The organism is Noviherbaspirillum phoenicis, assembly GCF_047237965.1.
GTDB lineage: Bacteria > Pseudomonadota > Gammaproteobacteria > Burkholderiales > Burkholderiaceae_D > Noviherbaspirillum_A.
In genome coordinates, this window is record NZ_JBDFLX010000002.1 from 1 (window position 1) to 115,343 (window position 115,343).

Genomic DNA, 115,343 nt, shown 5'->3' on the forward strand with positions numbered 1-115,343 from the left:
CGATGCCCGGCACGGCGAAGAACAGCAGGATGTTCCAGACGCTGGCGCCCAGCAGCAGATAGGCCGACACCCGCAGCGCCATCACCGCCAGTTCGCGCCAGCCGAAATAGGTAGTCAGGAATTGCAGGTACCAGCGCAGCGGCCGGCTGGCATGGGCAACGGCGAAGTCCGGGTCCTGCGCGCTGCCGGAATGACGGTGATGCAGGTCATGCTTGGGCTTGATGCGGCCGAAGGAAAAGCCGGCATACAGCAGCAGCGCCAGCCTGCCCACCAGGTCGCCGCCGGCGCGCCGCGCCGGCCACAGCGAGCCATGCATCGCGTCATGCGCCACGATGTACATGCCCACCGACAGCCAGGTCAGCAGCACAGCCAGCAGGGCCGCCTGCGGCAGCGCCCACGGCGCGTTCCAGTCGAACAGGAACACCGCATACAGGTGCAGCGTGGTCCATGCGGCGATGATGGCCGTGGCCAGCGCCATGCCGATGCGGCCCTGCCTGGCGGGGTTCATGGCTGGCGATCGCCGCCGCGCAACTCGCGGCGTATCGCCTCGACCGGCGGCGCATACAGGAAACCGAAGGAAACGCCGTTCTCGCGGGTGCGCACGGCATGGTGCAGATGATGCGCAGTGGCCAGCCGGTGCAGGTAGCCGCTTTTTGGCCGCCATGCCAGCGGCAGGCGCCGATGGATGATCACATCGTGCAGGATGCCGTACAGCATGCCGTAGATCGTGATCCCCAGCGCGATCCACCACAGCCACGGCCGGCTCGCGCCGACCATGAACAGCAGGATGGTGGCGGCGGCGAACACGATGGCATACAGGTCGTTTCGCTCCCAGCCCGCGCCCTTGGGCGCTTCATGGTGCGAGCGGTGCCAGCCCCAGCCGAAGCCATGCATCACATGCTTGTGGACCAGCGCAACCGCGAACTCCATCGCAAACAGCGTGGCAACCAGAAGAAAAAGGTGAAAAGGGTTCATGCCTGCGGGGAAACAGCCTGGTGGGGAGGGAAGGAAATGTCCTGAACCCAACAGTCGCATGAAACCGGCCGCGGCCGCAGCGCGGCGCACAGGCTTGTTGATCTCGTTCAAACAGGCGGGAGGCGCCTGGTCCGGCCGGCGGCGCAGGCGCCGGCTCGGCGTGCGATGTCAGGCGGGGCCGGCGAGCGCGGCGAGCGCCCCCGAGGCATGCGCCAGCAGCAGGTAGAGCGACGCCACCAGCAGCGACGCCAGCGTCAGCGCCATGCCGGCCACGCGGAAGCGGAAGTCTTCCGGGCTGCGGCTGACGCCCCAGGCGTGCAGCACCCGGCCCAGCAGCAGCGCCAGGCCCAGCGCATGGACCAGCACGGCGGAAGCAGGTGCGATCTCGACCAGGTAGATCAGCAGCAATGCCAGCAGAACATATTCGGCGAAGTTGGCATGGGCCCGCATGGCCCGCAGCATGCGCTCGTCGCCGCTGTCGCCGATGGCGATGCGCAGCCGGCGGCGCAGGCGCAGGGTGCGCACGCTCAGGACGGCATAGAGGATGGCCAGCAGCGCGGCATACAGGCTTACCGCGGTCATGCACCGGCCCGGGAGGAAATGACGAGGGAGGAAGAGGACATTGCCGGGCTGCCCTGCGGGCTCAGCGCGGCGTCTTCTCGTCCGGCGCCGGCGGGTCAGGCGGGACGCGCTGCGGCTTTACGGCCTTGCCGTAGCGTGCCGGCGTTTGCTGCATGCTGTCGGCCGCGCGCCGCAGGTCGCTGACGCGCTCGCCCTGCCGGCGCACCCGTTCACGCAAGCTCTCCAGGCTGGGAGGAGCGCTGGATGAGGATTGATCATTCTGGTGGTTCACATGAGTCCCCTGCGAATGGCGTCTGGGGATTCTAAGGTTGTATTTTTAATGCATCCAAGCCCGGCGTTCGCGAGTGTTGTTATTTCACACGACGCCGGGCCAGCCGGCGCCGGCTCCTACAACCAGGAATAGCGCATGCCTATCCAGATGCCGCGCGGCGCGCCGTAGCCGCGAAACTGCTCGCCCACCGCGTTGGCGCCGTCGAAGCTGCGGCCGGGGCCGGTGAAGGCGTTCAGGCCCAGCACGCCGAGGTTGGCGTATTCCCGGTCGAACAGGTTGTTGACGCGGGCGAACAGTTCCCAGCCCTTGGCCACCGTGTAGCGGGTGTCGAGATTGACCACGGTATAGCCGGGCACCTTGCCGCGCGCATCGCTGTTGTTCTCGTCGCCGCGGGCATGGCTGCTGCCGGCATACAGCAGGTTGGCGCCGACGTCCCACTGCGGCGTCAGCGCATAGCCCAGACGCAGCTTCAGGCTGTGGCGCGGTATGCCGGGAATGCGGTCGCCGCTGCGCACGGCGATCGCGCCGTTCGCGTCCGCGCTGGTATTGGCCGGGCTGGTCTCGGCGAAGCCGGTGCGGTAGGTCGCGTCGGTGTAGCCGTAGCGCGCGCTCGCCGACAGCGCGCCCCATGTGCCGTTGACGCCCAGTTCCAGCCCCTGGCGCCGGGTCTGGCCGACGTTCTGGAAATAGCCGGCATTGGTGGCCACGCCGCCGCTGGCGATGAACTGGATGTCGTCGTCCAGCACGGTATGGTAGACCGCCGCGCTCCACGACAGGCCTTCCCCCGCCTTGCCGCGCGCGCCCAGTTCCATCGTCCTGGCCACCACTTTTTTCAGCGGCGGATCGGCCAGGAAGCTGTTGGGCAGCTTGCAGGGCGCCTGCGGGTCGGCGCAGGTCAGTTCGATCGGCGTCGGCGCCCGCATCCCCTCGTTGTAGCTGACATAGGCGGTGGCCTGTGGCGTCGGATTGAAATTCAGGCCAACCGCCGGGTTGAAGCGGGAAAAGCGATGGCTGCCGTTGAGCTCGGGCGCCTCGCCGCTCTGGTCGCGGATGCTGACACGCGCGAGGTTGTAGCGGCCCGACAACGTCATCGTCCAGCGCTCGTTGAACGCCAGCACGTCCGACAGGAACAGGCCGTAATAGCGGTTGCGGGTCCTGGCGTCGGTCTCGGGCTCGAAGTCGCCGGCGCCGATGGTGCCGCGGCTGGCGGTGAATACCGCGGGCTGGGTTTCCTGGCTGTAGCGGGCGTTGCCGATATCCACCGTGCCGCCGGCGACGAACTGGTTCTTCATCCCGGCCAGCTGGCCGGACACGGTCAGCTGCAGGCCGGCGCCATAGCTGTGCTGGCGGATGCCGGCGCGGTCGTTGTGGGCCTGGTTGGCGTCGATAGCGCCATTCTCCAGCTGGCCGAAGTCATCGTTGACGTTGCTGGAGACGTTGCGGTTGCGGTAGTTGCGGTAGTACAGGTTCCCGCCCAGCAGCACGTCGTCATTGAGGAAGCGGCTGCCCTTGGCGGTCAGGAACATCAGCTTGTTCTCGTTGCGGTCCGGGTAGGTGTAGGCCTGCCGGATGTTCTCGGAGAAGGACCTGGGCAGGGTCTGGGTGCCTTCCAGCCGGTTGTCGGCGGCGGTCAGGCTGACGTCGAGGTCGGTGTCGCTGGTCTGGTAACCGACCTTGCCGAAGAACTGCTGGACGCGGCTGCCGTTGTGCTCGGCCCAGCCATGGTCGCGCGCGACATTGCCGGTAACGAAATAGTCGAGGTTGCCGCTCTTGCCGCCCTGCTCGAATTCCACCGCGCGGCGGCCGAAGGAGCCGGTGGACAACTGCACCGCGCCGCCCGGATAGGCGCTGCCGCTCTTGGTATAGACCGCCAGCGCGCCGCCCAGGGTGTTCAGGCCGAAAGCGGGATTGGAGCCGGGAATGAGCTGCATGTTGGCGATGGCCGACTGCGGCAGCAGGTCCCAGTTGACGGTGTCGCCGAAGGGCTCGTTGATCCGCACGCCGTCCTGGAATACCGACAGGCCCTGCGGCACGCCCAGGAGCGGCGATGCGGTGAAGCCGCGGAAACTCACGTCGGGCTGGTGGGGATTGCCCTGCGCCGCATTGACCGTCACGCTGCCGGCGTTCTGTTCCAGGTGGTCCGTCAGGGTCAGCTGGCGCTGCTGCTCCATCGTGCGACTGTTCAGAATTTGAACATTGGCTGGCACATTTTGTATCGCTGTGCCCAGTCCGGGCAGCATCGAGGTGCCCACGACTTCGACGGTGGGCAGTTCCAGCGCTTCGGCCGGGTTTTCCTGGGCAAGGACAAGGGCGGGATCGGCCAGCGCGCCGGCCAGGGCGGCCAGCAGCGCGGTGCGCCGGAATGGAACAGCGGCATGCGTCATTCGATGTCTCTCCATGTTTGTCTTTTTTGTGTTTTTTATAATACGGCCGAAGCATAGCAAACGTGGCCGGGAAAACTGACGGCGGCTGCCGCTTGCAGGCCGGCATGAAGAGAGCAAGAAACATGCGCGCCGCCCGGGCGCGGCGCATCAGACCGCTGCCGGGAAGGCGCAGGGCGGCAGCACCGGCTGCATGTCGCCGGGCGGCAGCGGGCGGGAGATGTAGTAGCCCTGCACCTCGTCGCAGTGCAGCGAGCGCAGCAGCGCGATCTGGGCGGCATTTTCCACGCCCTCGGCCACCACCCGCATGCCCAGCGCATGCGCCATCGTGACGATCGCCGTGAAGAACACCTTGCCTTCGGCCGACTGTTCCATGCTGGCGGTGAAGGTCTGGTCTACCTTGAGCACGTCGAAGTCCAGCCGGTGCAGTTGCGACAGCGAGGAATAGCCGGTGCCGAAGTCATCCACCAGGATCTTCACGCCCTGCTTCTGCAGCATCATCAGGGTGCGCGACACCGCCGAGTCCTGGCCCATGACCGATGACTCCGTGATCTCCAGTTCCAGCAGGTGCGACGGCACCCGGTGCCGCGACAGCGCCGCCGTGACCAGGCTGCCGACATCGGCATTGCTGAACTGCTGCGCCGAGACATTGACCGATACCGGCACCAGCGCGCCGCCATGCGCCGCCCAGCGGGAAATCTGCTCGCACACCATGTCGAGCACCATCTCGCCCAGCGCCACGATCATGCCGGTCTCTTCCGCCAGGCCGATGAATTCGGCCGGCTCCAGCAGGCCGCGGGCCGGATGCCGCCAGCGCACCAGCGCCTCCAGGCTCAGCGTCAGGCCGCTGGCGATGTCGACCCGCGGCTGGTACACCATCTCGAATTCATGGCCGGCAATGGCGCGCCGCAGCTCGGCCTCGCGGTCCAGCCGCTCGCGCAGCGCGTGGTAGAACTTGGCTTCGTAGAACTGGTAGCCGGCCTTGCCGTGGGTCTTGACCGAATACATCGCGATGTCGGCCTTTTCCAGCAGGGTCGACGCATCCTCGCCATCGGTGGGGAACAGCGCAATGCCGATCGAGGTGCCGACCGAATGCACGCCCTGGCTCAGGCGGAACGACTGGCGGAATGCCTGCTGCACCCGGTCGGCCACATGGGCGGCGTCGATGCGGTGCTCGATGCTTTCGATGATGACCACGAATTCGTCGCCGCCGAAGCGCACCACCTTGTCGTGCGGCCGCACCGCTTCCTGCAGGCGGTGCGCGGCGTGTTTCAGCAGTTCATCGCCGGCGGCATGGCCGGCGGTGTCGTTGACCTTCTTGAAGCCGTCCAGGTCGATGAACAGCAGCGCCAGGCGGGCGCCGTTTTCATTGGCATGCCGCAGGGCCTGCGGCAGATAGGACTGTATCCAGTGACGGTTGGGAAGGCCGGTCAGCACGTCCTCGTTGCCGCGCCGCTTCAGTTCCGCCACATGGGCCTTGGCTTCGCTGATGTCGCGCAGCCGCACCGCCAGGTTGTCGCCGGAACGGATGATCTTGAGGTGCGCCCAGCGCAGCCGCAGCGCGGTGTTGCCCGGCACGTCGATCTCGTTTTCATACGTGCCGTTCTGCGTGGCCTGCATCAGGTAGTCCATGAACATGCCGGTATCGAGACTGCCGCGGAAGGCGGAGACGGTCTTGCCGATCAGCTCCGAGGGCCGGACATTGAAGAATTCCGCGCCCTGCTGGTTGCAGTCCAGCACCACGAAGTCCTGGATGGCGCCATGGCGGTCCGGCACCGGCTGGACGATATAGAAGCCCTCGCTGCCCTCCTCGGTGGCCAGGCGGTAGGTGGCCTGCGCCATGCCCAGGCGGTGCTTGCGCCAGGCCAGCTCGGTGTTGAGTGCGATGGCCAGTGCGGTGAGCAGGGCCAGCGCGGCGCTGGCCCAGCCCGCATACCGGATCGCGGCATGGCGGCTGGCATGGAATTCGGCCAGGGTAGCGGCCTCGTCCAGCCCAACCAGCGCCGTGATGTCATAGCCACGCACCGGATGCCAGCCAAGATAACGGGCTCGCCTGTCCTCGAAGACCTCGGCCCCATGGTGGCGGCTACCGCTGGCCGGGCTCAGCGACGGGTGGGAGGTAAAGGCCTGCATTTCGGGCGGGAGCACGTTGTCGCCGATGCGCACCAGCTCCATGGGCGGGTTGGCGCTGACCATCGCCAGCAGGCCCTGCGCGCCGAGGACGATAGGGTCGTAGTTCGCGGTGAAAAACGTGGTGCTGACGGACACCATCACGATGCCGGCGAACTGGCCGCGGTCATCCACCAGCCGGCGCGAAACATGGACCACATTGCGCTTGGCCATCCTGCCGAAAATCGGCGGATCGATGACCAGCTGATCTGCCTTCGCTTCACGCTGCCGCAGGAAATACCCTCGGTCGCCCAGATAACCCAGCTCGCCGTCACGCAGCGTGGTGCTGAAGGCGTTGCCGTCGGCATCCACCAGGGTGACGTAGTACAGCGCCGGCGGCGGAAACAGGCCGTCGCTGGCCAGCTGCTCCAGGCGCAGGCGGCCGCCCGAGAGCTGCCATTCCAGCCTGACATGCCGGGTTACCTGGTCGATCGAATCGAGGCTGCGCGCCAGCCGGTCGGCATGGGTGCGGGCCAGCGCATTGGCTTCGCGCAGCGCGCGCTGTTCCACCGCCTGATGGGCTTCCTTCAGGTTGGCCAGCAGCACGCCCCAGCCGATCAGCGCAATGGCCATCGAGAACAGTAGCCACGCCATGAAGATGGCCGGATTGCGGCGCAGGAAACCGAGCTTGTCGAGCAGGCTGGCCTGGGTCACCTTCTGATGCAATCGATCGCTTTGCACTGGTATCCCGCACGAGATCGTGGTTGAGATGAAACCCGTTACAAGTCGCCGCCCTGTGCTGCAACGGCTTCAGGCCGCCGTCCGGCCTGCCCTTACTTTCCCTGCCTGCGGCCGGCATGCGCCAGCAGCGCCGCCAGCGCCGCCGGGTCGGCCGGCTTCACCAGGTAATGGTCGAATCCCGCTTGCATCGAACGCAGCCGGTCGAAGCGCTGGCCATAGCCGGTGATGGCAACCAGCAGCGCGCCTCGCGTCTGCGGCAGCGCGCGCAGGCGGCTGGCCAGTTCGTTGCCGTCGATGCCCGGCAAGCCGATATCGAGCAGGAAGGCATCCATGGGCATGCGCTCGGCGAGCGCCAGCGCTTCATGCGGATCATGGAGGATGCAGACTTCGTGGCCTTCGTTTTCCAGGTACATGCCGAGCATCTGGGCGGCGTCGACATTGTCATCCACCACCATGACCCTGAGCGCAGCCGGCTCGGCCTGGGCATGGTGGTCGCCATCCCGGCCCGACGGCGTGGCGTCGAACACGCCCAGCCGGGGCAGCGTGACGACGAATTCGCTGCCGCAGTCCTGTCCCCGGCTCACGGCCCGCACGCTGCCCGCATGCAGTTCCACCAGGCTCTTGACCAGCGGCAGGCCCAGGCCCAGGCCGCCCTGGGACCGGTCGGACGGCCGCTCGGCCTGTGAAAACAGGTCGAACACATGGGGCAGCAATTCGGCGCTGATGCCGATGCCGTTGTCGCTCACATGCAGCCGCGCCTCCTGGCCATCGGCTTCCAGCCAGAGCGCCAGGTGCCCGCCTTCCGGGGTGTACTTGGCGGCATTCGACAGCAGGTTGGCCAGCACCTGCACCAGCCGCTTGGCGTCGCCCAGCACCAGCACCTCGTCGGTCGGCGCCTGCATGGCCAGGTTGTGCCGGCGCGACTCGATCAGCGGCCGCACCTGCTCCACCGCGTCGGCCATCACCTGCTGCAGCGGCACCCGCTGCCGCTCCAGCACGATCAGGCCGCGCGTCACCCGCGACACATCCAGCAGGTCGTTGATCAGGCTGGTCATGTGGCTCACCTGGCGCGTGATCACGTCGCTGGTGCGGCTGATCCGCTCCTCGCTCTGCCGGCCCAGCTTGAGCAGCTGCGCAGCGGTGCTGATCGGCGCCAGCGGATTGCGCAGCTCATGCGCCAGCATCGCCAGGAACTCGTCCTTCCTGCGGTCGGCCTGGCGCAGCGCCTCCTGCGTGCGCACCCGCTCGATCACGTTCCAGACCCGCTCGGCCATGTCCTCCAGCAGCTGCAATTCGTCGTCGCCCCAGGCGCGCGGCTGATGGTGGCACACCAGCAGGAAGCAGACGGAGCTGCCATGCCGGCCCAGCGGCAGCGCCACGGCGGCGGCCAGTTCGGGCCAGCCGGCCGGCGCCTGGCGCGCCAGGTCGGCGCAGGCCCAGCTGCGCCCTTCCTGCAGCGCCGTGAGCATCTCCGCCGGGAAGATCGAGGCGGCATGCCGGCCGCCCAGTTCCGGCATGGCGCCGGCGTTGTAGCCATGGCGGCACAGCACGGCCTGCTGCGCCGGGTCGAGTTCGGCGTACAGCACCTGGGACACGCCCAGGTAACGGCCCGCGATCTCGCTGCTGTGGGCGTAGATGCGGTCCGGACCGGGCTGCTGGCGCAGCAGTTCGGCAATGTCGAGCTGGAACGACTGCCGCTGCTCGGCGCTGCGCAACTGCTGCAGCATGCTGCGCAGATGGGCGGTATTGCTGATCTCGGTACGCAGGGTGCGCAGGCTCTGCTCGAGCGTCTGCTCGGTCTGCAACTGGTGGGAAATCATCTGCGCCAGCAATTCCAGCGCGCGCAGGGTTTTGGGCTCGGACAGGCGCGCCGGCACCCTGTCCAGTCCGCACAGGGTGCCGAAGTAGGCCCCGGTGCTGGTATGCAGCGGCATCGAGAAATAGCTTTCGAAGCCATAGATCTGCGGCGTGGGATGGCGGCAGTACTGGATATCCTCGCTGACGTGGTCGATGACGATGGGCCGGCCTTCGTCATGCACCTCGCGGCACAGCGTGGTGGCGATGTCGAGCTGGTCGCCGGGCCGCATGCCGAAGCCGAGCTTGTCCAGCACCGCGCAGGCGGTCCAGGAGGTATCGGTGACGCGGGCCACGCAGATGAAACGCAGCGTGGTCAGGTCGCTGACCAGCTCAAGGATGGTGGGAAGGGCGCTGATTGCCTCGATAGCGGCAATGTCGGCGGAATGGTTCATCGAGCTTGAATCTTTCTGTCGCCGCAACGCCCCGGCAAGCCCGGTGTGGCGTCGCAGCATCGCGCTTGCTTGCGTGTTGATGCCAGAAGTGTAAGGCAGGCTGTGCGACTAACGCCCTGCCACACATGCCGATCCCTGTTTTGGCGCAAGCACAATTCTGTCCGGAAATGCAAATCCGGCGGCAGGCAGTAACACCTTGGCGCGCAAGCAAAGCATGGCGCGCCCCATCTGCGAAGATGGCGGCAAGGATGACGAAACGTTGCCATTTCCACCATGGATACGCATATGGACACGAACAAGCCAACACCTATCCAGGTCTTTCTCGATCTTGACGGCGTCTTCGCCGACTTCGATGCGCGGGTGATGCGCCTGACCGGCAAGCATCCGGGCGAACTTGGCCGCAACGACCTGTGGAAGGCGGTCAACCGCGACAAGCGCTTCTTTGCCGAGCTGGAGCTGATCGAGGGCTGCATGCTGCTGTGGGAAGCCACGCGCGACATGGAGCCGATCTTCCTGACCGGCGCGCCGTCATCGCGGGTGTTCCAGGAACAGAAGCGGGAATGGGTAGCGCGCGTCTTCGGCCCGGAATTCGCCGTCCACGTAGTGCCGAAGAAGCTCAAGCAGGAATTCAGCGGCCCCGGCCGTGTGCTGATCGACGACACCCCGGCCAACATCGAGCAATGGGAAGCCCGCGGCGGGCATGGCATCCTGCACACCGGCGACCACGCCTCCACCGTGAAGGCGCTGCAGGAACTGGTGGCACTGCACATGCAGCACAAGGATGCGCCAACGTAAAAAGCGCAAGGTTCCGGACGGCATGCCGTTGCCGTTGAATTTGCCGTTGAATTTGCCGTTGAATTTGCCGTTGAATTTGCAGTTGCAGTTGCAGTTGCCGTTGCAGTTGCAGTTGCCGTTGCAGTTGCAGTTGCAGTTGCCGTTGCAGTTGCAGTTGCCGTTGCAGTTGCCGTGAAATCCCGTTGAGCGCGCCGTGTCAGCGGTGCCCGGAGCGGGAAAAGGTGCGGCGTCTGTCTGAGCCAAGCGTAGCTTGGCGAGTTTAGCCGCGCCCCGCTCCGGGGACCGCTGACACGGGCACCCCGCGCAGCGGGGCGCGATCACCGGGTCGCCTTTTCTTGCCTACTTCTTTTGGCGAAGCAAAAGAAGTAGGTCGCCCGCCGGGGCGAACACCCGGCCTGGTCATGATGCGAGGACATGCGCGTTGGGTCATCAGGCGTAAAGACGTCACTGCGAGGCAGCAGTCGTCACCAGGCGTAAAGACGTCACTGCAAAGCAGCAGTCGTCATCAGGCGTAAAGACGTCACTGCGAAGCAGCAGTCGTCACCAGGCGTAAAGACGTCACTGCGAAGCAGCAGTCGTCACCAGGCGTAAAGACGTCACTGCGAAGCAGCAGTCGTCACCAGGCGTAAAGACGTCACTGCAAAGCAACAGTTGCTCTCAAGCCGCAAGGACACGCGCACCGGCTCACCACACCAGCCACAAGACCTCGCCCCATCGCCTTCAGGCATCAAAGAACTCCACATTGCCATCATCCAGGTCATACCGCGCCCCCACCACCATCAACCGCTTGCTGCGCAACGGCTCCAGCAGCATGGCCTCCGACTTGCGCAAGCGCTCGACGATCCGCATCACGTTCTGCCTGACCGACGCATCCAGCAAGTCCTCATGGCTATAGGGCTCCTTGCCGGCCAGCGCGGCACGGGCCTTCAGCACGGCCGGCAAGATGGGCTCGACCATCTGCCCGATGCTGCCGGGGAAGGAGGCATTCTTTTCCACTACCGAGACCGCCGCATCCACCGCGCCGCAGCGTTCATGTCCCAGCACCACGATCAGCGGCACGCCCAGCTCCGCCACCGCATATTCGATGCTGCCCTGCGCCACCGTGTCGACGGTATTGCCGGCATTGCGCACGATGAAAAGCTCGCCCAGTCCGCGCCCGAACAGCAGTTCCGGAGGCACCCGCGAGTCCGAGCAGCTGACCAGCACCGCCATCGGCGTCTGCCCGCGCGCGATCTCCAGCCGGCGTTCGCGTCCCTGCGCCGAGCGCAGCGGGCTGTCGGTCACGAATTTCTCGTTGCCTTCCTTGAGCAGGGCCAGCGCCTGCGTCGGCGTCAGGTCGGTTTTCTTCCCGGTGGCTGCCTGGACGTTGCCTGCGAGGGCCGCACCCAGCGCGGCGCCGCCGCAGCACAGATGCCTGAAGAAACGGCGCTTGCCGCCATCGATGTCTCCCATGGAGTTCCTTTCCGGTCAGGGTTGCGGGCCTGCCTGTTGCAGGGGCAGCCATGCTCGCAGAACTGGCCGGACCGGCCGGCGGGAAACCGGGCCGGGCCTTGGGATGGATCAAACCGGATTTCCCCATCGAAACGCGGCCAGGTCCGGCCGCGCCGCAGTACGCGGCTCAGGGCACCGCCTTCTCATGGTTGTTCGAACCCTTGGCGCTCTTGCCGGCCGGCGGCGCGACCGGCGCCTTGCCGGCCTCGGCCACCAGGCTGGCGCACGGACTGTCCTGCTCCGGCCCGGTATGGGTCAAGGCCAGCAGGCCGGCCAGCGGCGCGGCCACCGTGCCCAGCGCGACCGCGGCGCCGGCGCGCAGCGCAATGGCGGTCTTGTTCACGCCCACGTCCGGGTCCTTGAAGGTGCCTTCCACGTACAGCGGCGAACGCAGCGACAGCAGGCGCAAACCTTTACTGCGCGGCAGGATGTCCAGGTCCAGGGTTTCCTTGGCCAGGTTCACATTGCCGTCCACCCGCACCGTGGCGTCCTCGGTATCGAGGAGAAAGATCTGCGGCGTCATCACGCCGTCCTTGATGTCGAGGTCGGTCGCCAGGCAGTTGAGCTTGACCTGCTGGTCGCCGAACAGCTTGGTGACCACCACCCGGCCGGCATTGAGGCCGATCGCCTCCATGATGAACTCGCTGACGGTGCCCTCGTTGATCACCGCCTTCAATTCGCCGTTGGCATGGCCGGCCAGCGCGGCGAAGGAATTGCCGGCCGAACTGAGCTTGGCGTCGCCATTGATCTGGCCCAGGCTGGCCCGCATCGACTCCACCTTCGGGAACAACTGCTTGAGCCTGATGCCGCGGGCGGCGACGTTCATGTTGGCCTTGGCCGGATCGGCGCTGCCGTCGATCTTCAGCTCGGTGGTCAGGCGTCCGCCGGCCACGCCGAAGTTCAGCGGCGACAGCTGCAGCACGCCCTTGTCGAGCTTGATATGGGTGTTCAGGTTATCGATGGGCAGCTTGTCGGAATGGATGATTTCCTTGCCGCTGAACTTCACGTCCGCATTCATCTTGCCCCAGCGGTCGGTCTTGAACGGCGACACCGGCAGCACCTTGTCCGGCGGCTGCCGCACTTCGCCCGACTTCTGCTTCTTGGGCTCGTCGCCGGCGCCGACCACGGCGCCCAGGTCCTTCCACACCAGGCGCTGCGAGGTGACTTCGCCGCGCAGCGTCGGCTGGCCGGCGCTCTGGTCGTATTCCAGCGTGCCGCCGATGTCGCTCGAGCCGACCCGGCCCTTGAAGTTCTCATACTTCAGGCGCAGGTTGTCGCGGCCCAGCGTGCCGACCACCCGGCCCTCGGTGGAAAACTTCGGCGTTCTCGGCAGCAGCACGCCGCCCAGCGGGAACAGGTCGGCCATGCTGGCGCCCATGATGTTGAGCTTCACGTCCAGCGCGCTGGGCTGAGCCGGATCGGTCAGGGTGCCGTTGGCGGTGATGGTGGTCTCGCCTACCTTCAGCTCGGCCTCGATCGGATAGGCCACGCCCTTCTGCTGCAGCGACAGCAGCGCGCCGCTATGCGCCTTTCCCGACAGCGGCTCGTCATTGAAGGTGCCCTTGACCTGCCAGCGCATGCTGTTGTCGGGGTCGGTATCGACCCGCGCGGTCAGGTCGGCCCGCTTGGCTTCGTCCAGGTAGCGCAGCGTGCCCTGCGTCATGGCCACGCTCTGGATCTCGAACGACCAGTTGGACTTGCTTTCGCTCTTTGGGAAATCCCAGTTCTTGCGCCCCTTCGCATCCTGTTCCAGCGCCAGCCGCGGCTCGGTCATGATCAGCGAATTCACGCTCACCGTCTTGGTCAGCAGCTTGAACGGGTTGATGCTGAAATCGATCTGGGCGATGCGGGCCATTTCAGGGCCGGTCTTGGCCCAGTCCGGGTTGCCCAGCACGATGTCCTTGGCGCGCAGGTGCGGCCACGGAACCAGGCGCCGCCAGCCGGTTTCCTTGCCCGGCCGGTCCCAGCTCAGCGACAGGTCGCCATTCATGGCGAAGCTGCGGCCAGTGGCGGTGCTGACCTTCTCCTCCAGCCAGGGCTTGGCCCGATTGAGATTGACGGTCGACAGCACGACCAGGGCAATGACGACGATGGCGACCAGCGCGGCCAGCAGGCCGCCGGTGATTTTGAGCATGCGTTTCATGCCAATAAGACATGATTCATCCGGCTGAAGTTCGTTGACAGCCATGCAAGCAGGCAATAAAAGGCGGCGATCTGGCCATCCCATGCGCGAACGCAAAGAGGGTGGCGACTGCAACTCAGCTATATCAATAGCGGCAGCCCGGCTATGCCAGCGGCCGCGCCTCGATGCCGCCGCGCTGTTCCGCCAGGGCTGCAAACTCGTCGGCCAGCCTGGCGCTTTCCGCCACGGCGCGGGTCCAGGCGGCGGCACGGCCGGCATGGTCGCGCCCGTAATGCCTGAAGTCGCGGCGGTCCGGCAGCTTGCCATTGGGCAGGGTGCGTATCCATTCCGGGTTCGGCGCCAGCAGCACCACGTTCGACAGCGCCGGCGTGGCCCGGTGCCGCCGGCGCAGGCCCTTGTCCAGCCAGCCTGGCACCACCGTCGGCTGGAAATGCGGATAGAGCACCAGCGCGGGCTGGCCGTCGCCGGCGACGCGGCCGGCGGCCAGGGTCGCGTATTCCAGGTGCAGGTGGTAGTCGGTGATGCCGCCATCCCAGTAGGCGCCGGCCGGCGCGCCGGGAATGTCGGCCACTGCGCGCAGCCAGAACGGGATCGAGCAGCTGGCCAGGATCGCGGGGCGCAGGTTGCGCTGGTCCAGGCAGACCCGGTGCGTGCGGTAATCCTGCGCCGGCAGCGGCAGCGGATCGCGGCAGTCCGAGAACACCACCCGCTCCAGCCAGCGCGCCATTGCGCGGCGGGAGATCAGGTTGGCGGCGAAGGCGCCGGCATAGCCCAGCGCGGTGCGCATGCGCTGCTCGCGCGACAGCAGCGGATGCACGCCGCGGCTGGTGAAGACATGCAGCCGGTAACGCGGATGCGACAGCACCTGCTGCTCGCGGCCGCCGAAATGCGCCGCCAGGCGGGCGTCGAACACCCGGCTGACATGGTCCGGCGTCGGGTTGCGGCCGGAACCGTCGTCATAGCTTTCGTGGATGTAGTGATGGGCCATCTCCGCCAACGCCGCATCGGCATCCGGCAGGCAGGCGCTGGCCAGCCGCCAGGCGCCGATCGATGCGCCGGCCAGGTGCACCACATGGCCGGCGCGGTTGAGCCAGTCGCCGAACAGGAAGCGGTCCAGCGGATTGAGCACCAGCCCTTTCGGACCGCCGGCCGCGCCAGGCACCATGGCCACGTCGGCCGGGCGCAGGCCGTGTTCCCGCAGGTGGCGCAGCGCCATCGGGCCGGCATGGATCTGTAGGGCTTGCATCGGAATCGGGTATGGAATTGGTGAGAGCGGCATTATAGAGGCCCGCGCCGCCGGCGCAGCGGGCCGGGTCGCCAGGCAATGCCAGTACGGCCGCTGGCGGCGCGGCCGCATGCTCCGCTATGATGGCCGCTTTTTACACGGAGGAAGCCATGAGGCGAGACCTGATGCTGATGGAAGCGATCCTGGGCCAGCTGCTGCAATCCCCCGATCCGCAGATGACCGCCAGCGGCATCGCGCAGCGGCTGAACGTGGAAGGGCCGGTTGCGCGCCACCACCTGCACCTGCTGCTGGACAAGGGACTGGTGCAGGAAATCGAGGCCGGCGTCTGGCGTCTGAGCAATCAGGGACATGACTACCTGGAAGGCAGCCCCGACCAGGCGATGTCGCTGGCCCGGCCGCGGTAACGAAACGACAGTTCACTACGGCGCATGCGTGAGCTGCCATAGCGAGGCGCCGACGCCGGTCATGCTTTCCCCGGCGATCAGGCCGGCCGCCACCGTGATCGCATAGTCCCTGGTCAGGCCGGGCCAGCGCAGGCCGGCCAGCCAGGTCAGCAGCGCGCCCAGCGCCATCATCAGCGACACCGAGGCCGGCAGCACGAAGGCCAGTCCCAGCGCAGCCGCGCTGGGCAGGAAGCGGGCGCGGCGCAGCGGCAGCGCCACTTCCAGCAGGCCCAGCAACATCCCGGCCACGCAGCCGGCCAGGATCGCCCAGCGCATGCTTTCCGACAGCGCCGACAGGCCCGCGCCCAGCGTCTGCGCCACCGCCTTCCAGGTCGCCACCGCCGGCGCCGGCCACTGCTCGGTCAGCAGCATCGCCTTCGGATCGGGAATCAGCGCCTTGTACACCAGCACGCCGACGATGCTGCCTACTGCAATGCCGATGACTTGCGCGGCAACCTGCTTCCATGGCGTGGCGCCGATCGCGCGTCCGACCTTGAAGTCGTTCATCAGGTCGGTGCACTGGCCGGCGGCGCCGCCGGCGGTATTGGCGCTCATCAGGTTGACCGCCATCTGGCCGGGCGCCAGCACGCCGAAGCTCAGCTGCGACAACTGTCCGATGGCGCCGATCGGCGCAATGCCGGTGGCGCCCACGACCCTGGCCGCCACCGCCGCCAGGAACAGCGCCAGCGGCACCGTCATCAGCGCCACCGGCAGCGCGATGTCGAACAGGCTGGCCTGCAATGCCACCACCAGCGCCGCGGCCAGCGCCAGTGCCAGCGCGGGGAGCACAGCCGGCCGGCGCGCGCCCGGCTTCCTGCCCGCCAGCAGCACCGAGCGCTGCCGCCACAGCCGCAGCGCCAGTGACGCCAGCGTAGCCGACACCATCAGGCTCGCGCCCGGCCACAGCAGCCATTCCACCAGCACCGCGAATTGCGGGCCGGTGGCGCCGTCGGGCAGCGCGACCAGCCCCCGGGACAGCAGCCAGGGCGCGATGCCGCCCCAGGCCAGCAGCGCGCCCAAGAGCAGCGACAGCCCGACCCGGATGCCGATGATGGCGCCAAAGCCCAGCAGCAGCAGCGACGGGTCGAGGCTGAAGGTCAGCCGCTCCCACTGCAGGTTGGGCGACCAGCGCGGCAGCGGCTGGTAAAACGTGTCCACCCACTTCACCAGCGCCGAGGACAGCGCCGCGGCGGCCAGCGCCAGCAGCCGGCGCATCGCCTCGGCGCCGTGGCTGTAGGCATGGCGCAGGGTCTCCAGGGTGGCCATGCCTTCCGGGAAGGTCATGCCCGGATCGTCCATCAATGACGGCCGCAGGTACCAGGCGATCCAGATCCCCAGGAAGCTGACCGAGAACACCCAGGCCATCATCGGCAGCGCATCCAGCGCATTGCCGGTCAGCAGGGTGTAGGCCGGGATCGGCGCCACCAGGCCGCCGGAAATGATGGAAGCGGCCGCCGATGCGACCGTCTGGTTGATATTGCTCTCGTGCAGCGTCCAGCCGGCAGCCAGCCGGCTTCGCGCCATCATGCCCTGCCAGAAACCGAAGCCGATCAAGAGCGCAATGATGGACATGTTGAATGCCCATCCTATCTTCAGTCCGGCATAGACATTCGAGGGCGTCAGCACGACGCCGAGAAGCACGCCGGTCAGCACCGCGCGCAGGCTCAGCTCGCGCTGCGCGGGCGTGGCGACGCCGCCGGCATCGGCAGCGGCATCGGCGGCAGAGGTGGAAACGGCAATCGTCGTGGAAGGCGGCATGGACCCGGGCTGCTTGTTGTCGAATGGAAGCTAGACCGGCCCTGCCCGCCTTTGGTTGCAATCCCCATATTGCCGATGCGGCGCGCCATGCGCGCGCGCAAGCTACTTCAGCACATAGCTCGCCAGCACGCTCTGCACCTCGTAGATGCTCAGGCGCTTGTTGAACTGCTTCTGCAGCGGCGCCGGGCTGCCCGAGATCCAGATCTTGAGCTCGGCGTCGAGGTCGAAATGGCCGCCGGTCTCGATGCTGAAATGGGTGATGCTCTTGTACGGCACCGAGTGGTATTCCACCTTGCTGCCGGTCACGCCCTGCTTGTCCACCAGCACCAGGCGCTTGTTGGTGAAGACGAAGTAGTCGCGGATGAGCTGGTAGGCATGCTCCACCCGCTCGCCTTCGGCCAGCACCTGGCTGAACTCTTCCTGAATTTTTGCGGCGTCGATCTTGGACGCATTGCCCAGCATGCCGTCGAGCAGACCCATGGCGTTTCTCCCTGTATTGATGCCGAATGAAAACGAAGCCAATGCCCGCTCCATGCGGGCATCAGGGCGCAATCATGCCATGCCGCATCGCAATCAGCGCCAGCTCGGTCTGGTTGGCCACCGCCAGCTTCTGCTTGATGTTGTAGAGATGGGTGCCTGCCGTGCGCGGCGAGATATTGAGCAGCTCGGCCACCTGGTTGACGCTCATGCCGCGCGCCAGCTCGATGAAGACCGCGAACTCCCGTTCCGACAGCACCTCCACCGGGTTCTGGCCGCCGTCGAAGGCCTGCATCGCCATCTTCTGCGACACATGGGCGTCGAGGAAGCGGCCGCCGGCGGCCACCGTGCGCACCGCCTGCATCAGCTCTTCCGGCGCGCTGCGCTTGGACACATAGCCCAGCGCGCCGGCCTTGAGCATGAAGCGCACATAGCTCGGGTCTTCATGGGACGACAGGCCCAGCACCCGCGCCGCCGGGTCGCGGGCGATGATGCGGCGGGTGGCCTCGACGCCGGTGGCGCCGCCCAGGCCGATGTCCATCAGGATCACATCGGGACTGCCGGCCTCCAGCTGCTGGTAGGCCGACTCGGCGGAGTCGGCCTCGGCCACCACCCGGATATCCGGCGTGGCGTCGAGCAGCATCCGGAAGCCGATGCGCACCACCATGTGGTCGTCCACCAGCATCACCGTGATCGGTTCCTTCATACGGTCTCCTCCTGTAGCGGGATCCAGGCCGACACCTGCAGCCCGCCCTGTTGCGCCGGCCCGATGGCCAGCCTGCCGCCCAGCGCCTCGGCGCGTTCGCGCATGCCGCGCAGGCCGTAATGGCCATTCCTGGACAGGGGCTCGTCCGCGCCGCGGCCATTGTCCGCGATGCACACCCGCAGCGCGCCGTCCCTGATGCTCAGCTCGACCCAGGCGGCGCTGGCCTGCGCATGCCGCACCACGTTGGTCAGCGCTTCCTGCAGGATGCGAAAGGCGCAGGTCTCGGCGTCGACATGCACGGCGTCGTGCTGCGCCAGGTCCATGGCCAGCGTGATGTGCAGCCCCGGATGGGCCTGCTGCAGCGACGCCACCAGGTCGCGCACCGCGTCGCCCAGGCCGATCTCTTCCAGCTGGATCGGGCGCAGCCGCGGTATCAGCCGGTGCATCGCGTCGAAGCTGGCGCCGGCGGTCTCGAACAGCAGCCGGGCCGCTTCGCCGGCGGGCTTGCCGCGCAGTTCGGGATTCTGCGCCAGCGCCGCCGAGATGCTGCGCATGGCGGTCAGCGACTGTCCCATCTCGTCATGCAGCTCGCGCGCGATGGCGCGCCGCTCGTCCTCGATGCGCCGGTGCAGCGCCTGGGTGAACTCGCGCTGCGCCGCCAGCCGCGCCTCGGCCTGCGCGATCTGCTGGCGCGAGGCAATGTCGTCCTGCACCGCCTGCGCCATGCGGTTGAAGGCCATGCCCATCTCGCCCGGCTCGCGTCCCGGCAGCGCCGGCAGCCTGACGTCATGCCGGCCGCTGCCGATCTGCAGCAGCGCGCGCCGGATCTGCTCGAACGGCGCCAGCCAGCGCATCAGCATCCACGACAGCAGCAGATAGGCCATCAGCAACGCGGCGCTCTGGATCACCATGAAGCTGACCAGGTCGTCCCAGCCGTCCAGCACGGCGCGGGTCGGATTCGGCGCCACCACCAGGGTGCCGGCGTTGACCCGGATCACGGTCGCCTTCATCGCCGGCGTGACCAGCGCCGCATACCACTCCGGCGCATAGCGGCCGGCCTTGTAGGACGTGGGCGGCGATTCGTAAAGCAGCTCGCCGGCATGGTCGTAGAGCCGGATCTCGTTGGCCCTGACCCTGCCGGTCTGGCGCAGCACCTCGGCCAGCGCCACCGGCCCCTGGCGCGAATAGATGGCGGTGATGCGCGCCAGCAGCTGGGTGGCGATGCGGTTGGACGCTTCGATCTCCTCGCGGATGCTGCTGCGGGTGGTCTGGATTTCCTGGGCGCTGAAGATGGCCAGCGCGGCGAAAGCCAGGCTGCCCAGCAGCAGGTTGACCTTCAGCAGCAGGCCCATCGCGCGGCGCGGCTTAGCCATGAGAGGCTCCCCAGCCGTCGAAACCGCCGCGCGCTGCAAAGCCGTCCAGCGCCTGGCGCAGCGCCGCCGCCATGGCGGGATGGAACGGATCATGGCCGGCCCCGGGCACGATCAAAAGCCGGCTGCCCGGCAGGCGCTGCTGCAGGCGCCGCGCATTGGCCGGCGGGCAGACCCGGTCGGCGTCGCCATGCAGGATGGCCACCGGCATCGCGGGCAGGCTGCCGAGCGCCTCCAGCAACGCGTCCGGCTCCAGGAAGCAGCCGTGCCGCAGATAGTGCGCCTGTATCCGGTAACGCTGCACCAGGGCTTCGTCCGGCGGCCCCGTCGCCTCGTTGCGCAGGCCTTCCAGCGCCTGTTCATGGCCGCGCCAGGCTGCGGCAATCCGCCTGCAGTGCGCTGCATCGGACGCGACAAGCTGCCCGGCCAGCCAGGGCAGCAGCCGCCCCGGCGCCAGCACCGGCGCCGGGGCGATGGCGTCGAATGCCTGCCAGCACTGCGGCGTATCGAAGAAGCCGCTGACCTCGGCTGGCGTGGCCAGGAAGGGCGCCCGCAGCACCAGGCCGCGCAGCCGCTCGCCGTGCCGCGCCGCGTACGCCAGCGCCAGGGTGGCGCCCCAGGAGCCGCCGCCCAGCAGCATGCGCTCCACGTCCAGATGCCGGCGCAGCCGCTCGATGTCGTCCACCAGGAGGCCGGTATGGTTGTTCTCCAGCGCGCCGGCCGGCTGGCTGCGGGCGCAGCCGCGCTGGTCGGCCAGCACCAGGCGAAAGCGCGCCAGGTCGACCAGGTCGGCATGGCGCAGGCTGGCGCCGCTGCCCGGTCCGCCATGCAGCCAGAACAGCGGCAGGCCATGGGGATTGCCGTATTGCGCATACCAGAGGCGATGTCCGTCGCCGGTCACGATTTGGCCTTCGTCGAAAGCCGGGGTCATGGTGCAGCCTTGTCTCCTGTTTTTATCCCCGGATTCTAACCAGCCTGGCGCCCCCAGCAGAATCCGCAGTACAAAATCATGAAAATCATGAGCGCGCATTCATGGATTTGCCGCTGTCGGCTGGCCCGAAGGCCATCGCACAATGCGTCATCCGGGCTCTACACCGGCCTGGATGACCATCCATCCAACCTTGAAGGAGATCAGCATGAAGTGGGAAAAACCGCAAGCAAGCGACATGCGCTGGGGCTTTGAAATCACGATGTATATCGCCAATCGTTAAGTGCAGTACGGCTGCCGGGGACAATGATGAAACTACGTGTGCTCGGCTCCGCTGCCGGCGGCGGCTTTCCGCAATGGAACTGCAATTGCGCCAACTGCGACGGCGTTCGCCGCGGCACCATCCAGGCGCTGCCGCGCACCCAGTCGTCGATCGCGGTCACGGAAGACGAACAGGACTGGGTGCTGATCAATGCCTCCCCCGACCTGCTGGCCCAGATCAAGGCCGCGCCCGCACTGCAGCCGGCGCGCGCGGTGCGCGACAGCGGCATCGCCGCGGTGCTGCTGATGGATGCCCAGATCGACCACGTAACCGGCCTGTTGATGCTGCGCGAGCGCGGCACGCCCTTGCCGCTGTATGCCACCGCCCAGGTGATGGCCGACCTGAACCATGGCCTGAACATCGCCAGCGCGCTGGCCCATTACTGCAAGCTGGACTGGCGCGAGATCGCGCCCGGCGACCATGACTTCGCCATCGCCCCGCTGGCCCATACCCGCTTTGCCGCGCTGACGCTGGACAGCAAGGCGCCGCCCTATTCGCCGCACCGCAACGATCCGCATCCGGGCGACAACATCGGCCTGACCATCACCAATGCCCGCAACGGCCGCTCGGCCTTCTACGCGCCGGGGCTGGGCGCGCTGTCGGATGCGGTCACCCAGGCGATGCAGGCCGCCGACGTGCTGCTGGTGGACGGCACCTTCTGGCGCGCCGATGAAATGATCCGCCTCGGCCTGTCGGCCAAGACTGCCGCCGACATGGGCCACCTGCCGCAGGACGGCCCCGACGGCATGATCGCCGTGCTGGACAGCATGCCGGCGGCGCGCAAGATACTCATCCATATCAACAACAGCAACCCCATCCTGCGCGAGGACAGCGCCGAGCGCGCGCTGCTGGCGCAGCATGGCATCGAGGTCGCGCATGACGGCATGGAGATCGAACTGTGAACATAGCCACCGATGGCGGCCTGCCCTGGGATCGCGCCGAGTTTGAAGCCCGGCTGCGCAACAAGGACCGCAACTACCATATCCATCATCCGTTCAACATCCGCATGAACAGCGGCGGCTGCTCGCCGGCCCAGATCCGCGGCTGGGTGGCCAACCGCTTCTACTACCAGTGGATCATCCCGCAGAAGGACGCGGCCATCCTGTCCAACTGCGACGACCGCGAGACCCGCAGGCTGTGGGTCACCCGCATCCTCGACCACGACGGCCATGGCGACTACGAAGGCAGCGCGGCCGGCGGCCTGGAAGCCTGGACCCAGCTCGGCATCGCGGTGGGCATACCGCGCGAGGAGCTGTGGTCGCTGCAGCATGTGCTGCCGGGCGTGCGCTTCGCCTGCGACGCCTACCTGAACTTCGCCCGCCGCGCGCCGTGGCAGGAAGCGGTCTGCTCGTCGCTGACGGAAATGTTCGCGCCGCAGATCCACAAGGACCGCCTGGCGACCTGGCCCGACCATTACCCATGGATCGCCGCCTGCGGCCTGCACTACTTCCGCAGCCGGATTCCGCTGGCCCAGCGCGACGTCGACCATGGCCTGGCCGTCACGCTGTCGCATTTCACCAGCCGCGCCCAGCAGCAGCGGGCGCTGGAGATCCTCCAGTTCAAGCTCGACATCCTGTGGAGCATGCTGGACGCCATCGAAAAGGCTTATCCCGAATGAACGCCCTGCCTGAAAAGCCGCTGCTGAACCGCCGCTTCCGGATGCAGTACGAGCCTGCGCAGCAGGCCCACGTGCTGCTCTACCCGGAAGGCATGGTGCGCCTGAACCAGAGCGCGGCCGAGATCCTGAAACGCTGCGACGGCAGCGCCACCATCGATGAAATCATCGCGCAACTGGAAGCGGCCTTCGACACCACCGGCCTGCGCGACGACGTGCTGGGCATGCTGTCGCATGCGCAGGAAAAGGACTGGATACGATGACTGCCGCCGCGCCTTCCCCTCCCTACTGGCTGCTGGCCGAGCTGACCTACCGCTGCCCGCTGCACTGCGCCTTCTGCTACAACCCGTTGGACTATGCGGCGGTGCGCGACGAGCTCGACACCGAAGGCTGGTTCAGGGTGATGCGCGAAGCGCGCGAGATGGGCGCGGTGCAGATGGGCTTTTCGGGCGGCGAGCCGCTGGTGCGCGACGACCTGGAGCTGCTGGTGGCCGAGGCGCACCGGCTGGGCTTCTACACCAACCTGATCACCTCCGGCGTCGGCCTGACCGAAACCCGGATCGCGGCACTGAAGGAAGCGGGCCTGGACCATATCCAGCTGTCGTTCCAGGACTCCACCCGCGAACTCAACGACTTCCTGTCCAGCACCAGGACCTTCGACCTGAAGAAGCGGGTGGCTGCGCTGATCAAGAAATACGATTACCCGATGGTGGTGAACTGCGTGCTGCACCGGCATAACCTGCCGCACGTGGACAAGATCATCGACATGGCGCTTGAGCTGGATGCCGAATACCTGGAGCTGGCCAACACCCAGTACTACGGTTGGGCGATGAAGAACCAGCAGCAGCTGATGCCCACGCTGGAGCAGGTGCGCCAGGCCGAGCAGGTGGTCAATGACTACCGCGCCCGCATCGGCAACCGCTGCAGGCTGCTGTTCGTGGTGCCCGACTACTACGAGGACCGGCCCAAGGCCTGCATGAATGGCTGGGGCGCGGTGTTTCTGGCCGTGGCGCCCGACGGCGCCGCCCTGCCATGCCACAATGCGCGCAGCCTGCCGGGCCTCGCCCTGCCCAGCGTGAAGGACGCCAGCCTGCGCTGGATCTGGGAAGACAGCCCGGCCTTCAACCTGTTTCGCGGCGACAGCTGGATGCAGGAGCCCTGCCGCAGTTGCCCGGAAAAGGAAAAGGATTTCGGCGGCTGCCGCTGCCAGGCCTACATGCTGGCCGACGATGCCAGCGCCACCGACCCGGTCTGCGCGAAGTCGCCGCAGCGGGACCGGGTGGACGCAATCATCTTCCAGGCTGCCCATCCGGAAAAGCGGGAAGTCAGGGCCGAACCGATCCTGTTTCGCACCGACGCCAATTCACGGCAACTGTGCCAGCCGCAGGACCAGGCTGCGCAGGCCGCACAGCCCGGCAAGGCGGCCATCCTTTGACATTCATGCATCGAAACTGAATGAACTGCGGCATCCAGGCCACAGTCACCACAAAACCTGCGCTCTGCGATACAAACTGTCACACCCGGGAATGCGCACCGCACCTATACTGCGTCCGAACCTTCTCCCAGGAAGCAAGATGAACAAGTGCAAAGTCCTCCCACTTGATCCCGGCAAGCGACGCGCGGTCCGGCATGATGAACCGCCGGCATGGTCGGCCATGATGGCCGACGGCGTGATGGCCTTCCCGGTCGAGCGCCGCCAGGCCGCCATCCACGACTGCGACGAACTGCAGGCGCGCCGCCAGCGCCGGCAGGCGCGCCAGGCCTGACCCGTCCCTGACCTTTACCCCAGCGGGTCCACCATGAAGGTGGGCATGGCCTCGCCGCGCGGCGCCGTGGCGAGGAAGCGCTCGGCCACGTCCAGCGCCTCGGCGATGGTGACGTGCATGTCGAGGTAGCGGTAGGTGCCCAGCCGCCCGACGAAGGTGATGTTGCGTTCCTGCCTTGCCTTCTCGATGTACTGGCGCAGCTGCGACTTCTCCTTGGCCAGCCGGATCGGATAGTAGGGCGTGTCGTTCTCCTCGCAGTAGCGGCTGTATTCCTTGAAGATCAGCGTCTTGTCGTGGCTTTCCCACGGCGAGAAGTGCTTGTGCTCGGAGATCCGGGTATAAGGCACTTCCTCGTCGCCGTAATTGATCACCGGGTTGCCCTGGTAGTCGCCCTCGTGGCGCTCGGCCGCGAAGTCCAGCGTACGATAGCCCAGCCGGCCCTCGCTGTAGTTGAACCAGGCATCGATCGGCCCGCTGTAGAACACGTGGTCATAGCCGGCAGCATCGCTGCGGCCGAGCTTGGTGTTCAGGTGCACCGTGATGTTCGGATGGTCCAGCATCTTCTCGACGATGGCGGTATAGCCGCTCCTGGGCATGCCCTGGTAGGTGCTGGCGTAATAGTTGTCGTCGTAGTTGAAGCGCACCGGCAGGCGGCGCAATATGCTGGCCGGCAGTTCCGACGGATGCATGCCCCACTGCTTGGTGGTGTAGCCTTTGAAGAAGGCCTCGTACAGCTCGCGGCCGACGAAGCGCAGCGCCTGCTCCTCGAAGGTCTGCGGGTCCTTGATGCTCTGGTCGCCGATCGAGGTCAGGAACGCTTCCGCCTCGCGCGGATTGAAGGTCTTGCCAAAGAACTGGTTGATCGTCAGCAGGTTGATGGGCAGGCTGAACACGCGCCCGCCAGTAATGGTCTTGACGCGGTTGACGAAAGGCATGAACTCGTCGAACTGGCGGATGTAATTCCATACCTTCTCATTGCTGGTATGGAAAATATGCGGCCCGTAGGCATGCACCATCACATTGGTCTCCGCATCGCGCTCGGTGTGGCAGTTGCCCGCCACATGCGGCCGGGCGTCGAATACTTCCAGCTGATAGCCTGCCTTGGCCGCCTCATGCGCGATCACGGCGCCCGAGAAGCCCGCTCCAATCACAGCAATTTTCTTCACATGTCGCCCTTATTTCGATCGTGGAAAAGCCTGGCGGCACGCCGGCCGCCGGATGGTCTTGCTGTCGATTCTATGGGCCGGGTCGGGCCGTTGGGTTGATTCGGAACATGGCCCCGACGCCTGGCAATTTGGCCGCTCTATGCCGCTTGCGCGGCGTCAATCCCGCCGCCGGATATTGCCGCTGCTGACACATCTGGTAACGCCGCTTACGCATCCGCCCTAGATGCAACGCCGTTCCCGCGGTGTAATGAAGCCGTTTCCACATGGAGGTGCATATGAAAAACCCAGTCAAGATCATTGCAGGCATCCTCGCCGGCACAGCTGTCCTTCTCTCGGCGCCAGCCGCAATGGCCCACACGGTACGCGATGCGCACGGCCACTACCGCGCCCACCGCCACGTGCAGCCGCATTACGTCGCGCCGGTGCGGCATGGATACCGCCATGACCATCGCTATCCGCAACGCGTGGTCCCGGCCCGCGTCCAGCGCGACCGCGACGGCGACGGCGTGCCCAACCGCTTCGACGCGCGTCCCAACAATCCGCGGCGCTATTGATCAAGCCTTCATCAATCCACGGAGAATCCGATGCGCAAGCTGATCCTGCCGCTCGCCGCCGCCAGCATCCTGCTATCCGGCTGCGTGGTGGCGCCTTACGACCCGGTCGGGCCGGGTTATTACCGCCAACCGCATCATGGCTACTACGGCCCGCCGGGCCGTGGCTACTATCGCGACCGTGATGGCGACGGCATACCCAACCGGTATGACCGCGCGCCGGGCAATCCTTACCGTTATTGACGCGCTGCCGGGTTGGCCGCGCCGCTGCGCGGTAAGCTGGCGTCCTCTTCATCGAAATTAGGGAGGACGCCATGCGCATGACCAAGCTGCCATCGGGCGAAGCCGTACCGGCGCTGGGCCAGGGCACCTGGTATATGGGCGATCTGCCGGCCCGCCGTGCCGCCGAGGTGGCGGCGCTGCGCGCCGGCATGGACCTCGGCATGACGCTGATCGATACCGCCGAGATGTATGGCGACGGCGCCGCCGAGCGCCTGGTGGGCGAAGCCATTGCAGGCCGGCGCGATTCGGCCTTCATCGTCAGCAAGGTACTGCCGCACCATGCCACCCGGCGCGGCACCGTGGCCGCATGCGAGGCCAGTCTGAAGCGCCTGGCCACCGACCGCATCGACCTCTACCTGCTGCACTGGCGCGGCGGCGTGCCGCTTGAAGACACCCTTTCCGGATTCGCCGAGCTGCAGCGGGCCGGGAAGATACGCCATTGGGGCGTCAGCAATTTCGACGTGGATGACATGCGGGAATTGAATGCGGTAGCCGGCGGCGCCGCGGTGGCGGCCAACCAGGTGTTATACAACCTGACGCGGCGCGGCATTGAATTCGACCTGCTGCCGCAGTGCGCCGCCGAAGGCGTGCCGCTGATGGCCTACTCACCGATCGAGCAGGGACGTCTGCTGCGCGACCCGACGCTGGCGACGATTGCCGGCCGTCATCAGGTCACGCCCGCTGCCATTGCGCTGGCCTGGGTGCTGCGCCAGCCAGGCATGATCGCCATTCCCAAGGCATCGAGCGAGGCGCATGTGCGGGACAACCGTGCCGCGCTGGATATCCAGTTGAATGAGGACGATCTTGCCGCGCTCGACCGCGCCTTTGCGCCGCCGCGTTCGAAGCAGCCGCTGGAAATGATTTAGGCCGGAATAATATTCCCGCAGGAAATTAAATCGGGCTTGCAGCTGCGCAAGCATGGTGCGTTTCTGCTCGATTTCAGTGATTCTGGTGCCTGAGTGAAAGAAAAGCGCTGCAATTTGCGCTATACCTATAAAAACATGCGAATTGGTGATTTGCCATTTACTTTGAATGTGCCATTATGCTGCGTATCGAATTGACCAAGCTTTTGGGATTTCGGTAAAGCAGAATGTGCAGGGCGATCTAGACCGGCATTTTCGTATTTTTTATCTTAGGAATGTGGACGCAATTATGGCAACAGGTACTGTGAAGTGGTTTAACGACGCTAAGGGCTTTGGTTTCATCACCCCGGACGCAGGCGGCGAAGATTTGTTCGCGCATTTCTCCGCAATCAACGCATCCGGATTCAAATCCCTGCAAGAAGGCCAGAAAGTAAGCTTCGAAGTCACCCAAGGCCCAAAAGGCAAGCAAGCTTCGAACATTCAGCCAGTGTAATTCCCATCACCAGCGTCATTGCGACGCAGTGATGCTCAAAGCCTGCACCGACCCGGTTAGCGGGCTTTTTTTATGGGCGTCGCATTCCCTGCCCGCGGTTCAGCCGCCCATGTTGGGCACGACGCCCGGCGAAGCGGGAACATGCTCGATGTCGCCATCGCGCACCGCCAGATGCAGCCTGTCGATGATACCGGCAGCCGCGTCGCCGCTGACCTCGGGCCGGCTTGCCTGCAGGCGCGCGATCAGTTCCTCGCGCGAGGAGCACAATGAGCGGTCCTTGTCGCCAAAGTCGACGGCGGCCGCCCCCTCATAACCCGAGATCTGCGCCAGCAGCTGCCGGGCCTCGCTCGCCTGCAGCCGCAATGCATCGGCCAGCACGCCGGCTTTCTGCTCGAATTCCTCACGATTGGGATACGGGGTATGCATCGTCATGGTTCCTGTGGTCGACGCCGGACGGCAGACCGGACCAACATAGCCGATAGCGGCGCGATGTCCCGGCATTTCCACGCCCGGGCTTGAAATTGCTCAACAACGCCTGCCTGCGCCAGAAGTTTGCACAGGCAACGGAACGAAGCCCGCCGCCCGATGCCAAACCGGCACCAGGACTCGCCAACGGAATCGCCATGCCAGGCATGCTGCCCAAAGCGCCGCTGTTTCCTTCCACGCTCACCCAGGGCCTGCCGGCCTGCGAACTGGTGCTGCCACCCGCGGCGCCGCGCCATGCGGACGTCAACCGGCTGGCGCGGTCGCTGCCGCCCGGCATGCCGGACCGGCTGGAGGTCAGCATCACCCGGGCCGCGAACGGCAGCGAGCGCTGCACCGCCGCCTGGTACGGCAAGCGCGCCTACCTGATCCATCTGGCCTTGCTGCCGGCCGGGAGCTGACTGCGCCGCGCCTTGTCAGCGCAGCGCACCCGATCCGCCGCGTGGCGTACGGGCGCGTGCTCCCTGCCCTGCGCCGGCGCCCGAAAGACCGCCGGGAACGCCCGCGCTGGCCGGCATCACGGTCGAGATCGCATGCTTGAACACGATCTGCGTCACGTCGCCGTGGACGGCCAGCACATAGTTGTCGAACGACTCGATGGTGCCATGCAGCTTGATGCCATTGACCAGGAAGATGAACACCGGGGTGCGCTGGTCGCGCAGGTTCTCAAGGAATGCGGCTTGCAATAATTGCGGGTTACGTTCCACGGCACTTCCTTCAAAGGACAGGTTGGAGCGGCAGGCTGCGTTCGGCGCAACATTCCGGGCGCAAAAGGCGAACAGGCAGCATCGTTTCAGCTTAGTCCACAGCTTTGCGCCAAGGTTCGGTCTTCGAACTTCAAAAGCGGCAACCGTCAAGTCAGGCGGCGTTGTGCCGTCAACACAGTCGGTAGGCTTGCCCGGATGCAATGCGGCGCCCGGCACGATCAGTTAACCGCAATCCATAGCGCCTTGATACAATGTTTCTCTAAAGAATCTTTGTGGTGATCCGGAGTGTCGCCGTGAAACGTGCTGCGTCAATGTGCTGCCCCCGGCGGGACTTCAACCCTTAACCTGTTCAGATGGCCTGGCCGTGATTGCAGCATGAAAACTATTCCCAGCAATGTGCCCGCCGGCGCCGCCAGCCAGCCTGCGAACCAGGTCAAAACGCTGGTGTGGATGACTGACACCAGCGATGTGATCATTTACCTCAGCCGCAGCATTGCCCACCTGTTCGAGCTGGGCAATGTGCTGTCGGTCGACATGTATGTGCGCTTCATTCATCCGGACGACCAGGCGCGCGTGCGGCAGGTGTTCAGCCAGGCCAAGGCGGCGCGCCAGGAGTGCCAGGCGGATTACCGGGTTGCCTCGCCAGACGGCTCGGTGCGCTGGGTGACCGGCTCAGGCGCGCCGCGCTTTGCCGACAACGGCGACTTCCTCGGCTATGCCGGCGCCCTGATCGACGTCACCGAGCAGTATGCCGCGCTGGAGCAGCTGGCCAAGAGCGAGGCCAGCCACCGCCTGCTGACCGAGAACAGCCAGGACCTGATCAGCCATCATGAAGCCTATACCGGGGTGTATCGCTATGCCTCGCCGTCCTTCGAGCGGGTTCTGGGCTATGCGCCGGCGGAGCTGGTCGGCAAGGTCAGCATCTACCACCAGGTGCATCCCGATGACATCGACGTGATCCGGCAGGAGATCGCGCGCCAGGCCGGCAGCGACGGCGACAGCCGGCTCATCGAGTTCCGCGTGCGCCACAAGGATGGCCACATGGTCTGGATGGGCACCAATGTCAAGCTGATGGTGCAGCCGGCGACCAGGGAAAACATCGGCTCGATCGCCGTGTCCCGCGACATCACCAGGGAAGTGGAGATTGCCGAAAAGCTGGCCCAGCTGGCCGAAGAAAACAAGGCGCTGGTCGAGAACTCGCTGGACATCATTGCGCTGCTGGACCGCGACGGCCGCTTCCTGCGCCTGAATGCGGCGGCCCATGACATCCTGGGCTATGCGCCGCAGGAGCTGATCGGCCGCTCCTACCTGGAACTGCTCGACGGCGATGAAGTCGCCCGCATGCGCGGCGTCGATGCGGGCCTGCGCAGCGGCCAGAATACCGCCACCGACCTGGAAACCCGGTTCCGGCGCAAGGACGGCCGCATCATCCATCTGTCACTGGCCATGCGCTGGTCCGAACACAAGCAGCTGATGTATGCCACCGCGCGCGACGTCACCGAGCGCTACCGGGCGCAGGATGAGTTGCGCAAGTCCAAGGAGCGGGTCGACGCGATGCTGGAGAGCATAGGCGACGCCTTCTTTGCGCTCGACCGCGACTGGCGCGTCACCTACGCCAACCGCAAGGCATGCGCCTTCGCCTCGGTCGAGCCGGCCACCGCGATCGGCCGGCCGCTCGCGGACCTGGTGCCGTCGATGCAGGAGTGGGCCTCGCTGCCGTATTACCGCAATGCGATGGAGCGGCGCCAGAGCGCCTTCTTCGAAGCCTGCTGGGCGCCCACCGGCGCCTGGGTGGAGGTCAGGATCTATCCGAGCGAGGACGGCATCTCGGTCTATTTTCATGACATCACCGACAAGCGCGTGGCGGAGAATGCGCTGCGCAAGAGCGAGAGACGGTTTCGCAACCTGTTCGACCAGGCCGGCGACAGCATCATCATCGCCGACGACATGCTGCGCATCCACGATGCCAACAAGCGCGCCTGCGAGGCGCTGGGCCTGGAGCGCGATGCGCTGCTGCGCCTGAAGATCGGCGACGTGGCGCCGCGCTTCGATGCCGAGCCGGCGTTCTGGGACCGGCTGCGCGCGGGCCAGACCCGGCTGGTGCAGAGCACGGTAAGCCATGCCAGCGGCAGTACCTTCCCGGCCGAGATCCATGTGTCGCGCTTCGAGGAAGACGGCAATGAATACCTGCAGGCGATCGCGCGCGATGTGACCGAGCGCATCGAGGCCCAGAAGAAGATCAGCGCCAGCGAGCAGCGCTTCCGCGAGGTGCTGGAAATGACGCCGGCCGGCTACCTGGTGGCCGACAGCCAGGCCAGGATCACCGACGTCAATCCGGCGCTGTGCCTGATCGCCGGCCATGCCCGCGAGGAACTGATCGGCCGCACGCTCGACATGCTGTTTGCCTACTGCCCATGGGAGGGCGCGGCATTCGCGCCCGGCGGACCGACCTCCACCCACGGCGCCGAAGCCGTGATCCGGCACCGCAACGGCGGCCATGTGTACGTGCTGTTCAATGGCAGCATCCGGCGCAACGCCGACGGCCAGGCCGAGTCCATGACAGGTCTTTTGACCGACATCACCGCACGCAAGGAAGCCGAAAGCCGGCTGGAACGGCTGGCTACCCATGACACCCTGACCGGCCTGCCCAACCGCAGCCTGCTCAACGACCGGGTGCAGCAGATGCTGGACACCGGGCCGCGCAACATGCCGGTGGCGGTGATGTTCATCGACCTCGACCGCTTCAAGGAAGTCAACGACTCCTTCGGCCACGAGCCGGGCGATGTGCTGCTGCGGGAAGTGGCCGGGCGCCTGGCGCGGGCGCTACGGCCCAGCGACGTCATCGCCAGGCTGGGCGGCGATGAATTCGTGGTTGCCGCCTACTGCTCCACCGGCGCGGCCGGCGCGGCCAGCATCGCCGAGAAGCTGCTGGCCACACTGGCCGCGCCGGTCGACATCGGCCACCATGAAGTGATCGTCAGCGCCTCGATCGGCATCAGCATGTTCCCCGACCATGCGCGCACCAAGGAACTGCTGTTCCAGAGCGCCGACACCGCGATGTACCGCGCCAAGGCGGCGGGCCGCAACGGCTACCGTTTCTTCGAAGCGGAAATGACGGTGGAAGCCCGCACCCGGATGACGCTGGAGCTGTCGCTGCGCCACGCGCTGGCGCGCCGCGAATTCGAACTGCACTACCAGCCGCGCATCGACCTGCGGGCCATGTCCATCGTCGGCATGGAGGCGCTGATCCGCTGGAACCATCCGGAGCTCGGCCTGGTGTCGCCGATGCAGTTCATACCGATCGCCGAGGAAACCGGGCTGATCGAAGGCATAGGCGAGTGGGTGCTGCAGGAGGCCTGTTTGCAGAGCCAGCGGCTGATGGACAAGTTCGGGCGCGCGCTGTGCGTGTCGGTGAACATGTCGGCGCGCCAGCTCAAGTGCCGGGTCATCGTCGACCAGGTCGGGGCGGCGCTGAAGCAGGCCGGGCTCAAGCCGTCATTGCTGGAACTGGAACTGACGGAAAGCGCGCTGATCGAGAACATCGAGCATACGGCGCGACTACTGAAGGAATTGAAGGGCCTGGGCGTGCGCATCGCGGTGGATGACTTCGGCACCGGCTATTCCGGCCTGGCCTACCTGCGCCGCTTCCAGCTCGACGTGCTGAAGCTGGACCGCTCCTTCGTCCATCAGCAGGATGCGGACGACCAGAACTTCGAATTCATCAAGGCCTTCGTCGACATGGCCCATGCGCTGAAGCTGTCGGTCGTGGCCGAGGGCGTGGAGACCAGCGAAACCCTGCAGTTCCTGCGCAAGGCGGCCTGCGACGAGGCGCAGGGCTATTTCCTGGCCAAGCCGCTGTCGCTGGCCGAGTTCGAGGCTTACCTGTCGCGGCTGCCGTCGCCCGGCAAGCCGGACTGACAGCACGGGCCCGCACCGCAAGCCCGGCCGGCCGCGCCGGGCCTGTCATCGCTTACTGCGCGTAGGAGCAGGCTTTCACCACGCCGTAGAGCGGATCGCCGAAGGTGGCGTTGTCGCAGGCGATGCCATCGGTGGCGGAGCGGTAGGCATAGACGCCATTGGCGCCATAGCGCACCTGGCGGGTGCCGCTGAAGGAGCAGCTGCCATTCTCGCTGGCGCAGTCGGCCCAGCCGCCTTCGGCGGCGGCGCCGCTGGCGGTGGCCGTGGGGGCGGTGGCGACCGTGGTGACTGCCGCGGTCACGGCCGACACCGTGCCGGCCACGATGGTCGACAGCGCGCCGCCCGCTTCATAGGCGCCGATATCGATGATGCCGTTGGCCGGCCTGGCCTCGGTGCCGACCGGGAAACGGTATTGCAGCGTCGGCGACAGCGACAGGCCGCCCGACGAGGCGCCGACGGCTGCGCCGGCGTCGATCATGGCCGCGCCCAGTGCGGGAAGCAGGTTGAATTCGCCGCGGTTGATGAATGACGGCGACAGCGAACGGTAGTTGTTGAGGTCGATTGCGCTAGGCCGGTTGGTCGCATTGCCGGTGCCGGAGAAGATATTATTCTGCAGCAGGGTCGGCTTGCTGACCTGGTCGCCGATCATCACGAAGGTGCCGCGCACGCTGTCGTCATTGAGGAAGGTATTGTTGACCACGTACAACTCATGGCCGGGATTGCTGGCGCCCTCTTCGCCATAGGCCAGCATGGTGGCGGCCTGGTTGGCGCTGGGCTGATGGATCACGTTGCCGATCACGTAGGAATTGCCGGCGTTGGGCAGGTCGATCTCGTAGCTGGGCTGGTTGGTCGAGGCGGAGAAGCGGCTGTAGACGATGGTGTTGGTGCGCGCCCGCGACTTCAGGTTGTGGCCGACGTTGGCGTCATGCGAATAGCTGCCGCGGAACACCAGGCTGTTGATGTTGCCGATGTAGAGGTTGTGGGTATAGCCGTTGCCGAGGCCGTTGAAGGCGAATTCGGTGTCCTCGATCACCACGTCGGAAGCGGCATCGTTGTTGGTCAGGATGCCGTTCTCGTTGTGATGCAGATAGCTGTTCTTCAGCGTCAGGCCGCGCGCGTCGAGGCGGATCGCCGCGCCGTTCTGGTCAGGCACGGCGGCGCCGAAGAGCTCGACGTTGTCGATCGTGGTGTCATTGCCGTAGAGCACCCAGGTGCCCTTGCCGACGGCGTTCTGGCCGGCGGCATTGATTTTCGGGCGGCCATTGACGCCGCGTATGGTCAGGTTGCTGGCATAGATCACGCATACGTCGCCGTCATAGCTGGCCGAGCCTTCGATTTCGATGGTGTCGCCGTTGGCTGCGGCAGCGATTGCCTTGCAGGGCGAGGAAAAGGTCTTGCCCGGTCCCACCGACAGCGTCGCGGCGGAGGCGCCGGCTGACACGGACAGCGCGCACAGGGCGGCGAGGGAGAACAGCGGACGTGGCGAGATCAGTGGAAACCTGGTCATGGATGAGTGCATCTTTCTTCACAAGGGTTGGCGTCAGTACCAGCGGTTAAAACAGTCCACACTGACCACCGGAAAGTTTGGATAGTTCATGGCCTGGCGGAAACGCTGACTTGACGGGAAGAAACGTACTCAACAATAAGTCGCGGTTGAAGAAGATGCTACAAGGAATGTATCGATGAGACAGGGCGGCCGGAAGAAAAAACTGTTATCGGCAGGAATATTGCAGAGCAATTTTTTGAGCGAAATCGGGGGTTTTATTTTCTTCGAGAAATTAAAGTTGACGAGGGCCAAGCAGATGTTTTCCCTGAAGACATGAATTTCGTTTCCTCATTGAAATAGTCCAAAAAAGTCATCCACCATTTTCTGCAGCCGCTGCCACTGGTTTTCCACGGCGCGGATCGTGTCACGCACGTTGGTGATGGTTTCCTGCAGCCGGTCCAGCCAGGACAGGTCGGCCTGCCCTTCCCTTGACGGCGCAGGCGGCCTGCGCGGCTGCGCGGGCGCAGCCTCGCCCAGCAGGCCGCGCAGCCAGTCCAGCGCCGGTCCCCAGACCGCCGCGCCCGGCCAGGCGTCGCGCGCTTTCGGGAACTGGGCAGCGGCGTCGATCATGCGGCGGCTGGCGGCCTGCCGCAGGAAGTCGCTGGAGAGAAACAGCGCGTTATGCGCGCCCTGCCCCCAGTAACTGCTGCGCATGGTGACGCGGGCATCGTTGAAGCCGACCCAGGAACCGGTCACCAGGCGCGGATGCATCAGGATGAACCAGCCGTCGGTATTGTCCTGGGTGGTGCCGGTCTTGCCGGCCACGTCGAGCTGGATGCCGAACTGTTTGCGTACGCCCTGGCCGGTGCCGCGGTCCACCACGCCGCGCAGCATGTCGACCAGTTCTTCCGAGACGTCGCGCGACCATACCCTCTTGGCGCGCCCGGAAAATTCCACCAGCACCCGGCCCGAGCTGTCCTCGACCCGGGTCACCATCATCGGCGCCTGGTATTCGCCGCCGCTGGCAATGGTGCCGTAGGCCGACGTCATTTCCAGCAGCGTCACCGGGCTGGTGCCCAGCGCCAGCGACGGCACTTCCTTCAGCTGGCTCTGGCGCACGCCGGCGCGGCGCGCGAAGTCGGCCGCCCTGGCCGGGCCGACCGCTTCCATCACCTGCGCCGTCACCGTGTTCTTGGAATAGACCAGGCCGTCTCGCATGCTGACCGGGCGTCCGCTCGGCGCGGATTCGTCCTCCGGGCGCCAGACCGTGCCATCGTTCATCCGGATCTCGCGCACCTGGTCGATGAACTGGCGGTTTGGGTCCATGCCCCGCTCCAGCGCCGCGCCATACACGAAGGGCTTGAAGGTGGAGCCGGGCTGGCGCTGGGCGCGGGCCACATGGTCGTACTGGTCGGCTTCGAAACCGGTGCTGCCCACCCAGGCCTTGACATCGCCGGTGGTGGGGTCGATGGCCACCAGCCCGGCCTGCAGCCGGGTCTTGTCGGTGCGCAGGCGGGCCATGAACTCGCCATCCTGCCTGAGCTTCGCCAGCGCGGCCGCCGGCTCGGCGCCGGCCGCCACCGCATTGCGATAGGGGCCGGATTCACGGATGAAGGCATCCACCAGGGCAGTCTTGCTGCGCCAGAAATACTCGAAAGGCGTGGCCTGCCGCTGCGCGCTGACATAGGCGCCGGTGCTGGTGGCGAGCAGCCGCTCGCTGCTGCCGGCCCATTCCACGTCGGCCACGGCCTGCAGCGCATCCATCTGGCGCTTCACCGACTGGTTGGCGGCCGCCTGCAGGCGGGAATCGATGGTGGTGTAGACCTTCAGGCCGTCGGAATAAATGTTGTAGTCATTGCGGTCGGCCCAGTCGACCAGCCACTTGCGGATATGCTCGGCGAAATGCGGCGCCGCGCCGCGCGCTTCCAGCTGGCGCTCGAAGTCGAGCTGGATGGGCCGGCCCTTCAACGCGTCGAAGCTGGCCTGGCTCAGCGCGCCGCGCCTGACCATCTGCGACAGCACCACATTGCGCCGTGCCGTGGCGCGCGCCTTGTTCTGCACCGGGTTGTAGTAGCTGTTTCCCTTCAGCATGCCGATCAGGGTGGCGCTTTCCAGCACGCTCAGTTTCGCGGCCGGCTTGTCGAAATAGGTGCGCGCCGCCATTTCGATGCCGAAGGCGTTATACAGAAACGGCACCGTGTTGAGATAGTTTTCCAGGATCTCCTGCTTGGTGAAAGCGTGCTCCAGCTTCAGCGCGGTGATGGTTTCCTTGAGCTTCCTGGTGATCGAGCGCTTGCGGCCGATTTCTTCCGGATAAAGATTTCGCGCCAGCTGCTGGGTGATGGTCGATCCGCCCTGCACTTCGCCGCCCAGGGTGCGCACCAGCGCGCCGGCGGTGCGGTAGAAGTCGATGCCGTGATGCTCGTAGAAGCGATGGTCCTCGGTGGCGATCAGCGCCTTGGGCACGCTGGGCGCGATGCGGGAAAGCGGCACCCATTCCCGGTTGAAGCGCTTGTAGGTCGCCAGCAACTGGCCGTCGACCGAGATCAGCGTGCTGGGCTGCTCGTTGCGGGTCTTGCGCAGGTCCGCCATGCTGGGCGTGAACGGAATCAGCAGCAGGGTGTAGAGAAATAGCAGCAGCGCGCCAGCCGTGCCCAGCAGCAACAGGGCATGGCCGGCGGCAAGGCTGCGTGCGCGCCAGCCCAGTCCGGGCCGGATCAGCGCCTGGAACGGGCCGGCAATGCGCCGCCACCGCCCGTGCTGCCGGGCCGCTGTGTTTTCCGTATCGTCCAAATTATTTCCTGAATCACTCCATCCCGCGAACTCGGGTGCTTCTTGAGGATAGTGGCTGGGCATCGGCCGGGCTTGCGTGGATTCAATCGCAACGCAGGCAGAACCGACGCCGGCGGAGCCGGTTGATATGACGCATGCGTCAGACGGTGCCGGAAGTGCAACTGAACAATAAATCAGGGTCGTCCGTTCGGCCTTTGCGTCGAGGCAAGACGTCTCGGGAAAAACTGTCGTACAAGCTAGTCAAACATTTACGAAGCATTCGATGGCTACTGGAAGCGGAAATAAGGGCGGCAAAGCGGTCGACGAGCAGGGGGCCGGCCAGAGCGCCGGCGTGCCGGCCGACGGCGAGATGGAAGGCAACAGCTACAGTCCGCTGGGCAGGCCCGGCGTGCGCCACTGGCAGGCCAGCTACATTACCGAGCCCGGCCTCGATGACCGCAGCAGCGTGTTCTTCGCCGCCGTGGAAATGACCCGCATGCCCATGGTGGTGACCGACCCCAACCAGGACGACAATCCCATCGTCTTCGTCAACCGGGCATTCCTGGACATGACCGGCTACGAGGAAGACGCCGTGCTCGGCCGCAACTGCCGCTTCCTGCAAGGCGCCGAGACCGACCGCGACACGGTGCGGGAAGTGCGTGAAGCCGTTGCCGAACAGCGCGCGGTCGCGGTCGACCTGCTCAATTACAAGGCGGATGGCAAGCCGTTCTGGAATGCGCTGTTCCTGGGCCCGATCTTCGACAAGGACGGCAAGATCCTGTATTTCTTCGCGTTGCAGATGGACATCACCCGGCGCCGGGTCTCCGAACAGTCGTTCCGCCAGGCACAGAAAATGGAAGCCATCGGCCAGCTCACGGCCGGCCTGGCGCATGACTTCAACAACCTGCTGCAGGTAATCACCGGCAATCTGGAAGTGGCGGCCCTGCATTGCGGCGACAATGCGCCGCTGCGCACCGCGATCGACCAGGCCGAACTGGCTGCCGCCAAGGGCGGCAAGCTGACCCAGCAACTGCTGACCTTCGCCCGCAAGCAGCGGCTGGACCCGAAGCGCATCAGCCTCAATGCGCTGGTGGTGGAATTCAGCGAAATGCTGGTGCGCACGCTGGGCGAAAGCATCGACTTGCGGCTGGACTTGAAGCCCGGCCTGCCTTCCTGCACGCTGGACCCGACCCACATGGAAATGGCGCTGCTGAACGTGCTGATCAATGCGCGCGATGCGCTGCCCGGCGGCGGCCGGGTTACGATCGCCACCGCCATCATGACCGAGGGCAACCGGGCCGCGGCGCATCATCTGCCGCCCGGGCCTTACGTGGTGCTGTGCGTGATCGACGAGGGCGAAGGCATGCCGGCCGAGGTGCTACAGCGCGCGACCGAGCCGTTTTTCACTACCAAGGGCATGGGAACCGGCCTCGGCCTGGCCATGGTGCATGGCTTTGTCCAGCAGTCCCATGGACGGCTGGAAATCGACAGCAAGCCGGGCAAGGGCACCACGGTGCGCATGATCTTTCCGCTGGCCCCCGAGCGCGATGCCGCCAGGGGCGAGCCGGACCAGCCCGCCAGGACGCCGGACCCGTCCGGCGACGCGCCAGCGACCGCGCAGACCATCCTGCTGGCCGAAGACAGCGAGGACGTTCGCCAGGTCGCCGCCAACTACCTGCGCAGCCTGGGTTACCGGGTGCTGGCGGCCCACAGCGGCGAGGAAGCGCTAGTGTTGCTGGAGCGCCATGGCAGGGTGGACCTGCTGTTTACCGACCTGATCATGCCGGGCGGCATGAACGGCCTGATCCTGGCGGAGCGGGTGCGCCAGAGCCAGCCGGACCTGCCGGTGCTGCTGACCACCGGCTTCATGGATGAACTGGTGCGCCAGGGCTCGGGCGCGTTCGGCAAGGACATCCTGACCAAGCCCTACCGCCGCAGCGAACTCGCCGAACGGGTGCGCGCGGCGCTGGCCAAGCAACATCCCGGGAAGCAACCCGCCACCCCCGGCTTCCGCCATGAGGGTTGATGGCATGCCGCATGTGCTGGTGGTGGATGATGAAACGGCGCTGGCCGACATCATTGGCGCCTATCTGGAAGCCAACGGCTACCGCATCACGGTGGCCAACGATGGCCAGGAGGCGCTGGCGCTGGATGCCCGCGACCCGGCCGACGCGGTGATCACCGACTTTGCGATGCCCGGCATGAACGGGCGCGACCTGGTGGCCGACCTGCGGCGGCGCCGGCCCGACCTGCCGGCGATCATGGTGTCGGGCTATGTCGGCATGCAGCAACTCGATCTCCACCCGCTGCTGCTGCTCAACAAGCCGGTCAGCCTGGCCATCCTCACCCGCCATCTGCGCGACCTGCTGGACAGCGGCACTTCCGCACGCTAAGCGCCAGGGCCGCGATTGTCGCGACCTGGCAGGCAATCCGCACCGGATACAGGCTGAATATGCCTGGAAAAGACGGCGGAAAGGCTATACTACGCGCCACCTTTCCTTGCCCAGAACCATGCCATGCGACTTTTCGCCATCCTGCTTTCCAGCGCCCTGATCGTACCAACGGCCTTTGCCGCCAACGATACCGAAACCCTGCCATCCGGCGTCACCATCCAGAAGCAGAACAAGACCAGCGGCGCCCAGCCCAAGGCCAGCGACCAGGTCAAGGTGCATTACCGCGGCACGTTGGAAAACGGCACCGAATTCGACAGTTCCTACAAGCGCGGCGAGCCGGCCCGGTTTCCGCTCTCGCGCGTGATTCCCTGCTGGACCCAGGCGGTGCAGAAACTGCATGTGGGTGAAAAGGCCAAGCTGGTCTGCCCGGCGGCCACCGCCTATGGCGCGGCCGGCATTCCCGGCATCATTCCGCCCAACAGCACGCTGAACTTCGATGTCGAACTGATTTCGATCGAGTAAAAACACCCAGCCAGCGGGCGCAAGCCGGCAGGTGCCGGCATGCGCCCCGGCACGCCGCCCAGCGCGAGATTGACGGCGCGCATTCTTTCTCCGACCATTGCGTCATGCCCCCTCTCTCTGCTTTCATTCCGGTTCTGTTCATCGTCTCGCTGGCGCTGCTGCTCAGGCATTTCCTGGGAGCGCTGGCATGGGCTTTCCTGCTGGCCGTGATCACCTGGCCCCTGCATGAAAAGCTGCTGCGCCGCGGCTGGTCGCCGCTGGGCAGCGCGACCGCGCTGCTGTCGGTGCTGGTGCTCAGTTTCAGCGGGCCGTCGATCTTTCTGTTCAACGCGCTCGGCAACGAGGTGTCGACCGTCGAACGGTTGCTCGGGCAACTGAACCAGACCGGCGTGCCGGCGCCGCCCTGGCTGGCCAAGCTGCCGGTCGTGGCCAAGCCGGTGCTGGCCTGGTGGCAGGAACACCTGGCGGTGCCGGGCGGCCTGGCCACCCTGATCCGCACCACCGCCGGTGACCTGATTCCGCACCTGACCAGCACCATCAGCACGCTCGGGCCGACCATCCTGGCCAATGCGCTGTACCTGTTCCTGGCCATGCTGACGCTGTTCGTGATCTATGTGCAGGGGCATGCCGTGGTCAGCTATGTCGACCGCGCCGGCCTGCGCATCGCGCCCGGCTACTACCCGGTGCTGCGCCGGCTGTTCCCGCTGTCGGTGCGCGGCACCGCGCTCGGCCTGTGCTCGGTGGCCCTGCTGGAGGGCGTGGTGCTGGGTTTCGCCTACGCCATCGCCGGTGCGCCGGCGCCGATTCTGCTGGCGGTCATCACCGGATATATGGCACTGATCCCGGGCGGTGCGCCCCTGTCGTTCTCGCTGGTCTCATTGCTGCTGCTGGGCCAGGGCCATGCCGGCGCGGCGCTGGGCCTGTTCTGCTGGGGCGCATTCGAGCTGTTCCTGGTCGACAAGTTCGTGCGGCCCAAGCTGATCGGCCGACGCGTCGAGCTGCCTTTCCTGGCGGTGCTGTTCGGCCTGCTGGGCGGCGTGTCAACGATGGGCGTGCTGGGCCTGTTCGTCGGCCCCTTCATGATGGCCGTGCTGTTCTGGTGGCTGCGCGGCGGCCGGGTGGACGCGATGGTGGCCACCGAAAAACCGGCCAAAACCGACGAAGTGGCCTTGTAGGCCACGCGGGATTGCAAACTTTTTCATTTGAAGTGCGAAATTTGCAAGGCTGTACGAAATTCGGCGAACTTTCTGAATTTGCAGGCGATCAGATTACAATTTGACAATCCTGGGCCAACCGTATGAAACAAGTTTCCGTCGATAACGTCGTCAATACCTACCGTTTTTACGCTCCGCTCTACGACCGCATGTTCGGCGCCATCTTCGACCCGGGCCGCCGGGCGCTGGCGGAAGCGGCTTCTGCGCTCCGTCCGGCCTCGCTGCTCGAAGTCGGCGTCGGCACTGGCCTCACGCTCGCGCAGTACCCCGCCAGCACTGAGATTGTCGGCATCGACGTCTCCAGCGACATGCTCGACATTGCCCGCTACCGGGCCGAGCAGCTCGCCGAGCACAACATCCAGCTGAGCCTGATGAATGCGGAAAGCATGGACTTCCCCGACGGCTACTTCGACTGCGTGGCCCTGCCCTACGTACTGTCCGTCACACCCGACCCCGATAAGCTGGTGGCCGAGATCCGCCGCGTCTGCCGCAAGGGCGGCACCATCCTGATCCTCAACCACTTCAGCGGCAGCCGCTTCTGGTGGCTGCTGGAACGCGCGGTGCGCTCGCTGGCCGACCGCATCGGCTTTCGTTCCGACTTCTGCTACAAGGAGCAGATCCTGCGCCACAACTGGGAAGTGCAGTCGGTCAGGAATGTGAATTTCCTGGGTTTGTCCAAGCTGGTGACGATCAGGAACGTCTGAATCCGCCAGGTTTCCCCCCTCTCTTCGCGCCCTGAACCTTGAAACGCCCCGTTTGTTCCGGGGCGTTGCGCAATGCGCTGAGCGAGCGCCATCTCGGTGATGACCCGGCAAGCCTGTGCGCGACCAGTGCGCCGGCGCCACGCCTCGCGCCCGCGACGGTCACGTTCAAAACGGGCTTTTTCTACGTCATCAGACTTCCGTCACTCGCCCGCTGCCACGTTGGCATCCGTGACGCCTCAACGCATGCAGGCAACCTGTGCGGTCTGCGCAACGATGCCCCGCCACGTTCTCCTAGTTGAACCTCTCCGTGCAACATCTCACTCAAGCGCGCCCGAGCCCAGGAGCAAGCATGCCGGCCCCGGGGCTGTCCATCGCCTTGTTCACCGGAGACCCTCATGAAACGCGCCCTGCAGGCAACAGACAATTCCTCATCCCAAAGACCACGGATTGACACGCCGGCAGCAGCAGCGCCACCGCCAGGCGCCGCCGCTACCCATCCGCCTACCCTCTCGGCGAGAGATCAGAAGCCGAAAAGCTCTCTCCTGCACAGGCAATATTTTTTTTCCATCGTCGCCAATAGTGACCTGCCTGCCCTGAAAAAGTTGAATCCGGAAATCGTCAAGGATTTGATCAACGAAACCGACCGTGCCAGCGGCCTGACGTCCCTGATGCTTGCCATTAAGTCGCACAATGCGGAAACGGCATTGTGGCTGATCAACCAGGGCGCCAAACCAGACGGTCCCTGCGCCCGCGGAACGAGCGCCCTGATGTATGCGGCCAAGCGCGGCGACTGCGCCATGCTGCAACTGCTGCTTACCGCGGGCGCCGCGATCGGGCAGGCCGATCCCGAGCAACGCACGCCCCTCCACCACGCCGCCATGCAGGGAAAGGAAGAAGCGGTCGCCTTGCTTCTCGACCGGGGCGCAGCGCTGGAACATCAGGATGTAGAGGGCAATACCGCACTGCTGCTTGCAGTCGTCAGCAGACATGCAAGCGTCACAGACTTGCTTGTAAAGCGCGGCGCCAATGCCGCGCATGTGAACGGGACCGGCTCTTTTCCTCTGTGCTATCTCAGAAGCAAAGCCATCGCCGTTGCCTTGCTGCAAAAGCCTATCGACCTCCAGCAGCAATCGGCGCAGCGAACAACCGCATTAATTACCGCAAGCGGCAATGGTGAATACGAGATTGTGGCGCTGCTGCTGGACCACGGCGCTGACATTAATTTTCGCAACAACAAAGGCGCCACAGCGCTTTGGGCAGCAATAGAAGGGAAACAGCACAACGTCGTGAAACTGCTGCTGGACAGGGGCGCCGATCCCGGTGGCACCATTGCCAACGTTCTCAGACTTCGACGCATCACCATGCTTGGTTGTGCAGCAGGCAGCAACGATATCGAAACCATGCAATTGCTGTTGCAAGCCGGCGCTGAAATCGACTACTGCAACAAGGAAACGAATCCAGCCCTGTCTTCTGCGGCACGATGTAAAGCAAAGGAAGCGGTGCAATGGCTATTGGACAAGAAAGCCACCGTCGATACGGCTGCGGGCAATGGCGTGACAGCGCTGATGGCAGCATCGCAAAACGACCATGTCGAAATTGCCGAACTCCTGCTGCAGCATCGTGCGAGTGCTACCCGTCTAGACGTAGACGGATGGAACGCGTTTCATCACGCTGTAGCTTATGGAAGTGAGAAATGTGCCGCCCTGCTGCTCAGGAACAATGCCAGTGTTCAGGAAAAGACGAGCGACGGGAGATTTTCGCTCCATTTGGCAGCGGAGCATGGGCAACAGAAAATCATCGCGCTGCTGCTGGACCAGGGTGTGGATGTCGATCAGGCTGACTGGCAAAGCAATACGGCGCTGATGTTTACAGCCAAGCGCGGCTGTCTGCCCGAGCTGGAATTTTTGTTAAGTAAAGGGGCGAATTGCGACAAAAGAAATTCGCACGGCTTCAACGCACTGCACTTCGCGGCAATGGCGGGCAACGCTAAAGCGCTTGCCAAGTTGTTAAAACAGCCGACTGTCGATATCAACTGTGTGGACAATGTAGGCAACACCCCATTAATTCTTGCCGCAGTTAATGGTTGCTATGACGCCGTGCAGCATCTGCTGGAAAACGGCGCCGATCCATGTACTGTCAACCACCGAGGATGGAACGCGCTTCATGCCGCCGCCTGTAGCGGGCACGTCACAGTTGTGGAAACGCTGATCAACGGCGAAAACGACATGGATTTTATCAACTCTACGAACGCCGAAGGCTGTACGCCGCTGCTTTTGGCTGCGGAGAGAGGCAAGACGGACGTGGTGGGGCTGCTGGCGGAACGCGGCGCCAATTTCCGCCTATGCGAAAAGTACGGCCACACAGCGCTTCACTATGGCGCTTGCCTCGGCTACGCGAAAGTGGTGGAGGTGCTGCTGCTGAAGATGCGGCTGCCGCAGGCGCCCGGCTATCAGGCGGCAGACATGGTGATCATCCAGGAAGCGCTGGCGGCGGCAGTCATTGCCCGCCGTGCAGGCGTCGTCGAGGTTTTCCTGCGCAGCAAGCCGGATCTGTCGTCGTTGAATCTTCAGTGGCATGCATCCCCGGTGATTCTCGACCTTCGCAAGAACGTCCATGTCGTGATCGCGCCCCAGCAGGCAATGAGGGAACAGGTAGAGCAATTCACTGGATTGGCCGACTGCGTGGAGCGGCTGGTGTCGCTGCTCGACATGTCCGACGACTTCAGTGGCGACGAGGCTACCCTGGCGCAGCACTGGCTGTCGTCCACATACTCGTACGCAGTCATTGCCGAGAAGCTGCAAGAGGCCACAAAAGGGAGCGCCGTCTTGCGACGCACGCTGGCAGGACCGGACCGCCAGGTTTCGCCAGCGCAAGACAGACTGGTTTGCGCCGGCATCCTGGCCAGCCTTGGCGAACCTTCGATATTCGACGCGCCCTATTCGGGCCAGGGATTGTCGCCCGATGTCGAGGCATGCTTCAACAGCCTGGCGCTCCATCATGCCCACCTGCTGTCGCAAGTCGGCCAGCAGGCCGAGCAAAACCTCGTCATCGCCCTTGACAATCTGCATGGCACCTGCATGGGCTCCTTCACCGGAAAGCCATTCCACCCGATCGATCTCTATATTTATCTGACGAAGCAATGCGGCCTGTATGACATTCCGGCCAAGCGCATCAGTGACGCCTTCGCCGAGATATGGGTCCAGCACAGGCAATCCGACACCGCAACGCGGGAAAAGGCGTTGGCGCAGGCACTGGACAAGCGTTCCCGCAGCGGGGAGGTGTTTGAGCAGATGCGTCATGACAGCGCACTGTCCGGCAATGAAGTCATGTTCCACTGGCTGCTGAACCGCCAGCTTGACCTGGTCAATGCCTGGCATAAAAAAGTGCTGGAGCCGGCGCCGCAGTAAACCATGACGGCGCTGGCTCCTGGCGACGCCGTGCATGGCATTGCGATGGTTCTGGCCCCGGCGCCGTGACGGATGCCGACAACAAGCAGCGCCGCATCCCGTCCGCAATTTGATCTGCGACAGCAAGCCTGACAGGCATCCGGGGCTAACTTGGGTGACAACAGCAAGCGACATGCCGGTCCATGCCAACCCACGCCAATCAGGCGAGGCACGGTAATTGCAGGCGTAAGCCTGTTTCGGATCGCATGGCTGCACTGGCGGAAAAACGCACCATCGTGAAGCATGCGCAGTCCGGCATGCATCACCGCCATGCAGCGCACGCAGCATGTTGAGGAGAAAGACCATGAACAGCATCAGCAGCAGGAATATCGCCGAACAACTTTGCACGCTGGCCACCCTGCTGGAAGCCGAAGCGCTGCGCTGCAAGGCCTATGGCGCGCCGAACGCCAAAGAGGTCGGCAGGCAGGCACGCGACGTGCGCGCCATGGCCGACCAGTTATGGGACGCCAACGTCGCGGTGCCCGTCGGACGCCAGCCCGCGCAGCGCAACCAGCCGGCAAACGGCAAGCCGGCGCGTCCCAGCCGGCCGGCGCTGGACCTGCAGCACGCGATCGGCAGCCTGGTGCTTTAAGCGATTCGACCTGATGGGCCGGCCAGCCCGGCCCATCAGGTCGTCACGCCCTAGAATGCCTGCCAAGCGCCCGCCATCGCGGCGGCGCAGCGCTCGAAAGGCAAGGCATGGATCTGGCATTCTGGCTGTCGCTGGTCGCATTCATCGTGGTCACCGCGGTGTCCGTCGATGTCGCGCTGGGCTGGCGCCGCATCACTCACCTGAAGGACGTCGCCGTGCCGGCTGGCGCGCGGCAGCCGCGGGTGTCGCTGATCGTGTCGGCGCTAAACGAGGCCGGCACCATAGCACCGGCGCTGCACTCGCTGCTGGCCATCGATTATCCCGACCTGGAACTGATCGTCATCGACGACCGCTCCACCGATGCCACCGGCGAGATCATCGACAGGCTGGCGGCCAGCCAGCCGCGCCTGCTTCCGATTCACCTGCGCGAACTGCCGCCCGGCTGGCTGGGCAAGAACCATGCGCTTGCCCGAGGCGCGGCCGCGGCCAGCGGCGACTACCTGCTCTTTACCGACGCCGACGCGGTGTTTGCGCCGAGCGCGGTGGCGCGCGCGGTCGCCTGGTGCGAAGCCAGGCGGGTCGACCACCTGACGCTGTTCTTCGACCTGGTGGCGCGGCCGCTGCTGCTGCGGCTGATGGTGATCAGCTTCGCCGCCGCCTTCATGGCCCGCTTCCGTCCCTGGAAAACCGCCAGCTCGGCGCGCCACCATGTCGGCATCGGCGGCTTCAACCTGGTGCGGCGCACAGCCTATGAAGCCGTCGGCGGCCATGGCGCAATACCGCTGGCGGTGCTGGACGATATGGAACTGGGCCGGCTGCTTAAAGGCGCCGGCCATGCGCAGCATGTGCTGTCGGGCGAGGAGATGGTGTTCATCGAGTGGTACCGCAGCACGCCGGAACTGATGCGCGGCCTCGAAAAGAATGTGTTCGCCGGTTTTGACTACCGGCTCGGCATGCTGGCCGGAGTCACTGTGCTGGTGCTCATTACCCGGGTCTGGCCATGGCTGGCGCTGCTGACCACCAGCGGCCCTGCCTGGTGGCTCAGCCTGGCCACCGTGGCGGTTGGGCTGGCGCTGTACCTGGACTTGCTGCGTGCCCGCAAATGGCCGCTGCGCTGCCTGCTGTTTGCGCCGCTGGTGCCGGCCATCGAGCTGGCCATCTGGTGGCGCGCCTGCCTGCTGACCGTGCTGCGCGACGGCGTGATCTGGCGCGGCACCCGCTACCCGCTGGCACAGCTGCGGGCGGCGCACCGCGCCATGGCCGCACGCGGCAAGTGACACCAATCACGGCCACATCGCCGATAATGGCGTCTTTTTTGCGCAGCCGCCCATGAGCTTTTCTTCCCTCGGTCTGATCGACCCCCTGCTGCGCGCCCTGGATACACTGGAATATCGCCAACCCACGCCGGTGCAGTCGCAGGCGATCCCGGCGATTCTGGCGGGGCGCGACCTGATGGCCGCCGCCCAGACCGGCACCGGCAAGACAGCCGGCTTTGCGCTGCCGCTGCTGCAGCGGCTGACCATGCAGGGGCCGCAGGTAGCGGCCAACTCGGTGCGCGCGCTGGTGCTGGTGCCCACCCGCGAGCTTGCGGTACAGGTCCATGACAGCTTCATCGCCTACGGCCAGAACCTGCCGCTGCGCATGGCGATCGCCTTTGGCGGCGTCAGCATCAATCCGCAGATGATGAAGCTGCGCCGCGGCGCCGACGTGCTGGTGGCCACGCCCGGCCGCCTGCTGGACCTCTATCGCCAGAACGCGGTGAAGTTCAGCCAGCTCGAAACCCTGGTGCTGGACGAAGCCGACCGCATGCTCGACCTGGGCTTCTCCCGCGAACTCGACGCCGTGTTCGCCGCCCTGCCCAGGCAGCGCCAGACCCTGCTGTTTTCCGCCACCTTTTCCGATGCGATCCGCGAGATGGCCGGCCGGCTGCTGCACAAGCCGGTATCGGTCGAGGCAACGCCGCGCAATACCGCGGCCAAGGGCGTGAAGCAGTGGATGGTGCCGGTCGACAAGAAGCGCAAGACCGAACTGTTCCTGCACCTGCTGAAGAAAAAGCGCTGGAAGCAGGTGCTGGTCTTCGTCAAGACCAAGAAGGGCGCGGACGAGCTGGCCAATGCGCTGTCGGCACAGGGCATACCGGCCGACGCGATCCACGGCGACCGGCCGCAGCCGGCGCGGCTGCGCGCGCTGGAGCGCTTCAAGAGCGCCGAGGTGCGGGTGCTGGCCGCCACCGATGTCGCCGCGCGCGGCCTGGATATCGACGATCTGCCGCAGGTGGTCAATTTCGACCTGCCCATCGTCGCCGAGGATTACATCCACCGCATCGGCCGCACCGGCCGCGCCGGCGCGCGCGGCGATGCCTGCTCGCTGGTGGCGGCGGACGAAGTGCAGCAACTGGCCGCGATCGAAGCGCTGATTAAGGCGCCGCTGCAGCGCTTTGAGGAGCCGGGCTTTGTGCCCGACCACCGGGTGCCGGCCACCGATGCCAGCGGGCGCGTGGTCAAAAAACCGAAGAAACCGAAGAAGCCCAAGGTGCGCGCCGCACGCGCCTGAGGAAGCAGGCATGCCCAACCAAAAGCCTTGTTGATTTCCGTCACAGCCTGGACTGTTGCAGCCGAGTTGATGCATAGCATAATGTCACTGCTCAAATGATGACATTCCGACAAAACCGGCACCATTGCCGGATCACCAGGCTGGACAGTATTTATGACGAAGAGCGGCACGTTCGGCGATGACGCCGACGCAATGGCATCCCAACATGGGGAATTTCTGGCGGGCGTCCTGGCAATGGCGCGCATCTCGCGGGTCACCGTGGCGCTGGAGTCCGGCGCCGACGCCGGTTCGTCGCTGCTGGAAGCGGCCAGGCTCACCGGGCATGCCGAAACCTGCCTGCTGTTCGAGGACTGGGAAGACCAGCCGCTGGCGGCGCTGCTGACGCGCGCCGCGCAGGCAACAGGCGATGACGCGCCGGCAAGCCTGCCCGTTGGCGGCAACCAGGCGCAGGCGCTGCAGCAGCTGCTGCATCAGGCCCAGGCGCGCCAGCGCCGATCCTTCCTGCTGATCCTGAACCGCATGGAACGCCTGCTTGCCCGGCCGACGCACGATCCGCTCTACCAGGCCTTCGAGCAGGCGCTGGTGTCGCTGGCCGACGACCGCGAACTCGACCTGCACTTGCTGCTGGTGATGGATGAATCCGCGGAATTTCTGCTGACCCGTCTCGAACACCGCATGCCGGGCATCGGCGACGGCTGCCTGCGCATACCTCCTCCCGGCCATCCGGCGCCTGGTGCCGGAGCCGGGCGGATGCACCGCCACGAACCGCCGGCGCCAGGCGCGGCCGCAGCTACCGGCGGCGCAAGCCGCGACCGCTCGTTCGGCATGCTGCTGGAACGGCTGACTGCAAAGGTGCCGCTGGAGCAAGCCGAAAACGGCGAGCAGGCCTTGCATCGTCATCGGCCCATTCAGCCGCCCACAGACCTGCACGGCAACGACGACACCGGCGTCGGCGCCGCACAGGCGGTGACGCCGCAGCCAGCCGCCGACGATGCGATCGCCGATCCGCCCGCCCCTGCCCCTGCCCCTGCCCCTACTTCCTACGCTGCCCCCGCTGCCGTCGCGGACTCGCCGGAAGCACCGCATCCGGACCCGCAGCAGGAACCGGAACGCCATGCAGGCCGGCAGGAAACCCGGGAGCAGCACAGCCACGCAGCGCCGATCGCGTCCGCACCGGCGCCGTCCCCCGCCGCGGCAATGGCCGCGCCCGTCACGCAGCCGGCCGCGCCGGCGCGCCGCCGCCGCACATGGCCGCTGGTGCTGGGCCTGCTGCTGGCAGCAGGCGCAGGCGTGCTGGCATGGCAAGGGCTGCCGGTGTCCGACAGCGACAGCGGCAGCGCCGGGCCGGCGCAGGCAGCGGCGCCGGCCGTCACAGCGCAGCCGAAGTCCGCGCCTGCAGCGGATGACAAGGTGGCTGCTGCAAGCCCGCCTGCCGCTGCCACGCCCACGGCGCCGGCTTCAACAGGCGTACCGCCCCAGGCCGCAAAACCGTCCGATCTCGACAAGCCCGCCGGCACAGCGGCTCCCGACAAGGCGAGCAGCGCCGCCGCGCCAGCCGCGCCAGCCGCGGCCACGGCGGCCACAGCGGCTACGCCAGCCACGCCGGCAGTGGTATACGTCCATGTGCGCGACGTGCGCGAGCGCGACCAGGTGCAGGCGCAGCGGCGCGCCCTCGGCGCGCAGGGCATACGGCTGATGGAAGTCAAGGTCACCAGCAAGGGACCCAGCGTGGCCGACCTGCGGTACTTCCACGATGAAGACCGCGACGAGGCGCTGGTCGTGCAGAAGGCGCTGCTGGCTGCCGGCGTGCCGGTGGCCAGGCTCAGCCGCATGAACGGTTTCGAGTCCAGCACCCGCCGGCGACAGTATGAAGCCTGGCTGGCCATGCCGGCCCAGCCAGGTCAGGCCCAGCGCTGAGCGCCGGGCGACAAGCGCCTGTGCCGCCGATTTGACAGGCAACGGGGCCGCACAGCGCTTGTTCCTTTCCCTGTCGCACCGGCACATGTCTGGTGCGAAACCGATTGATCTCTATAATGGCGCGGGCGTACCATCCGGCATGCCTTGAGCGGGTTCGCTCCCACCGGGGCGCCGGCCGGCAAGCCGGCGCCACCCCATGGTTCGCCACCTTTACAGAATTCACCAGCCAGCGCCAGCAAGCGGCAAACACCGCATGGCGCCTGTCCGGCACGCTGCCTTAGCGCAGCATCCTCATCGGAGATAACGATTTATGGCTGCACCCAATGACAACATCAGCATGGCCCTGTACTGCGACTTCGAAAACGTCGCACTCGGCGTACGCGATGCCAAATACGACAAATTCAACATCCGGCCGGTGCTGGAACGGCTGCTGCTCAAGGGCAGCATCGTGGTCAAGAAGGCCTATTGCGACTGGGACCGCTACAAGGAATTCAAGCCGCAGATGCACGAGGCGTCCTTCGAACTGATCGAGATACCGCATGTGCGCATGTCCGGCAAGAACTCGGCCGACATTCGCCTGGTCGTCGATGCGCTCGACCTCTGCTACACCAAGTCGCATGTGAACACCTTCGTCATCATCAGCGGCGACTCCGACTTTTCGCCGCTGGTGTCGAAGCTGCGCGAAAACGCCAAGTACGTGATCGGCGTCGGCGTCAAGGATTCCACTTCCGACCTGCTGGTGGCCAACTGCGACGAGTTCATCTTCATCGACGACCTGGTCCGTGAAAGCCGGCGCGCCGCCGCCAGCCGCGAAACCCGCCAGTCGCCGTCCGCCGGCCGTCGCCCGGCCGCGGTGGAAGACGAGCACAAGCCCAAGGAAAGCCTGGAAGTGCGCAAGAACCGCGCGGTCGACCTGGCCTCGGAGACCTTCGAGGCGCTGATGGCCGAGCGCGGCGACAATGGCAAGATCTGGGCGTCCGCGCTGAAGCAGGCGATCAAGCGCAGGAAGCCCGACTTCAACGAGGTGTACTTCGGCTTCCGCACCTTCGGCAATCTGCTGGAAGAACTGCAGTCGCGCGGCATGCTGGAGATCGGCCGCGATGACAAGTCGGGTTCCTATGTCTACCGCAGCAGCCGCGCGCTGGCGGAAGCGGCGAACCTGATCCCGGTCGCTGCCGTTGAGGCGCCAGTCGCGGAGAAGCCGGAAGCCGCAGGCCGCGGTCGCCGCAATGAACGCGACCAGCGCCATCGCCCCCAGCGCGAGGAACCGGCGGAGGCCGCGGCGCCGGCGCCGGTAGTGGCCTGGTACGAGCCTGGCGCGCAGCTGGAACCGCAGGCGGAGGCGGCGCAAGAGCCGTTGCCAGCCGCGTCCCTGACCGCGGTCGAGGAGACGGCCGGCGCGCCGTCCGCATCCGCCGCGCCCGACCAGGACGCCGACGAGGCAGGCCGGGAACCAGGCCGTCGGCGCGGCGCCCGCAAGTCCGCGCGCGGCCGGCAAGGCGCAAACCAGGCCGAGGCCGCCAACGCTATTCCAGCCGCGGCAGCGGAACCCGAAACCCTGTCGCAGCCCGCACCGGCTGCCGATGCCGCCGAGGCGTCCGCCTCCCTGGCCGTGCCGGAGCCGGCATCGGCCCCGGGCATCGATCTGCCGGTCAGCAACGCGCAGCGCCGCGCGATGCGCAACAGCAGGATGCCGGCCCGCGCCAGGAAAGCGTCCGAAGTCAAGCCTGCCGCCACGGACGCTGCGCCGGCAACCGCAGGCAGCGACCTTCCGCCCGCGGATGTCACTGGAAACGATGGCAGTGACGGCCAGCGCCGCGGTGGCCGTCGCACCAGATCAGGCGCGCAGGCCAAGCCGGAAACGGCCGGCGATGCGATGCCGCGGCTGGAAACCCCGCAGGTCAATGAAGCGCCGGGCGCGGTGGACGACGCCCAGCAGCCGGCGCCGGCAAAGAAACGCAGCAGCCGTTCCACCCGCGCCCGCAAACCGAAAGCGGAGACCGCAGCGGAATAAGTCCGGGCAGCGACGCATCGGCCGGGAACAATGCAGCAATGCACCGGTCGAAGCGTTCTTTCAGCGGGGTTGCCATGCCACAGACCGTGTTGTTCAAGGGCTATACCGTGTCAGGCAGCGCCCGCCCCGCCCAGGGCCGCTGGCAAGTCTCGTTCATCATCGAGAAGGACAGCCGGCTGATCCAGAAAACCGCTTTCATGCTGTCGGCCTGCGCCGTATCGGCGGCCGAACAGGCCGCCGTCCTGCGCGGACTGCAGCGCGTCAATGAATGGGAAGACGAGTAGCGGATACGGCGTGACGCATGCACTGCCTGCGTGCCCTGCAGGCCGCCGCTCAGCGCGCCGTGCCTGAACCGGAACCCGAGGTGCCGCCCGAACCGCCGCTGGTCGTACCGCCCAGTTTGCCGCTGCCATTGTCCGCGCCGACCGTGGCCGATGTCGAACCGCCGGACGTCGAACCCGTCGCCGTGCCGGTGCTGTTGCCCGGCCCGCCGGAAGCGCTGGAATTGGCGTCGCCCCTGTTGCAGGCGACGACAGACAACGCCATGACGGCAATGGCGAGCAGTCGCCCACCCGTGCTGGAAAAAGCTTGCATGGAAATCTCCTTGAAACGGTCATGAATCGGCAGGCGCCCGGCTTGCCGCATGCCGGGCATGACGCCGCATGCAGCACGCAGCGGGCAGGATCAGTCCTGTGCCGCAGCCCCGCCGGCGCCTTTAGCCGGTGTCGGCTTTGGCGCGGCGCCGGCATGATAGACCGTCTTGACGTTGACGAATTCCTGGATGCCGAACCAGGACAGCTCGCGTCCGTAACCCGACTGCTTGACGCCGCCAAACGGCAGGCGCGGGTCCGATTTGACCAGCGCATTCACGAACACGCTGCCTGCCTGCAATTCACGCGCAATGCGGTCGGCACGTGCCTTGTCTGCCGTAAAGACCGCTGCGCCGAGGCCGAAGATGGACTGGTTGGCCATCGTCACCGCATGCTGCTCGTCGTCTGCTTCGATCAAGGCCGCCACCGGGCCGAAGATCTCGTCATCGAAGGCGGTCATGCCTGGTCTCACGCCAGACAGCACGGTGGGCGGATAGTAGGCGCCGGGACCGTCCGGCACCACGCCGCCCGTCAGCAGCCTGGCGCCCTGCTGCACGCTTTGCATCACCTGCTCATGTACCTGGTCGCGCAGATCGGCACGCGCCATCGGCCCGATGTCGGTGGCCGCCTCCATCGGGTCGCCGAAGCGGATCGCCTGGAATTTCTCCAGGTAGCGCTGCTCGAACTGCCTGAACAGCGGCTTGACGACAATGAAGCGTTTCGCGGCGATGCAGCTTTGCCCTGCATTGATCAGGCGGCTCTTCACGCAGGTTTCCACCGCCAGGTCCAGGTCGGCATCGTCCAGCACCAGGTAGGCATCGCTGCCGCCCAGTTCCAGCACGGTTTTCTTCAGTTCCGACCCGGCGATACCGGCCACCGACCTGCCGGCCGGCGTGCTTCCCGTCAGGGTCACGGCGCTGATGACCGGATGCCGTATCAGCCGCTCCACCCGCGCGCTTTCGACGAGCAGCACGGTAAAGGCATGGTCGGGAAAACCGGCGTCCCGGAAAATATCCTGGATGGCCAGTGCGCACCCCGACACGTTGGATGCATGCTTGAGCACACCCACATTGCCGGCCATTAAAGCCGGCGCGGCAAAGCGGAACACTTGCCAGAAAGGAAAATTCCAGGGCATCACCGCCAGCACCACGCCCAGCGGATCATAGGCAACGTAGCTTTCCTCCGCATCGCTTTCGATGACCTGCTTCTGCAAAAAGCGATACGCATTTTCGGCATAAAAATCACAGCAATCGGCACATTTCTGCACTTCGGCAACGCCGTCGCGTAACACCTTGCCCATCTCTTGTGCCATCAGCAGCGCCAACGCATTTTTCCGCTCGCGTAAAAGTGCAGCGGCGCCGCGCAGCAATTTGGCCCGGTCGGCAAAAGAACTCTTGCGCCATTTCATAAATGTGTCGGCAGCACCCTGCAAGTACTGATCAATCACCTCGTCGCTTTGCGTTTCGAATGATCTGATTTTCATCCCGGTATGCGGGTTAATGCTTTCCATTTTGCATCCCTTTGCTCGGTCAATAATTGTGGCGAATGGTTGGTTGCACGGCGATTGCGAAATGGCGTTCCAGGAATCGGGCGTCCATATCCTCCCCGCTTCCTCTCGGCCATGTCCCTGGAATACGACCATTCCGGCAAAAGGACGTTCACCCGGAAAATTGATCGATTTTCTATAACAATTTTTCAGGTTTTAAACATTCGGTTTCAACGCTGTAATCGAAGAATGAAAATAGCGCCATTTGGGGAATTCGTGCGCGACACGAACAGGGGTGCAATCGGAAGCGTCCGTTTACAAAGGCGTTTTACCGGTAACACAGGTGCATCGGCATGCGACATTGGGCGCTGGAAGCAGGGCTGCTTTCAGGACCGATGCTTTTAAAAGCGTTACTGAAAATAAGCCGGCGACAAATGATTTATTAGCAACTTTTTAAAGCGTTAGTATTTGAAGTCTAAAAACCTTTTCGCTTCGGATTCAATTGGTGTTTGAAGGTGATTAATATCAAACCCAGCGTTTTCACAGTTGAAATAATCGTTTAATTAATATACGCTTCGGTCGCCATCAATATACGGCAGTGCTTAACCAATTACAGGGATCAATATGGCCACTTATAAAGAAATACAAGCGAAGATCGAAGACCTGCAAAAACAGGCCGCTGCGCAGCGCGAAAGCGAATTGGGTGCAGCGGTTCAGCGCATCAAGGAAATGATGTCGGAATATGGCATTACCGTGGCTGATCTCCAGTCTTCGAAAAAAGGCAGTTCGAAGAAATCCAGCGTCGTGCAATTCCGCAATAGCGAAACCGGCGATACTTGGAGCGGACGCGGAAGAATGCCAAACTGGCTGTCCGGAAAAGACAAGGAACAGTTCCGCGTCTGATGCAACACAGGACCCGGCTGACGTCGAGGTCCGCCGGCGCAAATTCACCAGCCTGCGATTCGGCCAGGCGGTATTTGTGCCGGCAAAACGCGTGCCGCCTGGAGCAGCGGGAGCACGTTAAACGAAAATCGGACGCGCCTATCCTCCTCCGTGCCTTTCCCCAAAATAATTTCAGCAATGCAATTAATGACGCAGTCAGGTAAGCGGCCGCAGAGGTCGTTATACTTCAGGGATTCATTTTGGGGAAACGCATGAAGAAGCAACTGCTTATTACACTGCTGGCCGGTCTCACCGTGGCGGCACAAGCCGCGCCATTGGCGCCGGCACAGCAACAGGCGCAGGCAGCCAATCTCTCCGCGCAGATTCTCACCCGCCATCACTATCGAGCAGTGCCGCTGGACGATGCGATGTCCCAGAAGATCTTCGATCGTTATCTGAAGATGCTGGATCCGGAGCATCTGTTCTTCCTGCAGACTGACCTGGCGCAATTTTCCTCGTTGCGTTCCCGGCTGGACGATGCGATTTTCCAGGAAGACCTGCGGGTACCGTTCGACATCTTCAATCTCTATCAGCAACGCGTGACCGAGCGGCTCGGTTATGCCCGCGAGCTGCTGAAGCAGGATTTCGATTTCTCCCAGAATGAAACCTACCAGTATCAGCGCGACAAGGAACCCTGGCCTGCGAACCAGGACGACATGCGCGATCTCTGGCGCAAGCGGGTCAAGAGCGACTGGCTGCGCCTGAAACTGGCCGGCAAGGATGACAAGTTCATCCGCGCCACGCTCGACAAGCGGTACGCAAGCAATATCGCCCGCGTGGAGAAATACAAGGCCGATGACGTGTTCCAGGTCTTCATGGATTCCTATGCCACCTCGATCGAGCCGCATACCGATTACATGAGCCCGACCGCGTCGGCCGATTTCGACATCGCCATGAGCCTGTCGCTGGTGGGCATCGGCGCGGTGCTGCAGGAGCGGGAGGAATACACCACCATCCGCGACCTTGTTCCCGGCGGTCCGGCGGCGCTGTCGAGCAAGCTCAAGGTCGGCGACCGCATCGTTGCCGTCGGCCAGGGCGCCGACGGCGCGATGACGGACATCGTAGGCTGGCGGGTCAACGACGTGGTCGGCCTGATCCGCGGCGCCAAGGACACCACGGTGCGGCTTGATGTGCTGCCGGCGGACGCCGGTCCGGACGCCAAGACCCGTCGCATTGCGCTGGTTCGCAACAAGATCAGCCTGGAGCGCCAGGCGGCGAAGAAGTCGGTAATCCAGGTCAAGGAGGGAGCGGCCACCCGTCAGGTGGGCGTGATCACCCTGCCGATGTTTTACCAGGACATCGAATCCCGGCGCCGCGGCGACAAGGAATTCAAGAGCGCCGCACGCGACGTTGCACGCCTGCTCGACGAACTGAAGAAGGACAAGATAGACAGTGTGCTGATCGACCTGCGCAACAACGGCGGCGGCTCGCTCGATGAAGCCATCGAACTGACCAGCCTCTTCACCGGCGTCGGCCCGGTACTGCAGGAGCGCAACTCGCGCGGCGACATCAAGGTCGACAGCGCCAAGGCGCCGCGCGCAGTCTGGAACGGGACCATGGGCGTATTGATCAACCGCGGCTCGGCCTCGGCCTCGGAGATCTTCGCCGCCGCGATCCAGGACTACGGACGTGGCGTGGTCATCGGCGAACCCAGTTTCGGCAAGGGCACGGTGCAGACCGTGATCAATCTCGACCAGATGGCGCGCAATGAAAAGCCGCAGTTCGGCGAGCTGAAAATGACGATCGCCCAGTTCTTCCGCATCAATGGCGGCACCACCCAGCTACGCGGCGTCGTGCCCGACATCAAGTTCCCCACCGTCTCCGACACCGAGCAGTTCGGCGAGTCCAGCTACGACAATGCGCTGCCATGGACCCAGATCAAGCCAGCCGGCTTTACGCCCTTGGGCGACCTGTCCCGGCTGCTGCCGGTGCTGGAAAGCCGTCACGCCAGCCGGATCGCCAAGGACAAGGACTTCCAGTACCTGCTGGAAGACCTGCGCGAAGTGCAGGAACAGCGCGGCAAGCGCCAACTCTCCCTGAACGAAGCGGAGCGCCGCCGCGAGCGTGAGTTGCGCGAGGCGCGCCTGAAGCAGCGCGAGGAAGGCAAGGACACCGACGCCGCGTCCAGGGGCGGCAAGGCCGGTCGCCAGGCCGCTGCCAGAAAGATCGTCCCGCAGGACGCCGGGCTGCAGGCTGGCGAACGCAGCCTCAGCGAAGAGCTGGCGGACGAAAAGGCGCAGAAGGAAGCCAGGGATGTGTGGCTCGATGAAGCCGCGCGCATCGTCGGCGACACCGCCACGCTTCTGAAAGCGGAACCGAAACTGGCCGCGCGTGGCACGCCTTCCGGTAATTCTTCAGGGATTGCCGAGACAGGCAAGCGCTGACATTCACAACCGCTTACCCTTGCTCATCCAAACCGGGAAGGCGGCGCCGGGTGCCTGCGCACACGCCAGAACCGGATGGGCGACCGCCTGTGCCCGCACCATGCGACGGGCGCAAGGCCGTTCGCCCAGCCGCATCCATATCCGACGAGCGCGAAAGTAGATCCGCCAACGCAATGCATCGCGCGCCAGCCATTCCCCTGTATATCCAGTAAAGCCAGCCGGCGATGCCGCCCCGCCGCAGGCATTGATGGGCCGCTGCAAATATGCATCGGCGGACCAAAAAATTTTGCTGTCATTATGGCCAGTGCTGCTAAAGAAGCGCATGATAGGACGTTCGTGGAAAAGTAAAATCCTGAAGTCGAAATAGTAAAATGAAGAACGGTTCCGGAAGTGAAAAGCAGGACATGAGCGCGTCTCCGAATTCTCTTGAAAATCTGCTGCTGCAGAGTTGCGTACAACCGGCGGCAACGCAGTCTGCAATCGATGACCCGGGTGGCTTGCAGGCACAAATCAATCTCGTTCTTCAATTCATGCAGGCCTGCATTGCCCAGGCCCGGCTCGAAAACGGCCTGCATGCGCCTGAAGTCCAGCAGGTCCTGACGCACTTCCACGCGGTGCAGCCGCTGCTTCAGCAAGTGCCTGCCATGCTCGACCTGCTGTTGAAAGCCGGCATCGAGATCAACGGCAATCCTTTCCTCGACGAAGACACCACCCTGCACGCGCTGCGTCACTTTCTCCGCTCCGGCAGCATCAAGCCGATGTTGTCGCGCGTTGTGTACGACCTGGAGCCGGACCAGGTGGAAATTGTCGAGGACCTGCTGGACATCGATCCGGAACACGACCTGGCGGAAGACGCCATTAACGGCGGCTTCTTTCCCGCAGCCGAAATCCACAAGACGGGCTCCTTCCCGCTTTCGGAACTGGTCGGCCCGCGCGGCCAGGCCGACGGCTGCAGGGAATGGGACTGGGTATGCACCAACAGCGGCCTGACGCGGCACACCGCCGGCGACAGGCGCATTGCGGGATTCGTGCTCGACCTGAACTGCGCCCTGCCCGAAATCCCGGCCAGGCTGCGCCCGATGCTGGCGGAAGCCAGGCGCAAGGGCCTGGGCTACCTGATCTTCTATTAATGGCGCCCGGTTCCCGGCGCTGCCGGGAACCGGAAAAGCATGCGTTTGTTCAATGCGGCTTGTTCAAAACAATATCGGGGCCATTGAAACGCAACTAGTCACAGCACGCAGCCTCTCATAGCGACAGCCAGCCCGGGCTCGGGCAATTCGCCCGGCTGCCAACCTGGATAAGGAGATTTGAGATGGCAAGAATTCAGCAATCTGTTGATATCGGCGTACCAGCGCATGTCGCGTACAACCAGATGACCCAGTTCGAGGACTATCCGCGCTTCATGCAGGAAGTGGAATCGGCACAGCAGGTGGACGACACCCATGTGCGCTGGACCACCCGGATCGGTCAGCAGACGCGCGACTGGAATTCGGAAATCATCGAGCAGCAGCCTGACCAATCCATCGCATGGCGCAACCTGGACGGCCCGGTCAACACTGGCCGCGTCGACGTGCAGGCACTGGGCGAGAATGGCGCCCGCGTCACCCTCACGCTGGAAGCCGACGCCGCGCATGCCGGCACCGAAGGCGACCATGCGATGGCGAAGCAGGTGCAGGAAGACCTGCAGCGCCTGAAACAGATGATGGAAGCCAAAGGCCGGGAAACCGGCGCCTGGCGCGGCGAGGTGCATGGCGGCCAGGTCAGCGGTGGCGGGCGCAGCGCGGCTTCTGTCGCAACGGGCTCAGACAATCTGTCGGAAAACGCGCTGTCAAAGGACACGGGCGGGCCTGATGCCGATGGCCGCTTCAATGTCGCCGAAGAAGTGAATCTCGACCAGCAATCCGATGCAGTCCGCCATGCGGGCAACCTGCCTCACCAAAGCACGGAAGGCTATGGCGACATGGGCAGCAATGAGGCAGTGAAGAATGCGCTGCAGGGCAACGAAGGGCCAGGCGCGGAGGACAAGGAAAAACTGGACGCTTCAATCAAACGCGCGGTACCGCCGTCCAACTGACCGCGAATCAGGCGCAGACTGAAACAGCGCCGCGCCGACGGGATGGCGCGCGCTGTACGGTCCAGGCATTTGATGCGTTACGGAAGATTCATGCCGGCACGAGTCCTGGCGCGGCGGCCTGGCGGCTGGCGTCATTTGCGGCAATACGTACGGGAGATTTGATGCTGTTGCTCAGGGACTTCTCACGGCCCAGCCTGGTCATCAGTTCCTGCATCGCGACCGCCATGCGCTGATTTGCGGCCAGTTGTGGCTGTCTAAGGCTTGCATGGCGAAGCGCGCTGTTCCACAGCAGTTCAACATGTTCTCTGTCAGGCCGGCCTTGCGGGCCAGCCACGGTAATACTTTCGGCGTTTTCATTTTCTACCTGCGAGTGCTGTTTGCGGCGGGACCTGCACGCGGCATGACGACGATACGTTCTTGTATATCGTGCCACGTTCGCGGCTGCCCTTTCTGTTTAACGATGTGGACCCGCTGTGATCCACGTTTCGTCTTCTACCGGGAATATAAGGGCGCCGGCCGCAATAACCCCATTTTCATTGCGGATACCGGCTATCCATCGCGTGAATGGATGAGGTCGTTCCGCACCGGTAACGGGAAACGCAAGAATTGCGGTGCTGACAGAAAGGCGCAGTAAGGCGCATCAACGGGAGCCTTACCGACTGCCTTCAGCCTCCGCTGAAGATCGTTTCGCCGCACCGGCGCCGGAGGCTCTTTTGCCGGCGGCAGCGGCGGACGATCCGGCTCCCTGACGGGTGGATGATCTGAACGATTCGGGCGTGGCCCGGGTACCGGAATGCCTTCTGGAATAAACGGTTCGTCGGGTGCCTTGTGAAAAATCCTGGTCACTGTCGCTGCCTGCAATCTCATGCTCGCTCCTGCTGGCTAAGGTCCTTACTTTGCGAAGTAAAGCGGAAAGAATAAGAGCGCAGCCAGACCCAATGCACCGAGACAGGTCATGATCGCCACGACAAAGCGGGCGATCCTGTCAGCCTTTTCAGGCTGCCGGGTTTTGACGGAAGCCGGCGATTTGATCGGTGTAGGGTCCATTTGCAATCAAGGGCATACATGGAGCCGCCCGGGCATGTTCAACGAAGAGGCTGCATTAGAACCGGGGCGGATCGTGCCACGCGCTGCTTGGACTGTGACGAGTCCGTTATTGTTCGCCGGCGCCCCCCGTGCCGGAAAAAGAAAAGAAATTCTCTTTTGCACCGGTCACACCGTCGCGCCATATCCGGCATCCAACAGATAGGGGTTTTTGCCCATGACCAGCGCGTTGGCGCATGCAATCTGGGTCATACGCCGCACGGCAGGACCGCCTCTGGCATCCACCAGGATCAGCCGTGGCGGCTCGCCGGATGGCGCGCCTGCGCCGGTGTGCAGGAATGTCGCAACGCGGCCGGGCTGGCGGGGATGATGAACGTTATTCCGGCTTGAAATCCAGCACTCTGACAGCTGATTTCCAATTGTCATATTCGGCCTTCAGCAGCCGGGCTGCTTCCTCCGGAGACGATCCGGCCGGATAGAATCCCTGCAATTTGAATTGCGCCTGCAGCTTGGGGTCCGCCAGGGCGGCCAGGACCGCCTTGTTGAGCCTGTCCACGATGTCTTTCGCCATGCCCGCAGGCGCGCTCAGCGCGGCCCATTCCTCGATCAGCAGGTTCTTGACGCCGGCTTCGGCAAACGTGGGAACATCCGGCAAATCCGGATTGCGCTTTGAACCTGTCGTGGCCAGCACCCGCAGGCGACCGCTCTTGTGTCCAGTCACCAAGGCCGGCGCAGTCGCGCAGACCGCCGGTATCTGGTTGCCCATCAGATCCTGGATTGCCGGAGCGGTGCCCTTGTAGGGCACATGCAGCAAAGGGCTTGCGGTCTCGCGCGCCAGAATCATGCCGATGAAATGCGGCGTCAGGCCGGCTCCGGGCGTGCCGTAGGCGCCGAGATCCTTGTTTGCCTTCACCGCGTCGACGTACTGCCTGAGCGTGGTGATGTTGCTGCTGGTGTTGACGGCAAATCCATAGTCGAAGGAGGCCAGCCGCGCCACCTGAACCAGGTCGCGCAATGGGTCATAGGGCAGCTTGGACACGGTATGCGGAAAGAGCGTCAGTACCGGAGAAGGCGTGACCAGCAGGGTCGAACCGTCCGCCGGTGCCCTTGCCACCGATTCGACTGCGAGACGTCCGGCCGCGCCGGGCTTGTTTTCCACAATGACGGTGCTGTTCAAATGGCTTCTGAGCCCCTCTCCAAGCGCCCGGGCGATGGCATCGAATCCGCCGCCGGCCTGGAAGCCGACAAACAGTTTCGTCATGCTGGACTGCGCCAGCGCCGGCTTGAACATGCCGGCGGCAAGCGCCGCCGCGGAACATGAGGCCAATGAAATGAATTTTCTGCGGGTAACCATGCTGTCTCCAGATCTTCTGATTGGCTTATGCCTGCCTGTGCATCGGCAACGTACTATAAGCAAGAAATATATAACTTGAAAATTACGATTTGTTTTCCATAAATTACATTATGGTTATGAGCGGCAGCCCTCGATTGCTTCCTGTTGCTTGTCGGTCAAGGGACCGACCGGTCCCTTGACAGAATGTCGCGGTGCAGTCCGACTAACGGGTTTCCAGGAGCGCAACTGTGACGGATGAGAATACCGAGATGGAAAATGCGAGGAGGCGCATGTTCGAGCGCTTCTTCGATTCCACGTTGAAGCTGAACCAACTGCGCATCCTGCTGGCACTGTCCGAGTTGAAGCAAGTGAAGCTGGTGGCGCAGGCCTTTCATGTGACGCAGCCCGCGATATCGAAGCAGATCGCCGAGATGGAAGCCATGCTCGGCGTCGACCTGATCAGGCGCGTTGGCCAGCAGGTCGAGTTCACGGTCTTTGGTCATGCGCTGACCAACCGCGCCCGTGAAATCCTCTACCAGATCAGTCATGCCAGAAAGGATTTCGATTCCCTGCTCTTCGGTTCTTCCGGCAAGGTCGCCATCGGGGCGGTGTCGACGGTCACGCCGGTTCTGGTTCCGCAGGCAATCGCCGCATTTCACCATCGCGCGCCAAACGCCGCAGTGTCCCTGACGGAAGCGACGGCCGACCGGCTGTTCCCGATGGTGGCGGAGCGCATCGTCGACCTGATCATCACCAGGACACCGGCGCCCCTGAACAGCCCGCAATTCGCGGATCAGGAAATCGCCAGCGACCCGCTGGTGCTGGTCGTCTCGAAACACCATCCGCTGGCATTCCGCATTGCGCCGACATGGCAGGACCTGGAAGGCCATCCATGGATCGTCCCGGTCCGTACGTCGCCGGTATATCTGGCGCTCGATACCCTGCTCAAGGGTTATGGCGTCACCCTGCCGGACAATTGCGTGGAATCGATGTCGCTCTATGCCAATGCCGCGCTGGCTGGGCAGACCTCGATGATCTGCCTATTGCCCCGCACATTGGCCAATCGCTATGTGGCCGAAGGAAGCCACGCCATCGTTCCGCTCGACACGTCCGCAATCCTTCAGAAGGTGCACATCATTTCCCTGGCGGAAAACAGCAACCCCAGCGTCCGATTGATGCGCGAATGCTTCGAATATGCTGGGCAGATCTATGCGGGTTTCGGCATGAACTGACCGTAGCCGCGATTGGCGCCCGGGGGCCAGCACGTTGCGACATCGCCCGCAAGGTAGTGCCCTGCCGTGGCCGTCACATTGGCGAGCCAGGCGCACTGCCACTACACAAGCCGGAAATAGATAACTTCCTGGTTATGATCTTTCAAAAATTTATCAATTGTTATTCATGCAGGCGGCGCCAATAATCGAGGCAATCCTTAAAAACGTTCAAGACGTTCACACCCCTAATCCTGGACCCGCCCGATGAAGCCTACCAACGTCCTGCTGATCCTTTCCGATGAGCACGTACACAATCTAATGGGGTGCGCAGGCCATCCCTTCATTCGCACGCCCAACCTCGATGCACTGGCAACGGTATCCACCCGGTTCAGCAATGCCTATACGCCGTCCCCGATCTGCGTGCCGGCGCGTGCCTCGCTTGCCACCGGCCGCCATGTGCATGAAATAGGCTGCTGGGACAATGCCATAGCCTACGACGGCAAGCCGGCCGGATGGGCACAGCATCTGTCGGACGCCGGTCTGCTTGTTGAATCCATCGGCAAGCTGCATTACAGGAGTGCCTCGTCCCCGGTCGGATTCCGGCGCCAGCAGCACGCGGTCCATATTCACGAAGGCATAGGCCAAGTATGGGGCTCGGTGCGCGATCCTATGCCGGAAACCATCGGCCCATCGCCGCTGTATGACAGGATCGGCGCGGGCGAATCCGATTACAACCGCTTCGACGCCCGCGTGGCGGACACCGCGGTCGAGTGGCTGGGCCAGCATGCCAACGATGAAAAGCCATGGACTTTGTTCGTGGGCCTGGTGGCGCCGCATTTTCCGCTGGTCGTACCCCAAGCGTTCCTGGACATGTACCCGGTCGACAGCATTCCGCTGCCGCTGCTCCATCCATCGAGCGGCTACGTCAGGCACCCCTGGGTGGAAAGGCAGGCCCGGTTCATGGACCATGACGCGGCGATCGGTTCCGACGAGCGTCGCCGCCTGGCCCTTGCCAGCTATTTCGGCCTGATCACCTTCATGGACCATCAGGTCGGAAAAATCATCGATGCCGCACACCGGCACGGCCTTCATGAGTCCACCACCATCATCTACAGCAGCGACCATGGCGACAATGTCGGCAAGCGCGGCATGTGGAACAAATGCCTGATGTACCGCGAATCCACCGGCGTGCCGATGATGATTTCCGGCCCCGGCATTCCGGAGGCGAAGGTAAGCGCCACGCCGGTATCGCTGATCGATATCCAGAACACGATCCTGGAACGCACTGGCTGCGCGCCGGCGCTGATCCAAGGGCCGGGCCGTTCCATCGCCGAAATCGCCTGCGAACCCGACATGCCGAACCGCCTGGCATTCAGCGAATTCCATGCCGTCGGCTCCGAAAATGCCGCGTACATGCTGGCCAATGCGGACTTCAAGTACCACTACTATGTCGGCCTCCAACCTGAACTGTTCGACTTGCGGCAGGACCCGGAGGAAATCCGCAACCTCGCCGGCGATCCGGAATATGCGCACATCCTGGTCGACTTTGAAACACGGCTGCGCTCGCTGCTCGATCCGGAAGCGGTCAACCGCCAGGCCAAGGCCGACCAGCAAAAGCTGGTCGATGCTTTCGGCGGCAGGGATGTGGCACTGCGCACGGGGACACCAGCCGCGACGCCCGTACCCGGGAAATAGGGCAATTTCTTTCATCACGCAAGCCAGCCGGTTACCAAATCAACCATCGACGTTGCGCTAGGAGCCTGCGCGGCAGAAGGCGGCGTAGCGAAACGTGCGAAAAACGAGGCCAGTTTGGTAGTACCAACAAGCCCAGGGTGGCCCCCTGGGCGCAGGTGGTGATACCGAACTGGACCGTTTTCTCGCGCGTTGCAGCCGCCGACCCTTCTGCCGCGCAGGCTCCTAGGGAGCCCAGCGCGACGGCTGGCGGCCGGCGGCGCAAACCCATCAGGTCAGCAAGGATCAGCAAACATGGATAGTCAAAATGCGGCATCGGATGTGTACGAGGCGCTGGTGGCCGAACTCGGTGCAGAAAACGTGACAGGCAATGCCGATATTGCGCACAGCCACGCAGGCGACTGGAGCGAAGCGGCCAGGGAACGCCCCACTCTGGTGGTCTTCCCCAGAACGCCGCCCCAGGTGGCGACGGCGCTCGCCATTTTGAGTCGCTTCGGACAGAAGGCGGTCATACAGGGCGGCCTGACCGGCCTGGCCGGCGCGGCCACGCCGCAGCGCGGGGAAGTCGCGCTGTCGCTGGCAAAGCTGAACAGCATCGAAGAGTTCGACGACATCGGCGGCACGGTCACCGTGCAGGCAGGCGTGACACTGGAGCAGATGCAAACCTGCGTCGAGGAGAAGGGATGGTTCTTTCCACTCGACCTCGGCGCACGGGGCAGTTGCCAGATCGGCGGCAACGCCTCCACCAATGCCGGCGGTAACCGCGTGATCCGCTATGGCACGATGCGGGACCTGGTTCTCGGGCTGGAAGTGGCGCTGCCGGATGGCTCGCTGATGACCATGCTCAACCGTGTAACCAAGAATACGACCGGCATCGACCTGAAGCATCTTTTCATCGGGGCCGAGGGCATACTCGGCGTGATTACACGGCTGGTGCTGAAGCTTGCGCCGAAACCGTCATCGACCGTCACCGCGCTGTGCGCGCTGACCTCCTTTTCCGACGCGGCAGCGTTGCTGAAGGAAATGCGCTTGCATCTGCCCACGCTTTCGGCGTTCGAACTGATGTGGCAGGGCTTTATCGACAAGGCCGCGGAGATCACCGGTGCCAGGCAGCCCTTTGCCGAACGGTATCCGGTCTATGTGCTGGTGGAACTGCTGGGCGCCTCGGACCGGCAGGACCGCGCGCAACTGGAAGCTTTCTTGCAACGAGCGCTGGAGCAGGAACTGGTCCAGGATGTGATCGTGGCCCAGTCGATCGAGCAGGCTAGGCAGCTATGGGACTACCGCGAATCTGTAGGCGAGATGCTGTCCCGTCTCAAGCCGCATGCCGCATTCGATGTCGGCATACCGGTGGCGTCGATGGATGGCTTCGTTGCTTCGGTACAGAAGACGCTCCAGGAGAAATTCCCGCAGCAGAGTCATCTGTTCTTTGGCCATCTTGGCGATGGCAACCTGCATTTGCTGTCTGGCCCCTATTCCACGCCCGGAATGCTGCACGAAGTCGAGGAGGTCGTATATAGCGCCGTGGGCGACGTACAGGGGCCGATCTCGGCTGAACATGGCATAGGGGTGATCAAGAAAGAGTTTTTGCACTTCAGCAGGTCACCGCAAGAGCTGGCGCTGATGGGTGCTCTGAAGCGGCTGCTCGATCCCAACAATGTGCTCAACGCCGGACGCGTTATCGACTAAGCAGGCCGTCCGGATCGCATTTTGAAACTGACTCAGTCAGGCTTTGCGTCATTATCTGCAGGCGCAGCGGTTGCATGCATCCCTTCATCTGCATCGCACTGATTAGCTGGCGCAGGATGCAGCACGCACGTCGCATTCTGTTGCGCTTGCGCTGCCGGAGGGACGGGTACCAAGCCAACGCAGAGCTGTCGGCCACGCCGGCAGACGTCCAACTGCGCGTCAAGACGGCTCACTGGCTCGCCAACGAAACGGACATAGTCCCAATGCCTTTGCCAACCGCTTAATGGGGTCTTTCGCAACCCAGGTTTGGGCATTATGGACGTTCGCATGTCTAAGGCTTGCATCGCGGCTAACCCTGTTCGTCAGGCAACCGATACCCAGATCGCGAATCCCAGACCGCAACCCCAAAGCAAAAACCCCCGGCGCCTATTGGCGTCGGGGGTTTTCTAATAACAGCCTGACGATGACCTACTTTCACACTGGTTGCAGCACTATCATCGGCGCAAAGTCGTTTCACGGTCCTGTTCGGGATGGGAAGGGGTGGTACCAACTCGCTATGGTCATCAGGCATGACTTGTCGGTTGTCTGTCGCGCTGCCGGCTTCTCGCCTGGCACACGCCACATCCAACCCAAAGGGAAGAAGCAGCCACATTGCTCCCGCACTTGGCAGGGGCAATGCAACGATCAATGTCTTGTCTTGCAGGTTGTGAGTATCGAACGTCACGCACCACACAGCGCCGCTATGCACCATCAAGGTTATAGGGACAAGCCGCACGGGCAATTAGTACTGGTTAGCTTAACGCATTACTGCGCTTCCACACCCAGCCTATCAACGTCCTGGTCTCGAACGACCCTTTAGGGGAGTCAAGCTCCCGGGAAGTCTCATCTCAAGGCGAGTTTCCCGCTTAGATGCTTTCAGCGGTTATCTCTTCCGAACTTAGCTACCCGGCAATGCCACTGGCGTGACAACCGGTACACCAGAGGTTCGTCCACTCCGGTCCTCTCGTACTAGGAGCAGCCCCCTTCAAACTTCCAACGCCCACGGCAGATAGGGACCAAACTGTCTCACGACGTTTTAAACCCAGCTCACGTACCACTTTAAATGGCGAACAGCCATACCCTTGGGACCGGCTACAGCCCCAGGATGTGATGAGCCGACATCGAGGTGCCAAACTCCCCCGTCGATATGAACTCTTGGGAGGAATCAGCCTGTTATCCCCAGAGTACCTTTTATCCGTTGAGCGATGGCCCTTCCATACAGAACCACCGGATCACTATGTCCTACTTTCGTACCTGCTCGACTTGTCAGTCTCGCAGTTAAGCACGCTTATGCCATTGCACTATGAGCACGATGTCCGACCGTACCTAGCGTACCTTCGAACTCCTCCGTTACACTTTGGGAGGAGACCGCCCCAGTCAAACTGCCTACCATGCACTGTCCCCGATCCGGATAACGGACCAAGGTTAGAACCTCAAACAAACCAGGGTGGTATTTCAAGGTTGGCTCCACCGCAACTGGCGTCACGGTTTCATCGCCTCCCACCTATCCTACACAGATTGGTTCAAAGTCCAATGCAAAGCTACAGTAAAGGTTCATGGGGTCTTTCCGTCTAGCCGCGGGTAGATTGCATCATCACAAACATTTCAACTTCGCTGAGTCTCGGGAGGAGACAGTGTGGCCATCGTTACGCCATTCGTGCAGGTCGGAACTTACCCGACAAGGAATTTCGCTACCTTAGGACCGTTATAGTTACGGCCGCCGTTTACTGGGACTTCAATCAAGAGCTTGCACCCCATCATTTAATCTTCCAGCACCGGGCAGGCGTCACACCCTATACGTCCACTTTCGTGTTTGCAGAGTGCTGTGTTTTTATTAAACAGTCGCAGCCACCAGTTTATTGCAACCCCGTCACCCTTCTGGCGCAGGCCAGTCAAGCTACCAGGGCGTACCTTATCCCGAAGTTACGGTACCAATTTGCCGAGTTCCTTCTCCCGAGTTCTCTCAAGCGCCTTAGAATACTCATCTCGCCCACCTGTGTCGGTTTGCGGTACGGTCTCGTGTGACTGAAGCTTAGAGGCTTTTCTTGGAACCACTTCCGATTGCTTCGCAGCATAAAGCCGCTGGTCTCGACCCCTTGAATTATGTCCCCGGATTTGCCTAAGGACCTTCTACAAGTCAAGAACCGGGACATCCAACACCCGGACAACCATTCGCGATCCGTCCCCCCATCGCATCACACGACGGTGCAGGAATATTAACCTGCTTCCCATCAGCTACGCATCTCTGCCTCGCCTTAGGGGCCGACTCACCCTGCTCCGATGAACGTTGAACAGGAAACCTTGGGCTTACGGCGTGGGGGCTTTTCACCCCCATTATCGCTACTCATGTCAGCATTCGCACTTCTGATACCTCCAGCATCCTTTACAAGACACCTTCGCAGGCTTACAGAACGCTCTCCTACCATATGTACAGTAATAAATTACGCACATATCCGCAGCTTCGGTGACTGGCTTAGCCCCGTTACATCTTCCGCGCAGGACGACTCGATCAGTGAGCTATTACGCTTTCTTTAAAGGGTGGCTGCTTCTAAGCCAACCTCCTGACTGTTTTAGCCTTCCCACTTCGTTTTCCACTTAGCCAATCTTTGGGACCTTAGCTGGCGGTCTGGGTTGTTTCCCTCTTGACGCCGGACGTTAGCACCCGACGTCTGTCTCCCAAGCTCGCACTCATCGGTATTCGGAGTTTGCAATGGGTTGGTAAGTCGCGATGACCCCCTAGCCATAACAGTGCTCTACCCCCGATGGTGATACTTGAGGCACTACCTAAATAGTTTTCGGAGAGAACCAGCTATTTCCAAGTTTGTTTAGCCTTTCACCCCTACCCACAGCTCATCCCCTAATTTTTCAACATTAGTGGGTTCGGACCTCCAGTACCTGTTACGGCACCTTCATCCTGGCCATGAGTAGATCACTTGGTTTCGGGTCTACACCCAGCGACTGTCGCCCTGTTCGGACTCGATTTCTCTACGGCTTCCCTATGCGGTTAACCTCGCCACTGAATGTAAGTCGCTGACCCATTATACAAAAGGTACGCCGTCACGGAACAAGTCCGCTCCGACTGTTTGTATGCACACGGTTTCAGGATCTATTTCACTCCCCTTCCGGGGTTCTTTTCGCCTTTCCCTCACGGTACTGGTTCACTATCGGTCGATTACGAGTATTTAGCCTTGGAGGATGGTCCCCCCATGTTCAGACAGGATTTCACGTGTCCCGCCCTACTTGTCGCAAGCCTAGTTCCACAACCATGATTTCGTGTACGGGGCTATCACCCGCTACGGCCGCACTTTCCAGAGCATTCCACTATCACGACTGCTAAATCTTGCAGGCTGATCCCATTTCGCTCGCCACTACTTTGGGAATCTCGGTTGATTTCTTTTCCTGCAGCTACTTAGATGTTTCAGTTCGCCGCGTTCGCTTCGCATACCTATGTATTCAGTATGCGATGACCTAAAAGGCCGGGTTTCCCCATTCGGACATCTGCGGATCAAAGCTTGTTTGCCAGCTCCCCGCAGCTTATCGCAAGCTACTGCGTCCTTCATCGCCTGTAATCGCCAAGGCATCCACCATGTGCACTTAGTCACTTGTCCCTATAACGTTGACCTCTGGAGTTGCCTCCAAAGACGTCATAGGCAAGCGCTGTGTTTCATTTGATGCATGTTTGTTTCGATACAATCACAACCCAGCAATGTTTGCTAATCTGCTTACCGCCAGATTAACGCGCATTGCGAATTACATTGATCTTTACTACTTCTTCCACTTTGTTAAAGAACGAATACAGCCTTCTTGATCGCAATGATCAAACCTAAATCGCATGCCTAGCTCTTTGGCCCGCACTGACTTACGTTTGTACCTTGCTGCCGTCATGGTCAGAGAATGGTGGAGGTTGACGGGATCGAACCGACGACCCCCTGCTTGCAAAGCAGGTGCTCTCCCAGCTGAGCTAAACCCCCATGGGACTTGCCATGACTTCTTTACTGCTGCTTAACTGGTGGGTCTGGTTGGGCTCGAACCAACGACCCCCGCGTTATCAACACGGTGCTCTAACCAGCTGAGCTACAGACCCTCGCACACGCTGCACGACTGCCGCATGTACCGATCACTTCATGACCTGACGGTGTGTTTTGACTGTTCTTCGTTTTGCCTACAACCGATAAGTGTGGACACCCAACTGCGTGCATATCTCTAGAAAGGAGGTGATCCAGCCGCACCTTCCGATACGGCTACCTTGTTACGACTTCACCCCAGTCACGAATCCTACCGTGGTAAGCGCTCTCCTTGCGGTTAAGCTACCTACTTCTGGTAAAACCCGCTCCCATGGTGTGACGGGCGGTGTGTACAAGACCCGGGAACGTATTCACCGCGACATGCTGATCCGCGATTACTAGCGATTCCAACTTCATGGAGTCGAGTTGCAGACTCCAATCCGGACTACGATACACTTTCTGGGATTAGCTCCCCCTCGCGGGTTGGCGGCCCTCTGTATGTACCATTGTATGACGTGTGAAGCCCTACCCATAAGGGCCATGAGGACTTGACGTCATCCCCACCTTCCTCCGGTTTGTCACCGGCAGTCTCATTAGAGTGCCCTTTCGTAGCAACTAATGACAAGGGTTGCGCTCGTTGCGGGACTTAACCCAACATCTCACGACACGAGCTGACGACAGCCATGCAGCACCTGTGTGCAGGTTCTCTTTCGAGCACTCCCTGATCTCTCAAGGATTCCTGCCATGTCAAGGGTAGGTAAGGTTTTTCGCGTTGCATCGAATTAATCCACATCATCCACCGCTTGTGCGGGTCCCCGTCAATTCCTTTGAGTTTTAATCTTGCGACCGTACTCCCCAGGCGGTCAACTTCACGCGTTAGCTGCGTTACCAAGTCAATTAAGACCCGACAACTAGTTGACATCGTTTAGGGCGTGGACTACCAGGGTATCTAATCCTGTTTGCTCCCCACGCTTTCGTGCATGAGCGTCAGTGTTATCCCAGGGGGCTGCCTTCGCCATCGGTATTCCTCCACATCTCTACGCATTTCACTGCTACACGTGGAATTCTACCCCCCTCTGACACACTCTAGCCGTACAGTCACAAATGCAATTCCCAGGTTGAGCCCGGGGATTTCACATCTGTCTTGCACAACCGCCTGCGCACGCTTTACGCCCAGTAATTCCGATTAACGCTCGCACCCTACGTATTACCGCGGCTGCTGGCACGTAGTTAGCCGGTGCTTATTCTTCAGGTACCGTCATTAGCTCCGGATATTAGCCAGAACCGTTTCTTCCCTGACAAAAGAGCTTTACAACCCGAAGGCCTTCTTCACTCACGCGGCATTGCTGGATCAGGGTTGCCCCCATTGTCCAAAATTCCCCACTGCTGCCTCCCGTAGGAGTCTGGGCCGTGTCTCAGTCCCAGTGTGGCTGGTCGTCCTCTCAGACCAGCTACTGATCGATGCCTTGGTAGGCTTTTACCCCACCAACTAGCTAATCAGATATCGGCCGCTCCACGAGCATGAGGTCTTGCGATCCCCCACTTTCATCCATAGATCGTATGCGGTATTAGCTAATCTTTCGACTAGTTATCCCCCACTCTAGGGCACGTTCCGATATATTACTCACCCGTTCGCCACTCGCCACCAGACCGAAGTCCGTGCTGCCGTTCGACTTGCATGTGTAAGGCATGCCGCCAGCGTTCAATCTGAGCCAGGATCAAACTCTTCAGTTCAATCTCTGTTTTGTGCCATTGCTGGCAGGTTCCGAAGAACCGTCGCTCACTCAAAATACTGACAGATCGATTCTTGCGAATCGTTCTACTTCTTTGTTGTGAGCACTTGCTTAATAATTTGAGCATCCGGCGTTGCCGCCGGCGCACTTCATCAAGTGCCCACACTTATCGGTTGTTGGTTGTTAAAGAACCGGGCAATTCAGTCTGCTGCCAGCCGCCCCGAGGGACTTGCCGGCTGCTGCGAAGCGTTGTGTTCGTCAGCAGCAGAGAAAGCGATTATGCGATGTTTGGTGGCTTGCGTCAACTGTTTTTTGCTTCAACTGCACAGTTCCGATTACCAACTCGTCCAACGCCATTCTTCCCAAAAAATCTCTCTCCGGTCGCTGAATCGCTGTTCCTTGAGACATCATTTGGAAGGCCGTCACTTTAACCAGTGTGTTGCATCTGCGGAACTTCCGAAAACACATAGCTGTAATACGTTGTGTGAATATCAGAAAGGCTGTCTGGCCAGGATTCAGTGCACTCGCGGTGCCGGCTTTTCCGTACTGAGCGTCGGCTAGCTCAAATGAGTGCGTTACGAGCAACATCAGCAGGTTTTGATTTCCAGCAAGCTTATGAAGCTGGCAATGTTTAATATGGACAAATAAAAAAAGCCCGCACAAGGCGGGCGAATCGGAAAAACAAAACAACGCCGACATCGTATTTCCAACAAGAAATCATGTCAACAAAAAACTGTTGCGCTGCCTACAATAGTTTGCGTCGCCTGTATTGCTTGGTGGTCTGTCGCTTAAGTGCGGACTGTCAGGGGTACAGGCCGCGCATTTCTCTCGCCTGCAATATCCGGGTGCATCCGACGATGAACGCGGCTGTGCGGAGCGATACCTTTTTCTCGGAAGCGAGTTGCCAGACGCCTGAAAAGGCTTCCCGCATGATGCGCGTAAGGCGCAGATTGATTTCGTCTTCAGTCCAGAAAAAGCTCGAAAAGTCCTGTACCCATTCGAAATAGCTGACAGTCACGCCGCCGGCGTTTGCGATAACGTCCGGCACGATCAGGACACCTTTTTCATGCAGGATGTCGTCGGCGAGCGGCGTGGTCGGGCCGTTTGCGCCTTCGAGAATGATTTTCGCCTTGATGTGCCCAGCATTGTGTTCAGTGATCTGCTGTTCCAGAGCCGCCGGAATCAATATGTCGCAGTCCACTTCCCAGAAACGGCTCCGGTCGCTGATGTGTTCCGCGGCAGCATAACCGCCCACGCCGCCGTGGGCAGCGACATGTTCCTGGAGCGCTAGCACGTCCAGGCCCGCCTCGTTATATACCGTCGATTGATGGTCCTGCACGGCAACGATGCGTGCACCGGCTTCGCTGAAGAGCCGGGCGGCGATGCTGCCGACATTGCCGAAACCCTGCACGGCTATCCGGGCGCCCTTGATGTCCAGCCCGGTCTTCACCGCCGCCTCGCAGCCGACAACGAACACGCCGCGGCCGGTTGCTTCCCGCCTGCCGAGGCTGCCGCCCAGGGAAATCGGTTTGCCCGTCACCACGCCGGACGCCGTGCTGCCCTGATTCATCGAGTAGGTGTCCATCATCCAGGCCATCACCTGCTCGTTGGTGTTGACGTCCGGCGCCGGGATATCCTTGTTCGGTCCAATGATGATGCCGATTTCGCTGGTGTAGCGACGGGTCACGCGCTGCAGTTCGGCTTGCGACAGCAGGCGCGGATCCAGCCTGATGCCGCCCTTGGCGCCGCCATAGGGCACGTTGACTGCCGCGTTCTTCACCGTCATCCAGGCAGACAACGCCATCACTTCCGACAACGTCACGTCCTGGTGAAAGCGCACGCCGCCCTTGCCCGGGCCGCGGGAAGTATTATGCTGCACCCGGTAACCCTCGAAATGCGCGATGCTGCCGTCATCCCGCTCGATGGGCACGTCCACGATCAGCACGCGCTTGGGCCGCTTCAGGGTTTCCACCCAGCGCGCCAAGCCGCCAAGGTAGGGCGTCACACGATCGATCTGCTCGAGGTAGACGGCCCAGGGGCCGATTTCATGCGGTGTCAGATAAGACGGAATTTCATGCTGGCTGGACATTTGAGGGCTCCTTGGTTGAACACGCAGGCAGCGAACCGCACTGGGCTTGCGCTGCAGAGACCTGTATCTTATGACTGGCCGCTGCTGCCGATCCAATGCCTTGTTCGCATGTAACTATGCGTATAAAACATAGTTTTAGTTCCCACTTCTGTCATTCGTGTCTTTCGATTTCGCCTGGGCCTTGGTGGAACGGCGTTTTAGCGACTGCGGCTGGACCAGGTAGTCCCACAGTCTGCCGACGACCGGCTTGCCAGGCCGCTGAGCGGAAGGACGCTCCCGGTACAGCCTGATTTCCATCTGCACTTCCCAGTCGGGTATGCCGCCGTCTGCACGCGCAAGCTGCTTCTGCTTCAATTCCCGCGTGACGGCGGACTCAGGCAGGAAGGCCAGGCCATGCCCTTCCAGCGCCATCATCTTCAACCCTTCGGCCATATCGGTTTCATAGCGGCGCTCCAGATGCGGCGTCTTGCGGGCATCGCTCAGGATCAGATCCACCATGCGGCCGAGATAGGCATTGCTGGTATAGGACAGGAAGGGCAATGGCGAGCGGAGGTCGCCGGGCAGTAAAAAGTCCGGCGTGCCGGCGCGGTCGCAACGGGCATAGGCGCGCAAGGTTTCGTATCCCAGCACGAGCATGTCGTAGCGGCCGGGGTCGAGTTGCACCGGCTGGCGTGGATGGTGGTAGCACAGCAGAAGATCGCAGCCGCCTTCGACGATGGTCATTACGGCGTCATGCACATTCAACGCCATCAGTCGCGCGCCGATCGGGCCGAAGCCGGTCTCCATGGACTTGATCCATTTCGGCACGAAGGTCAGCGACAGCGTATGCGGCACAGCGAAATCGATCATGCCGGGGGCCATGGGCCGGTTGCCGCGCAACAGCGCGCGGGCATTGTTGACCTGGCCCAGCATTTCCATCGCCTGCTCATAGAACACCTCGCCGGCGGGCGTCAGGCGAGTGGGGTAAGAAGTACGGTCGATCAGGTCGGCGCCGAGCCAGGCTTCCAGCGACTGGATGCGGCGCGAGAATGCCGGCTGGGTGACATGCCGCAGCTCGGCCGAGCGGCTGAAGCTGCGCGTCTCGGCCAGGGAAATGAAATCTTCAAGCCATTTGGTGTCCATGGCGCCATGGTAGCCGGCTGCCCGCCCGCAGGCAAAGCGAGGAGCTCAGGCAGCTTCGCTGGCGCCCATTGGATCGGCGCGCGGCGAAGCCTGGGCTTCGTCGGGCCTTGCCTGCTGGCGCGCCCACATCTGCGCATAGGCGCCGTCCGCCGCCAGCAGCTGCGCATGGGTGCCGCGCTCGATGATGCGGCCATGGTCCATCACCAGGATTTGCGCCGCATCGGCGATGGTGGACAGCCGGTGCGCAATCACCAGGGTGGTACGCGTGCGTGCGATGGCTTTGAGTTCGGCCTGTATCGCCTGCTCGGCGCGCGAGTCCAGGGCCGAGGTCGCTTCGTCGAAGATCAGGATCGCCGGATCCTTCAGCAGCGCCCGGGCAATCGCCACTCGCTGCTTTTCGCCGCCCGACAGCTTCAGGCCACGTTCGCCGACCATGGTCTGGTAACCCGCCGGCAGCGATTCGATGAAGTCGTGGATGGACGCTGCGCGCGCGGCGGCGATCAGCTCCTCGCGGCTGGCGCCCGGCCTGCCATAGGCGATGTTGTATTCGATGGTGTCGTTGAACAGCACGGTGTCTTGCGGCACGATGCCAATGGCGCTGCGCAGCGACGGCTGGGTTACTTGGCGCAAGTCCTGGCCGTCGATGGTAATCGCGCCGGCATCCACGTCGTAGAAACGGAACAGCAGCCGTGACAGCGTCGATTTGCCCGAGCCGCTATGGCCAACCACGGCAGTCGTGCTGCCGGCCGGGATGGTGAAGTCGACGTCGAACAGGATCTGCCGGTTTTTCTCGTAGCTGAAATTCACATGGGAGAAGCGCACCTCGGCGCCATGGGCGGCAAGCGCCGGCGCATCCGGCACGTCCGCCACTTCGCGATGCTGGTCCAGCAAGGCGAACAGGCGTTCCATGTCGGCCAGGCTCTGCTTGATTTCGCGGTACAGCACGCCCAGGAAATTCAGCGGCACATACAGCTGGATCATGAATGCATTGACCAGCACCAGGTCGCCCAGCGTCATGGTGCCGTCGATCACGCCCTGGGTGGCGCGCCACAGAATCAGGGTGACGGCGATGGCGATGATGGCGGACTGCCCGGTATTGAGCAGCGAGAGCGAGGTTTGCGAGCGCACCGCGGCGGCCTCGTAGCGCTGCAGGCCTTCGTCGTAGCGCCGTGCTTCATACTCCTCGTTGCCGAAGTACTTGACCGTTTCATAGTTGATCAGCGAGTCGATCGCCTTGGTGTTGGCCTTGGAGTCAAGGTCGTTCATCGTGCGCCGGAAGTGGGTGCGCCACTCGGTCACCAGCACGGTGAAGCCAATGTAGGCCACCAGCGCGCCGGCGGTGATGATGGAAAACCAGATGTCGTAATGCAGCACCAGGTAGCCCAGCACCAGCGTGATTTCCACCAGCGTCGGCAGGATCGAAAACAGGGTATAGGACACCAGCGAGGAAATGCCGCGGGTGCCGCGCTCAATGTCGCGCGTCATGCCGCCGGTCTGGCGGTTCAGGTGAAAGCGCAGCGACAGCGAATGCAGATGCTTGAAGACCTGCAGCGCGACCGTGCGCACCGCGCGCTGGGTGACCCTAGCGAAGACGAACTCGCGCAATTCGGTAAACAGCGTGGTCGACAGCCGCAGCGCGCCATAGGCAAGCAGCAGGCCAAGCGGCAGCGCCAGCAAGGCCTGCGGCTGGCTTGCGGTGACGGTCAGGCGGTCGATCAGCTGCTTGAGGATGAGCGGAACGCCGACATTGGCCAGCTTGGCGCTGACCAGAAACACCAGGGCCAGCGACATGCGCCATTTGTAAGCCCACAGATAGGGCAGCAGCGTCTTCAGGGTGGCCCAGTCGTTGCGGGTGCCCTGGTTGGCAGGGGCGTCGGGAAGCGGGGGCAGAGTGCGTCGCATTGAGAGTGGGCTGGTGGATGGTTTATGCTTGGCCCTCGATTGTAACGTTCTTATCCCAGGAAGGCAGGACCGCTCCATGACCGAAAGTAACCAGACCAGACTTCCGCCCGGCATGCCGGCCCTGCGGGTGATGCCGATGCCGGCAGACTCCAACGCGCACGGCGATGTGTTTGGCGGATGGATCATGGCCCAGGTCGACATTGCCGGCGCACTGCCGGCGGCCCGCCGCGCCAACGGCCGGGTGGCTACCATCGCCGTCAATTCCTTCGTGTTCAAGCAGCCGGTGTTCGTCGGCGACCTGCTGTCGTTCTACGCGACGGTCGTCAAGTCAGGCAAGACGTCGGTCACGGTGAATGTGGAGGTCTATGCCGAGCGCAATCGCCTGCAGTGGGAAGTGGTGAAGGTAACGGAAGCCACCCTTACCTATGTCGCCACCGGAGAAGACCGCAAGCCGCGGCTGTTGCCGCCCGAGTCGGACCAGCACCCGGACGGCGCGTAGCCATCGCGCGCATGGACAGGCGCTCCTTTCTGCTCAATGCCGCGCGCCTTGCTGCCCTGGGCGCGAGCGCAGGCGGCACGACGCTCTGCGCAGCCGCCGACTGGTATCCGTTCCGGCTTGGCGTGGCATCCGGATCGCCGCTGGCCCATGGCGTCGTGCTATGGACCCGCATCCTGTCCGAGCCTGGCAATGACGCGGCGCCGGCGCCAGGACCTCTGAGGGTGCGCTGGGAAGTGGCGAACGATGAAGCGTTCCGCAGCATCGTGGCACGCGGCGACGCCATCGCCACGCCGCAGCTTGCGCATAGTGTGCATGTCGACGTGGGCGGCCTGCGGCCGGACCGCTGGTACTGGTACCGCTTCATGCTGGGCGACGCGGTCAGCCCAGTGGCGCGCACCCGCACCGCGCCCGCGGCGGACGCCATGCCGGCACGGATGAGACTAGCCTATGCCTCCTGCCAGCACTGGGAATTCGGCGAGTACGCAGCACATCGCCATATCGCCGCGATGGCGCCTGACCTGGTCGCCTTTCTCGGCGACTACATCTACGAATGGGGTCCGTATCAAGCCGCGCATCCGGATTCACCCCGGCGCAGCGATGAGTCGCTGACGCTGGCTGACTACCGCGCCCGCTATGCGCAGTACAAGGCCGATCCGCATCTGCAGGCATCGCACCATGCCGCGCCCTGGATCGTCACCTGGGACGACCATGAGGTGGCCAACGATTACGCCGATGACCGCGACGGCCGGCTGGACCCGGCCTTCCTTCAGCGCCGCGCCGCCGCCTATCAGGCTTTCTATGAGCACATGCCGGTGCGGCTGACGGCGCCGCCGGCGCCTGCCGGAGGGTTCGCCCACATGCGCATCTACGAGCGTTACGACTGGGGCCGGCTGGCACGCCTGCATGTGCTGGACGACCGCCAGTACCGTTCGCATCAGGCCTGCGCGCCGACGGGACGCGGCGGCAGCACATCGGTCGGCGCGGCTTGCCGGGAAAGGCTGGAACCCCAGCGCACGCTGCTCGGGATGGAACAGGAAGCCTGGCTGGCGCAGGGACTGGCGTCGTCAAGGGCGCGCTGGAATATCCTGGCGCAGCAGACGCTGATGGCCCAGTGCAGCCACGCCCCGGCCGACGGCCGGGGCGAAGGCCGTTTCTGGACCGATGGCTGGGACGGCTACCCGGCGGCGCGCCAGCGCCTGATGCGCGATATCGCGCGCCACCGCCCCGCCAATCCGGTGGTGATTTCAGGCGACGTGCACAGCTTTTTCGCCAGCGACCTGCGCAGCGATTTTTACCGTCCCACTTCGCCGGCCAACCCGGTACTGGCAAGCGAATTCTGCGGCACGTCGGTGACGTCGAATTCGCGGCCGCAGGCGCGCACCGAGCAGTACCTGGCAATGAATCCTCATATCGCCTATGGCCGCAGTGACCGGCGCGGCTTTGCCGTGATGGACCTGGCGCCGGATCATGCCACGGTACTGTTCCAGGGCCTGGAAAATGTAAAAAGCGCCAGCTCGGCGATGGCCACGCTGGCGCGTTTCATGGTGGAGGATGGCCGGCCGGGCGTGCTGCCGGCGGCCTGACAGGCGTTACGCCGCCTGCTTTTCGTCGCGCAGTTCGCGCCGCAGTATCTTGCCCACATTCGTCTTTGGGAGCTCATTGCGGAACTCGATGTACTTCGGGCGCTTGTAGCCGGTCAGCTGCTCGCGGCAATAGTCCATCAGCTGGGCCGAGGTCAGCGCCGGGTCCTTGCGCACAACGAACACCTTGACCGCCTCGCCCGAGTTCGCATCGGGCACGCCCACGCATGCAGACTCGAGCACGCCGGGATGGGTCGCCAGCACATCCTCGATCTCGTTCGGATACACATTGAAGCCCGACACCAGGATCATGTCCTTCTTTCGGTCCACGATGCGCACATAGCCGCGCTCGTCCATCACGCCGACGTCGCCGGTCTTGAAGTAGCCGTCGGGCGTCATCACCTTGGCGGTCTCCTCCGGACGGTTCCAGTAGCCGACCATCACCTGCGGTCCGCGGATGGCTATTTCACCCACCTGGCCAAGCGGCAGCGGCTGGCCGTTGTCGTCCAGGATCGCCACTTCGGTCGATGGCACCGGCAAGCCTATGGTGCCGGTGAAGGCATTGTTGTCGGATGGATTGCAGGTGGCGACCGGCGAGGTCTCGGACAGGCCATAGCCCTCGATGATGGGGCAACCGGTGACTTGTAGCCATTTGTCGGCCACTGCGCGCTGCACCGCCATGCCGCCGCCGTTGCAGACCTTCAGCCCCGAAAAGTCGAGCTTGGCGAAGTCGGGGTTGTTGAGCAGGCCGTTATACAGCGTGTTGACGGCCGGGAAGATATTGATCTTGTACTTGGACAGTTCCTTGACCAGGCCCGGAATGTCGCGCGGATTGGGTATCAGCAGGTTGGTGGCGCCCATGCGGGTGCCCATCAGGCAGCAGGCCGTCAGCGCAAAGATGTGGTACAGCGGCAGCGCGCAGACATACACCAGCTCCTCGACATGCGGCTCGCGCCTGATCGCCGGCTGCGCCCAGGCCTCGCTCTGCAGCACATTGGCCAGCACGTTGCGGTGGGTCAGGGTCGCGCCCTTGGAAACGCCGGTGGTGCCGCCGGTGTACTGCAGGAAAGCGACGTCCTCATGAGCCAGTGGCACGGGCTTGAGCGTCATGCGGCTGCCTTCGGCCAGTGCGCGCTTGAACGGCACGGCATTGGCCAACTGGTAGGCGGGCACCATCTTTTTCACATTGCGCACGACGAAATTGACGATGCCGCCCTTCAGGCCGCCCAGCAGGTCGCCCATCGAGGCGATGACCACATGGCGCACCTTGGTGTTTGCCACCACCTGCTCCAGCGTCGTGGCGAAGTTCTCGAGGATGATGATGGCCTCGGCGCCGGAATCGTTGAGCTGGTGCGCCAGTTCGCGGGCGGTGTAAAGCGGATTGACGTTGACGACGGTGTAGCCGGCGCGCAGCACGGCGGCCAGGGCGACAGGGTACTGCAGTATGTTGGGCATCATCAGCGCCACGCGTGCGCCCTTTTCCAGCCCCCTGCTCTGCAGCCAGGCGCCGAGGCGCTGGGACATCGCATCGACCTGCGCATAGGTCAGCGACTTGCCCATGCAGATATAGGCCTTGCGCTGCGCATAATTCTGAAACGCTTCTTCCAGCAGGTGGACCAGCGAACGGTAACGGGTGTAGTCGATTTCCGCGGGAACGTCCGCCGGATAGGACCTGAGCCAAATCTTGTCCATAGTCTGCCTCGAAATATTGTTATGTATGGAGATGGAAGGATGCGCTGGGCGCCGGGCCGGCAGGCCTGTTGAAAGCTGCCGGTAAGCAGGATGCTAGTCGGCAGTCCCCGGCGTCGCAAGCATTTTGCGAAAATTTGGAGCAATTACTCTAGCGGGGAAATTTCCTCGCTTCAACCAATCAAACTGATTGGCTAGCCGGTCACTCCTGGCGGGTCACCATCGCCGGGCTTTCATGCGACGCCATTCTGGCTGGCTGTCCCAGATTGGCCAGTTGCTGATGGCGCTGGCTCTTGTCCTCCGCAGCCATCCGCTTGACTGCTGCATAGAAGGCCGACAGGCTCTTTTCTTGTCGCAGCAGGGTCCGAAAACCTGGCACGAAATCGTGATAGGTCGCGATCGACGCCAGGTGCGCATTCGACAGCGGCTCGGCGAACCAGCGGTCGTATCCGGCATAGCCGCCCCAGCCGGCCTTGAGCACCTGGTAGTCGTCCTTCAGGGACTGGAACAACCTGGCCTTGGCTTGCAGCTTTTCGGCGTCTGCCGCATCGCTGTCGTAGTTGGCCTTGAGTTCGTCACGGTATTTCATCAGCAGGGCCAGGAAATCCTTCTTGCGGCTTTCGTAGTCGGCATAGGCGCGAAGCATCTTTTCATCGCCGAAGCGCGCCATCCAGCGTTCCACGCCGACTTCTTCCACCGCCACCGCAAAGGATTCATTGAACTGGCTGTCATCCTTAGCGTAGGCAACCTGGTGCGCCAGCTCGTGGAAGACCAGGCGTGCCAGTTCGCCATCCGGGTACTGGATGAAGGTCGACAGCACCGGGTCGTTGAACCAGCCCAGGGTCGAGTAGGCCGGCACGCCGCCGATCTGCACATCAAGCCCCTGCGCGCGCAATTCGCCGGCAAATGCCTGCGCCGCTTCCTTGCTGTAATAGCCGCGGTAATTGACGCAGCCGGCAATCGGGAAACACCATTTGGTCGGTTCCAGCGACAGGGCCGGCGCCGCCACGACATTCCACAACACGAAGGGGCGCTTCAAATCGGCGTAGAACTTGTAGCTCCCATTGTCTGGCAGCGCCAGTTCGGCGGCCGCGAAACGGCGTATTTCCTTGACCCGCTGCAGCTTGGTCTTGAGCTTGTCGCCAGTCTCCGGGTCGGCCAGCCAGTCGTCGATCGGACGGGCCTGCGCCATCAGCGAGTACTGCCCTTGCGCTGCCTGCATGTAATAACCCAGTTGGGCGCAGCCGCCGGACAGCGACGCAGCCAGGATCACGGCGCTGGCCAGCAGCGCAGTGCGATAGCGTATCTTCATGCTTCTATTCCTGTTTTTTCCACTTCCACCAGCACGTCGTAAAAGGTGGGCGCCCGGCCCATGTCGGTCAGGCGCTGGCTGGTCAGCTCATTCGCGTTCTTTCCGTCCGATGCCAGTTTTTTCCACCAGATGGACAAGCCCACCACCAGGCCGGGACGGGCATTGGCAGTGACACGCGCAAGGGCGGTGAAGGCGCCGCGGTCATTGTGGATGCGGACCCGGTCGCCATCGGCGATGCCGCGCGCGGCCGCATCCTGCGGATGCATGTCCAGATGCGGCTCGCCTTCCGTGCTGCGCAGGCTTTGCACGTTGACGAAGGTGGAATTCAGGAAATTGCGGGCCGGCGGCGAGATCATCGCCAGCGGATAGCGCCGGGCCAGTTCTGGATTGCTGGCGGCGGATTCGTAAGGCGGGATGTAGGACGGCAGCGGATCGAGTCCTTCCTTCAGCATGCGGGCGCAATAGAATTCGCATTTTCCGGAAGGGGTAGCGAAATTGCCGTTGGCGAACGGCGCATTGGCAATGGCCAGCTTACGCCAGCCTTCCCGCTTCAACGCTTCCCAGTCGAAGTGCGCGGCACGCGGGTCGGCCCGGTTGAAGGCCTGGGCGGCAATCTCGTCATCGGTTTCATTGAAGCAGTCGTCCTCGAAGCCCATGCGGGCCGCGAGCAGGCGGAAAATCTCGGTATTGGGCTTGGCCTCGCCCAGCGGCGCGATCGCGGGATTGTTGGCCAGCATGTAGAGATGGCCGTAGGCGCCATGCACGTCGGCATGCTCAAGCTGGGTCGTGGCAGGCAGCAGGATGTCGGCGTAATCGGCGGTGTCGGTCTGGAAGTGCTCCAGCACCACGGTAAACAGGTCGTCGCGGCCAAAGCCCTGCGCCACCTTAGTCGACTCCGGCGCCACCGCCACCGGATTGGCGTTATAGACGATCACGGCCTCGATCTGCGGACCAAATTCGGGCGATGCGGGCCGCAGCAAATCGTCGCCTATGGTGCTCATGTTGATCAGGCGCGGCAGCTTGCCCGGCAGCAGATCGGGACGCTGCAGCGCCTGGGTATTCTTGGGGAAGCTGTCGCTGGCCGACAGCTGAACGCCGCCGGCCGGGTGGCGCCACGCGCCGACGAGCGCCGGCAGGCAACTGATGTTGCGCACCGCCATGCCACCGCCACGCACCCGCTGCAGGCCGTAATTCAGCCGTATGGCAACCGGCTGCCCGGTGCGGGCGGTGCCGCCATACAGCTGCGCCAGCTGCTCGATCTGCTCGACCGGCACGCCGCAGATTTCCGCCGCCCGCTGCGGCGGCCATTCCATCGCCCGCACCCTGAGTTCGTCGAAACCCAGGGTGTGGCGCGCGATGTAGTCGTGGTCGAGCAGGTCGTCACGGATCAGGATGTGCATCATCGCCAGCGCCAGCGCGGCGTCGGTGCCGGGCAAGGGGGCGATATGGATCTGGCACTTCTCCGCCGTCAGCGAGCGGTAGGGATCGATCGCCACCAGGATCGCGCCGCGGCGCTTCGCTTCCTGGGCCCGCATCCAGAAATGCACGTTGGATGCGATCGGGTTGCCGCCCCAGATCAGGATGACCTGGGCGTCCTGGAACTGCTCGACGTCCATGCCAACCTTGCCGCCTAGCGTGTAGGTGATGCCGGCCGCGCCAGCCGAGGCGCAGATGGTGCGGTCCAGCCGCGACGCACCCAGCCGGTGGAAGAAGCGCGCCGACATCGACTCGCCCTGTACCAGGCCCATGGTGCCGGCATAGTTGTAGGGAAGGATGGCTTCCGGCGCGCGCGCTGCGATTTCCTTCAGGCGCGCAGCGACGGTATCGAGCGCCTCTTCCCAGCTGATCGCCTCGAACCGGCCCTCGCCCTTGACGCCGACCCGGCGCATCGGATGCAGCAAACGATCGGCGTGGTAGGTGCGCTCGGTGTAGCGGGCGACCTTGGTGCACAGCACGCCGGCAGTGGTCGGGTGTTCCGGATCGCCGCGCACCTTGGTGGCAACGCCATTTTCCACCGTCACCAGCATGGCGCAGGTATCGGGACAATCATGGGGACAGGCAGCGCGGATGGTCTTGGTCGTCATGGAGATATCGCTTTCAGAGCGTTCAATCGTACTGCAAAACGCTTTTCGTCATGCATGAAATTTCAGCTTAAGCATCTGTTTTTGAAGATGTTTTATTTTTAAAATTGACCGACTTGCAAATGCTTGACGCTTCAATATTGTCGAGCTTGCAAATCGGCTATGCTGTCGGTTCAAAATACAGGAGAACATCATGCAGTTGATCGATCCCATTGTTGCGTTTCAATCCGAACTGGCCCAGATCCGGCGCGACATCCATGCCCATCCGGAACTGTGCTATGAAGAGCAGCGCACGGCCGACGTGGTCGCGCAAAAGCTGACCGAATGGGGCATTCCGATTATCCGCGGCCTGGCCAAGACCGGCGTGGTGGGCGTCATCCGCAACGGCGACAGCCCGCGCGCCATCGGCCTGCGCGCCGACATGGACGCATTGCCGGTGCAGGAGGTCAATACCTTTTCCCATGCATCGCGCCATCCCGGCAAGATGCACGCCTGCGGCCACGACGGCCATGTGGCGATGCTGCTGGGCGCGGCCCATCACCTGTCGCGCCACCGCAATTTCGACGGCACGGTCTACGTGATCTTCCAGCCGGCCGAGGAAGGCGGCGGCGGTGCCAGCAAGATGATGGACGAAGGTCTGTTCGAGCAATGCCCGATGGACGCCATCTTCGGCATGCACAACTGGCCGGGCGTGGCCACCGGCACCTTTGGCGTGACCCCAGGGCCGATGATGGCATCGTCCAACGAGTTCGAGCTGACCATCACCGGCCGCGGCGCCCATGCGGCCCAGCCGCACAAGGGCGTGGACCCGGTAATGACGGCAGTGCAGATTGCGCAGAGCTGGCAGACCATCATCAGCCGCAACAAGAGCCCGCTTGCGCCCGCGGTACTGTCCATCACCCAGATCCACGCCGGCAGCGCCACCAACGTGATTCCGGACCAGGCCACGATGATAGGCACGGTGCGCACCTTCGACCTGCCGGTGCTGGACCTGATTGAAAGCCGCATGCGCACGGTCGCCGAGCATACTGCCGAGGCATTCGACGCCAGCGTCCATTTCGAATTCAAGCGCAATTACCCGCCGCTGATCAATCACGCAAGGGAAACAGCCTTTGCAACCGAGGTGCTGCAGTCCATCGTCGGTGTCGACAAGGTCGATGCCAAGGTCGAACCCACGATGGGCGCCGAGGACTTCGCGTTCTTCCTGCAGAAAAAACCCGGCTGCTATGTCTTCATCGGCAGTGGCGACGGCGACCACCGCAGCGGCGGACATGGGCTGGGGCCGTGCAACCTGCATAACCCGAGCTACGACTTCAACGATGCGCTGCTGCCGATCGGCGCAACTTATTGGGTACGGCTGGCCGAAGCCTGGCTGGCGCGCGGCTGAACTGCCGCCTGCAGCACCGATGGGACGATACGGTAAGTCCGTGTCCCATCCCGCTGCGCATTGCCACCATTGTCATCCGCGACGAATTGCCAGCGCAGATGATGGTATTGCGCCACCGATTCCCGGTGCGCGATGCTGACGATGGTCGACTCGGGCAGTTCCGCGGTCAGCAGCGCGTACAGGGCCGCTTCGGTGTCGCCATCCATGGCGCTGCTGGCTTCATCGAGGAACACGATATCCGGGCGGATCAGCAGCACGCGCACCATCGCCAGGCGCTGCTGCTCGCCGGGAGACAGCTTCTGGCTCCAGTTTTCTTCCTGGTCCAGCACGGGCGCCAGGTGCGCAAGCCGGCATGCATCGAAATGCCGCAGAATATCGGCATCGTCGTAGTTGTGTGCAGCCATTGGATAGGTCACCGCAGCCCGCAGTGTGCCTATCGGCAGATAGCTGCGCTGCGGCAGAAACATCACGGAGGCTTGCTGCGGTATGTCGATCGCGCCATCGCCATAGGGCCAGATACCGGCGATGGCGCGAAACAGCGTGGACTTGCCACAGCCTGACGGCCCGGCAACCAGGATGCGCTGTCCTGGGCCTATGGCGGACGACAGAGGCTGCGTCAGCGGCAGGCCGGAGGGCAGCGCCAGCGTCAGGTCGGCGAGCGTGATGTCCTCCGTGCCGTTGCGCACAACCTTGATGCGCGACTCGGTATGGCGCGCCGCTTCGACGACATCGTGAAAGCCTGAAAGGCGGTTCACGCTCGCCTTCCATTCGGCCAGCGCGCTGAACGCATCGATGAACCATGACAACGCCGACTGCACCTGGCCGAACGCAGATGATATCTGCATCAGACCACCCAGGGTGATGGCGCCGCTGAAGTAGCGCGGCGCGCCCACGAGAAAGGGGAAGATGATTGCAAACTGCGCATAGAAGGTCGATGCCACATTCAGGCGTTTGGTGGTGCGCATGATTTGCCACCAGTTGTCGCGTATTTTTTCGAAACGTCCTTCCAGCTGCGCATGTTCCTGCGGCTCCCCGCGGTAAAGCGCGACCGACTCTGCATTTTCACGCACACGGATCAGGCCGAAACGAAAGTCCGCCTCGAAACGTTGCTGCATGAAGTTTTGCTGCACCAGCGGCTTGCCGATCCAGGCCACCAGCAGCGATCCGATGCCGGCATAGGCGATCGCGAACCAGACCATATAGCCCGGAATCACCCAGTTCTGCCCGCCCAGCATGAAAGACAGCGGCCCGCTGACGGACCAGAGTATGCCGACAAACGACACCAGCGTGACGACGCTCGACAGCAAGCCAAGCGACAGCGTCAATGAGCCGTTGGTCAAATATTTGAGGTCTTCGGCAATGCGCTGGTCCGGGTTGTCGGCGCCGCCGGCCTGTTCAATGCGGTAATACGCCTGGCCCGAGAGCCAGCCGTCCATGTACTGCCGCGTCATCCAGCCGCGCCAGCGGATTTCCAATGCTTGCGTCAGGTAGACCTTGTAAATCGCCACCGCAATGTAGATAAAGGCAAGGTAGGAGAACCGCCATAGCTGTTGCTTGAACGTCGCCAGGTCCTTGCTTTCCAGCGCGTTGTAAAAGACCCGGTTCCATTCATTGAACAGCACGTTGATGTACACCATGCCCAATGCCAGCACGACCACCGTGGCAAGCAGGCCGCGCGCCTTCCATTTTTCCTCCGACACCCAATAAGGCTTGAGCAGACGCCAGACCGCATGCCAATCAGTCGGTTCGCTGGTCCGGCGTTTTATCTGCATGATGTTCATCCTTATGTGGCTGGAGGGTTGCGTTGCTTAGTCCACCTTGGCGCCGGAAGCCTTCACAACCTTTTCCCATTTCTTGGTTTCGGCCTGAATATGCGCGGCGAACTGCTCTGGCGTATTGCCCACCGGTTCGGCGCCCTGACTGATCATCTTTTCCTTCACCGCGGGACTCGACAGCGACTGCGCGATTTCCTGCTGCAGCTTGTTGACGATGTCTTTCGGCGTACCGGCCGGCGCCAATATGCCAAACCAGGAGCTGGCTTCAAAACCTGCGAGCTCTCCGCCAGCGCTGGCCAGCGGTTTTACACCAGGCAGCGCCGGCGACGGCTTGCTGCTGGTGACGCCCAGCGCCACCAGCTTGCCCGCCTTGATGAACGGCAGCGCCGATGGCAGGTTGTCGAACATCAAGTCGGCTTGTCCGGCGATCAGATCGGTCAGTGCCGGGCCTGAGCCGCGATAAGGCACATGGAGCATATAAGTCTTGGTTGTGGTCTTGAACAGTTCGCCAGCGAGATGGATGGAGGTGCCATTGCCGGAAGAAGCCATATTGAGCTTGCCCGGGTGGGCCTTCGCGTAGGAGGTAAAGCTCTTGATATCGGTAATCTTGTTCTTCTCGGCAAAGTCCTTGTTCACCACGAGGACGTTGGGCACGGAGGCGACCAGCGTTACCGGTGCGAAGTCCTTGATCGGGTCGAACGGCATCTTCGGATAAAGCGACTGGTTGATCGCATGCGTGCCGACAGTGCCCATCAGCAGCGTGTAACCGTCGGGTGCCGACTTGGCCACGGCATCGGCGCCAATATTGCCCCCTGCGCCGGGCCGGTTGTCGACGATGACCGACTCTCCCATCGACTTCTGGAGTTCGGCGCCAACCGCGCGGGCCAGCAGGTCAGTGGTGCCGCCAGCGGCGAATGGCACGACGATCTTGATCGGCTTGTTGGGATAGGTGTCTGCACTTGCCGATGCGCTGGTCAATGCGATCACGGTCATGCCGAGCACGGATAAGCAGTTCTTTAGTTTCATTGTCTCTTCCTCGCGTCTTGTCTAGGGAATTCCGGTGATGACCAGCTTATGCAAGCTGGGTCTGGTACATGCACCGGCCGGTACCGCATATTACGATGATTACCATCGACAGGGCTTGCGCGCCATAGGAGCGCCCTGTCAAACGCTGTTGCATAATGCACATTTTCCTCATCAGGACCTTGTCATGCAAATTTCTGACATCCAGCTCGCCTATCCTGTGCCGATGCAGCTCGGGGAATGCCCATTGTGGCATCCGCAGGAAAACCAGCTCTACTGGATAGACATCGACGGTTGCGCAGTGCACAGGCTGGCCCTGCAGAACAACATGCACCAGTCCTGGGCGATGCCGTCGGAACCTGGCGCCATCGCATGGTGTGCGTCGGGAGGCATGCTGGTGGCGCTGCGCACCGGCATTCACATGCTTGACACAGCAACCGGCTCGTTGAGTCTCATTGCCCCACCCCCCTATGACCCGGCACGCGAACGATTCAACGACGGACGATGTGATGCCGCCGGCCGCTTATGGATAGGCACGCTCTATGAGCCTCGCGATCAGCCTAATGCGGCACTGTATGCGCTCGAACGCGGTGCGCTGCGTGACAGCGGCATTCGCGCGACGGTGTCCAATGGCGTCGCATTCAGCCCGGACAACCGGGTCATCTATCACAGCGACACCACCAGCCATCGGATCAGCGCCTATCCATTCGACCTGCAAAGCGGCGCGCTTGGCGCGGGCCGCGTGCTGCAACAGTTCTCGACGGAGCGCAATGCGCAATACGGCGGCAGGCCGGATGGCGCGGCGGTCGACGCCGAAGGCAATTACTGGTGCGCGATGTATGAAGGCGGCCGCTTGCTGCAGTTGTCGCCGAGCGGGACAATCCTGCGTGAGATACTGCTGCCGGTGCGTTGTCCTACCATGGTGACCTTTGGCGGCAACGACCTGCGCACGCTCTACATCACCACGGTGAGCAGCAAGCGCAGTGCGGAAGAACTGAAGGCGCACCCTCATTCAGGCTGCCTGTTATCACTGCGGGTGGATGTGCCGGGCTTGCCCGAGCATCCCTATATTCCATAGCAATACCGGTTACGAACATAATCAAAACAACGAGACAAGCATGAGCAACTACATTCTTGCGCTGGACCAGGGGACGACCAGTTCACGCGCCATCCTGTTTGACCAGACTGGCCATGTCCGTGGCTGCGCCCAACAGGAATTCAGGCAGATATTTTCGCATCCAGGGTGGGTCGAGCATGATCCCGACGAGATCTGGCAATCACAACTTGCCGTCGCACGCCAGGTAATGAAGGAATGCGCAGTCAGTGCTGCAGACATCGCCGCGATCGGCATTACCAACCAGCGTGAAACCACCGTGGTATGGGACCGTGCTACCGGTAAGGCAATCGGCAATGCGATTGTCTGGCAGGACAGGCGCACCGCCGATATCTGCGACGCCTTGCGTGAAGCCGGCCACGCCGACGTTTTTCAGCGCAAGACCGGCCTCGTACTGGACGCCTATTTTTCTGGCACCAAAGTCAAATGGCTACTCGACCATGTGCCCGGCGCCCGCGAGCAGGCCGAACGCGGCGAGCTTGTATTCGGCACCGTTGATAGCTGGCTGATCAGCAAGCTCAGCGGTTTGCATGTGACCGATCCCAGCAATGCCTCCCGTACGCTGATGTTCAATATCCATACCCTGGAGTGGGACGAGGAACTGCTGGAAATACTCGGCGTTCCCCGTGCGATGCTGCCGCGTGTGGTGCCAAGCAGCGGTGTCATCGGCCACACTGATGCGGCACTGTTCGGCGCTGCCCTGCCGATCGCAGGCATTGCCGGAGATCAGCAGGCAGCCACATTCGGCCAGGCCTGCCTGCGGCCTGGCATGGCCAAGAACACCTACGGAACCGGCTGCTTCATGCTGATGAATACTGGTTCCCAGCCGATTACGTCTCATAACAACCTGGTGACCACCGTAGGCTGGACTTGCGGGGACACCCAGCCCAGAGATGCTGTCTATATGCTGGAAGGCAGCGTTTTCATGGCTGGCGCGACGGTGCAATGGTTGCGCGACGGGCTGGGCATCATCCGGAGTTCGGATGAAGTGGAGGCGCTTGCTGCAAGCGTGCCAGATACCGACGGCGTGGTGTTTGTTCCCGCTTTCGCAGGTCTGGGCGCGCCGCACTGGGACGCCTATGCGCGCGGAACCATCGTCGGTATGACGCGCGGCACGAACAAGGCGCATATAGCCCGCGCGGCGTTGGCCAGCATTGCTTATCAGACGGTCGACATATTGCGTGCGATGCAGAATGACTCTGGTATTGAACTGCAGGAGTTGCGCGTGGACGGCGGTGCTTCGAGAAACGACCTGCTGATGCAATTCCAGGCAAATGTGCTGGGCGTACCAGTAGTTCGCCCGGTCATTACGGAGACGACGGCTCTGGGAGCGGCATATCTTGCCGGTATCGCAGTCGAGTTCTGGAAGTCGCAGGATGAGGTTGCCGCTCAGTGGCAAAGAGAGCGGCGCTTTGACCCTGACATGAGTGCAGAGGAGCGCAACAGTCGCCTAAACCAATGGCATCGCGCTGTCGAACGCGCTCGCGCCTGGGTTGAATGATGCCGCTTTAGTTGCCGCGTAAAGTAAAGGGCAAGGCCGACTTGTAGAGATTCCTGAAAATCGGGTGTCAAATGAAACAGATGACTTTTTTAGATTGATAACGGCGTAGCCGGAAGCGCTGGAGGAAATCCTGGCAGCATGCTGCCAACCTGCCTGGTGGTATGAGCCTGCAGGCATGTACCCATCCCGGGAAAGGTAAGGCAGCATTGAAACTCGCCAGCGTGGCGGTATGGGCTCTGGTGGGCAAAAATACCGCGCTCAACAGAAAACAGAAAACAGAAAAATCGGACGGATAGAAAGGCGTTTTAAAACGCGTTCTTGTCAATTGACTGCTTCTGGCGGTCCAAAACCTTAAACCCGCAACCCCAAAGCAAAAACCCCCGGCGCCTATTGGCGTCGGGGGTTTTCTAATAACAGCCTGACGATGACCTACTTTCACACTGGTTGCAGCACTATCATCGGCGCAAAGTCGTTTCACGGTCCTGTTCGGGATGGGAAGGGGTGGTACCAACTCGCTATGGTCATCAGGCATGACTTGTCGGTTGTCTGTCGCGCTGCCGGCTTCTCGCCTGGCACACGCCACATCCAACCCAAAGGGAAGAAGCAGTCACATCGCTCCCGCACTTGGCAGGGGCAATGCAACGATCAATGTCTTGTCTTGCAGGTTGTGAGTATCGAACGTCACGCACCACACAGCGCCGCTATGCACCATCAAGGTTATAGGGACAAGCCGCACGGGCAATTAGTACTGGTTAGCTTAACGCATTACTGCGCTTCCACACCCAGCCTATCAACGTCCTGGTCTCGAACGACCCTTTAGGGGAGTCAAGCTCCCGGGAAGTCTCATCTCAAGGCGAGTTTCCCGCTTAGATGCTTTCAGCGGTTATCTCTTCCGAACTTAGCTACCCGGCAATGCCACTGGCGTGACAACCGGTACACCAGAGGTTCGTCCACTCCGGTCCTCTCGTACTAGGAGCAGCCCCCTTCAAACTTCCAACGCCCACGGCAGATAGGGACCAAACTGTCTCACGACGTTTTAAACCCAGCTCACGTACCACTTTAAATGGCGAACAGCCATACCCTTGGGACCGGCTACAGCCCCAGGATGTGATGAGCCGACATCGAGGTGCCAAACTCCCCCGTCGATATGAACTCTTGGGAGGAATCAGCCTGTTATCCCCAGAGTACCTTTTATCCGTTGAGCGATGGCCCTTCCATACAGAACCACCGGATCACTATGTCCTACTTTCGTACCTGCTCGACTTGTCAGTCTCGCAGTTAAGCACGCTTATGCCATTGCACTATGAGCACGATGTCCGACCGTACCTAGCGTACCTTCGAACTCCTCCGTTACACTTTGGGAGGAGACCGCCCCAGTCAAACTGCCTACCATGCACTGTCCCCGATCCGGATAACGGACCAAGGTTAGAACCTCAAACAAACCAGGGTGGTATTTCAAGGTTGGCTCCACCGCAACTGGCGTCACGGTTTCAATGCCTCCCACCTATCCTACACAGATTGGTTCAAAGTCCAATGCAAAGCTACAGTAAAGGTTCATGGGGTCTTTCCGTCTAGCCGCGGGTAGATTGCATCATCACAAACATTTCAACTTCGCTGAGTCTCGGGAGGAGACAGTGTGGCCATCGTTACGCCATTCGTGCAGGTCGGAACTTACCCGACAAGGAATTTCGCTACCTTAGGACCGTTATAGTTACGGCCGCCGTTTACTGGGACTTCAATCAAGAGCTTGCACCCCATCATTTAATCTTCCAGCACCGGGCAGGCGTCACACCCTATACGTCCACTTTCGTGTTTGCAGAGTGCTGTGTTTTTATTAAACAGTCGCAGCCACCAGTTTATTGCAACCCCGTCGCCCTTCTGGCGCAGGCCAGTCAAGCTACCAGGGCGTACCTTATCCCGAAGTTACGGTACCAATTTGCCGAGTTCCTTCTCCCGAGTTCTCTCAAGCGCCTTAGAATACTCATCTCGCCCACCTGTGTCGGTTTGCGGTACGGTCTCGTGTGACTGAAGCTTAGAGGCTTTTCTTGGAACCACTTCCGATTGCTTCGCAGCATAAAGCCGCTGGTCTCGACCCCTTGAATTACGTCCCCGGATTTGCCTAAGGACCTTCTACAAGTCAAGAACCGGGACATCCAACACCCGGACAACCATTCGCGATCCGTCCCCCCATCGCATCACACGACGGTGCAGGAATATTAACCTGCTTCCCATCAGCTACGCATCTCTGCCTCGCCTTAGGGGCCGACTCACCCTGCTCCGATGAACGTTGAACAGGAAACCTTGGGCTTACGGCGTGGGGGCTTTTCACCCCCATTATCGCTACTCATGTCAGCATTCGCACTTCTGATACCTCCAGCATCCTTTACAAGACACCTTCGCAGGCTTACAGAACGCTCTCCTACCATATGCACAGTAATAAATTACGTACATATCCGCAGCTTCGGTGACTGGCTTAGCCCCGTTACATCTTCCGCGCAGGACGACTCGATCAGTGAGCTATTACGCTTTCTTTAAAGGGTGGCTGCTTCTAAGCCAACCTCCTGACTGTTTTAGCCTTCCCACTTCGTTTTCCACTTAGCCAATCTTTGGGACCTTAGCTGGCGGTCTGGGTTGTTTCCCTCTTGACGCCGGACGTTAGCACCCGACGTCTGTCTCCCAAGCTCGCACTCATCGGTATTCGGAGTTTGCAATGGGTTGGTAAGTCGCGATGACCCCCTAGCCATAACAGTGCTCTACCCCCGATGGTGATACTTGAGGCACTACCTAAATAGTTTTCGGAGAGAACCAGCTATTTCCAAGTTTGTTTAGCCTTTCACCCCTACCCACAGCTCATCCCCTAATTTTTCAACATTAGTGGGTTCGGACCTCCAGTACCTGTTACGGCACCTTCATCCTGGCCATGAGTAGATCACTTGGTTTCGGGTCTACACCCAGCGACTGTCGCCCTGTTCGGACTCGATTTCTCTACGGCTTCCCTATGCGGTTAACCTCGCCACTGAATGTAAGTCGCTGACCCATTATACAAAAGGTACGCCGTCACGGAACAAGTCCGCTCCGACTGTTTGTATGCACACGGTTTCAGGATCTATTTCACTCCCCTTCCGGGGTTCTTTTCGCCTTTCCCTCACGGTACTGGTTCACTATCGGTCGATTACGAGTATTTAGCCTTGGAGGATGGTCCCCCCATGTTCAGACAGGATTTCACGTGTCCCGCCCTACTTGTCGCAAGCCTAGTTCCACAACCATGATTTCGTGTACGGGGCTATCACCCGCTACGGCCGCACTTTCCAGAGCATTCCACTATCACGACTGCTAAATCTTGCAGGCTGATCCCATTTCGCTCGCCACTACTTTGGGAATCTCGGTTGATTTCTTTTCCTGCAGCTACTTAGATGTTTCAGTTCGCCGCGTTCGCTTCGCATACCTATGTATTCAGTATGCGATGACCTAAAAGGCCGGGTTTCCCCATTCGGACATCTGCGGATCAAAGCTTGTTTGCCAGCTCCCCGCAGCTTATCGCAAGCTACTGCGTCCTTCATCGCCTGTAATCGCCAAGGCATCCACCATGTGCACTTAGTCACTTGTCCCTATAACGTTGACCTCTGGAGTTGCCTCCAAAGACGTCATAGGCAAGCGCTGTGTTTCATTTGATGCATGTTTGTTTCGATACAATCACAACCCAGCAATGTTTGCTAATCTGCTTACCGCCAGATTAACGCGCATTGCGAATTACATTGATCTTTACTACTTCTTCCACTTTGTTAAAGAACGAATACAGCCTTCTTGATCGCAATGATCAAACCTAAATCGCATGCCTAGCTCTTTGGCCCGCACTGACTTACGTTTGTACCTTGCTGCCGTCATGGTCAGAGAATGGTGGAGGTTGACGGGATCGAACCGACGACCCCCTGCTTGCAAAGCAGGTGCTCTCCCAGCTGAGCTAAACCCCCATGGGACTTGCCATGACTTCTTTACTGCTGCTTAACTGGTGGGTCTGGTTGGGCTCGAACCAACGACCCCCGCGTTATCAACACGGTGCTCTAACCAGCTGAGCTACAGACCCTCGCACACGCTGCACGACTGCCGCATGTACCGATCACTTCATGACCTGACGGTGTGTTTTGACTGTTCTTCATTTTGCCTACAACCGATAAGTGTGGACACCCAACTGCGTGCATATCTCTAGAAAGGAGGTGATCCAGCCGCACCTTCCGATACGGCTACCTTGTTACGACTTCACCCCAGTCACGAATCCTACCGTGGTAAGCGCCCTCCTTGCGGTTAAGCTACCTACTTCTGGTAAAACCCGCTCCCATGGTGTGACGGGCGGTGTGTACAAGACCCGGGAACGTATTCACCGCGACATGCTGATCCGCGATTACTAGCGATTCCAACTTCATGGAGTCGAGTTGCAGACTCCAATCCGGACTACGATACACTTTCTGGGATTAGCTCCCCCTCGCGGGTTGGCGGCCCTCTGTATGTACCATTGTATGACGTGTGAAGCCCTACCCATAAGGGCCATGAGGACTTGACGTCATCCCCACCTTCCTCCGGTTTGTCACCGGCAGTCTCATTAGAGTGCCCTTTCGTAGCAACTAATGACAAGGGTTGCGCTCGTTGCGGGACTTAACCCAACATCTCACGACACGAGCTGACGACAGCCATGCAGCACCTGTGTGCAGGTTCTCTTTCGAGCACTCCCTGATCTCTCAAGGATTCCTGCCATGTCAAGGGTAGGTAAGGTTTTTCGCGTTGCATCGAATTAATCCACATCATCCACCGCTTGTGCGGGTCCCCGTCAATTCCTTTGAGTTTTAATCTTGCGACCGTACTCCCCAGGCGGTCAACTTCACGCGTTAGCTGCGTTACCAAGTCAATTAAGACCCGACAACTAGTTGACATCGTTTAGGGCGTGGACTACCAGGGTATCTAATCCTGTTTGCTCCCCACGCTTTCGTGCATGAGCGTCAGTGTTATCCCAGGGGGCTGCCTTCGCCATCGGTATTCCTCCACATCTCTACGCATTTCACTGCTACACGTGGAATTCTACCCCCCTCTGACACACTCTAGCCGTACAGTCACAAATGCAATTCCCAGGTTGAGCCCGGGGATTTCACATCTGTCTTGCACAACCGCCTGCGCACGCTTTACGCCCAGTAATTCCGATTAACGCTCGCACCCTACGTATTACCGCGGCTGCTGGCACGTAGTTAGCCGGTGCTTATTCTTCAGGTACCGTCATTAGCTCCGGATATTAGCCAGAACCGTTTCTTCCCTGACAAAAGAGCTTTACAACCCGAAGGCCTTCTTCACTCACGCGGCATTGCTGGATCAGGGTTGCCCCCATTGTCCAAAATTCCCCACTGCTGCCTCCCGTAGGAGTCTGGGCCGTGTCTCAGTCCCAGTGTGGCTGGTCGTCCTCTCAGACCAGCTACTGATCGATGCCTTGGTAGGCTTTTACCCCACCAACTAGCTAATCAGATATCGGCCGCTCCACGAGCATGAGGTCTTGCGATCCCCCACTTTCATCCATAGATCGTATGCGGTATTATCTAATCTTTCGACTAGTTATCCCCCACTCCAGGGCACGTTCCGATATATTACTCACCCGTTCGCCACTCGCCACCAGACCGAAGTCCGTGCTGCCGTTCGACTTGCATGTGTAAGGCATGCCGCCAGCGTTCAATCTGAGCCAGGATCAAACTCTTCAGTTCAATCTCTGTTTTGTGCCATTGCTGGCAGGTTCCGAAGAACCGTCGCTCACTCAAAATACTGACAGATCGATTCTTGCGAATCGTTCTACTTCTTTGTTGTGAGCACTTGCTTAATAATTTGAGCATCCGGCGTTGCCGCCGGCGCACTTCATCAAGTGCCCACACTTATCGGTTGTTGGTTGTTAAAGAACCGGGCAATTCAGTCTGCTGCCAGCCGCCCCGTGGGACTTGCCGGCTGCTGCGAAGCGTTGTGTTCGTCAGCAGCAGAGAGGCGAGAGTATGGGGCATTTGCTGTTTCGCGTCAACAGTTTTTTTTCGCTTCGCTTCAAAAAAACCGGACCAGCATGCTGCCTTTTTCCGCCCCGCCGCGCTGTTCTGCAGCGGGAGGCGAACTATAGCAAAAGCCGGTTTTGGAGTGCAAGAGGTTGGACATACATTTTTTTCATAGGGCTCCATTTGTTCGTTCATTCCTCAGGACTACCAAGGTTGAAGCCAAGTGAGCTGAGCCGCTCATCAAGGAATTTTCCGCCTGCTGGCGAATAGCCAGAATACTCGGCTGGGTGCTGGCGAGTTCGGCATTTCGTAACATTGCTCATTGTCAAACAAATCGCAAAATTGCCTTTCTTGCAATTTTATTGGTGCTACGATCATTTCCCATAACAAGGGAGTCCACCATGATAATCAAGATGCTGCTCGAAGAAACCGGTCAGTTCTTTTATTGCGAAGCCAGAAAGGTGGCTCCTCATTCCTTTGAAGGGATCGTGCACTTTCTGCACAAGGTAGGCGACGGGAATGCTTTCGTCCGCGACAAAAGCCATGCCGTGAGCGAGAAATTCGGCACGCGTGCCGATGCGCTTACTGCTGCGGAGTGCTATGGAAAGCAGATTGCCAATCGTCGCGGACGGCTCCCTGCAGACGAACAGGATAAAGGGAATTACTGCAGCAGCCTGCAGTCGCCAGGCCGGCCGAGCGGCCCAACTTTGGGAAAGGCTGCCCGCTAACCTCTCTAACCTCTTGTTGATGCGCGAAGTTGACGGGCGCGTTCAGATCACGGTTTTAGTTGCATCCGCACTTCGCCGCCAGGGTGGGCGGCACTATGGACGTTGACGTAAAGGCCGCCGTTCATAAAGGCGGCATATTGAGCGTCGCTTAAACGTGAGCCAGCGGGTACCGCGAAAGTCGTTGCAGATGACTTGGCAAGCGGGATGATCACAGGGCCATTTGTCCCTGCAGCACCCTGGTGAATATGCGCTGCCATTCCTTCCATGCCAGTCACGATGACGGAACCGCTGACGGTTCGGTCAGCTGCTACGGTAATTGTGCTTCGTCCCGACGCGGCAGTCGAGACCGGAGGCACCTCCTGTGCGCCGGTTAATGGGGCGCTGGTCTTTTCAACGATGCCGCCTGTACCAGGCAACGCAGAACAGGCTGACAGCAGTATGGCCGTTGCGACGAGAGCTGTCCTTGATTTCAAAGCGAGATGAGTCATGTCATGCCTCCGGTGTGAGTATTCTTGATTTGCCGCGAAACACATCAACTGCATCGAGCAATTACCGATATTTACCCGACCAGTCATTGTCGTACACAACGCTGCTCGCCGTCGAGCGGCTCATGCTCGCCTGTCAGTGCAGGCGAGCATGAGCCAGGCCAGTTAATCAGCCTTGCCGTAGCCGCCGCCGCCCGGCGTTTCGATCACAAACACATCTCCCGGATGCATCTCTACACTGGCGACAAAACCCAGTTCCTCGGCCCGCCCGTCTGACCGGATCACGCTGTTGCGTCCGCATGACCCGGGTTCACCGCCATCAGTGCCGAAGGGAGGGACGAGGCGGTTGTTGGACAGAATGGATGCAGTCATCTGTTCGAGAAAGCGTATCTTGCGCACGCCTCCATTTCCACCGTGCCATCGCCCTCGGCCGCCGGAACCAGGCTTTATTTCATAGCTGTCCAGCCGGACCGGGTAGCGCCACTCCAGAACTTCCGGGTCGGTAAGACGGGAATTGGTCATGTGCGTCTGTACCACGTCCGTTCCGTCGAAGCCATTACCCGCACCGGATCCGCCAGAAATGGTTTCGTAATATTGATGCCTGTCGTTTCCAAACGTGAAGTTGTTCATCGTTCCTGGCGATGACGCCATCACGCCAAGCGCGCCATACAAGGCATTGGTGATGCAGCTCGATGTTTCCACATTGCCGGATACGACAGCCGCCGGATAGCGTGGATTGAGCATAGAGCCTTCCGGAATAATGACATTGAGGGGCTTGAGACACCCGGCGTTCAAGGGAATGTCGTCGTCAACCAGGGTACGGAAGACATAAAGCACCGCAGCCATGCAGATCGCGCTTGGTGCATTGAAGTTGTTTGGCAACTGCGACGACGTGCCGGTGAAATCGATGTCTGCGGTGCGCTCTGCATAATTTACCCGGATTGCCACCTTGATGACGGCGCCATTGTCCAGCCGATACTCATAGCTGGAATCCTTGAGTGCCGTTACCACCCGACGCACCGCCTCTTCCGCATTGTCCTGCACATGGCGCATGTAGGCACGGACCACTTCCAGCCCAAAATGGCCCACCATTTTCAACAGTTCATCAACGCCTTTCTGGTTCGCCGCGATCTGCGCCTGCAGGTCTGCGAGGTTCTGTTGAATATTGCGCGCGGGATAGCGGCCGGACGACAGCAAGGCAATCGTTTCCTGTTCCAGCAAACGTCCTTGCCTGACAAGCTGGAAGTTATTGATCAGTACGCCTTCCTGCTCGACCGCGGTGCTGTCGGGCGGCATCGAACCAGGCGTAATGCCGCCAATATCTGCATGGTGACCACGTGAACCGACGTAGAACAGCACCTCCCGGCCCGACGCATCGAATGCCGGCGTGATCACCGTGATGTCCGGCAGATGGGTGCCGCCGTTGTAGGGATCGTTGAGCATGTACACGTCGCCCTGGCGCATGGTGGCGGCATTCTTGCGAATGATGGTCTTGATACTCTCGCCCATGGAGCCAAGGTGCACCGGAATATGCGGCGCGTTTGCGATCAGGTTACCCTGCGCGTCAAAGAGCGCGCAGGAAAAGTCCAGCCTCTCCTTGATGTTGACAGACACTGCCGTATTCTGCAGCCGCAAGCCCATCTGCTCGGCGATGCTCATGAAGAGGTTGTTGAACACCTCCAGCATGACCGGATCGGCCTCGGTGCCAATTGCGCGCCTCACTGGCCGCGCCTGCGTTCTCGTCATGACGAGATGGTCGAGGGCAGTGACTTCGGCTGACCAGCCAGGCTCGACGATGTTGGTCGCGTTCTTTTCCGCGACGATGGCGGGACCATGCACGACATCGCCGGGGCGCATGTCCTCGCGGCGGTAGAGTCGTGTCTGGTGCCAGGCGTCGCAGGAAAACATGCGCACATTGCCGGCAGGTTCGAGGGCGCTGGCGCGCTGCGGCAGGATTTCCGGCGCAGCTGTTGCCGCATCCGATGCACCAATGGCTTCCACCGAGACAGCCTCTACCACCAGGCCTTTGCCCTCCATCAGGAAAGAGTAGCGCTTGCGGTAGGCGTCCTCGAACTGGGCCTTCATCATCTCCAGCGCGCCGAAACCGACGACGATGACTGAATCACTGCCGGCATAACGCAGATGCACCCGCTCGACGATGCGGATACGCTGCTCGTCAACGCCCTGCCCGAGCAGTTCCTCGGTTGTTTGACGACCCAGAGAAGACAGCTCCGTGGCGATCGCCTCCATTTGTGCAGGCTCCAGAGAGATTTCCATCGCCCGCTCCCGCATTGCCGCCTGGTCTGCCAGGCCCATGCCATAGGCAGACAGCACCCCGGCCATTGGATGGGCGAATACATGGCTCATGCCAAGCGCATCGGCGGTCAGGCAGGCATGTTGCCCGCCCGCGCCGCCGAAGGTGGTCAGGGTGTAGTCGGTAATGTCATGGCCACGCTGTACTGAAATGAACTTGATCGCATTGGCCATGTTGCCAACGGCGATTTCGATATAGCCTTCTGCAACCTCCTCCGGTGTACGACGGGTGCCGGTTGCCTGGAAAATTTCTTCCGCCAGCGCGGTGAACTTCTGAACCACTACTTCATGGTCGAGCGGCTGATCCGCCTTCGGTCCGAATACGGCCGGGAAGTAGGCAGGCTGGATCTTGCCCAGCATGACATTGCAGTCGGTGACGGTCAGAGGACCGCCGCGTCGGTAACAGGCGGGTCCGGGATTGGCGCCGGCGCTATCGGGTCCGACGCGCAGCCGGGTGCCGTCGAAATGCAGCACAGAGCCGCCGCCGGCAGCGACCGTATGGATGCTCATCATGGGCGCGCGCATCCGCACGCCGGCAACCTGTGTCTCGAATTCGCGCTCGAATTCGCCGGCGTAATGCGAGACGTCGGTGGAGGTGCCGCCCATATCGAAGCCGATGATGCGGTCGAAGCCGGCGGTTTCCGCTGTGCGCACCATGCCGACGATGCCGCCCGCCGGACCTGACAGGATCGAGTCCTTGCCCTGGAAACGATGGGCGTCGGTCAGGCCGCCATTGCTCTGCATGAACAGCAGCCTGACGCCATTCATTTGGCTGGCGACCTGGTCCACGTAGCGGCGCAGGATCGGGGAGAGATAGGCGTCCACGACCGTCGTGTCGCCGCGCGACACCAGTTTCATCAGCGGACTTACCTTGTGCGAGACGGATACCTGGGTAAAACCGATTTCCCGCGCAATCGCTTCCACGCGCGCTTCATGCTGCTGGTATCGATAGCCGTGCATCAGGACGACGGCTGCAGCCCGGTAACCCTGGGCGTAGGCGGCTTCCAGATCGCGCCGCGCCGCTGCTTCATTCAACGGCGTGACGACGTTACCTTGTGCATCGATGCGCTCCTCGACTTCAATGGCCTCCCGGTACAACAGTTCCGGCAGCACGATGTGCCGGTCGAAAAGGCGTGGCCGGTTCTGATAGGCAATGCGCAGCGCATCGCGAAAACCGCGTGTGATCAGCAGGATCATCGGCTCGCCCTTGCGCTCCAGCAGCGCGTTGGTGGCAACCGTGGTGCCCATCTTGACCGCATCTACCTGCGCCTGGGAAATCAGTTCGTCGCCAGCGAGTCCGAGCAGCTTTCTGATTCCAGCGACCGCGGCATCGTTGTATTGCTCCGGATTCTCGGAAAGCAGCTTGTGGGTCAGAAGCGCCCCATCGGGCCGGCGGGCCACGATGTCGGTGAACGTGCCGCCCCTATCGATCCAGAATTCCCAGCGCTTGTCGGACACGTCCTGCGCCCTGCTTTTTTCGCTCATATGCATTCCTCTTTTACCGTTGATGGAAGAAGTGGGTGTCGTGCATGCCAGCGCGTTGCGAGGCGGGCACCCGGGACGTCGCTGCTTTTCAGGGTGTTTTCTGGATTTTTTCGCAATATTATCTTTATACCGACAAAACGTACATAATTTTTCATATACTTTATCGGCAAAACTTTATTGTTAAGGTTTTGTTTATTTGTTTAATATGCGTCGGACGGACTGCGTTGGCGTCACGAACGTCAGGTTCACATAATGTCTCACCTGTCATCGATGGCATGTACTGAGCGACTTCCGACCTGCCTGCTGTCCGGTGGGAAAAGGCAGGTTTGCGCAGTGTCAGATGAAGAGGCATTACTACCAATGCATATCGTCGTTGCAGTCCCCGGCCTGTTGCCAAGCAGGATCTTTGAGGCGGTGCCGAGGCGTGCAGATGGCAGGCCTGGTCAGGTTGGTTTCCTCAACAGCAAGGTATAGAACGAACAGGAGTTCAGGCATCATGCCCAAGGAAAAAATCGCTGCACATAACAAGCCAGACGCTGGCGACGGTACGCCGGTACAGTCGGCGCCGGCCGTTAAAACGCCGATCGTCTCATCGGCGCATCTCGCTTCCGGGCGCAGCGCCGAACTGAGCGAGTTCGAATTCGGCATGATCATCGCCAGCAATGCATTCAACCGCTGGGCCGTGCGCTGCATGACGGCGGCCGGCGTGACCGACATGACCATTACCGATGTGCTGGTGCTGCACCATATCAATCACAGGGCACGTGAAAAGAAGCTGGCCGACATTGCCTTCATCCTCAACATCGAAGACACCCATGTCGTTAATTACTCCCTCAAAAAACTGCAGGGCCTGGGGCTGGTGAAGACCGAAAAACGCGGCAAGGAGGTGCTTTATTCGACGAACGAGAAAGGTCAGGCACTATGCCAGCGTTATCACGAGATCCGCGAGCAGGTACTGGTGTCGGGGTTGACTGGAAGCGGTACCGAGGGGTTCGAGCTCAGCGAACTGGCGCGCTTCCTGCGCGTGCTATCGGGCCTGTACGAGCAGGCCGCACGGGCCGCTGCTTCGCTGTAGGTTTTGCCGGGCCCCTGGGACAGGACCCCGGATTGACCTGGCCTGCATCGGCGTCTGAGCGGCGGCACAGCAGCCGCTCAGGCGCCGACGGGCGTCATTCGAAGACGATGACGCCGCGGGCGGCATTGCGGCCGGCCTGCATGTCGGCGAAGGCCTGCGGCGCCTCGTCTATCGTGTAGGTGCGGCTGATCAGCTCATCGAGCTTCAGCCTGTGGTTGCGGTAAAGACCGATCAGGCGCGGGAAGTCCTCGCGGGGGCGGGCCGAGCCGAAGTAGCTGCCGGTCAGGGTCTTTTCGCCGAAGGTCAGGGTGGCGGTGCGGATCGAGGTGATGTCCTTCTGTCCCGCCACGCCCACCACCACCGCGGTGCCGCCCTTGCGCAGAACGCCATATGCCTGGGTCGCGATCTCGCCGAGGCCAACGCATTCGAAGGCATAGTCGGCGCCGCCCTCGGTCAGCTTCAGGATGGCCTTGACCACGTTCTCCTGCCCGGCGCTGTTGACGACATGCGTCGCGCCAAACTGCCGGGCCGCTTCCAGCTTGGCGTCGGACGTGTCGACCGCGACGATCATCCGGGCGCCGGCGATGGCGCATCCCTGGATCGCATTCAGGCCAACGCCGCCGCAGCCAAAGACGACCGTGACCGACCCGGCATCCACGCGCGCGGTGTTGACGGCAGCGCCGTAGCCGGTCATGACGCCGCAGCCGATCAGGGCCGCCTTGTCGAGCGGCATCTGCTGATCGACCTTGACGACGTTATCGATGTGCAGGGTCGCGTATTCGGCCATCACACCGCAGCCGGAAAAGACATGCAGGCGGTTGCCCGCCAGGTCGCGGACGCGGGTGGTGCCGTCAGGCAGGCTGATGGCCGCCTTGGCCGCCTGGTCGCACAGCTGTGGCCGGCCGGTCTGGCAATAGCGGCATTTGCCGCACATGCTGACGAAGGAACTGACGACATGGTCGCCGACCTTGTAATCGGATACGCCTTCGCCCACCGCGACGATGCGGCCGGCGCCTTCATGTCCCAGTACCACAGGCGGCGGAAACGGAATGGTGCCGTTGGTGGCCGACAGGTCGCTGTGGCAGACGCCGCAGGCGGCCAGCTTGATCATGACCTCGCCGTGGCGTGGCGGCTCGACGATGATTTCCTCCACCGTGACCGGCTGATTGATTTCACGGCAGATCACCGCTTTCGCACGCTGTTCCATTTCCAGTCTCCCTTGTAATGAATGCTTTAAGCCGCCAGACCTTAAAGGCAAGCGGCCGTGCTTGTCAATCCGGTCGCCATGCATGGCAGCAGCAGCGCCGGCAGGCCGGTCTGGTCATGCGATGGCGAAACGCCCGGCGCAGCACTGAACTTTCGCCGCGCCGTCAGTCCAACTTTTTCCGGGCGCAACACGCCTGTTTTCGGATGCGGCTATGGCAGGAACCTCGACATGGATCATCTCGGCGCTCGCCCTCGGCCTGCTTGCCGCTTGCGGCGGCGGCGGCGGCAGCGCCGATAACGCGGCGCAGGGAACGGCGCCTGTTGCGCCGGCAGCAGCCGGGCCGGCTTCCAACGCCGATACCACCGCCGGCAACCAGCCGGCTGCCCAGCCCGATCCGCTGTATGCCAGCCAATGGCACCTGAAAAATACCGGCCAGGCAGCCGAGGCGGGACCGGCGGCCACGGCTGGCCAGGATGTGAACGTCGAACCGGTATGGAACAGCTGCAGCGATAACGGAAAGTGCAAGGGAGAAGGCGTTGCGATTGCCGTGGTCGACCGGGGCGTCGAGATCGCGCACCGCGACCTCCAGCCGAATGTCTCGACCTCGCTTGCCGGCCGGGTGTATTCGCTGACCGGGGCGCCGTCCAATGGCGACCCGACCCCGGCGCAGACCGACCGCGAGAACGCGCATGGCACGGCAGTGGCCGGCATCGCCGCTGCGCGCGACAACAATGGCCTCGGCGGACGCGGCGTAGCGCCGCGCGCGACGCTGACGGGCTATGCCCTGCTGCAGGCCAGCACCAATAGCAACGAGGCCGATGCGATGGCCTTCCAGGCCCGGGATGTCGCCGTTTCCAACAACAGCTGGGGCCCGGCGGATGGCAACGGCCAGCTCAGCGACGCCAACTCGCTATGGCGCGATGCGATCGAGTTCGGGCTTGCCAGCGGCCGCAACGGCCTGGGCACGATCTATGTCTGGGCCGCCGGCAATGGCTATGCCAGCGGTTTCAACGAGCGCTCCACCTATGACGGCTATGCCAGCTATCGCGGCGTGATCGCGGTCGGCGCGCTCAATGCGCAAGGGCGGCGGACTTCCTATTCCGAACCGGGCGCCAATGTCTGGGTCAGCGCGCCCGGCGGCGAGCCGTGCGCCAACAGCCTGGCCATCGTGACCACCGACCTGTCCGGCGCCAGGGGCTACAACACCGGCGCTGGCACGCCCGAACTCGGCGATACCGACTACACCCGCTGCATGACTGGCACATCGGCGGCGGTGCCTTCGGTATCGGGTGTGATGGCGCTGATGCTGCAGGCCAATCCGGCGCTGGGCTGGCGCGATGCGCGCGCGGCGCTTGCCCGAAGCGCACGCCAGACCGACCCGGCAGACGCTTCCTGGAAGACCAACGGCGCCGGGCGCCGCATCAGCGAAGCCTATGGATTTGGCGCCGCCGATGCCAAGGCTGCGGTGGATGCGGCCCGCGGCTGGGTCAATCTGCCGCCGCAGAAGGTGTACCGTTCGCCGTCTCAGGCGGTGAACCTTTCGATACCGGACAATGCGCCGACCGGCGTAGCGAGCGCCTTGACGGTCACTGGCAGCAACATCGCGAAAATCGAGTGGGTGGACCTGGTATTCAATGCCGCCAGCCATCCTTATTCAGGCGACCTGCGCATCGTGCTCACCTCGCCGTCCGGCACCGAGCTGGTGCTGGCCGACACCCATTTCTGCGATGGCCGCTGCGTGCCCTATGACGGCTGGCGCTTTGGCATTGCCCACCTGCTCGATGAAGCCGCGGACGGCGTCTGGAAGATCAGCGTCAAGGATGGCGCGGCCGATGACGTGGGCAACGTCGACAGCTGGCAGCTCACGGTCTATGGCCACTGAGCATAGACCAGCGCGCAGGCGGAAAGACGAACGAGACGAGACAGGAGCAGCAATGATGAAGCTTTCCCGGTATGCGGCCATTGTGATGCTGGCCGCTTTCGCGACCCAGGCCTGCGCCCAGGTCAAGGCCGCCCCCGGCGATTACGTCTGGTATGACGGCGGCAAGCCGCGCCAGCTGCGGCTCGACAGCACGGTAATGGCGGAATTCGGCGACCGGGCGGAAGCCGGCGGCGAACCGGTCATGCGCGGCAACGGCGTGCGCATCTGGCGCCGGCAGGACCAGGCGGCAACCCGGGCGGCTGCGGGCGGCGCGGCGTCACCTGTGTTTCGCGACAGCGAAGGCGGGGCCATGCGCGCCCTGCCCGGCAATGTGATCGTGCGGCTGGATCCATCGTGGAGTGCGCAGCAGGTGGCTGACTGGCTGAAGGAAAACCGGCTGTCCGAAGTGCGCCGCTTGCCCATGGGCGGCAATGTTCTGGTGCTGTCGTCGCCGCCCGGCCTGGCCGCGCTGGAACTGGCCAACCGGCTGCAGCAGTCGGGCCAGGTAGTATCGGCCCAGCCGGAATGGTGGGAGCAGCGCAGCACGCGCTAGGGACGGTTTGACACCGCCTGGCGGCCCGTGGATACTCGCCAGCTCGGTGAGCGATGCCAACGGATGTGAGAAGCATGTCAGAAGCGCCTGTATTCCCGATACGCAACCCCTGCCCTCCCGGCGCCTGCCAGTGCGACCGCGAGCGGCTGCTGGACGATCCGCATGCCGACAGGCGCATCCTTCAGCTCACCAGGGAAGAGGAAAAAAGACTGGTGGCCCGGATCGAGGCCGTCTCGACCTATCAGGACTTGAAGCGCATCGTCCATCGCATGGATCAGCTGCTGGGGCTGGACGTGCGCATCGAGCCGGGACCAAATGAAGTGCGCACGGTGCGTGGTTTCCAGATCCAGCTGACGGATCGTCCCGGCCTGTGCCGCAAGACCCGGCAAGCTATTCCGGCGGCAATCCGGCGCTGCCTGGAAAGCCATCCCGAACTGGGATATGCCATCCTGGATCAGTACGGCCTGTTCGGTCCGGACTAGGAGTCTCCCTGCCTTCCTTGCCACAAGGCAGCGCTGAATCTCATCCGTTGCGGAACCAAGCTTTCCCGCGCGCCATCGAACAGTGGCGGCCCGCATGCCGCGACCAGTCAGGGGGAAGCAAATGAAATGGAATCTCACCAGCGGCGTCGCCGTCATTGTCGGCGTAGCGACAGTGGCCGGCTTTTTCTACCTCACCAAGATGCGGGGCGGTCCCGAAGAAACGGCCCCTACGCCCGCGGTGGTGGCACAAGCGCCGGCGCCGACGCCGCCTGCCGAGCCGGCCATCCGTTATCCGGTGCCGCCCGAAACCGAGGCGGTGCCGCAGCCCTTGCCGCCGCTCGACAAGAGCGACAAGGCCGTCAACGATGCGCTGGTCGATTATTTCGGCCGTCAGTCGGTGCAGCAGCTGTTCGGGCTGGACAGCATCATCCGGCATATCGTGGTCACCGTGGACAACCTGCCGCGCGAGACCATTGCCACACGGCTGCTGCCGACCCGGCCGGTGCGCGGCGCCTTCCTGGTCAAGAAGAACGCCGATGGGTTGACGATCGCGCCGTCCAATTCAGCCCGTTATCTGGCCTACGTCGAACTGGCGCGGCGCACCGACGCTGCCCAGGTGGCGCGGATCTATGCCGGCTTTTATCCCCTGTTCCAGAAAGCCTACGAGGAACTCGGCTATCCGAAGGCCTACTTCAATGACCGCGTCGTGGCAGTGATCGACCATATGCTGGCGGCGCCCGAGCCGGAAGGCCCGGTCAGGCTGACGCAGCCGCACATCCTCTACAAGTTTGCCGACCCGGCTCTGGAGAATGCTTCGGCCGGCCACAAGATCATGGTGCGCATGGGCCGCGACAATGAAGCGATGGTCAAGGCCAAGCTGCGCGAACTGCGCGCCGAACTCACGCGGCATGCGCCGGCCAGGCAGTAACACCGCCGCACCGGTCAGGCGCGCTTGAGATCGGAGGCGCCCAGCACGATCCGGTTCCAGGTCGGACTGATCACGATCTCGTTGATGCAGGCATGGGCCGGCATTTCGGCGATAAAGCGGATGGTGCGGCCGAGGTCGTCCGGCTGCAGCATCCTGGCCCGGTCCTCGGCCGAAGGCGGCACCGGCCGCTTGTCCATGATGGGCGTGGCCACTTCGGCCGGGCAGACTGCGCAGGCGCGGATGCCGTTGATGCATTCTTCCTGGTTCAGGTGGGCGGTCATGGCGACCACGCCATGCTTGGCGGCGTTGTAGGCCGGGCCGGTCATGTAAGTGTCGTATTTGCCGGACCACGATGAAATGTTGATCACCAGCCCGGACTTCCTGGCGCGCATGGCGGGCAGCACGGCGGCGATGCAGTAATAGCTGCCGTCGAGGTTGACGCGGATGACTTCGTTCCAGCCGGCCGTCGTCTGGTTGCTCCAGAAGCGGGCGGGCACATTCAACCCGGCGCTGTTGACCAGGATATCGACCTTTCCATGGCGGGCCAGGATGGCCTGGGCCACCGTGCCGACCGCCTCGGCGTCGCTGACGTCGAGCACTTCCACTTCAGCGCGGCCGCCGGCGGCGTTGATGGCGTCGGCCTGGGCCTGCAGCGCCTCGCGGCGCCGGCCCGACATGACGACCGTCGCGCCCGCCTGCGCCAGCGCCTGCGCGCCAGCCAGCCCGATGCCCGAAGCGGCGCCGGTGACCCATGCTACTTGTCCTTGCAGTGATGTCATGATGCTGTCTCCATTGGTAGTTTTTATACGGCAATGCCGGCGTATTGTAGCCGGGCGGGACAGCGTCATGGCGCATCACTGCATTACTGCATCACTGGAATGGCTGGCGCGCGGGCTATGCCGAGGCGGCCCTGTCAGATCGTTCACACTCTTCGCCCGCCAGCCATTGCTCCAGTTCCGCGAGGCCGGCGGCATTGAGGCTGCGCTCGCAGGCGGACAGCCTGCGCAGGTGGCCGCTTTGAAACGCCTGCGCGACTTCCTCGCGGCTGTTGAATTCAAGCCAGCGCAGGCAATTGGCCAGCCGCTGATTCAGGCCGTCGGTCCATGCCGGTTTCTTGCCGGCCCGGCGGCTGCAGGCGCGCAGATAGAGGTTGCGGGCGCGTGACGGCGTCAGGCCAAGCGCCTCGCCGACTGCCTTGAAGGTCATGCCCTTGTCCCGCAACACCAGGATACGGTCTTCCAGCGCGGGGCAATCTTCCATCTCGCCGCATGTTTGCGGCAGCGTCGTCAGGGTCATGATGCCTCGCCATGGTGATGGCTCGGCGTGCCGGGATTCTTGTTATCGAACCGGACCCATGCAACCTTGTCGCCGTTCTCGAGCTGGAAAATGCCCATGCGCGCGCCGCTGTCGGCGCTGTGCTTTACCGCGTCAGCGACCTGAAGGGCAACAGCATGATCGTCGACATAGACGGCAATGGAATCCAGTATCCAGCGATGGTGGCCCGCAGACGCAGCAAAACTCATGTTCAGGCTCGTATGCGTTTAGGAAAAGTGCATTGTGTAAGGCCGCACCGAGCTCGTCTGTAACGTTGCTTACATAAGCAGGCTGCCTTGCATGGATTCGCGGCGCGACGCAGGTCGATCCGTCCCGGCGACGCTGCCGGAGCGTGCAGATTGGCAATGCACGGAAGGCGTAAGGGAAGGTGTAAGGAGAGGCGCCGGGCCGCAGGAGCGCCCTACCCGTTGCGCTGCACGGGCGCAGGCAGGGCAACGGCCAGGACGGTGGTCAATGGGAAGAGAGGGAAACGGCGGAATCGGGCCGGCTGTCTTCCGCCTGCGCATAGCGCTTGTCGGCCGCCGGCACTTCAAGTTCGCAATATTTCACGCCGACGGTGGCGACGCATTCCTGGAATTCTGTCGCATCGGCCGTGTCGGCAAAAACGTAGATGATGTCGCCTGCCTGGACTTCAGTCGGCGAGAGTCGCATGGTGACCATTGCAATGCCTCGTGATGGTGACGGACAGGAAAGTCTAGCATGGTCGCCCGGCGCGTTCCTGTGGTGCGTCAAGGCCAATTGGCCTGGCCAGCCTGGCGGTAAAGATAGTCGTCGGGGAGCCCCATGCGGCGGCAGGCGAGCGCAGGCGGGCAATTGCGCAGCAGCAGCCGGTCGGCATCGGCGCCGGCACGCTGCAGCAGCCTGCGTTCCCATGGCCGCAAACGCCAGCGCCGGTCCAGCCCGAGCCGTTCACGGACCCAGGCCGGCAGCAGTTCTACCGCCGCCCGGATCAGCATACCCTGGACCATGCGCAGCGGACCGGGCAGCAGGGGCGCGTTCTGCATAATGCCGAGAAACGCGAAAATGATCGGCGACGGTTCGAGCATGCTGCGCATGGACTGCATCATCGACGCGCACTGATGCTGGCTGGCCGGCGCGCCGACGGCCCCGTACAGCAGTGCCGAGGCGCGTCCTTCCGCATAGAAGCGATCGCGTTGCGCCGCGTCCAGCGGCCTGACATACGCATGGAAGGCTTCCAGAAAACCATGGCAGGCGGTGGCATGCACCCAATCCAGCAATTCCTGCTGGTCGGCGCTGAACCGGATGCCGCCGGGCGTGACGCCCTGGATCACCGCGTGACGGCGATTGATGGCGGCAATCATCCTCTCCGCCGCGCTGCGCGGACCATAGACCGTGACCATGGCGGCCAGCCCGGTGCTGCGCAGCCGCCTGGCCGGATCGTCCCTGAAGCTGGTGGCATGCCAGACGCCGGTGCGCACACGCGGCTCGGCCAGTTCCAGCAGCACCGCGGCAACGCCGCCGGCAAACAGCGCCAGCGGGTTCTTGAAGACCTGCCAGGAGACCGAGTCGGGCGCAGTCAGCGCGGGTTCGCCGGATGGCGCGCTGAAATCGATGCCGGCGCCGTCCGGCGCGGCGAAATACGCGCCGGCAATGGCTTCAACGCGGCGTTGAAGCGGCATCCACAGCAGCAGCGGGCCATGCCGGCGCATGAGTCGCATCCAGGGGTTCCTTTGCATGTCGAGAGCGCCGGCATGATGGGCGCCGGCCCATGCAACATATCAGGAAAAATGATGCGCACCACCGGCCGCCTTGCCGAACAGGCCAGGCAAGCGCTCAATGGACGGCGTGCGTGCCTGGCTGCGCCGGGTTGCGCATGTCCGGATGATAGAAGCGAAAGCACTCGCGGCCGTCCTGCTTGGCGCGGTACAGCGCGCAGTCGGCGTCCTGCAGCAGGCGTTCCGGATGGGTGCCGTCCTGCGGGCAGATGCTGATGCCGATCGATGCGCTCGGCCGAATGCTGTGGCCCCCGAGCACGAAAGGCGCGTTCAGTGCTGCCAGCAGCTTGCCGGCGATGGCGGAAGCAGCCGCGATATCCTGCCCGCAGTCGGCCAGGATGACGAATTCATCGCCGCCCAGGCGCGCCACCGTGTCATCGGGCCGAACGCACTGCTTCAGCCGGCGCGCGATTTCAGCCAGCAGCAGGTCGCCGGCCTTGTGGCCCAGGGTATCGTTGACCTGCTTGAAGCGGTCGAGGTCGATGAAGAGGACGGCATGCATGCCATTGGCGCGCCGGTCCTGGGCGCGCTGCCTGAGCCGGGTTTCCAGCAGCGTGCGGTTGCACAGGCCCGTCAGGGAATCGTGCGTGGCCATGTGCTCCAGCGTCTTGGCGTTGCGCACCTCTCTTGTGACGTCGCGGGTGGCGCCGCGATAACCGCGGAACACGCCTTCCTCGAAGATCGGCTCGCCGGAAATCCGGATATAGCGCACGACGCCCGGATAGCCTTCCAGGCCAACGGAATAGACCGCATCCCGGAACGGCCGGCGCGCGGCGACACTGCTCTGGCAAGCCAGAAAGCCCGGTTCGCTGGTATCGAGTGCGCAGGATTCCATCTTGGTGCCCAGCAGTTGGCGTGGCTCCACGCCGAGCCGCGACTGGATGCCATCGGACAGGAAACGGAAAAGGCCGTTGGCATCGGTTTCCCAGTACCAGTCCGAGGACAGGGACGTCAGGCTGCGGAATTGCTGCTCACGCCGGGCCAGTTCGCGCTGCGCTTCCAGCTGGGCCGTGATATCGCGGCCGACGGCCACGAAGCCGGTCCTGCGTCCGCTATCGGCATCGCGCAGGGTGCGGCTGTTGATGCCCAGCCAGACCCAGTGGCCCTCCCTGTGCCTGACCCGCATGTTGTACATGGCCGAGCGGTCGTCGGCGCCGTCGCTGCCGCGCGCTGCGTGCATGGCCGCCAGGTCGGCCGGATGCAGGTAGTCGACCACGTTGGTGCCGACCATTTCCTCCGGGCGGTAACCCAGTATTTCCTGGTGCGACGGCGACACGTACTGGTAGATGTTGTCGGCATCGCTGTAGGCGATCAGGTCGCGCACATTCTGGGTCAACAGGCGATGCTCGGCTTCGCCCCAGGCCAGCCGGGCGCGCGACCGGACCTGCTCGGAAATATCGGTGAATGCGCCCGCATAGCCTGCCGGCCGCCCGGGCCGGCAACGGGGGGCAGCGGTTTCCCGGATATGGCGGTACTGGCCGTCGCTGCCCGCAACCCGGTAGTCCAGCTGGAAACGCCGGTTCGCCTGCCGGGCCTGCCTGCGCAACTGCGCCACCTGCGCCGCGTCGTCGGGATGAATGCCGGCAGTCCAGCCGGACAGCGTGGCATCGCTTCCCTCGGGCAGAGGCCAGGCGCCGTCATGGTCGAAGAAGATGAAGCGGTCGCCATCATCCAGTTCCCAAAGAATGACGCTGCCGCCGGCAATATCCTGCAAGTGGTTTTCCATATCGAAGGCGAAACGCTCTGAAGCGACGCCCATGTTCATCAGGCGCTCTTCCTGTGGGGCAGTCGTCAGTCATCGCCTCTCGTCTTGCACTGCGGGACGGCCGGGATTGCCAAAACAAACGAATAATTGCTGCGCCATGGTAACTGCTTTTCGCATTTCTTTCCACGTGTAATTACTTTGCGGTGATGTCGCTGTGCGAGTGCGCCATTTGCGGAAGCGGAATCGCCGCGTGACAGCGGTCTCTTTCGGCTATTCCCTTGCACGCGAACAAAGACTGGCCGCGGTCCGGAGCGAAAATTGTCAACAACGGCTTTTACCGGCAGACACAAAGGAATTCCATGCCTACTTTCACCCTGAACGGTCAGAGCACGACGCTCGACCTTCCCGACGATATGCCCCTGCTGTGGGCGATACGGGACGTTGCCGGCCTGACCGGCACCAAATTCGGCTGCGGCATCGCCCAGTGCGGCGCCTGCACGGTTCACCTTGACGGCGAGGCGGTGCGCTCCTGCGTCACCCCGCTGGCGGCGGTAGCCGGCAAGAAAGTGGTCACCATCGAAGCGATGGCCCAGGACCCGGTAGGCCAGAAGGTCCAGGCCGCGTGGCGCGACATCGATGTGGTCCAGTGCGGCTATTGTCAGTCCGGACAGGTCATGTCAGCCACCGCGCTGCTGCGCGCCAAGCCCGCGCCTACCGACGCCGACATCGATTCCGCGATGGCGGGCAATATCTGCCGCTGCGGCACCTATGGCCGCATACGCGCCGCCATCAAGCTGGCCGCCGGCCAGCCGCCGCAGGAGCCGCGGTCATGAACGACATTACTTCCCCCAGCGCCCCGTCATCGCCGGGGCGCCGCCGTTTCCTGCGGGTTGGCGCCGCCGCCGGCGGCGGCCTGCTGATCGGTTTCGGCCTCGGCGCCTGCGGACGCGAGCAGCGCAATGAAGTGCCGGCCGAAGCCGCGGTTGGCAATGCCGCGACCAAGACCTCGGGCGATGCCCCAGGCCTGGCGCACAACGCCTTCATCCGCATCGACCGTGAAGGCCTGGTCACGCTGATCGTGCACAAGGTGGAAATGGGCCAGGGCACCTACACCGCGATGCCGATGCTGCTGGCCGAAGAGCTGGAAGTCGACTTGTCCAAGGTCAAGCTGGAGCAGGCACCGGCCGACAACAACCTCTACAGCGATCCGCTGCTGGGCGGCCAGGTGACCGGCGGTTCGACCTCGGTGCGCGCCTCCTGGGAACCGCTGCGCCAGGCCGGCGCGGCAGCACGGCTGATGCTGGTGGAGGCGGCGGCGCAGGCCTGGAAGGTGGACGCCGCAGGCTGCACCGCGAAGAACGGCATGGTGACCCATGGCGCCAGCGGCCGCACCATGCATTACGGCGAACTGGTCGATGCGGCGGCCAAGCTGCCCGCGCCCAAGGCCATCGTGCTGAAGAAGCCGGCCGACTTCACCCTGATCGGCAAGAAGCACCAGCGGCTCGATTCGGCCGACAAGGTCAATGGCCAGGCCAAGTTCGGCATCGACGCGCGGCTCCCCAACATGCTGGTGGCCACGGTGGCGGCGTCGCCGGTGCCGGGCGGCGCGCTGCAGTCGGTCGACGAAGCCGCCGCGATGG

General features: G+C 62.8%; 91 protein-coding genes, 4 tRNA genes and 6 rRNA genes (1 of these 101 running past the window's edge). 48 read left to right on the forward strand and 53 right to left on the reverse strand.

Annotation, left to right across the window (positions count from 1 at the left end):
• From ABC383_RS19650 to ABC383_RS19680, 7 genes are all read right to left on the reverse strand, one after another.
• Positions 1–508 (reverse strand): fatty acid desaturase family protein (locus tag ABC383_RS19650; protein WP_459564717.1); only part of this gene is annotated, 508 nt, incomplete at its 3' end.
• Positions 505–975 carry a sterol desaturase family protein gene (locus tag ABC383_RS19655; protein ID WP_413016455.1) on the reverse strand — a complete coding sequence of 157 codons (471 nt, stop codon included), beginning with the start codon at positions 973–975 and terminating at the stop codon, positions 505–507. The genes ABC383_RS19655 and ABC383_RS19650, both read right to left, overlap by 4 nt.
• A 168-nt stretch (positions 976–1,143) precedes the next feature.
• A complete protein-coding gene (locus ABC383_RS19660; protein ID WP_413016457.1) occupies positions 1,144–1,557 on the reverse strand; it encodes an MAPEG family protein in 414 nt (137 codons plus the stop codon).
• 61 nt (positions 1,558–1,618) lie between these two features.
• The gene (locus ABC383_RS19665; RefSeq protein ID WP_413016459.1) at positions 1,619–1,828 is read right to left on the reverse strand and encodes a hypothetical protein; all 210 of its coding nucleotides are present in this window, start codon (positions 1,826–1,828) and stop codon (positions 1,619–1,621) included.
• Positions 1,829–1,944: 116 nt separating this feature from the next.
• Positions 1,945–4,212: a TonB-dependent receptor gene (locus ABC383_RS19670; protein WP_413016461.1), complete on the reverse strand. Its 2,268-nt coding sequence runs from the start codon at positions 4,210–4,212 to the stop codon at positions 1,945–1,947.
• A gap of 147 nt (positions 4,213–4,359) precedes the next feature.
• Positions 4,360–7,044 (reverse strand): bifunctional diguanylate cyclase/phosphodiesterase, encoded by a 2,685-nt coding sequence (locus ABC383_RS19675; RefSeq protein ID WP_413016463.1) that lies wholly within the window; start codon positions 7,042–7,044, stop codon positions 4,360–4,362.
• Between the two features lie 107 nt (positions 7,045–7,151).
• Complete coding sequence (locus ABC383_RS19680) at positions 7,152–9,308, reverse strand: hybrid sensor histidine kinase/response regulator (RefSeq protein ID WP_413016465.1); 2,157 nt, start codon at positions 9,306–9,308, stop codon at positions 7,152–7,154.
• A 285-nt stretch (positions 9,309–9,593) separates the two neighbouring features.
• On the opposite strand from ABC383_RS19680, the gene ABC383_RS19685 reads away from it, so the two are divergent.
• Together ABC383_RS19685 and ABC383_RS19690 are read left to right on the forward strand one after the other, a co-directional pair.
• Positions 9,594–10,103 carry a 5' nucleotidase, NT5C type gene (locus ABC383_RS19685; protein WP_413016467.1) on the forward strand — a complete coding sequence of 170 codons (510 nt, stop codon included), beginning with the start codon at positions 9,594–9,596 and terminating at the stop codon, positions 10,101–10,103.
• Entirely contained in the window at positions 10,090–10,278 is a 189-nt protein-coding gene (locus ABC383_RS19690; protein ID WP_413016469.1) for a hypothetical protein, read from the forward strand. Before ABC383_RS19685 ends, ABC383_RS19690 begins: the two co-directional genes overlap by 14 nt.
• 545 nt (positions 10,279–10,823) lie before the next feature.
• Here the strand turns inward: ABC383_RS19690 and ABC383_RS19695 are convergent.
• The 3 genes from ABC383_RS19695 to ABC383_RS19705 all read right to left on the reverse strand — a co-directional run bounded on the left by ABC383_RS19695 (position 10,824) and on the right by ABC383_RS19705 (position 14,983).
• Entirely contained in the window at positions 10,824–11,555 is a 732-nt protein-coding gene (locus tag ABC383_RS19695) for a carbonic anhydrase (protein WP_413016470.1), read from the reverse strand.
• A 166-nt stretch (positions 11,556–11,721) separates the two neighbouring features.
• Positions 11,722–13,728, reverse strand: coding sequence for an AsmA family protein (locus tag ABC383_RS19700; RefSeq protein ID WP_413016471.1), 2,007 nt, complete (start codon positions 13,726–13,728; stop codon positions 11,722–11,724).
• A 151-nt stretch (positions 13,729–13,879) separates the two neighbouring features.
• Entirely contained in the window at positions 13,880–14,983 is a 1,104-nt protein-coding gene (locus tag ABC383_RS19705) for a patatin-like phospholipase family protein (RefSeq protein ID WP_413016473.1), read from the reverse strand.
• A gap of 149 nt (positions 14,984–15,132) precedes the next feature.
• On the opposite strand from ABC383_RS19705, the gene ABC383_RS19710 reads away from it, so the two are divergent.
• The gene (locus ABC383_RS19710; protein WP_413016475.1) at positions 15,133–15,387 is read left to right on the forward strand and encodes a winged helix-turn-helix domain-containing protein; all 255 of its coding nucleotides are present in this window, start codon (positions 15,133–15,135) and stop codon (positions 15,385–15,387) included.
• 15 nt (positions 15,388–15,402) lie between these two features.
• On the opposite strand, the gene ABC383_RS19715 is transcribed toward ABC383_RS19710, so the two are convergent.
• The 5 genes from ABC383_RS19715 to ABC383_RS19735 all read right to left on the reverse strand — a co-directional run bounded on the left by ABC383_RS19715 (position 15,403) and on the right by ABC383_RS19735 (position 20,668).
• A complete protein-coding gene (locus ABC383_RS19715) occupies positions 15,403–17,184 on the reverse strand; it encodes an OPT/YSL family transporter (RefSeq protein ID WP_413016476.1) in 1,782 nt (593 codons plus the stop codon).
• A 102-nt stretch (positions 17,185–17,286) separates the two neighbouring features.
• Positions 17,287–17,664: a PH domain-containing protein gene (locus ABC383_RS19720; RefSeq protein WP_194711827.1), complete on the reverse strand. Its 378-nt coding sequence runs from the start codon at positions 17,662–17,664 to the stop codon at positions 17,287–17,289.
• 61 nt (positions 17,665–17,725) lie between these two features.
• Positions 17,726–18,367 (reverse strand): response regulator, encoded by a 642-nt coding sequence (locus ABC383_RS19725; RefSeq protein ID WP_413016479.1) that lies wholly within the window; start codon positions 18,365–18,367, stop codon positions 17,726–17,728.
• On the reverse strand, positions 18,364–19,740 hold the full coding sequence (locus ABC383_RS19730; protein WP_413016480.1) for a HAMP domain-containing sensor histidine kinase: 1,377 nt from the start codon (positions 19,738–19,740) through the stop codon (positions 18,364–18,366). Before ABC383_RS19730 ends, ABC383_RS19725 begins: the two co-directional genes overlap by 4 nt.
• Entirely contained in the window at positions 19,733–20,668 is a 936-nt protein-coding gene (locus ABC383_RS19735) for an alpha/beta fold hydrolase (RefSeq protein ID WP_413016482.1), read from the reverse strand. Before ABC383_RS19735 ends, ABC383_RS19730 begins: the two co-directional genes overlap by 8 nt.
• Positions 20,669–20,873: 205 nt before the next feature.
• Between ABC383_RS19735 and pqqA the strand changes: the two genes are divergently transcribed.
• From pqqA to ABC383_RS19765, 6 genes are all read left to right on the forward strand, one after another.
• Entirely contained in the window at positions 20,874–20,948 is a 75-nt protein-coding gene (pqqA, locus tag ABC383_RS19740; RefSeq protein WP_194712025.1) for a pyrroloquinoline quinone precursor peptide PqqA, read from the forward strand.
• A 26-nt stretch (positions 20,949–20,974) separates the two neighbouring features.
• The gene (pqqB, locus tag ABC383_RS19745) at positions 20,975–21,889 is read left to right on the forward strand and encodes a pyrroloquinoline quinone biosynthesis protein PqqB (protein WP_413017373.1); all 915 of its coding nucleotides are present in this window, start codon (positions 20,975–20,977) and stop codon (positions 21,887–21,889) included.
• Positions 21,886–22,605, forward strand: a complete 720-nt coding sequence (pqqC, locus tag ABC383_RS19750) for a pyrroloquinoline-quinone synthase PqqC (protein ID WP_413016484.1) — start codon at positions 21,886–21,888, stop codon at positions 22,603–22,605. Before pqqB ends, pqqC begins: the two co-directional genes overlap by 4 nt.
• Positions 22,602–22,865 (forward strand): pyrroloquinoline quinone biosynthesis peptide chaperone PqqD, encoded by a 264-nt coding sequence (gene pqqD / locus ABC383_RS19755; RefSeq protein WP_194711822.1) that lies wholly within the window; start codon positions 22,602–22,604, stop codon positions 22,863–22,865. The genes pqqC and pqqD overlap by 4 nt, the downstream gene beginning before the upstream one ends.
• Positions 22,862–24,037 carry a pyrroloquinoline quinone biosynthesis protein PqqE gene (pqqE, locus tag ABC383_RS19760; RefSeq protein ID WP_413016485.1) on the forward strand — a complete coding sequence of 392 codons (1,176 nt, stop codon included), beginning with the start codon at positions 22,862–22,864 and terminating at the stop codon, positions 24,035–24,037. The genes pqqD and pqqE overlap by 4 nt, the downstream gene beginning before the upstream one ends.
• Before the next feature lie 139 nt (positions 24,038–24,176).
• A complete protein-coding gene (locus ABC383_RS19765; protein ID WP_413016487.1) occupies positions 24,177–24,368 on the forward strand; it encodes a hypothetical protein in 192 nt (63 codons plus the stop codon).
• A 14-nt stretch (positions 24,369–24,382) separates the two neighbouring features.
• On the opposite strand, the gene glf is transcribed toward ABC383_RS19765, so the two are convergent.
• A complete protein-coding gene (glf, locus tag ABC383_RS19770; protein WP_413016488.1) occupies positions 24,383–25,534 on the reverse strand; it encodes a UDP-galactopyranose mutase in 1,152 nt (383 codons plus the stop codon).
• A 275-nt stretch (positions 25,535–25,809) separates the two neighbouring features.
• Here glf and ABC383_RS19775 point away from each other — a divergent pair, with 275 nt between their 5' ends.
• The 4 genes from ABC383_RS19775 to ABC383_RS19790 all read left to right on the forward strand — a co-directional run bounded on the left by ABC383_RS19775 (position 25,810) and on the right by ABC383_RS19790 (position 27,723).
• Positions 25,810–26,088 (forward strand): hypothetical protein, encoded by a 279-nt coding sequence (locus tag ABC383_RS19775; protein ID WP_413016490.1) that lies wholly within the window; start codon positions 25,810–25,812, stop codon positions 26,086–26,088.
• Between the two features lie 30 nt (positions 26,089–26,118).
• The gene (locus ABC383_RS19780) at positions 26,119–26,328 is read left to right on the forward strand and encodes a hypothetical protein (protein ID WP_194711817.1); all 210 of its coding nucleotides are present in this window, start codon (positions 26,119–26,121) and stop codon (positions 26,326–26,328) included.
• A 71-nt stretch (positions 26,329–26,399) separates the two neighbouring features.
• The gene (locus ABC383_RS19785) at positions 26,400–27,233 is read left to right on the forward strand and encodes an aldo/keto reductase (RefSeq protein WP_413016492.1); all 834 of its coding nucleotides are present in this window, start codon (positions 26,400–26,402) and stop codon (positions 27,231–27,233) included.
• A gap of 286 nt (positions 27,234–27,519) precedes the next feature.
• Positions 27,520–27,723, forward strand: coding sequence for a cold-shock protein (locus ABC383_RS19790; RefSeq protein WP_194711815.1), 204 nt, complete (start codon positions 27,520–27,522; stop codon positions 27,721–27,723).
• Positions 27,724–27,822: 99 nt separating this feature from the next.
• Here the strand turns inward: ABC383_RS19790 and ABC383_RS19795 are convergent, their stop codons facing one another.
• Complete coding sequence (locus tag ABC383_RS19795; protein ID WP_413016494.1) at positions 27,823–28,155, reverse strand: hypothetical protein; 333 nt, start codon at positions 28,153–28,155, stop codon at positions 27,823–27,825.
• Between the two features lie 191 nt (positions 28,156–28,346).
• On the opposite strand from ABC383_RS19795, the gene ABC383_RS19800 reads away from it, so the two are divergent.
• On the forward strand, positions 28,347–28,607 hold the full coding sequence (locus ABC383_RS19800; RefSeq protein WP_413016496.1) for a hypothetical protein: 261 nt from the start codon (positions 28,347–28,349) through the stop codon (positions 28,605–28,607).
• Between the two features lie 15 nt (positions 28,608–28,622).
• On the opposite strand, the gene hfq is transcribed toward ABC383_RS19800, so the two are convergent.
• On the reverse strand, positions 28,623–28,913 hold the full coding sequence (hfq, locus tag ABC383_RS19805; RefSeq protein ID WP_194711812.1) for an RNA chaperone Hfq: 291 nt from the start codon (positions 28,911–28,913) through the stop codon (positions 28,623–28,625).
• 375 nt (positions 28,914–29,288) lie between these two features.
• On the opposite strand from hfq, the gene ABC383_RS19810 reads away from it, so the two are divergent.
• Positions 29,289–32,831, forward strand: a complete 3,543-nt coding sequence (locus tag ABC383_RS19810) for a PAS domain S-box protein (RefSeq protein ID WP_413016499.1) — start codon at positions 29,289–29,291, stop codon at positions 32,829–32,831.
• A 52-nt stretch (positions 32,832–32,883) separates the two neighbouring features.
• On the opposite strand, the gene ABC383_RS19815 is transcribed toward ABC383_RS19810, so the two are convergent.
• A complete protein-coding gene (locus ABC383_RS19815; protein ID WP_413016501.1) occupies positions 32,884–34,338 on the reverse strand; it encodes a right-handed parallel beta-helix repeat-containing protein in 1,455 nt (484 codons plus the stop codon).
• A gap of 327 nt (positions 34,339–34,665) precedes the next feature.
• The gene (locus tag ABC383_RS19820; RefSeq protein ID WP_413016503.1) at positions 34,666–37,110 is read right to left on the reverse strand and encodes a penicillin-binding protein 1A; all 2,445 of its coding nucleotides are present in this window, start codon (positions 37,108–37,110) and stop codon (positions 34,666–34,668) included.
• Positions 37,111–37,372: 262 nt separating this feature from the next.
• On the opposite strand from ABC383_RS19820, the gene ABC383_RS19825 reads away from it, so the two are divergent.
• The 12 genes from ABC383_RS19825 to ABC383_RS19880 all read left to right on the forward strand — a co-directional run bounded on the left by ABC383_RS19825 (position 37,373) and on the right by ABC383_RS19880 (position 52,728).
• A complete protein-coding gene (locus ABC383_RS19825) occupies positions 37,373–39,115 on the forward strand; it encodes a histidine kinase famiy protein (protein ID WP_413016504.1) in 1,743 nt (580 codons plus the stop codon).
• A complete protein-coding gene (locus ABC383_RS19830) occupies positions 39,105–39,482 on the forward strand; it encodes a response regulator (protein ID WP_413016506.1) in 378 nt (125 codons plus the stop codon). The genes ABC383_RS19825 and ABC383_RS19830 overlap by 11 nt, the downstream gene beginning before the upstream one ends.
• A 123-nt stretch (positions 39,483–39,605) precedes the next feature.
• The gene (locus ABC383_RS19835) at positions 39,606–40,004 is read left to right on the forward strand and encodes an FKBP-type peptidyl-prolyl cis-trans isomerase (RefSeq protein WP_413016508.1); all 399 of its coding nucleotides are present in this window, start codon (positions 39,606–39,608) and stop codon (positions 40,002–40,004) included.
• 104 nt (positions 40,005–40,108) lie between these two features.
• Positions 40,109–41,179: an AI-2E family transporter gene (locus ABC383_RS19840; RefSeq protein ID WP_413016510.1), complete on the forward strand. Its 1,071-nt coding sequence runs from the start codon at positions 40,109–40,111 to the stop codon at positions 41,177–41,179.
• A 122-nt stretch (positions 41,180–41,301) separates the two neighbouring features.
• Complete coding sequence (locus tag ABC383_RS19845) at positions 41,302–41,922, forward strand: class I SAM-dependent methyltransferase (RefSeq protein ID WP_413016511.1); 621 nt, start codon at positions 41,302–41,304, stop codon at positions 41,920–41,922.
• A 395-nt stretch (positions 41,923–42,317) separates the two neighbouring features.
• Positions 42,318–45,329, forward strand: coding sequence for an ankyrin repeat domain-containing protein (locus ABC383_RS19850; protein ID WP_413016512.1), 3,012 nt, complete (start codon positions 42,318–42,320; stop codon positions 45,327–45,329).
• 343 nt (positions 45,330–45,672) lie between these two features.
• Positions 45,673–45,960 carry a hypothetical protein gene (locus tag ABC383_RS19855; RefSeq protein WP_413016514.1) on the forward strand — a complete coding sequence of 96 codons (288 nt, stop codon included), beginning with the start codon at positions 45,673–45,675 and terminating at the stop codon, positions 45,958–45,960.
• A 107-nt stretch (positions 45,961–46,067) separates the two neighbouring features.
• Positions 46,068–47,237 (forward strand): glycosyltransferase family 2 protein, encoded by a 1,170-nt coding sequence (locus ABC383_RS19860; protein WP_413016516.1) that lies wholly within the window; start codon positions 46,068–46,070, stop codon positions 47,235–47,237.
• Positions 47,238–47,289: 52 nt separating this feature from the next.
• Entirely contained in the window at positions 47,290–48,513 is a 1,224-nt protein-coding gene (gene rhlE1, locus ABC383_RS19865; RefSeq protein WP_413016518.1) for an RNA helicase RhlE1, read from the forward strand.
• A gap of 153 nt (positions 48,514–48,666) precedes the next feature.
• Positions 48,667–50,430 (forward strand): hypothetical protein, encoded by a 1,764-nt coding sequence (locus ABC383_RS19870; protein ID WP_413016519.1) that lies wholly within the window; start codon positions 48,667–48,669, stop codon positions 50,428–50,430.
• A 310-nt stretch (positions 50,431–50,740) separates the two neighbouring features.
• On the forward strand, positions 50,741–52,444 hold the full coding sequence (locus ABC383_RS19875; RefSeq protein ID WP_413016521.1) for an NYN domain-containing protein: 1,704 nt from the start codon (positions 50,741–50,743) through the stop codon (positions 52,442–52,444).
• A 74-nt stretch (positions 52,445–52,518) separates the two neighbouring features.
• A complete protein-coding gene (locus tag ABC383_RS19880) occupies positions 52,519–52,728 on the forward strand; it encodes a hypothetical protein (RefSeq protein WP_413016522.1) in 210 nt (69 codons plus the stop codon).
• Positions 52,729–52,777: 49 nt separating this feature from the next.
• On the opposite strand, the gene ABC383_RS19885 is transcribed toward ABC383_RS19880, so the two are convergent.
• Both ABC383_RS19885 and ABC383_RS19890 read right to left on the reverse strand, forming a co-directional pair.
• Positions 52,778–53,038: a hypothetical protein gene (locus ABC383_RS19885; RefSeq protein ID WP_413016524.1), complete on the reverse strand. Its 261-nt coding sequence runs from the start codon at positions 53,036–53,038 to the stop codon at positions 52,778–52,780.
• Between the two features lie 90 nt (positions 53,039–53,128).
• On the reverse strand, positions 53,129–54,544 hold the full coding sequence (locus ABC383_RS19890; RefSeq protein WP_413016526.1) for an NAD-dependent succinate-semialdehyde dehydrogenase: 1,416 nt from the start codon (positions 54,542–54,544) through the stop codon (positions 53,129–53,131).
• A gap of 600 nt (positions 54,545–55,144) precedes the next feature.
• Here ABC383_RS19890 and ABC383_RS19895 point away from each other — a divergent pair.
• Both ABC383_RS19895 and ABC383_RS19900 read left to right on the forward strand, forming a co-directional pair.
• Positions 55,145–55,423: an H-NS histone family protein gene (locus ABC383_RS19895; protein WP_413016528.1), complete on the forward strand. Its 279-nt coding sequence runs from the start codon at positions 55,145–55,147 to the stop codon at positions 55,421–55,423.
• 251 nt (positions 55,424–55,674) lie between these two features.
• Positions 55,675–57,846: a carboxy terminal-processing peptidase gene (locus ABC383_RS19900; protein WP_413016530.1), complete on the forward strand. Its 2,172-nt coding sequence runs from the start codon at positions 55,675–55,677 to the stop codon at positions 57,844–57,846.
• 3 nt (positions 57,847–57,849) lie between these two features.
• Here ABC383_RS19900 and ABC383_RS19905 read toward each other — a convergent pair whose 3' ends face one another.
• Positions 57,850–58,314, reverse strand: a complete 465-nt coding sequence (locus ABC383_RS19905; RefSeq protein ID WP_413016532.1) for a hypothetical protein — start codon at positions 58,312–58,314, stop codon at positions 57,850–57,852.
• Between the two features lie 29 nt (positions 58,315–58,343).
• On the opposite strand from ABC383_RS19905, the gene ABC383_RS19910 reads away from it, so the two are divergent.
• Positions 58,344–58,976: a hypothetical protein gene (locus ABC383_RS19910; RefSeq protein ID WP_413016533.1), complete on the forward strand. Its 633-nt coding sequence runs from the start codon at positions 58,344–58,346 to the stop codon at positions 58,974–58,976.
• 182 nt (positions 58,977–59,158) lie between these two features.
• Positions 59,159–59,920: an SRPBCC family protein gene (locus ABC383_RS19915; protein ID WP_413016535.1), complete on the forward strand. Its 762-nt coding sequence runs from the start codon at positions 59,159–59,161 to the stop codon at positions 59,918–59,920.
• Between the two features lie 88 nt (positions 59,921–60,008).
• Here ABC383_RS19915 and ABC383_RS19920 read toward each other — a convergent pair whose 3' ends face one another.
• Positions 60,009–60,353, reverse strand: a complete 345-nt coding sequence (locus ABC383_RS19920) for a hypothetical protein (protein WP_413016537.1) — start codon at positions 60,351–60,353, stop codon at positions 60,009–60,011.
• A 522-nt stretch (positions 60,354–60,875) separates the two neighbouring features.
• On the opposite strand from ABC383_RS19920, the gene ABC383_RS19925 reads away from it, so the two are divergent.
• Positions 60,876–61,169 carry a hypothetical protein gene (locus ABC383_RS19925; RefSeq protein ID WP_413016538.1) on the forward strand — a complete coding sequence of 98 codons (294 nt, stop codon included), beginning with the start codon at positions 60,876–60,878 and terminating at the stop codon, positions 61,167–61,169.
• 171 nt (positions 61,170–61,340) lie between these two features.
• Here the strand turns inward: ABC383_RS19925 and ABC383_RS19930 are convergent, their stop codons facing one another.
• Complete coding sequence (locus ABC383_RS19930) at positions 61,341–62,318, reverse strand: tripartite tricarboxylate transporter substrate-binding protein (protein ID WP_413016540.1); 978 nt, start codon at positions 62,316–62,318, stop codon at positions 61,341–61,343.
• A gap of 227 nt (positions 62,319–62,545) precedes the next feature.
• Between ABC383_RS19930 and ABC383_RS19935 the strand changes: the two genes are divergently transcribed.
• From ABC383_RS19935 to ABC383_RS19945, 3 genes are all read left to right on the forward strand, one after another.
• Positions 62,546–63,529 (forward strand): LysR family transcriptional regulator, encoded by a 984-nt coding sequence (locus tag ABC383_RS19935; protein WP_413016541.1) that lies wholly within the window; start codon positions 62,546–62,548, stop codon positions 63,527–63,529.
• Between the two features lie 243 nt (positions 63,530–63,772).
• Positions 63,773–65,203, forward strand: a complete 1,431-nt coding sequence (locus tag ABC383_RS19940; RefSeq protein ID WP_413016543.1) for a sulfatase-like hydrolase/transferase — start codon at positions 63,773–63,775, stop codon at positions 65,201–65,203.
• A gap of 291 nt (positions 65,204–65,494) precedes the next feature.
• Entirely contained in the window at positions 65,495–66,889 is a 1,395-nt protein-coding gene (locus tag ABC383_RS19945) for an FAD-binding oxidoreductase (protein WP_413016544.1), read from the forward strand.
• A 455-nt stretch (positions 66,890–67,344) separates the two neighbouring features.
• Here ABC383_RS19945 and rrf (ABC383_RS19950) read toward each other — a convergent pair.
• The 9 genes from rrf (ABC383_RS19950) to ABC383_RS19990 form a co-directional block, all read right to left on the reverse strand.
• A 5S ribosomal RNA gene (gene rrf / locus ABC383_RS19950) occupies positions 67,345–67,457 on the reverse strand.
• 192 nt (positions 67,458–67,649) lie between these two features.
• Positions 67,650–70,536 (reverse strand): 23S ribosomal RNA (locus tag ABC383_RS19955).
• 287 nt (positions 70,537–70,823) lie between these two features.
• Positions 70,824–70,899, reverse strand: a tRNA-Ala gene (locus ABC383_RS19960).
• A 36-nt stretch (positions 70,900–70,935) separates the two neighbouring features.
• Positions 70,936–71,012: transfer RNA gene (locus ABC383_RS19965), tRNA-Ile, on the reverse strand.
• Between the two features lie 123 nt (positions 71,013–71,135).
• Positions 71,136–72,666 (reverse strand): 16S ribosomal RNA (locus tag ABC383_RS19970).
• The 16S, 23S and 5S rRNA genes sit together here with 2 tRNA genes alongside, the layout of an rRNA operon.
• Before the next feature lie 257 nt (positions 72,667–72,923).
• Positions 72,924–73,364 (reverse strand): hypothetical protein, encoded by a 441-nt coding sequence (locus ABC383_RS19975; protein WP_413016546.1) that lies wholly within the window; start codon positions 73,362–73,364, stop codon positions 72,924–72,926.
• 103 nt (positions 73,365–73,467) lie between these two features.
• On the reverse strand, positions 73,468–74,754 hold the full coding sequence (locus ABC383_RS19980) for a Glu/Leu/Phe/Val family dehydrogenase (protein ID WP_413016547.1): 1,287 nt from the start codon (positions 74,752–74,754) through the stop codon (positions 73,468–73,470).
• A 135-nt stretch (positions 74,755–74,889) separates the two neighbouring features.
• On the reverse strand, positions 74,890–75,876 hold the full coding sequence (locus ABC383_RS19985; protein WP_413016548.1) for a LysR family transcriptional regulator: 987 nt from the start codon (positions 75,874–75,876) through the stop codon (positions 74,890–74,892).
• Positions 75,877–75,921: 45 nt separating this feature from the next.
• The gene (locus ABC383_RS19990; RefSeq protein ID WP_413016550.1) at positions 75,922–77,778 is read right to left on the reverse strand and encodes an ABCB family ABC transporter ATP-binding protein/permease; all 1,857 of its coding nucleotides are present in this window, start codon (positions 77,776–77,778) and stop codon (positions 75,922–75,924) included.
• Between the two features lie 76 nt (positions 77,779–77,854).
• On the opposite strand from ABC383_RS19990, the gene ABC383_RS19995 reads away from it, so the two are divergent.
• On the forward strand, positions 77,855–78,277 hold the full coding sequence (locus tag ABC383_RS19995) for an acyl-CoA thioesterase (RefSeq protein ID WP_413016552.1): 423 nt from the start codon (positions 77,855–77,857) through the stop codon (positions 78,275–78,277).
• 11 nt (positions 78,278–78,288) lie between these two features.
• Entirely contained in the window at positions 78,289–79,860 is a 1,572-nt protein-coding gene (locus ABC383_RS20000) for an alkaline phosphatase D family protein (RefSeq protein WP_413016553.1), read from the forward strand.
• Positions 79,861–79,866: 6 nt separating this feature from the next.
• On the opposite strand, the gene ABC383_RS20005 is transcribed toward ABC383_RS20000, so the two are convergent.
• The 3 genes from ABC383_RS20005 to ABC383_RS20015 all read right to left on the reverse strand — a co-directional run bounded on the left by ABC383_RS20005 (position 79,867) and on the right by ABC383_RS20015 (position 84,942).
• The gene (locus ABC383_RS20005) at positions 79,867–81,549 is read right to left on the reverse strand and encodes a long-chain-fatty-acid--CoA ligase (protein WP_413016554.1); all 1,683 of its coding nucleotides are present in this window, start codon (positions 81,547–81,549) and stop codon (positions 79,867–79,869) included.
• A 199-nt stretch (positions 81,550–81,748) separates the two neighbouring features.
• On the reverse strand, positions 81,749–82,858 hold the full coding sequence (locus tag ABC383_RS20010) for an aminopeptidase (protein WP_413016556.1): 1,110 nt from the start codon (positions 82,856–82,858) through the stop codon (positions 81,749–81,751).
• Complete coding sequence (locus ABC383_RS20015) at positions 82,855–84,942, reverse strand: molybdopterin-containing oxidoreductase family protein (RefSeq protein ID WP_413016558.1); 2,088 nt, start codon at positions 84,940–84,942, stop codon at positions 82,855–82,857. The genes ABC383_RS20010 and ABC383_RS20015 overlap by 4 nt, the downstream gene beginning before the upstream one ends.
• A gap of 190 nt (positions 84,943–85,132) precedes the next feature.
• Here ABC383_RS20015 and ABC383_RS20020 point away from each other — a divergent pair, with 190 nt between their 5' ends.
• Entirely contained in the window at positions 85,133–86,326 is a 1,194-nt protein-coding gene (locus tag ABC383_RS20020; protein ID WP_413016559.1) for a M20 aminoacylase family protein, read from the forward strand.
• Here the strand turns inward: ABC383_RS20020 and ABC383_RS20025 are convergent.
• Both ABC383_RS20025 and ABC383_RS20030 read right to left on the reverse strand, forming a co-directional pair.
• Positions 86,284–88,098, reverse strand: coding sequence for an ABC transporter ATP-binding protein/permease (locus tag ABC383_RS20025; protein WP_413016561.1), 1,815 nt, complete (start codon positions 88,096–88,098; stop codon positions 86,284–86,286). The two genes, ABC383_RS20020 and ABC383_RS20025, sit on opposite strands and share 43 nt — an antisense overlap.
• Before the next feature lie 36 nt (positions 88,099–88,134).
• On the reverse strand, positions 88,135–89,094 hold the full coding sequence (locus ABC383_RS20030; RefSeq protein ID WP_413017375.1) for a Bug family tripartite tricarboxylate transporter substrate binding protein: 960 nt from the start codon (positions 89,092–89,094) through the stop codon (positions 88,135–88,137).
• Between the two features lie 70 nt (positions 89,095–89,164).
• On the opposite strand from ABC383_RS20030, the gene ABC383_RS20035 reads away from it, so the two are divergent.
• Both ABC383_RS20035 and glpK read left to right on the forward strand, forming a co-directional pair.
• On the forward strand, positions 89,165–90,202 hold the full coding sequence (locus ABC383_RS20035) for an SMP-30/gluconolactonase/LRE family protein (RefSeq protein ID WP_413017377.1): 1,038 nt from the start codon (positions 89,165–89,167) through the stop codon (positions 90,200–90,202).
• 40 nt (positions 90,203–90,242) lie between these two features.
• The gene (gene glpK / locus ABC383_RS20040; protein WP_413016563.1) at positions 90,243–91,739 is read left to right on the forward strand and encodes a glycerol kinase GlpK; all 1,497 of its coding nucleotides are present in this window, start codon (positions 90,243–90,245) and stop codon (positions 91,737–91,739) included.
• Positions 91,740–92,155: 416 nt separating this feature from the next.
• On the opposite strand, the gene rrf (ABC383_RS20045) is transcribed toward glpK, so the two are convergent.
• The 5 genes from rrf (ABC383_RS20045) to ABC383_RS20065 form a co-directional block, all read right to left on the reverse strand.
• Positions 92,156–92,268 (reverse strand): 5S ribosomal RNA (gene rrf / locus ABC383_RS20045).
• Positions 92,269–92,460: 192 nt separating this feature from the next.
• Positions 92,461–95,347, reverse strand: a 23S ribosomal RNA gene (locus ABC383_RS20050).
• Between the two features lie 287 nt (positions 95,348–95,634).
• Positions 95,635–95,710: transfer RNA gene (locus ABC383_RS20055), tRNA-Ala, on the reverse strand.
• Positions 95,711–95,746: 36 nt separating this feature from the next.
• Positions 95,747–95,823 (reverse strand) — tRNA-Ile (locus ABC383_RS20060).
• A gap of 123 nt (positions 95,824–95,946) precedes the next feature.
• Positions 95,947–97,477: ribosomal RNA gene (locus tag ABC383_RS20065) — 16S ribosomal RNA — on the reverse strand.
• 674 nt (positions 97,478–98,151) lie between these two features.
• On the opposite strand from ABC383_RS20065, the gene ABC383_RS20070 reads away from it, so the two are divergent.
• Positions 98,152–98,478, forward strand: a complete 327-nt coding sequence (locus tag ABC383_RS20070) for a hypothetical protein (RefSeq protein ID WP_413016565.1) — start codon at positions 98,152–98,154, stop codon at positions 98,476–98,478.
• Positions 98,479–98,525: 47 nt separating this feature from the next.
• Here ABC383_RS20070 and ABC383_RS20075 read toward each other — a convergent pair whose 3' ends face one another.
• Both ABC383_RS20075 and ABC383_RS20080 read right to left on the reverse strand, forming a co-directional pair.
• A complete protein-coding gene (locus tag ABC383_RS20075) occupies positions 98,526–98,966 on the reverse strand; it encodes a CHRD domain-containing protein (protein WP_413016566.1) in 441 nt (146 codons plus the stop codon).
• Between the two features lie 162 nt (positions 98,967–99,128).
• Entirely contained in the window at positions 99,129–102,761 is a 3,633-nt protein-coding gene (locus ABC383_RS20080) for a hydantoinase B/oxoprolinase family protein (RefSeq protein ID WP_413016568.1), read from the reverse strand.
• 496 nt (positions 102,762–103,257) lie between these two features.
• Here ABC383_RS20080 and ABC383_RS20085 point away from each other — a divergent pair, with 496 nt between their 5' ends.
• Positions 103,258–103,836, forward strand: coding sequence for a winged helix DNA-binding protein (locus tag ABC383_RS20085; RefSeq protein WP_413016570.1), 579 nt, complete (start codon positions 103,258–103,260; stop codon positions 103,834–103,836).
• A 94-nt stretch (positions 103,837–103,930) separates the two neighbouring features.
• Here the strand turns inward: ABC383_RS20085 and ABC383_RS20090 are convergent, their stop codons facing one another.
• A complete protein-coding gene (locus tag ABC383_RS20090) occupies positions 103,931–105,043 on the reverse strand; it encodes a zinc-binding dehydrogenase (RefSeq protein ID WP_413016572.1) in 1,113 nt (370 codons plus the stop codon).
• 211 nt (positions 105,044–105,254) lie between these two features.
• Here ABC383_RS20090 and ABC383_RS20095 point away from each other — a divergent pair, with 211 nt between their 5' ends.
• The 4 genes from ABC383_RS20095 (at position 105,255) to ABC383_RS20110 (ending at position 108,927) form a co-directional block, all read left to right on the forward strand.
• On the forward strand, positions 105,255–106,925 hold the full coding sequence (locus ABC383_RS20095; RefSeq protein ID WP_413016574.1) for a S8 family serine peptidase: 1,671 nt from the start codon (positions 105,255–105,257) through the stop codon (positions 106,923–106,925).
• 52 nt (positions 106,926–106,977) lie between these two features.
• Complete coding sequence (locus ABC383_RS20100) at positions 106,978–107,517, forward strand: hypothetical protein (RefSeq protein ID WP_413016576.1); 540 nt, start codon at positions 106,978–106,980, stop codon at positions 107,515–107,517.
• Positions 107,518–107,591: 74 nt separating this feature from the next.
• Positions 107,592–107,999 (forward strand): hypothetical protein, encoded by a 408-nt coding sequence (locus ABC383_RS20105; RefSeq protein ID WP_413016578.1) that lies wholly within the window; start codon positions 107,592–107,594, stop codon positions 107,997–107,999.
• Between the two features lie 121 nt (positions 108,000–108,120).
• Positions 108,121–108,927, forward strand: coding sequence for a DUF3014 domain-containing protein (locus ABC383_RS20110; RefSeq protein WP_413016580.1), 807 nt, complete (start codon positions 108,121–108,123; stop codon positions 108,925–108,927).
• 14 nt (positions 108,928–108,941) lie between these two features.
• Here the strand turns inward: ABC383_RS20110 and ABC383_RS20115 are convergent, their stop codons facing one another.
• The 6 genes from ABC383_RS20115 to ABC383_RS20140 form a co-directional block, all read right to left on the reverse strand.
• Positions 108,942–109,706 carry an SDR family oxidoreductase gene (locus ABC383_RS20115; RefSeq protein ID WP_413016581.1) on the reverse strand — a complete coding sequence of 255 codons (765 nt, stop codon included), beginning with the start codon at positions 109,704–109,706 and terminating at the stop codon, positions 108,942–108,944.
• A gap of 115 nt (positions 109,707–109,821) precedes the next feature.
• Positions 109,822–110,223 (reverse strand): hypothetical protein, encoded by a 402-nt coding sequence (locus ABC383_RS20120; RefSeq protein WP_413016583.1) that lies wholly within the window; start codon positions 110,221–110,223, stop codon positions 109,822–109,824.
• A complete protein-coding gene (locus ABC383_RS20125) occupies positions 110,220–110,450 on the reverse strand; it encodes a hypothetical protein (protein WP_413016584.1) in 231 nt (76 codons plus the stop codon). Before ABC383_RS20125 ends, ABC383_RS20120 begins: the two co-directional genes overlap by 4 nt.
• 262 nt (positions 110,451–110,712) lie before the next feature.
• Entirely contained in the window at positions 110,713–110,922 is a 210-nt protein-coding gene (locus tag ABC383_RS20130) for a hypothetical protein (protein WP_413016586.1), read from the reverse strand.
• A gap of 68 nt (positions 110,923–110,990) precedes the next feature.
• On the reverse strand, positions 110,991–111,941 hold the full coding sequence (locus ABC383_RS20135; RefSeq protein WP_413016587.1) for an oxygenase MpaB family protein: 951 nt from the start codon (positions 111,939–111,941) through the stop codon (positions 110,991–110,993).
• A gap of 115 nt (positions 111,942–112,056) precedes the next feature.
• Complete coding sequence (locus tag ABC383_RS20140) at positions 112,057–113,763, reverse strand: sensor domain-containing protein (RefSeq protein WP_413016589.1); 1,707 nt, start codon at positions 113,761–113,763, stop codon at positions 112,057–112,059.
• A gap of 299 nt (positions 113,764–114,062) precedes the next feature.
• On the opposite strand from ABC383_RS20140, the gene ABC383_RS20145 reads away from it, so the two are divergent.
• Together ABC383_RS20145 and ABC383_RS20150 are read left to right on the forward strand one after the other, a co-directional pair.
• Positions 114,063–114,536, forward strand: a complete 474-nt coding sequence (locus tag ABC383_RS20145) for a (2Fe-2S)-binding protein (protein ID WP_413016590.1) — start codon at positions 114,063–114,065, stop codon at positions 114,534–114,536.
• On the forward strand, positions 114,533–115,343 hold the beginning of the coding sequence (locus ABC383_RS20150; RefSeq protein ID WP_413016591.1) for a xanthine dehydrogenase family protein molybdopterin-binding subunit. Its footprint extends 1,427 nt past the window's final position; the window shows 811 of its 2,238 coding nt (coding positions 1–811); it begins with the start codon at positions 114,533–114,535; its stop codon lies off the right edge, out of view. The genes ABC383_RS20145 and ABC383_RS20150 overlap by 4 nt, the downstream gene beginning before the upstream one ends.

Coding starts and splice junctions, on each gene's coding strand:
- ABC383_RS20090 (WP_413016572.1), bottom strand. CDS start 105,043: ATGGAACAGCGTGCGAAAGCGGTGATCTGCCGTGAAATCAATCAGCCG.
- ABC383_RS19885 (WP_413016524.1), bottom strand. CDS start 53,038: ATGCAAGCTTTTTCCAGCACGGGTGGGCGACTGCTCGCCATTGCCGTC.
- ABC383_RS19735 (WP_413016482.1), bottom strand. CDS start 20,668: ATGACCCCGGCTTTCGACGAAGGCCAAATCGTGACCGGCGACGGACAT.
- pqqD (WP_194711822.1), top strand. CDS start 22,602: ATGAACGCCCTGCCTGAAAAGCCGCTGCTGAACCGCCGCTTCCGGATG.
- ABC383_RS19705 (WP_413016473.1), bottom strand. CDS start 14,983: ATGCAAGCCCTACAGATCCATGCCGGCCCGATGGCGCTGCGCCACCTG.
- ABC383_RS20005 (WP_413016554.1), bottom strand. CDS start 81,549: ATGGACAAGATTTGGCTCAGGTCCTATCCGGCGGACGTTCCCGCGGAA.
- ABC383_RS19840 (WP_413016510.1), top strand. CDS start 40,109: ATGCCCCCTCTCTCTGCTTTCATTCCGGTTCTGTTCATCGTCTCGCTG.
- ABC383_RS19890 (WP_413016526.1), bottom strand. CDS start 54,544: ATGGAAAGCATTAACCCGCATACCGGGATGAAAATCAGATCATTCGAA.
- ABC383_RS20135 (WP_413016587.1), bottom strand. CDS start 111,941: ATGCGACTCATGCGCCGGCATGGCCCGCTGCTGCTGTGGATGCCGCTT.
- ABC383_RS19765 (WP_413016487.1), top strand. CDS start 24,177: ATGAACAAGTGCAAAGTCCTCCCACTTGATCCCGGCAAGCGACGCGCG.
- ABC383_RS19895 (WP_413016528.1), top strand. CDS start 55,145: ATGGCCACTTATAAAGAAATACAAGCGAAGATCGAAGACCTGCAAAAA.
- ABC383_RS19785 (WP_413016492.1), top strand. CDS start 26,400: ATGCGCATGACCAAGCTGCCATCGGGCGAAGCCGTACCGGCGCTGGGC.
- ABC383_RS19915 (WP_413016535.1), top strand. CDS start 59,159: ATGGCAAGAATTCAGCAATCTGTTGATATCGGCGTACCAGCGCATGTC.
- ABC383_RS19655 (WP_413016455.1), bottom strand. CDS start 975: ATGAACCCTTTTCACCTTTTTCTTCTGGTTGCCACGCTGTTTGCGATG.
- ABC383_RS20120 (WP_413016583.1), bottom strand. CDS start 110,223: ATGACCCTGACGACGCTGCCGCAAACATGCGGCGAGATGGAAGATTGC.
- ABC383_RS19800 (WP_413016496.1), top strand. CDS start 28,347: ATGCCAGGCATGCTGCCCAAAGCGCCGCTGTTTCCTTCCACGCTCACC.
- ABC383_RS19830 (WP_413016506.1), top strand. CDS start 39,105: ATGAGGGTTGATGGCATGCCGCATGTGCTGGTGGTGGATGATGAAACG.
- ABC383_RS19940 (WP_413016543.1), top strand. CDS start 63,773: ATGAAGCCTACCAACGTCCTGCTGATCCTTTCCGATGAGCACGTACAC.
- ABC383_RS19870 (WP_413016519.1), top strand. CDS start 48,667: ATGACGAAGAGCGGCACGTTCGGCGATGACGCCGACGCAATGGCATCC.
- ABC383_RS19925 (WP_413016538.1), top strand. CDS start 60,876: ATGATCGCCACGACAAAGCGGGCGATCCTGTCAGCCTTTTCAGGCTGC.
- ABC383_RS20140 (WP_413016589.1), bottom strand. CDS start 113,763: ATGAACATGGGCGTCGCTTCAGAGCGTTTCGCCTTCGATATGGAAAAC.
- ABC383_RS19815 (WP_413016501.1), bottom strand. CDS start 34,338: ATGACCAGGTTTCCACTGATCTCGCCACGTCCGCTGTTCTCCCTCGCC.
- ABC383_RS19835 (WP_413016508.1), top strand. CDS start 39,606: ATGCGACTTTTCGCCATCCTGCTTTCCAGCGCCCTGATCGTACCAACG.
- ABC383_RS19730 (WP_413016480.1), bottom strand. CDS start 19,740: ATGGCTAAGCCGCGCCGCGCGATGGGCCTGCTGCTGAAGGTCAACCTG.
- pqqB (WP_413017373.1), top strand. CDS start 20,975: ATGAAACTACGTGTGCTCGGCTCCGCTGCCGGCGGCGGCTTTCCGCAA.
- ABC383_RS20080 (WP_413016568.1), bottom strand. CDS start 102,761: ATGAGCGAAAAAAGCAGGGCGCAGGACGTGTCCGACAAGCGCTGGGAA.
- ABC383_RS19990 (WP_413016550.1), bottom strand. CDS start 77,778: ATGCGACGCACTCTGCCCCCGCTTCCCGACGCCCCTGCCAACCAGGGC.
- ABC383_RS20110 (WP_413016580.1), top strand. CDS start 108,121: ATGAAATGGAATCTCACCAGCGGCGTCGCCGTCATTGTCGGCGTAGCG.
- ABC383_RS20130 (WP_413016586.1), bottom strand. CDS start 110,922: ATGGTCACCATGCGACTCTCGCCGACTGAAGTCCAGGCAGGCGACATC.
- ABC383_RS19715 (WP_413016476.1), bottom strand. CDS start 17,184: ATGCCGCCTTCCACGACGATTGCCGTTTCCACCTCTGCCGCCGATGCC.
- ABC383_RS19900 (WP_413016530.1), top strand. CDS start 55,675: ATGAAGAAGCAACTGCTTATTACACTGCTGGCCGGTCTCACCGTGGCG.
- ABC383_RS20035 (WP_413017377.1), top strand. CDS start 89,165: ATGACCAGCTTATGCAAGCTGGGTCTGGTACATGCACCGGCCGGTACC.
- ABC383_RS20015 (WP_413016558.1), bottom strand. CDS start 84,942: ATGACGACCAAGACCATCCGCGCTGCCTGTCCCCATGATTGTCCCGAT.
- ABC383_RS19880 (WP_413016522.1), top strand. CDS start 52,519: ATGCCACAGACCGTGTTGTTCAAGGGCTATACCGTGTCAGGCAGCGCC.
- ABC383_RS20145 (WP_413016590.1), top strand. CDS start 114,063: ATGCCTACTTTCACCCTGAACGGTCAGAGCACGACGCTCGACCTTCCC.
- ABC383_RS19850 (WP_413016512.1), top strand. CDS start 42,318: ATGAAACGCGCCCTGCAGGCAACAGACAATTCCTCATCCCAAAGACCA.
- ABC383_RS19660 (WP_413016457.1), bottom strand. CDS start 1,557: ATGACCGCGGTAAGCCTGTATGCCGCGCTGCTGGCCATCCTCTATGCC.
- ABC383_RS19845 (WP_413016511.1), top strand. CDS start 41,302: ATGAAACAAGTTTCCGTCGATAACGTCGTCAATACCTACCGTTTTTAC.
- ABC383_RS20100 (WP_413016576.1), top strand. CDS start 106,978: ATGATGAAGCTTTCCCGGTATGCGGCCATTGTGATGCTGGCCGCTTTC.
- ABC383_RS19725 (WP_413016479.1), bottom strand. CDS start 18,367: ATGAAGGAACCGATCACGGTGATGCTGGTGGACGACCACATGGTGGTG.
- ABC383_RS20075 (WP_413016566.1), bottom strand. CDS start 98,966: ATGACTCATCTCGCTTTGAAATCAAGGACAGCTCTCGTCGCAACGGCC.
- ABC383_RS19855 (WP_413016514.1), top strand. CDS start 45,673: ATGAACAGCATCAGCAGCAGGAATATCGCCGAACAACTTTGCACGCTG.
- ABC383_RS20125 (WP_413016584.1), bottom strand. CDS start 110,450: ATGAGTTTTGCTGCGTCTGCGGGCCACCATCGCTGGATACTGGATTCC.
- glpK (WP_413016563.1), top strand. CDS start 90,243: ATGAGCAACTACATTCTTGCGCTGGACCAGGGGACGACCAGTTCACGC.
- ABC383_RS19980 (WP_413016547.1), bottom strand. CDS start 74,754: ATGTCCAGCCAGCATGAAATTCCGTCTTATCTGACACCGCATGAAATC.
- ABC383_RS20085 (WP_413016570.1), top strand. CDS start 103,258: ATGCCCAAGGAAAAAATCGCTGCACATAACAAGCCAGACGCTGGCGAC.
- ABC383_RS19775 (WP_413016490.1), top strand. CDS start 25,810: ATGAAAAACCCAGTCAAGATCATTGCAGGCATCCTCGCCGGCACAGCT.
- ABC383_RS19930 (WP_413016540.1), bottom strand. CDS start 62,318: ATGGTTACCCGCAGAAAATTCATTTCATTGGCCTCATGTTCCGCGGCG.
- ABC383_RS20025 (WP_413016561.1), bottom strand. CDS start 88,098: ATGCAGATAAAACGCCGGACCAGCGAACCGACTGATTGGCATGCGGTC.
- ABC383_RS19695 (WP_413016470.1), bottom strand. CDS start 11,555: ATGGGAGACATCGATGGCGGCAAGCGCCGTTTCTTCAGGCATCTGTGC.
- ABC383_RS20095 (WP_413016574.1), top strand. CDS start 105,255: ATGGCAGGAACCTCGACATGGATCATCTCGGCGCTCGCCCTCGGCCTG.
- ABC383_RS19875 (WP_413016521.1), top strand. CDS start 50,741: ATGGCTGCACCCAATGACAACATCAGCATGGCCCTGTACTGCGACTTC.
- ABC383_RS20020 (WP_413016559.1), top strand. CDS start 85,133: ATGCAGTTGATCGATCCCATTGTTGCGTTTCAATCCGAACTGGCCCAG.
- ABC383_RS19700 (WP_413016471.1), bottom strand. CDS start 13,728: ATGCTCAAAATCACCGGCGGCCTGCTGGCCGCGCTGGTCGCCATCGTC.
- ABC383_RS19790 (WP_194711815.1), top strand. CDS start 27,520: ATGGCAACAGGTACTGTGAAGTGGTTTAACGACGCTAAGGGCTTTGGT.
- ABC383_RS19810 (WP_413016499.1), top strand. CDS start 29,289: ATGAAAACTATTCCCAGCAATGTGCCCGCCGGCGCCGCCAGCCAGCCT.
- pqqE (WP_413016485.1), top strand. CDS start 22,862: ATGACTGCCGCCGCGCCTTCCCCTCCCTACTGGCTGCTGGCCGAGCTG.
- ABC383_RS19670 (WP_413016461.1), bottom strand. CDS start 4,212: ATGACGCATGCCGCTGTTCCATTCCGGCGCACCGCGCTGCTGGCCGCC.
- ABC383_RS20115 (WP_413016581.1), bottom strand. CDS start 109,706: ATGACATCACTGCAAGGACAAGTAGCATGGGTCACCGGCGCCGCTTCG.
- ABC383_RS20070 (WP_413016565.1), top strand. CDS start 98,152: ATGATAATCAAGATGCTGCTCGAAGAAACCGGTCAGTTCTTTTATTGC.
- rhlE1 (WP_413016518.1), top strand. CDS start 47,290: ATGAGCTTTTCTTCCCTCGGTCTGATCGACCCCCTGCTGCGCGCCCTG.
- ABC383_RS19795 (WP_413016494.1), bottom strand. CDS start 28,155: ATGACGATGCATACCCCGTATCCCAATCGTGAGGAATTCGAGCAGAAA.
- ABC383_RS19860 (WP_413016516.1), top strand. CDS start 46,068: ATGGATCTGGCATTCTGGCTGTCGCTGGTCGCATTCATCGTGGTCACC.
- ABC383_RS20000 (WP_413016553.1), top strand. CDS start 78,289: ATGGACAGGCGCTCCTTTCTGCTCAATGCCGCGCGCCTTGCTGCCCTG.
- ABC383_RS19995 (WP_413016552.1), top strand. CDS start 77,855: ATGACCGAAAGTAACCAGACCAGACTTCCGCCCGGCATGCCGGCCCTG.
- ABC383_RS19685 (WP_413016467.1), top strand. CDS start 9,594: ATGGACACGAACAAGCCAACACCTATCCAGGTCTTTCTCGATCTTGAC.
- ABC383_RS19780 (WP_194711817.1), top strand. CDS start 26,119: ATGCGCAAGCTGATCCTGCCGCTCGCCGCCGCCAGCATCCTGCTATCC.
- ABC383_RS19720 (WP_194711827.1), bottom strand. CDS start 17,664: ATGGGTCTGCTCGACGGCATGCTGGGCAATGCGTCCAAGATCGACGCC.
- ABC383_RS19985 (WP_413016548.1), bottom strand. CDS start 75,876: ATGGACACCAAATGGCTTGAAGATTTCATTTCCCTGGCCGAGACGCGC.
- ABC383_RS20010 (WP_413016556.1), bottom strand. CDS start 82,858: ATGAAGATACGCTATCGCACTGCGCTGCTGGCCAGCGCCGTGATCCTG.
- ABC383_RS20105 (WP_413016578.1), top strand. CDS start 107,592: ATGTCAGAAGCGCCTGTATTCCCGATACGCAACCCCTGCCCTCCCGGC.
- ABC383_RS19680 (WP_413016465.1), bottom strand. CDS start 9,308: ATGAACCATTCCGCCGACATTGCCGCTATCGAGGCAATCAGCGCCCTT.
- ABC383_RS19690 (WP_413016469.1), top strand. CDS start 10,090: ATGCGCCAACGTAAAAAGCGCAAGGTTCCGGACGGCATGCCGTTGCCG.
- ABC383_RS19825 (WP_413016504.1), top strand. CDS start 37,373: ATGGCTACTGGAAGCGGAAATAAGGGCGGCAAAGCGGTCGACGAGCAG.
- ABC383_RS19710 (WP_413016475.1), top strand. CDS start 15,133: ATGAGGCGAGACCTGATGCTGATGGAAGCGATCCTGGGCCAGCTGCTG.
- ABC383_RS19975 (WP_413016546.1), bottom strand. CDS start 73,364: ATGTCGGCGTTGTTTTGTTTTTCCGATTCGCCCGCCTTGTGCGGGCTT.
- ABC383_RS20030 (WP_413017375.1), bottom strand. CDS start 89,094: ATGACCGTGATCGCATTGACCAGCGCATCGGCAAGTGCAGACACCTAT.
- ABC383_RS19945 (WP_413016544.1), top strand. CDS start 65,495: ATGGATAGTCAAAATGCGGCATCGGATGTGTACGAGGCGCTGGTGGCC.